The 110001-nt window shown below is 63.2% G+C and carries 119 protein-coding genes, 1 tRNA gene and 2 pseudogenes (1 of these 122 only partly in view); 53 read left to right on the plus strand and 69 right to left on the minus strand.

Translation table 11 applies throughout. The features are described from left to right. The 4 genes from A9D60_RS05685 to rpsL all read right to left on the minus strand — a co-directional run. On the minus strand, window positions 1-249 hold a 249-nt coding region (locus A9D60_RS05685), incomplete at its 3' end, for a GTP-binding protein (RefSeq protein ID WP_254656631.1). 63 nt (window positions 250-312) lie between these two features. Then, window positions 313-2430 (minus strand): elongation factor G, encoded by a 2118-nt coding sequence (gene fusA / locus A9D60_RS05690; RefSeq protein ID WP_065266704.1) that lies wholly within the window; start codon window positions 2428-2430, stop codon window positions 313-315. Window positions 2431-2448: 18 nt separating this feature from the next. Beyond that, entirely contained in the window at window positions 2449-2919 is a 471-nt protein-coding gene (gene rpsG, locus A9D60_RS05695; protein WP_019298618.1) for a 30S ribosomal protein S7, read from the minus strand. Between the two features lie 15 nt (window positions 2920-2934). Next, the gene (gene rpsL, locus A9D60_RS05700; protein ID WP_065266705.1) at window positions 2935-3306 is read right to left on the minus strand and encodes a 30S ribosomal protein S12; all 372 of its coding nucleotides are present in this window, start codon (window positions 3304-3306) and stop codon (window positions 2935-2937) included. Window positions 3307-3679: 373 nt separating this feature from the next. Between rpsL and A9D60_RS05705 the strand changes: the two genes are divergently transcribed. Continuing rightward, window positions 3680-4507, plus strand: coding sequence for a putative rhamnosyl transferase (locus A9D60_RS05705; protein WP_065266706.1), 828 nt, complete (start codon window positions 3680-3682; stop codon window positions 4505-4507). Here the strand turns inward: A9D60_RS05705 and A9D60_RS05710 are convergent. The 6 genes from A9D60_RS05710 to A9D60_RS25995 form a co-directional block, all read right to left on the minus strand. Continuing rightward, window positions 4476-5360: a DMT family transporter gene (locus A9D60_RS05710; RefSeq protein WP_065266707.1), complete on the minus strand. Its 885-nt coding sequence runs from the start codon at window positions 5358-5360 to the stop codon at window positions 4476-4478. The two genes, A9D60_RS05705 and A9D60_RS05710, sit on opposite strands and share 32 nt — an antisense overlap. Before the next feature lie 133 nt (window positions 5361-5493). Next, window positions 5494-9735, minus strand: a complete 4242-nt coding sequence (gene rpoC, locus A9D60_RS05715) for a DNA-directed RNA polymerase subunit beta' (protein ID WP_065266708.1) — start codon at window positions 9733-9735, stop codon at window positions 5494-5496. Between the two features lie 53 nt (window positions 9736-9788). Further along, complete coding sequence (gene rpoB, locus A9D60_RS05720) at window positions 9789-13925, minus strand: DNA-directed RNA polymerase subunit beta (protein ID WP_065266709.1); 4137 nt, start codon at window positions 13923-13925, stop codon at window positions 9789-9791. 248 nt (window positions 13926-14173) lie between these two features. Continuing rightward, window positions 14174-14548, minus strand: a complete 375-nt coding sequence (gene rplL, locus A9D60_RS05725; RefSeq protein ID WP_058286637.1) for a 50S ribosomal protein L7/L12 — start codon at window positions 14546-14548, stop codon at window positions 14174-14176. Window positions 14549-14629: 81 nt separating this feature from the next. Then, the gene (gene rplJ / locus A9D60_RS05730) at window positions 14630-15148 is read right to left on the minus strand and encodes a 50S ribosomal protein L10 (RefSeq protein WP_065266710.1); all 519 of its coding nucleotides are present in this window, start codon (window positions 15146-15148) and stop codon (window positions 14630-14632) included. Between the two features lie 345 nt (window positions 15149-15493). Further along, window positions 15494-15802: a hypothetical protein gene (locus tag A9D60_RS25995; protein ID WP_175392898.1), complete on the minus strand. Its 309-nt coding sequence runs from the start codon at window positions 15800-15802 to the stop codon at window positions 15494-15496. Between the two features lie 9 nt (window positions 15803-15811). On the opposite strand from A9D60_RS25995, the gene A9D60_RS26000 reads away from it, so the two are divergent. Continuing rightward, window positions 15812-16033: a hypothetical protein gene (locus tag A9D60_RS26000; RefSeq protein WP_217492039.1), complete on the plus strand. Its 222-nt coding sequence runs from the start codon at window positions 15812-15814 to the stop codon at window positions 16031-16033. Between the two features lie 18 nt (window positions 16034-16051). Here the strand turns inward: A9D60_RS26000 and rplA are convergent, their stop codons facing one another. Next, window positions 16052-16750 carry a 50S ribosomal protein L1 gene (gene rplA / locus A9D60_RS05745; RefSeq protein ID WP_065266713.1) on the minus strand — a complete coding sequence of 233 codons (699 nt, stop codon included), beginning with the start codon at window positions 16748-16750 and terminating at the stop codon, window positions 16052-16054. A gap of 1 nt (window position 16751) precedes the next feature. Next, window positions 16752-17177: a 50S ribosomal protein L11 gene (rplK, locus tag A9D60_RS05750; RefSeq protein WP_039134872.1), complete on the minus strand. Its 426-nt coding sequence runs from the start codon at window positions 17175-17177 to the stop codon at window positions 16752-16754. 253 nt (window positions 17178-17430) lie between these two features. On the opposite strand from rplK, the gene A9D60_RS05755 reads away from it, so the two are divergent. Further along, window positions 17431-18762, plus strand: a complete 1332-nt coding sequence (locus tag A9D60_RS05755; protein WP_141117842.1) for a hypothetical protein — start codon at window positions 17431-17433, stop codon at window positions 18760-18762. Between the two features lie 154 nt (window positions 18763-18916). Here A9D60_RS05755 and nusG read toward each other — a convergent pair whose 3' ends face one another. Both nusG and secE read right to left on the minus strand, forming a co-directional pair. Then, a complete protein-coding gene (gene nusG / locus A9D60_RS05760) occupies window positions 18917-19450 on the minus strand; it encodes a transcription termination/antitermination protein NusG (RefSeq protein ID WP_039150217.1) in 534 nt (177 codons plus the stop codon). Between the two features lie 217 nt (window positions 19451-19667). Then, window positions 19668-19865, minus strand: coding sequence for a preprotein translocase subunit SecE (gene secE / locus A9D60_RS05765; RefSeq protein WP_019298606.1), 198 nt, complete (start codon window positions 19863-19865; stop codon window positions 19668-19670). Window positions 19866-20090: 225 nt separating this feature from the next. Here secE and A9D60_RS05770 point away from each other — a divergent pair, with 225 nt between their 5' ends. Then, entirely contained in the window at window positions 20091-22208 is a 2118-nt protein-coding gene (locus tag A9D60_RS05770) for an O-linked N-acetylglucosamine transferase, SPINDLY family protein (protein WP_065266715.1), read from the plus strand. 59 nt (window positions 22209-22267) lie between these two features. Here A9D60_RS05770 and A9D60_RS05775 read toward each other — a convergent pair. Then, window positions 22268-22343, minus strand: a tRNA-Trp gene (locus A9D60_RS05775). A 178-nt stretch (window positions 22344-22521) separates the two neighbouring features. On the opposite strand from A9D60_RS05775, the gene A9D60_RS05780 reads away from it, so the two are divergent. Continuing rightward, window positions 22522-23232: a lysophospholipid acyltransferase family protein gene (locus A9D60_RS05780; RefSeq protein WP_065266716.1), complete on the plus strand. Its 711-nt coding sequence runs from the start codon at window positions 22522-22524 to the stop codon at window positions 23230-23232. Between the two features lie 36 nt (window positions 23233-23268). Here the strand turns inward: A9D60_RS05780 and A9D60_RS05785 are convergent, their stop codons facing one another. From A9D60_RS05785 to A9D60_RS05805, 6 genes and pseudogenes are all read right to left on the minus strand, one after another. Beyond that, on the minus strand, window positions 23269-23958 hold the full coding sequence (locus A9D60_RS05785) for an NYN domain-containing protein (protein WP_254656632.1): 690 nt from the start codon (window positions 23956-23958) through the stop codon (window positions 23269-23271). Between the two features lie 138 nt (window positions 23959-24096). After that, window positions 24097-24351: a hypothetical protein gene (locus A9D60_RS26510; RefSeq protein WP_083194108.1), complete on the minus strand. Its 255-nt coding sequence runs from the start codon at window positions 24349-24351 to the stop codon at window positions 24097-24099. Between the two features lie 23 nt (window positions 24352-24374). Continuing rightward, window positions 24375-25522, minus strand: a pseudogene (gene tuf / locus A9D60_RS05790) (elongation factor Tu); the annotation flags it as partial. A 1-nt stretch (window position 25523) separates the two neighbouring features. Then, a pseudogene (locus A9D60_RS05795) lies at window positions 25524-25772 on the minus strand (GTP-binding protein); the annotation flags it as partial. A gap of 125 nt (window positions 25773-25897) precedes the next feature. Further along, window positions 25898-26497: a hypothetical protein gene (locus tag A9D60_RS05800; protein ID WP_065266719.1), complete on the minus strand. Its 600-nt coding sequence runs from the start codon at window positions 26495-26497 to the stop codon at window positions 25898-25900. Between the two features lie 128 nt (window positions 26498-26625). Then, window positions 26626-28974: a DNA topoisomerase IV subunit A gene (locus tag A9D60_RS05805; protein WP_065266720.1), complete on the minus strand. Its 2349-nt coding sequence runs from the start codon at window positions 28972-28974 to the stop codon at window positions 26626-26628. Window positions 28975-29208: 234 nt separating this feature from the next. On the opposite strand from A9D60_RS05805, the gene A9D60_RS05810 reads away from it, so the two are divergent. The 6 genes from A9D60_RS05810 to A9D60_RS05835 all read left to right on the plus strand — a co-directional run bounded on the left by A9D60_RS05810 (window position 29209) and on the right by A9D60_RS05835 (window position 33609). Then, a complete protein-coding gene (locus tag A9D60_RS05810; protein WP_065266721.1) occupies window positions 29209-29907 on the plus strand; it encodes an SH3 domain-containing protein in 699 nt (232 codons plus the stop codon). A gap of 36 nt (window positions 29908-29943) precedes the next feature. Beyond that, entirely contained in the window at window positions 29944-30777 is an 834-nt protein-coding gene (locus tag A9D60_RS05815) for an SDR family NAD(P)-dependent oxidoreductase (RefSeq protein ID WP_065266722.1), read from the plus strand. Between the two features lie 65 nt (window positions 30778-30842). Further along, entirely contained in the window at window positions 30843-31046 is a 204-nt protein-coding gene (locus A9D60_RS05820) for a twin transmembrane helix small protein (protein WP_019296573.1), read from the plus strand. A 6-nt stretch (window positions 31047-31052) separates the two neighbouring features. Beyond that, window positions 31053-31625 (plus strand): cob(I)yrinic acid a,c-diamide adenosyltransferase, encoded by a 573-nt coding sequence (locus tag A9D60_RS05825; protein ID WP_039186663.1) that lies wholly within the window; start codon window positions 31053-31055, stop codon window positions 31623-31625. Between the two features lie 296 nt (window positions 31626-31921). After that, on the plus strand, window positions 31922-32680 hold the full coding sequence (locus A9D60_RS05830; RefSeq protein ID WP_039186665.1) for an electron transfer flavoprotein subunit beta/FixA family protein: 759 nt from the start codon (window positions 31922-31924) through the stop codon (window positions 32678-32680). Further along, window positions 32680-33609, plus strand: a complete 930-nt coding sequence (locus tag A9D60_RS05835; protein ID WP_065266723.1) for an electron transfer flavoprotein subunit alpha/FixB family protein — start codon at window positions 32680-32682, stop codon at window positions 33607-33609. The genes A9D60_RS05830 and A9D60_RS05835 overlap by 1 nt, the downstream gene beginning before the upstream one ends. Before the next feature lie 96 nt (window positions 33610-33705). Here the strand turns inward: A9D60_RS05835 and A9D60_RS05840 are convergent, their stop codons facing one another. Further along, entirely contained in the window at window positions 33706-34527 is an 822-nt protein-coding gene (locus A9D60_RS05840) for a DUF6473 family protein (RefSeq protein WP_065266724.1), read from the minus strand. Between the two features lie 154 nt (window positions 34528-34681). Between A9D60_RS05840 and A9D60_RS05845 the strand changes: the two genes are divergently transcribed. Next, a complete protein-coding gene (locus A9D60_RS05845; protein ID WP_065266725.1) occupies window positions 34682-35557 on the plus strand; it encodes a 3-hydroxybutyryl-CoA dehydrogenase in 876 nt (291 codons plus the stop codon). 70 nt (window positions 35558-35627) lie between these two features. Here A9D60_RS05845 and A9D60_RS05850 read toward each other — a convergent pair whose 3' ends face one another. From A9D60_RS05850 to A9D60_RS05880, 7 genes are read right to left on the minus strand one after another with little or no spacing between them, the layout of a single operon-like run. Then, the gene (locus tag A9D60_RS05850; protein ID WP_065266726.1) at window positions 35628-36524 is read right to left on the minus strand and encodes a lysophospholipid acyltransferase family protein; all 897 of its coding nucleotides are present in this window, start codon (window positions 36522-36524) and stop codon (window positions 35628-35630) included. A gap of 34 nt (window positions 36525-36558) precedes the next feature. Next, window positions 36559-36828: an HPr family phosphocarrier protein gene (locus tag A9D60_RS05855; protein ID WP_019296580.1), complete on the minus strand. Its 270-nt coding sequence runs from the start codon at window positions 36826-36828 to the stop codon at window positions 36559-36561. Beyond that, window positions 36829-37236 carry a PTS sugar transporter subunit IIA gene (locus A9D60_RS05860; RefSeq protein ID WP_065266727.1) on the minus strand — a complete coding sequence of 136 codons (408 nt, stop codon included), beginning with the start codon at window positions 37234-37236 and terminating at the stop codon, window positions 36829-36831. It abuts the gene before it with no gap. Between the two features lie 9 nt (window positions 37237-37245). Next, window positions 37246-38124, minus strand: a complete 879-nt coding sequence (gene rapZ / locus A9D60_RS05865) for an RNase adapter RapZ (RefSeq protein ID WP_065266728.1) — start codon at window positions 38122-38124, stop codon at window positions 37246-37248. Continuing rightward, window positions 38117-38554 (minus strand): HPr kinase/phosphorylase, encoded by a 438-nt coding sequence (locus tag A9D60_RS05870; RefSeq protein WP_065266729.1) that lies wholly within the window; start codon window positions 38552-38554, stop codon window positions 38117-38119. The genes rapZ and A9D60_RS05870 overlap by 8 nt, the downstream gene beginning before the upstream one ends. 14 nt (window positions 38555-38568) lie before the next feature. Beyond that, on the minus strand, window positions 38569-40275 hold the full coding sequence (locus A9D60_RS05875) for a sensor histidine kinase (RefSeq protein WP_065266730.1): 1707 nt from the start codon (window positions 40273-40275) through the stop codon (window positions 38569-38571). Window positions 40276-40325: 50 nt separating this feature from the next. Further along, on the minus strand, window positions 40326-41030 hold the full coding sequence (locus A9D60_RS05880) for a response regulator transcription factor (RefSeq protein WP_039186681.1): 705 nt from the start codon (window positions 41028-41030) through the stop codon (window positions 40326-40328). A gap of 341 nt (window positions 41031-41371) precedes the next feature. Between A9D60_RS05880 and A9D60_RS05885 the strand changes: the two genes are divergently transcribed. The 3 genes from A9D60_RS05885 (at window position 41372) to A9D60_RS27200 (ending at window position 43829) form a co-directional block, all read left to right on the plus strand. After that, on the plus strand, window positions 41372-42970 hold the full coding sequence (locus tag A9D60_RS05885) for a phosphoenolpyruvate carboxykinase (protein ID WP_065266731.1): 1599 nt from the start codon (window positions 41372-41374) through the stop codon (window positions 42968-42970). 175 nt (window positions 42971-43145) lie between these two features. Continuing rightward, window positions 43146-43439 (plus strand): PAS domain-containing protein, encoded by a 294-nt coding sequence (locus A9D60_RS05890; protein WP_065266732.1) that lies wholly within the window; start codon window positions 43146-43148, stop codon window positions 43437-43439. Window positions 43440-43481: 42 nt separating this feature from the next. Next, window positions 43482-43829 carry a methyl-accepting chemotaxis protein gene (locus tag A9D60_RS27200; protein ID WP_065266733.1) on the plus strand — a complete coding sequence of 116 codons (348 nt, stop codon included), beginning with the start codon at window positions 43482-43484 and terminating at the stop codon, window positions 43827-43829. Here the strand turns inward: A9D60_RS27200 and dgt are convergent. From dgt to A9D60_RS05910, 3 genes are all read right to left on the minus strand, one after another. Continuing rightward, window positions 43820-45181: a dGTP triphosphohydrolase gene (dgt, locus tag A9D60_RS05900; protein WP_175392899.1), complete on the minus strand. Its 1362-nt coding sequence runs from the start codon at window positions 45179-45181 to the stop codon at window positions 43820-43822. The two genes, A9D60_RS27200 and dgt, sit on opposite strands and share 10 nt — an antisense overlap. 63 nt (window positions 45182-45244) lie before the next feature. Continuing rightward, window positions 45245-46141, minus strand: coding sequence for a cation diffusion facilitator family transporter (locus A9D60_RS05905; RefSeq protein ID WP_065266734.1), 897 nt, complete (start codon window positions 46139-46141; stop codon window positions 45245-45247). 20 nt (window positions 46142-46161) lie between these two features. Further along, window positions 46162-46929 (minus strand): sulfite exporter TauE/SafE family protein, encoded by a 768-nt coding sequence (locus A9D60_RS05910; RefSeq protein ID WP_065266735.1) that lies wholly within the window; start codon window positions 46927-46929, stop codon window positions 46162-46164. A 145-nt stretch (window positions 46930-47074) separates the two neighbouring features. Between A9D60_RS05910 and A9D60_RS05915 the strand changes: the two genes are divergently transcribed. The 3 genes from A9D60_RS05915 (at window position 47075) to A9D60_RS05925 (ending at window position 50166) form a co-directional block, all read left to right on the plus strand. Beyond that, complete coding sequence (locus A9D60_RS05915) at window positions 47075-48760, plus strand: acyl-CoA dehydrogenase family protein (protein WP_065266736.1); 1686 nt, start codon at window positions 47075-47077, stop codon at window positions 48758-48760. 174 nt (window positions 48761-48934) lie between these two features. Next, complete coding sequence (locus A9D60_RS05920) at window positions 48935-49618, plus strand: SGNH/GDSL hydrolase family protein (RefSeq protein ID WP_065266737.1); 684 nt, start codon at window positions 48935-48937, stop codon at window positions 49616-49618. Window positions 49619-49773: 155 nt separating this feature from the next. After that, window positions 49774-50166 carry an META domain-containing protein gene (locus tag A9D60_RS05925; RefSeq protein ID WP_065266738.1) on the plus strand — a complete coding sequence of 131 codons (393 nt, stop codon included), beginning with the start codon at window positions 49774-49776 and terminating at the stop codon, window positions 50164-50166. Here A9D60_RS05925 and recO read toward each other — a convergent pair. The 3 genes from recO to era all read right to left on the minus strand — a co-directional run bounded on the left by recO (window position 50150) and on the right by era (window position 52269). Further along, window positions 50150-50875, minus strand: a complete 726-nt coding sequence (gene recO / locus A9D60_RS05930; RefSeq protein WP_065266739.1) for a DNA repair protein RecO — start codon at window positions 50873-50875, stop codon at window positions 50150-50152. The two genes, A9D60_RS05925 and recO, sit on opposite strands and share 17 nt — an antisense overlap. A 69-nt stretch (window positions 50876-50944) precedes the next feature. Beyond that, a complete protein-coding gene (locus tag A9D60_RS05935; protein WP_065266740.1) occupies window positions 50945-51274 on the minus strand; it encodes a DUF1491 family protein in 330 nt (109 codons plus the stop codon). Window positions 51275-51363: 89 nt separating this feature from the next. Further along, a complete protein-coding gene (gene era, locus A9D60_RS05940; protein WP_065266741.1) occupies window positions 51364-52269 on the minus strand; it encodes a GTPase Era in 906 nt (301 codons plus the stop codon). A gap of 190 nt (window positions 52270-52459) precedes the next feature. Between era and A9D60_RS05945 the strand changes: the two genes are divergently transcribed. After that, window positions 52460-53842, plus strand: coding sequence for a multicopper oxidase family protein (locus A9D60_RS05945; protein ID WP_065266742.1), 1383 nt, complete (start codon window positions 52460-52462; stop codon window positions 53840-53842). Window positions 53843-53845: 3 nt separating this feature from the next. Here the strand turns inward: A9D60_RS05945 and rnc are convergent, their stop codons facing one another. From rnc to folK, 9 genes are all read right to left on the minus strand, one after another. Further along, a complete protein-coding gene (gene rnc / locus A9D60_RS05950; protein ID WP_065266743.1) occupies window positions 53846-54523 on the minus strand; it encodes a ribonuclease III in 678 nt (225 codons plus the stop codon). Then, a complete protein-coding gene (lepB, locus tag A9D60_RS05955; RefSeq protein ID WP_039186709.1) occupies window positions 54520-55356 on the minus strand; it encodes a signal peptidase I in 837 nt (278 codons plus the stop codon). Before lepB ends, rnc begins: the two co-directional genes overlap by 4 nt. 58 nt (window positions 55357-55414) lie before the next feature. Then, a complete protein-coding gene (gene acpS / locus A9D60_RS05960) occupies window positions 55415-55846 on the minus strand; it encodes a holo-ACP synthase (RefSeq protein ID WP_065266744.1) in 432 nt (143 codons plus the stop codon). Next, window positions 55843-56262 carry an ABZJ_00895 family protein gene (locus A9D60_RS05965; protein WP_141117844.1) on the minus strand — a complete coding sequence of 140 codons (420 nt, stop codon included), beginning with the start codon at window positions 56260-56262 and terminating at the stop codon, window positions 55843-55845. The genes acpS and A9D60_RS05965 overlap by 4 nt, the downstream gene beginning before the upstream one ends. A gap of 5 nt (window positions 56263-56267) precedes the next feature. Then, window positions 56268-57014, minus strand: a complete 747-nt coding sequence (locus tag A9D60_RS05970; RefSeq protein WP_065266746.1) for a pyridoxine 5'-phosphate synthase — start codon at window positions 57012-57014, stop codon at window positions 56268-56270. Window positions 57015-57120: 106 nt separating this feature from the next. Beyond that, complete coding sequence (locus tag A9D60_RS05975) at window positions 57121-57762, minus strand: DUF2062 domain-containing protein (RefSeq protein WP_065266747.1); 642 nt, start codon at window positions 57760-57762, stop codon at window positions 57121-57123. 43 nt (window positions 57763-57805) lie between these two features. Continuing rightward, window positions 57806-59941, minus strand: coding sequence for a RelA/SpoT family protein (locus tag A9D60_RS05980; RefSeq protein ID WP_065266748.1), 2136 nt, complete (start codon window positions 59939-59941; stop codon window positions 57806-57808). Between the two features lie 37 nt (window positions 59942-59978). Next, window positions 59979-60332, minus strand: coding sequence for a DNA-directed RNA polymerase subunit omega (gene rpoZ, locus A9D60_RS05985; protein ID WP_039186722.1), 354 nt, complete (start codon window positions 60330-60332; stop codon window positions 59979-59981). A 93-nt stretch (window positions 60333-60425) separates the two neighbouring features. Beyond that, complete coding sequence (gene folK / locus A9D60_RS05990) at window positions 60426-60995, minus strand: 2-amino-4-hydroxy-6-hydroxymethyldihydropteridine diphosphokinase (RefSeq protein ID WP_065266749.1); 570 nt, start codon at window positions 60993-60995, stop codon at window positions 60426-60428. A gap of 137 nt (window positions 60996-61132) precedes the next feature. Between folK and A9D60_RS05995 the strand changes: the two genes are divergently transcribed. Continuing rightward, window positions 61133-61702 (plus strand): LabA-like NYN domain-containing protein, encoded by a 570-nt coding sequence (locus A9D60_RS05995; RefSeq protein WP_019296609.1) that lies wholly within the window; start codon window positions 61133-61135, stop codon window positions 61700-61702. A 65-nt stretch (window positions 61703-61767) separates the two neighbouring features. Here the strand turns inward: A9D60_RS05995 and A9D60_RS06000 are convergent, their stop codons facing one another. Then, entirely contained in the window at window positions 61768-62229 is a 462-nt protein-coding gene (locus A9D60_RS06000; RefSeq protein WP_065266750.1) for a c-type cytochrome, read from the minus strand. Between the two features lie 143 nt (window positions 62230-62372). Between A9D60_RS06000 and ispH the strand changes: the two genes are divergently transcribed. From ispH to A9D60_RS06025, 5 genes are all read left to right on the plus strand, one after another. Then, window positions 62373-63323 carry a 4-hydroxy-3-methylbut-2-enyl diphosphate reductase gene (ispH, locus tag A9D60_RS06005; RefSeq protein ID WP_065266751.1) on the plus strand — a complete coding sequence of 317 codons (951 nt, stop codon included), beginning with the start codon at window positions 62373-62375 and terminating at the stop codon, window positions 63321-63323. 102 nt (window positions 63324-63425) lie between these two features. Then, window positions 63426-64040 (plus strand): LysE family translocator, encoded by a 615-nt coding sequence (locus A9D60_RS06010; RefSeq protein WP_065266752.1) that lies wholly within the window; start codon window positions 63426-63428, stop codon window positions 64038-64040. A gap of 21 nt (window positions 64041-64061) precedes the next feature. Then, the gene (locus A9D60_RS06015; RefSeq protein ID WP_065266753.1) at window positions 64062-64661 is read left to right on the plus strand and encodes a class I SAM-dependent DNA methyltransferase; all 600 of its coding nucleotides are present in this window, start codon (window positions 64062-64064) and stop codon (window positions 64659-64661) included. Beyond that, window positions 64654-65118: a ribonuclease HI gene (gene rnhA, locus A9D60_RS06020; protein WP_065266754.1), complete on the plus strand. Its 465-nt coding sequence runs from the start codon at window positions 64654-64656 to the stop codon at window positions 65116-65118. The genes A9D60_RS06015 and rnhA overlap by 8 nt, the downstream gene beginning before the upstream one ends. 16 nt (window positions 65119-65134) lie before the next feature. After that, window positions 65135-65758 carry a trimeric intracellular cation channel family protein gene (locus A9D60_RS06025; RefSeq protein WP_065266755.1) on the plus strand — a complete coding sequence of 208 codons (624 nt, stop codon included), beginning with the start codon at window positions 65135-65137 and terminating at the stop codon, window positions 65756-65758. A gap of 9 nt (window positions 65759-65767) precedes the next feature. Here A9D60_RS06025 and A9D60_RS06030 read toward each other — a convergent pair whose 3' ends face one another. From A9D60_RS06030 to def (A9D60_RS06045), 4 genes are all read right to left on the minus strand, one after another. Continuing rightward, a complete protein-coding gene (locus A9D60_RS06030; protein WP_065266756.1) occupies window positions 65768-66004 on the minus strand; it encodes a GlsB/YeaQ/YmgE family stress response membrane protein in 237 nt (78 codons plus the stop codon). Window positions 66005-66016: 12 nt separating this feature from the next. Beyond that, window positions 66017-66922, minus strand: a complete 906-nt coding sequence (fmt, locus tag A9D60_RS06035; protein ID WP_065266757.1) for a methionyl-tRNA formyltransferase — start codon at window positions 66920-66922, stop codon at window positions 66017-66019. Between the two features lie 112 nt (window positions 66923-67034). Beyond that, window positions 67035-67532 carry a peptide deformylase gene (gene def / locus A9D60_RS06040; RefSeq protein ID WP_065266758.1) on the minus strand — a complete coding sequence of 166 codons (498 nt, stop codon included), beginning with the start codon at window positions 67530-67532 and terminating at the stop codon, window positions 67035-67037. A gap of 13 nt (window positions 67533-67545) precedes the next feature. Further along, entirely contained in the window at window positions 67546-68064 is a 519-nt protein-coding gene (gene def, locus A9D60_RS06045) for a peptide deformylase (protein WP_065266824.1), read from the minus strand. Window positions 68065-68163: 99 nt separating this feature from the next. Here def (A9D60_RS06045) and A9D60_RS06050 point away from each other — a divergent pair, with 99 nt between their 5' ends. Together A9D60_RS06050 and A9D60_RS06055 are read left to right on the plus strand one after the other, a co-directional pair. After that, entirely contained in the window at window positions 68164-69336 is a 1173-nt protein-coding gene (locus A9D60_RS06050) for a MalY/PatB family protein (protein ID WP_065266759.1), read from the plus strand. Between the two features lie 2 nt (window positions 69337-69338). Further along, complete coding sequence (locus A9D60_RS06055; protein WP_065266760.1) at window positions 69339-69869, plus strand: L,D-transpeptidase family protein; 531 nt, start codon at window positions 69339-69341, stop codon at window positions 69867-69869. Window positions 69870-69878: 9 nt separating this feature from the next. On the opposite strand, the gene A9D60_RS06060 is transcribed toward A9D60_RS06055, so the two are convergent. Beyond that, window positions 69879-70247 (minus strand): hypothetical protein, encoded by a 369-nt coding sequence (locus A9D60_RS06060; protein WP_065266761.1) that lies wholly within the window; start codon window positions 70245-70247, stop codon window positions 69879-69881. Window positions 70248-70461: 214 nt separating this feature from the next. Between A9D60_RS06060 and A9D60_RS06065 the strand changes: the two genes are divergently transcribed. From A9D60_RS06065 to A9D60_RS06080, 4 genes are all read left to right on the plus strand, one after another. Next, window positions 70462-71436 (plus strand): glutathione S-transferase family protein, encoded by a 975-nt coding sequence (locus A9D60_RS06065; RefSeq protein ID WP_065266762.1) that lies wholly within the window; start codon window positions 70462-70464, stop codon window positions 71434-71436. A gap of 128 nt (window positions 71437-71564) precedes the next feature. After that, window positions 71565-72527, plus strand: coding sequence for a threonine-phosphate decarboxylase CobD (gene cobD, locus A9D60_RS06070; RefSeq protein ID WP_083194110.1), 963 nt, complete (start codon window positions 71565-71567; stop codon window positions 72525-72527). Continuing rightward, window positions 72524-73435, plus strand: a complete 912-nt coding sequence (gene cbiB, locus A9D60_RS06075; RefSeq protein WP_065266764.1) for an adenosylcobinamide-phosphate synthase CbiB — start codon at window positions 72524-72526, stop codon at window positions 73433-73435. The genes cobD and cbiB overlap by 4 nt, the downstream gene beginning before the upstream one ends. A gap of 46 nt (window positions 73436-73481) precedes the next feature. Continuing rightward, a complete protein-coding gene (locus A9D60_RS06080; protein WP_065266765.1) occupies window positions 73482-74651 on the plus strand; it encodes a lytic murein transglycosylase in 1170 nt (389 codons plus the stop codon). 1 nt (window position 74652) lies between these two features. On the opposite strand, the gene A9D60_RS06085 is transcribed toward A9D60_RS06080, so the two are convergent. The 4 genes from A9D60_RS06085 to A9D60_RS06100 form a co-directional block, all read right to left on the minus strand. After that, complete coding sequence (locus A9D60_RS06085; RefSeq protein WP_254656633.1) at window positions 74653-74997, minus strand: hypothetical protein; 345 nt, start codon at window positions 74995-74997, stop codon at window positions 74653-74655. 71 nt (window positions 74998-75068) lie between these two features. Then, the gene (locus A9D60_RS06090; RefSeq protein ID WP_254656634.1) at window positions 75069-75533 is read right to left on the minus strand and encodes a YbjN domain-containing protein; all 465 of its coding nucleotides are present in this window, start codon (window positions 75531-75533) and stop codon (window positions 75069-75071) included. Window positions 75534-75604: 71 nt separating this feature from the next. After that, window positions 75605-79060 carry a chromosome segregation SMC family protein gene (locus A9D60_RS06095; RefSeq protein ID WP_065266768.1) on the minus strand — a complete coding sequence of 1152 codons (3456 nt, stop codon included), beginning with the start codon at window positions 79058-79060 and terminating at the stop codon, window positions 75605-75607. Between the two features lie 165 nt (window positions 79061-79225). Next, the gene (locus tag A9D60_RS06100) at window positions 79226-80434 is read right to left on the minus strand and encodes an aminotransferase-like domain-containing protein (RefSeq protein ID WP_065266769.1); all 1209 of its coding nucleotides are present in this window, start codon (window positions 80432-80434) and stop codon (window positions 79226-79228) included. A gap of 157 nt (window positions 80435-80591) precedes the next feature. Here A9D60_RS06100 and A9D60_RS06105 point away from each other — a divergent pair, with 157 nt between their 5' ends. Then, on the plus strand, window positions 80592-81362 hold the full coding sequence (locus tag A9D60_RS06105) for a FadR/GntR family transcriptional regulator (RefSeq protein WP_065266770.1): 771 nt from the start codon (window positions 80592-80594) through the stop codon (window positions 81360-81362). A gap of 4 nt (window positions 81363-81366) precedes the next feature. Next, window positions 81367-82302, plus strand: coding sequence for a lysozyme inhibitor LprI family protein (locus A9D60_RS06110; protein WP_175392901.1), 936 nt, complete (start codon window positions 81367-81369; stop codon window positions 82300-82302). Window positions 82303-82394: 92 nt separating this feature from the next. Here A9D60_RS06110 and A9D60_RS06115 read toward each other — a convergent pair whose 3' ends face one another. The 6 genes from A9D60_RS06115 to A9D60_RS06140 all read right to left on the minus strand — a co-directional run bounded on the left by A9D60_RS06115 (window position 82395) and on the right by A9D60_RS06140 (window position 86170). After that, complete coding sequence (locus tag A9D60_RS06115; protein ID WP_065266772.1) at window positions 82395-82952, minus strand: F0F1 ATP synthase subunit B; 558 nt, start codon at window positions 82950-82952, stop codon at window positions 82395-82397. A gap of 4 nt (window positions 82953-82956) precedes the next feature. After that, window positions 82957-83484: a F0F1 ATP synthase subunit B' gene (locus A9D60_RS06120; protein ID WP_065266773.1), complete on the minus strand. Its 528-nt coding sequence runs from the start codon at window positions 83482-83484 to the stop codon at window positions 82957-82959. Window positions 83485-83567: 83 nt separating this feature from the next. Further along, window positions 83568-83804, minus strand: coding sequence for a F0F1 ATP synthase subunit C (locus A9D60_RS06125; RefSeq protein WP_008553903.1), 237 nt, complete (start codon window positions 83802-83804; stop codon window positions 83568-83570). An 88-nt stretch (window positions 83805-83892) separates the two neighbouring features. Next, complete coding sequence (locus A9D60_RS06130) at window positions 83893-84693, minus strand: F0F1 ATP synthase subunit A (protein ID WP_039132155.1); 801 nt, start codon at window positions 84691-84693, stop codon at window positions 83893-83895. A gap of 40 nt (window positions 84694-84733) precedes the next feature. Further along, entirely contained in the window at window positions 84734-85078 is a 345-nt protein-coding gene (locus A9D60_RS06135) for an AtpZ/AtpI family protein (RefSeq protein ID WP_175392902.1), read from the minus strand. Window positions 85079-85273: 195 nt separating this feature from the next. Then, the gene (locus A9D60_RS06140) at window positions 85274-86170 is read right to left on the minus strand and encodes a DMT family transporter (protein WP_065266774.1); all 897 of its coding nucleotides are present in this window, start codon (window positions 86168-86170) and stop codon (window positions 85274-85276) included. 90 nt (window positions 86171-86260) lie between these two features. Between A9D60_RS06140 and A9D60_RS06145 the strand changes: the two genes are divergently transcribed. Continuing rightward, entirely contained in the window at window positions 86261-86605 is a 345-nt protein-coding gene (locus A9D60_RS06145; RefSeq protein WP_065266775.1) for an ArsR/SmtB family transcription factor, read from the plus strand. A gap of 12 nt (window positions 86606-86617) precedes the next feature. On the opposite strand, the gene A9D60_RS06150 is transcribed toward A9D60_RS06145, so the two are convergent. The 3 genes from A9D60_RS06150 to A9D60_RS06160 form a co-directional block, all read right to left on the minus strand. Beyond that, entirely contained in the window at window positions 86618-87028 is a 411-nt protein-coding gene (locus A9D60_RS06150) for a universal stress protein (RefSeq protein ID WP_065266776.1), read from the minus strand. A 96-nt stretch (window positions 87029-87124) separates the two neighbouring features. Next, window positions 87125-88021 (minus strand): DMT family transporter, encoded by an 897-nt coding sequence (locus A9D60_RS06155; protein WP_065266826.1) that lies wholly within the window; start codon window positions 88019-88021, stop codon window positions 87125-87127. Continuing rightward, window positions 88018-88896, minus strand: coding sequence for a LysR family transcriptional regulator (locus A9D60_RS06160; RefSeq protein WP_065266825.1), 879 nt, complete (start codon window positions 88894-88896; stop codon window positions 88018-88020). Before A9D60_RS06160 ends, A9D60_RS06155 begins: the two co-directional genes overlap by 4 nt. 124 nt (window positions 88897-89020) lie before the next feature. Here A9D60_RS06160 and A9D60_RS06165 point away from each other — a divergent pair, with 124 nt between their 5' ends. Then, window positions 89021-89602 carry an FMN-dependent NADH-azoreductase gene (locus A9D60_RS06165; RefSeq protein WP_065266777.1) on the plus strand — a complete coding sequence of 194 codons (582 nt, stop codon included), beginning with the start codon at window positions 89021-89023 and terminating at the stop codon, window positions 89600-89602. 123 nt (window positions 89603-89725) lie between these two features. Beyond that, complete coding sequence (locus tag A9D60_RS06170; protein WP_065266778.1) at window positions 89726-90478, plus strand: aspartate/glutamate racemase family protein; 753 nt, start codon at window positions 89726-89728, stop codon at window positions 90476-90478. Here A9D60_RS06170 and A9D60_RS06175 read toward each other — a convergent pair. Further along, window positions 90475-91002 (minus strand): prolyl-tRNA synthetase associated domain-containing protein, encoded by a 528-nt coding sequence (locus A9D60_RS06175; protein ID WP_065266779.1) that lies wholly within the window; start codon window positions 91000-91002, stop codon window positions 90475-90477. The two genes, A9D60_RS06170 and A9D60_RS06175, sit on opposite strands and share 4 nt — an antisense overlap. A 141-nt stretch (window positions 91003-91143) precedes the next feature. Then, window positions 91144-93051, minus strand: a complete 1908-nt coding sequence (locus tag A9D60_RS06180; RefSeq protein ID WP_065266780.1) for an elongation factor G — start codon at window positions 93049-93051, stop codon at window positions 91144-91146. Window positions 93052-93327: 276 nt separating this feature from the next. On the opposite strand from A9D60_RS06180, the gene A9D60_RS06185 reads away from it, so the two are divergent. The 9 genes from A9D60_RS06185 (at window position 93328) to rimM (ending at window position 99672) form a co-directional block, all read left to right on the plus strand. Continuing rightward, complete coding sequence (locus A9D60_RS06185; RefSeq protein WP_065266781.1) at window positions 93328-93855, plus strand: hypothetical protein; 528 nt, start codon at window positions 93328-93330, stop codon at window positions 93853-93855. Window positions 93856-94065: 210 nt separating this feature from the next. Further along, window positions 94066-95589, plus strand: a complete 1524-nt coding sequence (ffh, locus tag A9D60_RS06190; RefSeq protein ID WP_065266782.1) for a signal recognition particle protein — start codon at window positions 94066-94068, stop codon at window positions 95587-95589. A gap of 3 nt (window positions 95590-95592) precedes the next feature. Continuing rightward, window positions 95593-96144, plus strand: coding sequence for a GNAT family N-acetyltransferase (locus A9D60_RS06195; RefSeq protein ID WP_065266783.1), 552 nt, complete (start codon window positions 95593-95595; stop codon window positions 96142-96144). 95 nt (window positions 96145-96239) lie between these two features. Further along, on the plus strand, window positions 96240-96857 hold the full coding sequence (locus A9D60_RS06200) for a GNAT family N-acetyltransferase (protein ID WP_083194112.1): 618 nt from the start codon (window positions 96240-96242) through the stop codon (window positions 96855-96857). A gap of 61 nt (window positions 96858-96918) precedes the next feature. Next, a complete protein-coding gene (locus tag A9D60_RS06205; protein ID WP_065266784.1) occupies window positions 96919-97521 on the plus strand; it encodes a GNAT family N-acetyltransferase in 603 nt (200 codons plus the stop codon). Between the two features lie 114 nt (window positions 97522-97635). Then, window positions 97636-97944: a chorismate mutase gene (locus A9D60_RS06210; protein ID WP_065266828.1), complete on the plus strand. Its 309-nt coding sequence runs from the start codon at window positions 97636-97638 to the stop codon at window positions 97942-97944. A 59-nt stretch (window positions 97945-98003) separates the two neighbouring features. Further along, complete coding sequence (gene rpsP / locus A9D60_RS06215) at window positions 98004-98372, plus strand: 30S ribosomal protein S16 (RefSeq protein ID WP_019296654.1); 369 nt, start codon at window positions 98004-98006, stop codon at window positions 98370-98372. A 4-nt stretch (window positions 98373-98376) separates the two neighbouring features. Further along, window positions 98377-99015: a 5,6-dimethylbenzimidazole synthase gene (gene bluB, locus A9D60_RS06220; protein ID WP_065266785.1), complete on the plus strand. Its 639-nt coding sequence runs from the start codon at window positions 98377-98379 to the stop codon at window positions 99013-99015. A gap of 153 nt (window positions 99016-99168) precedes the next feature. Then, window positions 99169-99672 carry a ribosome maturation factor RimM gene (gene rimM / locus A9D60_RS06225; RefSeq protein WP_065266786.1) on the plus strand — a complete coding sequence of 168 codons (504 nt, stop codon included), beginning with the start codon at window positions 99169-99171 and terminating at the stop codon, window positions 99670-99672. Between the two features lie 9 nt (window positions 99673-99681). Here rimM and A9D60_RS06230 read toward each other — a convergent pair whose 3' ends face one another. Further along, the gene (locus A9D60_RS06230; RefSeq protein ID WP_065266787.1) at window positions 99682-100725 is read right to left on the minus strand and encodes an aminoglycoside phosphotransferase family protein; all 1044 of its coding nucleotides are present in this window, start codon (window positions 100723-100725) and stop codon (window positions 99682-99684) included. A gap of 56 nt (window positions 100726-100781) precedes the next feature. On the opposite strand from A9D60_RS06230, the gene trmD reads away from it, so the two are divergent. Beyond that, a complete protein-coding gene (trmD, locus tag A9D60_RS06235) occupies window positions 100782-101588 on the plus strand; it encodes a tRNA (guanosine(37)-N1)-methyltransferase TrmD (protein WP_065266788.1) in 807 nt (268 codons plus the stop codon). A 106-nt stretch (window positions 101589-101694) separates the two neighbouring features. Beyond that, window positions 101695-102030: a YegP family protein gene (locus A9D60_RS06240; protein WP_065266829.1), complete on the plus strand. Its 336-nt coding sequence runs from the start codon at window positions 101695-101697 to the stop codon at window positions 102028-102030. Here A9D60_RS06240 and A9D60_RS06245 read toward each other — a convergent pair. After that, window positions 102018-102206, minus strand: coding sequence for a hypothetical protein (locus tag A9D60_RS06245; RefSeq protein ID WP_065266789.1), 189 nt, complete (start codon window positions 102204-102206; stop codon window positions 102018-102020). The genes A9D60_RS06240 and A9D60_RS06245 overlap by 13 nt on opposite strands. A gap of 394 nt (window positions 102207-102600) precedes the next feature. Here A9D60_RS06245 and rplS point away from each other — a divergent pair, with 394 nt between their 5' ends. The 4 genes from rplS (at window position 102601) to A9D60_RS06265 (ending at window position 106310) form a co-directional block, all read left to right on the plus strand. Continuing rightward, entirely contained in the window at window positions 102601-102975 is a 375-nt protein-coding gene (gene rplS / locus A9D60_RS06250) for a 50S ribosomal protein L19 (protein WP_019296661.1), read from the plus strand. 11 nt (window positions 102976-102986) lie between these two features. After that, window positions 102987-103208 carry a 50S ribosomal protein L31 gene (gene rpmE / locus A9D60_RS06255; RefSeq protein ID WP_039132115.1) on the plus strand — a complete coding sequence of 74 codons (222 nt, stop codon included), beginning with the start codon at window positions 102987-102989 and terminating at the stop codon, window positions 103206-103208. Window positions 103209-103322: 114 nt separating this feature from the next. Beyond that, window positions 103323-105389, plus strand: a complete 2067-nt coding sequence (locus tag A9D60_RS06260; RefSeq protein WP_065266790.1) for a DEAD/DEAH box helicase — start codon at window positions 103323-103325, stop codon at window positions 105387-105389. Window positions 105390-105500: 111 nt separating this feature from the next. Further along, window positions 105501-106310 carry a division plane positioning ATPase MipZ gene (locus tag A9D60_RS06265; RefSeq protein ID WP_065266791.1) on the plus strand — a complete coding sequence of 270 codons (810 nt, stop codon included), beginning with the start codon at window positions 105501-105503 and terminating at the stop codon, window positions 106308-106310. An 18-nt stretch (window positions 106311-106328) separates the two neighbouring features. Here the strand turns inward: A9D60_RS06265 and A9D60_RS06270 are convergent, their stop codons facing one another. Next, window positions 106329-107561, minus strand: coding sequence for an adenylate/guanylate cyclase domain-containing protein (locus A9D60_RS06270; protein ID WP_065266792.1), 1233 nt, complete (start codon window positions 107559-107561; stop codon window positions 106329-106331). Window positions 107562-107612: 51 nt separating this feature from the next. Further along, the gene (locus A9D60_RS06275; protein WP_065266793.1) at window positions 107613-108053 is read right to left on the minus strand and encodes a MarR family winged helix-turn-helix transcriptional regulator; all 441 of its coding nucleotides are present in this window, start codon (window positions 108051-108053) and stop codon (window positions 107613-107615) included. A gap of 71 nt (window positions 108054-108124) precedes the next feature. On the opposite strand from A9D60_RS06275, the gene hmgA reads away from it, so the two are divergent. Together hmgA and fahA are read left to right on the plus strand one after the other, a co-directional pair. Then, window positions 108125-109480 (plus strand): homogentisate 1,2-dioxygenase, encoded by a 1356-nt coding sequence (gene hmgA, locus A9D60_RS06280; RefSeq protein ID WP_065266794.1) that lies wholly within the window; start codon window positions 108125-108127, stop codon window positions 109478-109480. A 105-nt stretch (window positions 109481-109585) separates the two neighbouring features. Next, window positions 109586-110001: the start of a fumarylacetoacetase gene (fahA, locus tag A9D60_RS06285; protein ID WP_065266795.1), read on the plus strand. 841 nt of this gene lie beyond the right edge of the window; only the first 416 of its 1257 coding nucleotides appear in the window; the start codon lies at window positions 109586-109588; its stop codon lies off the right edge, out of view.

The following is a 110001-nucleotide window of genomic DNA, read 5'->3' on the forward strand; positions in this document are numbered from 1 at the left end:
GTAGTCGGCGTGGCCGGGGCAGTCGACGTGCGCATAGTGGCGCGCTTCGGTTTCATACTCGACGTGCGCGGTCGAGATGGTGATGCCGCGGGCTTTTTCTTCCGGTGCGCCGTCGATCTGGTCGTAGGCTTTGAAGTCACCGAAGTATTTGGTGATAGCCGCGGTCAGAGTGGTCTTGCCGTGGTCAACGTGGCCAACGGTGCCGATGTTGACGTGCGGTTTATTACGTTCAAACTTTTCCTTAGCCATGATGGCCTCCTTTTGCTTCGAGGGGGGTCCGCAACACTTGCGAACCCCCGTATTTTCTGACGCTTACGCGTATTTCGCCTGGATCTCTTCCGAGATGTTCTGCGGAACCGGATCGTAGTGATCGAACTGCATGGTGAACTGGGCGCGGCCCGAGCTCATCGAACGCAGGGTATTGATGTAGCCGAACATGTTGGCCAGCGGCACGAAGGCGTCGATGGCGATGGCGTTGCCGCGGTTCTCCTGGCCGGACACCTGGCCACGGCGGGAGGTCAGGTCGCCGATGATGCCGCCGGTGTATTCTTCCGGGGTGATCACTTCGACCTTCATCACCGGCTCGAGCAGTTTCGCGCCAGCTTTGCGCATGCCTTCGCGCATGCCCATGCGGGCGGCGATTTCAAAGGCCAGAACGCTGGAGTCCACGTCGTGGAACTTACCGTCGATCAGGGCAACCTTGAAGTCGATCACCGGGAAGCCTGCCAGCGGACCGGAGTCCATGACCGACTGGATGCCTTTTTCGACACCCGGGATGTATTCCTTCGGAACCGCACCGCCGACGATACGGGATTCGAAGGAGTAGCCTTCGCCCGGCTCTGTCGGGGAGATGATCAGTTTCACCTCGGCGAACTGGCCCGAACCACCCGACTGTTTCTTGTGGGTGTAGGAATGCTCGACCTCTTTGGAGATGGTCTCGCGGTAGGCCACCTGCGGCGCACCGATGTTCGCCTCGACCTTGAACTCGCGCTTGAGGCGGTCCACCAGGATGTCCAGGTGAAGTTCGCCCATGCCCTTCATGATGGTCTGACCGGACTCGAGGTCGGTCTCGACGCGGAAGGACGGGTCTTCGGCGGCCAGACGGGCCAGACCCTGGGACATCTTCTCCTGGTCGGCCTTGGTTTTCGGCTCAACCGCGATCTCGATCACCGGATCGGGGAAGGTCATGGTTTCCAGAACAACCGGGTCGTTGACGGCGCAGAGGGTGTCACCGGTGGTGGTGTCCTTCAGGCCTGCCAGCGCGATGATGTCGCCCGCGAACGCTTCCGTGATTTCCTCACGGTTGTTCGAGTGCATCATCATCATCCGGCCAACGCGCTCTTTCTTGCCCTTGGTCGAGTTCAGCAGGGTGTCGCCCTTGTTCATCACGCCGGAGTAGATCCGGGTGAAGGTCAGGGAGCCGACGAACGGGTCGTTCATGATTTTGAACGCGAGGCCGGCAAAGGCCATGTCGTCGTCCGCGCGGCGGGCGATGTTACGCTCTTCGTTCTCGTCGCCCGGCTTGAAGCCCATGTAGTCGACAACGTCCAGCGGGCTGGGCAGGTAGTCGATCACGGCGTTCAGCAGCGGCTGCACACCTTTGTTCTTGAACGCGGAACCGCCCAGAACCGGCACGAAGTGCAGCGCCAGGGTGCCCTTGCGCAGCAGTTTGCGCAGGGTCGGCACGTCGGGCTCTTCGCCTTCCAGGTAGGCTTCCATGGCGTCGTCGTCTTCTTCGACGGCGGCCTCGATCATCTTGCCGCGCCACTCTTCGGCCATGTCCTTGAGCTCGTCGCGGATCTCGGCGTGCACCCAGGACGCGCCCAGGTCTTCACCCTGCCACAGCCACTCTTTCATGGTGACCAGGTCGATCAGGCCTTCCAGCTCGTTCTCTGCGCCGATCGGAATGCCAACCGGAACCGCGCGGGCGCCGGTGCGGTCTTCGATCATGCGGACGCAGTTGAAGAAGTCGGCGCCGATCTTGTCCATCTTGTTGACGAACACCATGCGCGGAACCTTGTAGCGGTCAGCCTGACGCCACACGGTTTCGGTCTGGGGCTCAACACCGGCGTTTGCGTCGAGAACGCAGACGGCACCGTCGAGAACCGCCAGCGAACGCTCAACTTCGATGGTGAAGTCAACGTGGCCGGGGGTGTCGATGATGTTCAGGCGGTGCTTCGGGGTGTCAGCGGTCTTGCCGTCCTCGGTGCGTTCCCAGAAGGTGGTGGTCGCAGCCGAAGTGATGGTGATGCCGCGTTCCTGCTCCTGCTCCATCCAGTCCATGGTGGCTGCACCGTCGTGCACCTCACCGATGTTGTGGGATTTGCCGGTGTAATACAGGATGCGCTCGGAACAGGTGGTCTTACCTGCGTCGATGTGCGCCATGATACCGAAGTTACGGTACAGGTCGAGGGGATATTCGCGTGCCATAGGTCTATGTCCTCTAGCTTACCAGCGATAGTGGCTGAAGGCTTTGTTCGCCTCGGCCATCTTGTGGGTGTCTTCGCGCTTCTTGACCGCGGTGCCACGGGACTGGACGGCGTCCAGCAGCTCGCCTGCGAGGCGCTCTTCCATGGTGTTTTCGTTGCGGTTGCGGGCGGCAGCGATCAGCCAGCGGATGGCCAGCGCTTCGCGGCGCTCGGGGCGGACTTCAACCGGAACCTGGTAGGTTGCACCACCAACACGGCGGGAGCGGACCTCGACGGACGGTTTGATGTTGTCCAGCGCTTCGTGGAAGACTTCAACCGGAGCGCGCTTGATCTTGCCTTCAACGCGGTCGAACGCGTTGTAGACGATACGCTCTGCAACCGACTTCTTGCCGTCGATCATCAGGTTGTTCATGAATTTGGTCAGAACGCGGTCGCCGAACTTGGCGTCGGGCAGAACTTCGCGTTTTTCAGCGGCGTGACGACGTGACATATCAGCCTCTCCTTCTTACTTAGGACGCTTCGCGCCGTACTTCGAGCGGCGCTGCTTACGGWCTTTGACGCCCTGGGTATCCAGAACACCGCGCAGGATGTGGTAACGGACACCCGGAAGGTCTTTTACACGGCCGCCGCGGATCAGAACCACGGAGTGTTCCTGAAGGTTGTGGCTTTCACCGGGGATGTAGGAGATCACTTCGAAACCGTTGGTCAGGCGGACCTTCGCAACTTTCCGCATAGCGGAGTTCGGTTTCTTCGGAGTGGTGGTGTACACGCGGGTGCAGACGCCGCGCTTCTGCGGGCACTGCTCGAGGTGCTGGGACTTCGAAACTTTACGCTTCGGCTGACGCGGCTTGCGGATCAGCTGCTGGATCGTTGGCATTCAGGTATTCCCCGTTTAGCAACTTGTCATGCACGCCGGCGCGTGCGGGTGATTTCGCTGCACCTGTGCGTCCACAAGCGCAAAAACCGCAATCGCTCCCATTCCGAGGTGAGACGACGCGGTGTGTTTACAGAGGATCCGGGTGGTAAAAGTGCCCGGACCTTGAGCCACTGCAATTTTGAATTCGGCTGACGAAGAATACACTCCGGGTGCCGGATAGGCGCGCGTATATGGGGAGTCGCGGGGGTTGTCAACAGCAGCCGGGCGCAGCAGCCCTGATCGATGCCGTGCACGCGTCGTGCGATGGTTGCCAGCCCGCGTGCCACCCGCCATAGTTGCCGTTGCAGGCATTTGCAACAGATGGAATTTCGATATGCAGGTCATCGGGCTGTGCCGGTTTTCCTACCCGGCGCTTGGCGGGTTTCAGGTCGAGCATGACACCGTCGCGGAGCGGATCGCCTATCTCTATGCCGAGGAGCGGATGGAGGAGCGGTTCCGGCTGTTCGAAACTGTTGCCCTGCCCTCGATGCGGGCGCAGACCGACCCCGATTTCGACCTGGTTATCGTGACCGGCGACAGCCTGCCCCGGCATCACCGCGGCCGCCTGCAGGATCTGACCGCGGATATGCCGCAAGTGCGGATCGTGGCAGAGCCTCCGCGCCGCCACCGGCAGGTGATGAAGGAGATCCTGAACGCCGCCCGCCGCAACCCGGATCAGCCCTGCCTGCAGTTCCGCGCCGACGACGACGATGCGGTTGCGGCGGAGTTTGTCGAGCGGCTGCGGGAGACCGCGGCAGACTGCGCCGGGCTGCTGGAGAAGACACCCACTGCGGCCATCGACTTCAACCGGGGCTACATCGCCGAATTCGGCGCCGGGGGGATCGCGGCCTCAGAACCGGTATTAAGGCCTTATTTTACGGCGGCGCTGGGAATGTATGCGGCTGGCGGCGTGCGCAAGACGATCATGAACTTCGGCCACCACCGCATCCACCATCATATGCCGTCGATCACCATCACCGATGTGCCGATGTGGGTGCGCAGCCACAACATCTACAACGATTCCCGCCAGCGCAATGCAGGCGAGGAAAACGTTGCGCCGCTGACCCCGAAACAGGAGCGGGAGTTTGCAACGATGTTCGGCATCAAAGCCGCCCATGTGCGCGCGGCGTTCACACCCCAGCTGAGCGGCTCCTGCGGCTGATCTGCTGTTCCCGGTAAAAGGTGAAGATCCCGGCCCCGGCAACCACCGCCGCGCCCGCCAGCGTCAGCAGGTCCGGCCATTCGCCGAACACCAGCCAGCCGAGAAGCAGCGCCCACAACAGGCCGCTGTAGCGCAAAGGCGCGATCACCGCGATTTCCCCCACCCGCATGGTCATCACAGAACACAGGTAACCCGCAAAGATGAACAGCGCCGCGCCGGTCAGGATCAGCAGCTGCATGCCCGTCACCGGCTGCCACGGCACCGCAGCGGACAGGGCAATGCCGAACCCCAGCACCGACAGCGACGACGCCAGTGTCACGGTCATCGACGGCACCTCCGCCGGCATCCGCCGGGTGACCAGGTCGCGGGCGGTGATGCAGGCCACCGAGGCCAGCGCATAAAGCGCCCCCTCGCTGAAGCCCTCCGGGCCCGGCCGCACGATCAGGAGCATGCCGCAGAAACCCGCGGCGATCGCCGCCATCCGCCGCCAGCCCAGCGGCTCTTGCAGGAACAGCGCCGCGCTCAGCGTCACTGCCAGCGGCAGCACCTGCAGCACCGCGGTGACATTGGCAATCGGCATCACCATCAGCGCGGTCAGGAACAGATAGGTGGCCGACACTTCGCCCGCGCAGCGCAGGATGATCATGCCCCAGGCACGCGGCGGCAGCCGGAAGCGCAGCCCGCCCATGCGTCGGGCCAGCAGATAGATCAGGAAACTGGCAGCGATACCGCGGATGGTCAGGATCTGCGCCAGCGGCAGCGCGCCGCCGATCAGCTTTACCAGCGCATCATTGAACGTATAAGCCGCCATTGCCCCGATCATCCATAGCGCGCCTGTCTGGTTCGGTGTCATCGCCGTCCTGCCAAGATCATATCCATGCCTGCATCCTCCCTGCCCTGCAACTGATAGACCCGGACGCAGAAACGGAAAAGCCCCCGCATGTCGCCATGCGGGGGCTTCCCTGTTCTGTCTCAGACCGCCGGTCTTAGTCGCGGCTTTCCGGGGTATCGACCAGGTTGTCGAGACCTGCGTCCATCGCGTCGTCGTCCATCACCGGAGCAGCCAGGGCTGCAGCGGCTTCGGCTTCCTCGCGGCGGGCTTCCAGAACCACGTTGTCACGGCCCTGGGCGATCTGGCGCACCCGCTGGGTGGCGCCGCCGGTGCCGGCCGGGATCAGGCGGCCCACGATGACGTTCTCCTTGAGGCCGACCAGCTTATCCTTCTTGCCCTGCACCGAGGCCTCGGTGAGAACCCGGGTGGTCTCCTGGAAGGAGGCCGCCGAGATGAAGGAGCGGGTCTGCAGCGACGCCTTGGTGATGCCGAGCAGGATCGGTTCGCCCTGAGCAGGACGCTTGCCGCGGGCAAGGGCCTTCTCGTTGGCGGCGTCGAACTCCTGCTTGTCCACGTGTTCGCCTTTCAGCAGCGTGGTGTCGCCGGAGTCCGAGATCTCCCACTTCTGCAACATCTGGCGGACGATCACCTCGATGTGCTTGTCGTTGATCTTCACACCCTGCAGGCGGTAGACGTCCTGGACCTCGTCGATCATGTAGTTCGCCAGTGCCTCGACACCCATGATGGACAGGATGTCATGCGGCGCCGGGTTGCCGTCCATGATGTAGTCGCCCTTCTGGACATAATCACCTTCCTGAACCGGAATGTGCTTGCCCTTGGGCACCATGTATTCGACGGCGTCCATCGACTCGTCCGACGGCTCGATCGCGATACGGCGCTTGTTCTTGTAGTCGCGGCCGAAGCGCACGTAACCATCGATTTCGGCGATAATCGCGTGATCCTTCGGACGGCGGGCTTCGAACAGTTCCGCAACGCGCGGCAGACCACCGGTAATGTCCTTGGTCTTGGCGCCTTCACGCGGGATACGCGCGACAACGTCGCCTGCCAGGATCTGCTGGCCGTCTTCGACCGACAGGATGGCATCCACGGACATCGGGTAGGTCAGCGGGTTGCCTGCGTCGTTGCGCACCGGCTCGCCATTTGCGTCCACCAGGATGATTTCCGGCTTCAGGTCAGAGCCCTTCGGAGCCGCACGCCAGTCGATCACGATCTTCTGGGTCATGCCGGTGGCTTCATCGGTCTCGTCGCGGACAGCCAGGCCCGAGATCAGGTCGACATATTTGGCGGTACCCGGCTTCTCGGCGATGATCGGCAGGGTGTAGGGGTCCCATTCGAACAGCTTGTCGCCGCGGTTGACCATCTGGCCTTCCTTGACGAACAGCTTGGAGCCGTAGCCCAGCTTGTGGCTGGCGCGCTCTTCACCGTGCTCGTCCTGGATGATCAGCTTCATGTTGCGGCCGACAACCAGGGTCTCGCCGTTGGCGTTCTCCAGGGTGTTCGGCATCTCGAAGACGATCTTGCCGGACTGCGAGGCTTCCAGGAACGACTGCTGGCCGCCCTGGGCAACGCCGCCGATGTGGAAGGTCCGCATGGTCAGCTGGGTGCCGGGTTCACCGATCGACTGCGCCGCGATGATGCCGACAGCCTCGCCGGTGTTCACGCGGGTGCCGCGGGCCAGGTCACGGCCGTAGCACATGGCGCAGACGCCCTCTTCCGACTCACAGGTCAGCGGCGAGCGGATGCGGGTCGACTGAACGCCGGCCTCTTCCACTGCGTCGGACATGCGTTCGTCGATCAACTGGCCGGCGGCCACGATGATCTCTTCGGTGCCGGGCTTCTTGATGTCATCCGCAGCCACACGGCCCAGGATGCGCTCACCCAGCGACGCCACGACTTCACCGTCGTTCACAGCCGCTTCTGCGGTGATCGCACGCTCGGTGCCGCAATCGATCTCGCGAACGATGCAGTCCTGCGCCACGTCCACCAGACGGCGGGTCAGGTAACCCGAGTTCGCCGTCTTAAGCGCGGTATCCGACAGACCCTTACGGGCACCGTGGGTGGAGTTGAAGTACTCCAGAACGGTCAGGCCTTCTTTGAAGTTCGAGATGATCGGGGTCTCGATGATGTCGCCGTTCGGCTTGGCCATCAGGCCGCGCATGCCGCCCAGCTGCTTCATCTGAGTAACCGAGCCACGCGCACCGGAGTGGGCCATCATGTAGACCGAGTTCGGCTCCATCACAGCGCCGTTCTCGTCCCGCTTGTCAGCGGAGATGGTGCCCATCATCGCTTCGGTGACCTTGTCGTTACACTTCGACCAGGCATCGACAACCTTGTTGTACTTTTCGCCCTGAGTGATCAGGCCGTCCATGTACTGCTGTTCGAAGTCTTTCACCTGCTCGCGGGTGTCGTCGACGATGGTCCACTTGGTATCCGGGATCACCATGTCGTCCTTGCCGAACGAAATGCCGGCCTTGAACGCTTCGCGGAAGCCCATGGTCATGATCTGGTCGCAGAAGATCACAGACTCCTTCTGGCCGCAGTAGCGGTAGACGGTGTCGATGACCTGCTGAACCTCTTTCTTCCGCAGCAGGCGGTTGACCAGTTCAAACGGCGCCTTGGCGTTTTTCGGCAGCAGCGCGCCCAGACGGACACGGCCCGGGGTGGTCTCGAAACGCTGGAGAACCTCGTTGCCTTCCTCGTCGATCTGGGTGATCCGCGCGGTGATCTTGGTGTGCAGATGCACTTCGCCGGCGTCCAGCGCGTGCTGAACCTCATCGATGGTGCCAAAGATCTTGCCTTCGCCGGGCATGCCTTCGCGTTCCAGGGACACATAGTAGAGACCCAGGATCATATCCTGCGAAGGAACGATGATCGGCGCGCCGTTGGCGGGCGACAGAACGTTGTTGGTCGACATCATCAGGACGCGCGCTTCCAGCTGGGCCTCAAGGCTCAGCGGGACGTGCACAGCCATCTGGTCGCCGTCGAAGTCCGCGTTGAACGCCGAGCAGACCAGCGGGTGCAGCTGGATTGCCTTGCCTTCGATCAGCGTGGGTTCGAACGCCTGGATACCCAGACGGTGCAGCGTCGGCGCGCGGTTCAGCATCACCGGGTGCTCGCGGATCACCTCATCGAGGATATCCCACACTTCGGGGCGCTCTTTCTCGACCAGCTTCTTCGCCTGCTTCACGGTCGAGGACAGGCCCTTGGCCTCCAGACGCGAGTAGATGAAGGGCTTGAACAGCTCCAGCGCCATCTTCTTGGGCAGGCCGCACTGGTGCAGCTTCAGCTCGGGACCGGTCACAATAACCGAACGGCCGGAGAAGTCGACGCGCTTACCCAGAAGGTTCTGGCGGAAGCGGCCCTGCTTGCCTTTCAGCATGTCGGACAGCGACTTCAGCGGACGCTTGTTGGCACCGGTGATGACGCGGCCGCGGCGGCCGTTGTCGAACAGCGCGTCCACGGATTCCTGCAGCATCCGCTTTTCGTTGCGGACGATGATGTCCGGCGCGCGCAGTTCGATCAGCCGCTTCAGGCGGTTGTTCCGGTTGATCACGCGGCGGTACAGGTCGTTCAGGTCGGAGGTCGCAAAGCGGCCGCCGTCCAGCGGAACCAGCGGGCGCAGTTCCGGCGGAATGACCGGGATCACGGTCATGATCATCCATTCCGGACGGTTGCCCGATTCCAGGAAGGATTCCACGACTTTCAGACGCTTGATGATCTTCTTGGGCTTCAGTTCGCCGGTCGCTTCGGCCAGTTCGGCGCGCAGCGTTTCGGCTTCCGATTCCAGGTCGATCTGGGCCAGCATGTCACGGATCGCTTCAGCGCCGATGTTAGCGGTGAAGGCGTCCATGCCATAGGCGTCCTGGGCGTCCATGTACTCTTCTTCGGTCATCATCTGACCATAGGTCAGGTCGGTCAGACCCGGCTCGATGACAACGTAGTTTTCAAAGTACAGAACCCGTTCCAGATCGCGCAGGGTCATGTCCAGCATCAGGCCGATGCGGCTCGGCAGCGACTTCAGGAACCAGATGTGCGCAACCGGCGCGGCCAGTTCGATGTGGCCCATGCGCTCGCGGCGCACTTTCTGCAGGGTGACCTCGACGCCGCATTTCTCGCAGACGACGCCGCGGTACTTCATCCGCTTATATTTGCCGCACAGGCATTCGTAGTCTTTGATCGGGCCGAAAATCCGGGCGCAGAACAGGCCGTCGCGCTCCGGCTTGAAGGTCCGGTAGTTGATGGTCTCGGGCTTTTTGATTTCGCCGTAGGACCAAGACAGGATCCGTTCCGGGCTGGCCAGCGAGACTTTGATTTCATCAAAGACCTTCGGCGGGGTCAGCGGGTTGAACGGGTTGTTGGTGATTTCCTGGTTCATTTTGATACCTCAAATCTTGCGGAAGGGGGGAGCGGGAGAAGGGCGCGGGGCCCTTACTCCTCAACCTCCGCATCCAGGAGTTCCATATTCAGGCCGAGGCCGCGGACTTCTTTGACCAGAACGTTGAACGATTCCGGCACGCCCGCCTCGAAGTTATCCTCGCCCTTGACGATCGACTCATAGACCTTGGTCCGGCCGGCGACGTCATCCGATTTGACGGTGAGCATCTCTTGCAGGGTGTAGGCGGCGCCATAGGCTTCCAGAGCCCAGACTTCCATCTCACCGAAGCGCTGACCGCCGAACTGCGCCTTACCGCCCAGCGGCTGCTGGGTAACCAGCGAGTACGGGCCGGTGGAACGCGCGTGGATCTTGTCGTCCACCAGGTGGTGCAGCTTCAGCAGGTACTTGATGCCGACGGTCACAGGACGCGCGAACTGCTCGCCGGTGCGGCCGTCGAACAGGATCGACTGGCCGGACTGGTCAAAGCCCGCACGCACCAGGGCGTTGTTCACATCGTCTTCCTTGGCGCCGTCGAAGACCGGGGTCGCAATCGGCACACCGCGGGTCACGTTGCCTGCGGCTTCAACCAGCGTCGCCTCATCCATATTGGCGATGCCTTCGTCATAGACATCGTCGCCATAGGCGTGGTGCATCGCTTCACGGACCGGGGTCAGGTCGCCCGAGCGGCGGTATTCCTGCAGCGCGTCATCCACCTTGATGCCGAGGCCGCGTGCGGCCCAGCCCATGTGGGTCTCCAGGATCTGTCCGACGTTCATACGCGACGGCACGCCCAGCGGGTTGAGGCAGAAGTCGACCGGGGTACCATCGGCGAGGAACGGCATGTCCTCCATCGGCACCACTTTCGAGATCACACCTTTGTTGCCGTGACGGCCGGCCATCTTGTCGCCCGGCTGCAGCTTGCGCTTCACAGCGATGAAGACCTTGACCATCTTCATCACACCCGGCGGCAGGTCGTCGCCGCGGCGGACCTTCTCGACCTTGTCCTCGAAACGGGCGTCCAGGGCGCGCTTCTGTGCTTCGTACTGCTCGTTCAGGGCTTCGACGACCTGGGCGTCCTGCTCATCCTCAAGAGCAAGCATCCACCACTGGCCGCGGGACAGGCTGTCCAGCAGGTCCTGGTCGATCGGGGCACCGGCGCGCACGCCTTTCGGGCCTTTGACCGCGGTCTTGCCCAGCAGCATGCCGTGCAGGCGGGCATAGATGTTGCGGTCCAGGATCGCCAGCTCGTCGTCCCGGTCACGGGCCAGACGCTCGACTTCCTCACGCTCGATCTGCAGCGCACGCTCGTCTTTCTCCACGCCGTGGCGGTTGAAGACGCGCACCTCGACCACAGTACCGTAATCGCCCGGCTTCACGCGCAGCGAGGTGTCGCGCACGTCAGATGCTTTCTCGCCGAAGATGGCGCGCAGCAGCTTTTCTTCCGGGGTCATCGGGCTTTCGCCCTTCGGAGTGATCTTGCCGACCAGAATGTCGCCCGGCTCCACATCGGCGCCGATGTAGACGATGCCCGCCTCGTCGAGGTTGCGCAGGGCTTCCTCGCCGACGTTGGGGATGTCGCGGGTGATCTCTTCCGGCCCAAGCTTGGTGTCGCGGGCGGCGACTTCGAATTCCTCGATGTGAACCGAGGTAAATACGTCGTCACGCGCGATGCGCTCGGAGATCAGGATCGAGTCTTCGTAGTTGTAGCCGTTCCACGGCATGAACGCGACGACCACGTTTTTGCCCAGTGCCAGTTCGCCCATATCGGTCGACGGGCCGTCGGCGATGACTTCGCCCTTGGCAACGGTGTCGCCCACCTTGACCAGAGGTTTCTGGTTGATGGTGGTGTTCTGGTTGGAACGCTGGAACTTGCGCAGACGGTAGATGTCAACGCCCGCATCGCCCAGCTCCAGATCGGAGGTGACGCGGATCACGATACGCTGCGCATCGACCTGGTCGATGATGCCCGCACGCTTGGCCTGGATGGCCGCGCCGGAGTCGATCGCAACCTTTTCCTCGATGCCGGTGCCGACCAGCGGTGCCTCTGCACGCAGCAGCGGAACCGCCTGACGCTGCATGTTCGAGCCCATCAGAGCGCGGTTGGCGTCGTCGTTTTCCAGGAACGGAATCAGCGAGGCAGCTACCGAGACCAGCTGCTTGGGCGACACGTCGATCAGGTCCACGCTTTCGCGCGGCGCCAGGGTGTAATCGCCGGACTGGCGGGTCGACACCAGGTCGTTGATGAACTTGCCGTTCTCGTCCAGGGTCGCGTTCGCCTGCGCCACGGTGTGGCGCATCTCTTCGGTCGCCGACATGTAGTGCACTTCGTCGGTCACCTGGCCTTCGTTCACCACCCGGTAGGGGGTTTCGATGAAGCCGTACTTGTTGACGCGCGCAAAGGTCGCCAGCGAGTTGATCAGACCGATGTTCGGGCCTTCCGGGGTCTCAATCGGGCACATCCGGCCATAGTGGGTCGGGTGCACGTCGCGGACCTCAAAGCCGGCGCGTTCGCGGGTCAGGCCGCCCGGGCCAAGCGCCGACAGGCGGCGTTTGTGGGTGACTTCCGACAGCGGGTTGGTCTGGTCCATGAACTGCGACAGCTGCGAGGAGCCGAAGAATTCACGCACAGCGGCAGCAGCCGGTTTCGCGTTGATCAGGTCCTGCGGCATCACGGTATCGATCTCGACGGAGGACATACGCTCCTTGATCGCACGCTCCATGCGCAGAAGGCCGACGCGGTACTGGTTTTCCATCAGCTCACCGACGGAGCGCACGCGGCGGTTGCCCAGGTGGTCGATGTCGTCGACATCGCCGCGGCCGTCACGCAGGTCGACCAGCGCCTTGATGCAGGCGACGATGTCTTCCTTGCGCAGGGTGCGCTGGGTGTCCTCGGCGTCCAGCGCCAGACGCATGTTCATCTTCACGCGGCCAACGGCGCTGAGGTCGTAACGCTCGCTGTCGAAGAACAGGGTGTCGAACAGCGCGGAGGCTGCCTCGACGGTGGGCGGCTCGCCCGGGCGCATCACGCGGTAGATGTCCATCAGCGCGCTGTTGCGGTCCAGGTTCTTGTCCTGCGCCATGGTGTTGCGCATGTAGGGGCCGACGTTGACGTTGTCGATGTCCAGCACCGGAATGTCGGTGATGCCCGCGTCCAGCAGTTCCTTCAGGGAACCGCCGATCAGCTCGCCGTCCTTGTCGTACTCCAGGGTCAGCTCATCACCGGCCTCGACATAGATCGCGCCGTTGTCTTCGTTGATGATGTCCTTGGACACATATTTGCCGACGATGTGCTCAAACGGAACCAGCAGCTCGGTGATGGTGCCTTCTTCGATCATCTTCTTGACGGCGCGCGGGGTGACCTTTTTGCCGGCTTCACAGATGATCTCGCCGGTGGCAGCGTCCACCAGGTCATAGGTCGGGCGGGTGCCGCGCACGCGTTCCGGGAAGAACGGGGTGACCCAGCCGCGGGATTTCTCCAGCTTGAACTGCACGGTGTTGTAATAGGCATCCATGATGCCTTCCTGGTCCAGGCCCAGGGCGTACAGCAGGGTGGTCACCGGCAGCTTGCGGCGGCGGTCGATACGGGCAAAGACGATGTCCTTGGCGTCGAACTCGAAGTCCAGCCAGGAGCCGCGGTACGGGATGATGCGGCAGGCAAACAGCAGCTTGCCCGAGGAATGGGTCTTGCCTTTGTCGTGGTCGAAGAACACGCCCGGCGAGCGGTGCATCTGGGACACGATCACACGCTCGGTGCCGTTCACGATGAAGGTGCCGTTCGGGGTCATCAGGGGCATGTCGCCCATGAAGACGTCCTGTTCCTTGATGTCCTTCACGGACTTTGCGCCGGTGTCCTCATCGACATCGAACACGATCAGGCGCAGGGTGACCTTCAGCGGCGCGCTGTAGGTCATGTCGCGCTGCATGCACTCTTCGACGTCGTACTTCGGCTTTTCGAACGAGTACTTCACGAACTCCAGAACGGAGGTTTCGTTGAAATCCTTGATCGGGAATACCGACTGGAACACACCCTTGATGCCTTCGCCGTCCAGCGGCTCAGCTGCATCGCCGGAGCGCAGGAAAAGGTCATAAGAAGATTTCTGCACCTCGATGAGGTTCGGCATCTCCAGCACTTCGCGGATTTTGCCGTAATATTTGCGTAGACGTTTCTGGCCAAGGAACGATTGAGCCATGTCAGATGTCACCTTTCGAGTTCTCACCGGTCAAGGAAACCGCCGGGCCCCGGCTCCTTGCCCATACGAGACAGCGCGTTCGGATCAATTCATGGCCACCGTCCCGAAGGCAGCCTCCCGATCCCTTGAACTCCGCCTGAGAAAACGCCTCTCTCATGAGGCCCTTTCTAAGACAGGTTCGGCTGGGCCCGGAAAAATCCGGACCCAGCCAAATTTCCGATGCATCGGAGATGCACCAGAGGCAGTGCTTAGGCCAGCTCGACTTCGGCGCCAGCTGCTTCCAGCTTGCCTTTGATGTCTTCTGCTTCGTCCTTGGACACGCCTTCTTTGATCTTGCCGCCAGCTTCGACCAGCTCTTTGGCTTCTTTCAGGCCCAGGCCGGTGATGCCGCGGACTTCTTTGATCACGTTGATCTTGGAAGCGCCGGCGTTCTTCAGAACGACGTCGAATTCGGTCTTTTCTTCTTCAGCTGCACCGCCGGCGTCGCCGCCAGCTGCCATGACAACTGCGCCGCCAGCTGCGGGCTCGATGCCGTATTCGTCTTTCAGGATGGTTTTCAGTTCTTGTGCTTCCAGCAGGGTCAGACCCACGATGCTTTCTGCGAGTGCTTTCAGATCAGCCATTTTATCAGCTCTTTCCGTTTACAGTATTTGTGTTCCAACGTGCGGGCTTTTGCCCCACGCCGACCGTTCAGTGCCAACCGCTTACGCAGCTTCCGCCTTCTCTTCGATGGTCGAAAGGATGCTTGCGATGTTGCTTGCAGGTGCGCCAATCGCGCCGGCGATGTTCGAAGCAGGTGCGCCAATGCAGCTTGCGATCTGAGCGATGAGCTCGTCGCGGGACGGCATTTTGGACACAGTTTCGACGCCTGCGCGGTCCAGAGCGTTCTCACCCATTGCACCGCCAAGGATCTCAAACTTTTTGTTTTCCTTGGCGAAATCCTCGGCCACTTTTGCAGCGGACACGGGATCTTCGGAGTAGGTCAGAACGGTCATCCCTGTCAGCAGGTCGGCCATGCTTGCACACGGCTTACCCTCGAGGGCGATTTTGGCGAGCCTGTTCTTGGCAACACGCACGGAGCTGTTCGCGTCACGGGCACGTGCGCGCAGATCCTGCATCTCAGCAACTGTCAGACCGGCGTAGTGAGCTACCACCACGACGCCAGAGCTTTCGAAGATCTGGCCGAGTTCCTCGACCACTTTCTCTTTCTGGGCTCTATCCACAGTTCTCTCCAAGTTAGGGATGCTTGCACACCCCGGCTCATATTTGCCGGTCCAGGAAGAACCGGCGTTCAGGTCCGTTTTACGGGATGAGCCAAATCCGCCCGAGGGATTGAAAACCCCCGATCTTCTTGGTCTGTACCCGTCTCAGGAGGGAAATTAAGGCCGATCGGAGGCCACCCACCATCTTGGACGAAATGAAATAAAGCGCACGACGAATCGCACGCTTTATCTCAAGGCCGTAGTTAGCCCCATTGACGGGGATTTCCAAGGGGCAAATCCGCCTCAGCCGGCAATTTCCCGCGCGTCCAGGCGGCAGCCGGCACCTGCGGCCCCGGATGCCTGCGGTCACAGCCACAAGGGCGAGAGCGCACAGGCAGCCAGCCCCGCCAGCGCCGCAGCCAGGATCACGCGGCAGATCAGGCGGAACCCTCCGCCGCTGTTCAGCAGCTCTTCAGTCTCGATCCGCCCCGTCACCCTGCAGATATATCCCGGAACCACATCACCCGCACGGTGCGGGCACGAGTTCCGCCAGGCATGCGATGCATAGCTTTGCGAAGCGCCCTCAGCGCCATGCACCTGCAGCACCGGCTGATACTGCCGGTAGCGCTTCACATCCCCGTCACTGTCTGCCCTCTCAGCCCATTGGACACGCACTTGCGCAACATGCACAAACGCCCGTTCAGCGGTCTTCAGGAATTGCCGCCTGCCGAGCGCGGCAATGCCCAGAATGGTTCCGGCGCACAGGGCCGTAACCGACAAGAATATTGCAAGCCCAATCATCAGATCTCCACCCGCCCCTCCCAGCTGGAAGTGGTCAAAACAACATCAAAGAAAGAAGCAAAACAAAAGAAAGCCCGGCAGGATCAGATCCGCCGGGCCTCCTGACTTCAACTGTACGCCCGATTACTCGGTGACAGCGTTGTCCACGTCAACCGTGATGCCCGGACCCATGGTCGAGGACAGGTTGATCTTTTTCATGTAGGCACCTTTGGCGCCGGTCGGCTTGGCTTTGGCCACGGCCGACACGAAGGCACGGACGTTCTCGACCAGCTTGGCTTCGTCGAAGGACGCTTTGCCGACGCCGGCATGCACAACGCCGCCTTTTTCCGCTTTGAACTGGACTTCGCCGCCCTTGGCTGCTTCCACGGCCGCTTTCACGTCCATGGTCACGGTGCCGACTTTCGGGTTCGGCATCAGGTTGCGCGGGCCCAGGATTTTGCCCAGACGGCCGACGACCGGCATCATGTCCGGGGTGGCGATGCAGCGGTCAAAGTCGATCTTGCCGCCCTGGATCGCTTCCATCAGGTCTTCGGCGCCAACGATGTCTGCACCGGCTGCGGTGGCTTCGTCAGCCTTGGGGCCGCGGGCGAACACAGCAACGCGCATGGCTTTGCCGGTGCCGTTCGGCAGGCCGACCACGCCGCGGACCATCTGGTCTGCGTGGCGGGTGTCAACGCCCAGGTTCAGAGCGATCTCGACGGTTTCGTCGAATTTCGAGGTTGCGTTGGCTTTCACCAGGGCAACAGCTTCTTCCACGGACAGGTTTTCTTTGCCTGCGAAAGCTTCGCGCGCGGCGCGGGTGCGTTTACCGAGCTTTGCCATCTTACTTCACCTCGATGCCCATGGAGCGGGCGGAGCCCAGGATGATCTGCATTGCCGCGTCGATGTCGTTGGCGTTCAGATCTTTCATCTTGGCTTCGGCGATTTCTTTCACCTGGGCCACGGACACGGTGCCGACGGTTTCGCGCGACGGGTTGTTCGCGCCGGATTTCACCTTGGCCGCCTTCTTCAGGTAGTAAGACGCGGGCGGCGTCTTGATGTCCATGGTGAAGGACTTGTCCTGATAGTAGGTGATCACGGTCGGGCACGGCGCGCCGGGCTCCATGTCTGCGGTCTTGGCGTTGAACGCCTTGCAGAATTCCATGATGTTGATGCCGCGCTGACCCAGGGCCGGGCCGACGGGCGGAGAGGGGTTTGCCTGACCTGCAGGAACCTGCAGCTTCATCGAACCAACAAGCTTCTTAGCCATTTGGTTTTCCTTTCAACGAGGACAGGACGCGTCCTGCCCGGAGAATGTTGCGTGGTCGGATTTCAGGATCGCGATCCGTCCATCTCCCACGAGAGAATCTCGCCCGAAGACGATAGAGGCGGCGTTTACAGGGGAATGCGGGGGTTGGCAAGCGGACAGGGACAGAAAGCTGCAAGCTTGGATTCTGCACCCTCATATGTGAGATTTACGGCGCATTCAAACCTAACAGACTTCATATTTACGGAGCTTTGAAGTGATTGATATGAATATCGTGGTGCCGAACAGCTCCCAAAAGTCCTTTAAAATTCTAAAATCTCATCTCGGCAGTCTAGCCGACATAAATGACCGCTTCATCAAATGTGACAAAACCAAAGCCGTTCTAGAAGAGCTCAGCCTGGCGGAAGACATCCATGAAGAATACCTTCTGCAGGACCTCATGACCTTCGCCTATTCAGCAAAAGATCTGAGATCGGGCCATGAAGCTGACGATGTTGTCTGGAACCGCCAAAGGGCTGACTGTTTTCGCCGGATAGGGTTTGACCAAGCAGCAAATGTTTTTCAGGACTATGTGGATCTGGCGGTTCGCGTTTCTGAAAGCGAAACTGACTACCCGGATTTATCGACGGAGAATCTAGCTGGACTTCAACCTGAACTGGATGCGCTTCACGTCCGTATGACTGCCGCCGCCGCTGAGATCCCGCTTGATCTAATGGTACCTTCTGCGATCAAATCTTATGGCATTCAGCTCCTGCCTCACAAGGAGGCCATCAGTTATTGGATCAGCCTTTTGACCCAATCCGATGCCTACCAAGAGGCACTTTCTGCTGCCCAATCCGGCAAAGCCTTCGGCAATGGTTTTGCCCCTGAGCAAGTTAGAGAACTTGAAAAACAGGGGGTGCTTTGGTGCTTTTACCTTTTCGAGTTTCAAACCGAAGATGGTCAAAACTCACCGCGGCAGCTATGGCAAACCAACAAGGGAACTCTGACCACTCCCTATCCCCCCCGAAGCCCTGATGGCATTGTAGAGGTAGAAGCTTGGCCTTCTTGCGCATTGTTTGCATCCCTTCCTGGCAAGAAAAACATGGATGCTTCAAGGGCAGCAAACCAAGAGAACATTGCAAAATTTGTTGACGCTGGCAAACGCACTTCCTTCGCCTACCAATCGGGGCCGCTGCAAGGGGCGCAAGAAATTCCTGTCATCGGCCCCCTTTTGCAAATCATAACACTGGCGCTCAAGCCACGCGCGAACTTCAGGTTCTTCAGAGGGCTTGCTCAGCAGGGGGTGAAGAGCAGCTTGATCCTACGCCATTTCGGCCGGGCAGTTCTCTGGGCTGCCTTTCTCTGCGTTTTGAGTGCATCAGACGTATCGCGATCCATCTTTAGGGACATGGCTGCAGGCATCGGGTCCTGGAGCGACATCGCATTTCTTGTTGGCTTATTGATAGGGGCTGCTCTTTTGTGCCAGGCAGTTCCAACCGCCCTTGGATTGATCATCGGATCATTTGACCGCCGCAGCGGGCGCATCAGATGGAATTCCAATCTGCCCAACACCGGACATGAGAACTTCATAACCCGGTCTGGCTGACTTAGGTGACAAACTACGGCGTTTCTCTGTCTCGTCGAGAACTCCACCAGACTGGAACAAGCATCAGGGAACTCCCCGAAATACAAAAACGCCGCGGTGCAAATGCAACGCGGCGCTTCGAATTCCGTAGGCGGACAATCTGCCCACACCCCAATCACCCCTGCTTGGTCACCTGGGTGAAGTCCAGCTCCACCGGGGTCTCGCGGCCGAAAATCGACACGGTGACCTTGAGCTTCTGGTTGTCCTCGTCGACCTCTTCGACCATGCCGTCGAAATCCTCGAACGGGCCGTCGTTCACTTTGACCTTCTCGCCCACCTCATAGTGGATCAGGGTGCGCGGCGCCTCGACGCCTTCCTCGACGCGGCCCAGGATGCCCTGCACCTCTGCGTCGCGCATCGGCATCGGGCGGCCTTGCGGGCCCAGGAAGCCGGTGACGCGGTTGATCGAGGAAATCAGGTGATAGCCGCGGTCGGACATTTCCATGTGCACCAGCACGTAGCCGGGCATGAAGCGGCGCTCGGTCGAGACCTTCTTGCCGCGGCGGATCTCGATCACCTCTTCGGTGGGGACCAGAACCTCGTCGATCTCGTCCTCAAGGCCCTGTTCTGCGACCGAGGTGCGGATCTGCTCTGCGATTTTCTTTTCGAAGTTCGAAAGAACGCTGACCGAATACCACCGTTTCGCCATGAACCGTTGTCCTTGTTCTGCCGGGCGGGCCACTTGCCGCGCCGCTGCCTGTTCATTCCGCTGCAGCCCCGGGGCTGCGCTCTCCAACAAAAAGCGGCGTGCAAACCGAATCGCTGCACGCCCGCCTCAATAATTCCTGCTCAGGTACCGCCCATCGCTGCCAAGATCAAGTGCAGCGCAGCAATTGCGGCCCCAAAGCCCAAGTACCGCTGCGGACTTAGCCGAACATCCCCAGAAGCCCTTGCAGGCCAAAGCGGATCAGCAGGTCCACCAGCGCAAAGAACAGCGCCGTCAGCGCCGCCATGATGAACACCATGACCGTGGTCAGCAGCACTTCGCGGCGGGTCGGCCAAACGACCTTGGAGACTTCGGCGCGGACCTGCTGGATGAACTGAACGGGGTTGATAGTTGCCATACTGGGGGTGTCTCTCTGCTAGCAGTCAGGGCGATGTAACCGGAGCGGCCCGTGAATTCAAGCCCTGCGGCCCTCCTGCCCGGCCCGTTGCGGCTGTTGCGCAGGCAGCGAACGCCGAGTCAATCCAATTTTAATCCACTACTGGCAAAATTGACTCCAGAGGTTCCCTGCGGCCCATCGCGCCGCCCGGGGGCCGGACCGTGTGAATTATTGAGATCGGAAGCCATGACACCTGCCAATTCCCTGTCCGAGGCCGAACAGTTCGAACGCGACGCCAAGTTTGAAGATGCCGCCATGGCCTATGCCGGCATCCTGTCCCGCAATCCCCGCAACAAACGCGCGCAATCGGCGCTGGAGGGGTTGCGCAAACGGCTGGACTCGCAGACCGACCCGTCGCCGGTGCATCAGGCCGGGCTGGAGGAGGCGCTGGCCGGGGGCCGCCATTTCGAAGCCGCCGAAAGCTGCGGCGCGCTGCTCAAGACCTTCCGCGAATCGCATTTCCTGTGGGACTTCCTGGGCCGCTGCCATCTGGCCGCCGGCCATCTGGACAATGCCGCCACATGCCTGAACAAGGCGCTTGGGATCAATCCCCGTGCCGCCGGCACTTATGCCGCCATGGGCCGGGTGAAGGCTGCCCGCGGCGAGCTGGACAATGCCATGGCGCTGTTTGACAAGGCGCTGATGCTGACAGCCGGCTGCCTGCAGGCGCTGCACGGCAAGGCAGAGGTGCTGATCAAGCAGGGACGCAGTCAGAAGGCCGCAACCATGCTGCGCAAGGCGGTGAAGCTTGCACCGCATGACGCCGCCCTGCATGTCACGCTGGCGGGCCTGCTGAACCAGCAAGGCGCCGCTGAAGATGCCAAGGAACACTACACCCAGGCCGTCCGCCTGAACCCCGCCCTGACGGAGGCGCGGTATCAGCTGGGCCTGCTGTTGAAGGCCGAGGGCGCCTTTGCCGCCGCCCTGCCCTGTTTCGACAAGGTGCTGAAGGCCAATCCCTCAGACGACCGCGCCCGCACCCAGCGGCTGCATGTGCTGGCAGAGCTGTGCGACTGGAAATGGCTGCCGGAATACAGCGACCACCGCCGCCAGCTGGGCCTGCGCGGCAGCGGCTGCGACCCCAGCGCCCTGATGCTGATGGAGGACAATCCCGACCTGCTGCGCGCCCGCGCCCAGTCTTATGCCAGCGACTTGTTCGGCACGACAGAGCTGAACAGCACCCCGCCTGCCGGCCAGCGGCCTGAGCGGCTGCGGATCGGTTATTTCTTCGCCGCCCGCGACGCAGAGACGGTGCTGAACCAGCACGGCGGCATGCTTGCCGCCCACGACCCGGCCCGGTTCGACATCCGCATCTATGCCATCGGCGCCAGCCTGCCGGAGAACGCGGCGCAGGAATTCAGCGGTCTCAAGGTTCTGGACGCCAGCGCCCCGGATCAGATGGCAGCGGCGGTGAAGGCAGACCAGCTCGACGCCGCGGTGGATCTCTCCGGCTACTCCGGCGGCGGTGCGCTGCCGCTGTTTGCCGCCCGCCTGGCACCGCTGCACATCCTGTTCCCCGGCTACCCCGGCACCATGGGCACCGCCGCCTATGACTACCTGATCAGCGATGAGGCCGCCTGCCCGCCCGGCAGCGAACGCTACCACAACGAGCACCTGCTGCGTCTTGCAGATGGCCATCAGGCCGTGGCACTTGCAGCACCCACCCCCGCCCCGGACCGCGCTGCCTGCGGCCTGCCCGCGCAAGGGTTCGTGTTCTGCAGCTTTGCCAGCGGCAGCCATATCACACCGCAGGAATTCGATATCTGGATGCGCTTGCTGCAAGGCGCCCCGGACAGTGTGCTGTGGCTGGCGGACAACGGCGAGCACGCCGTGTCGAACCTGCGCCGCGCCGCCGCTGCGCGCGGCGTCGATCCGGACCGCCTGGTCTTTGCCCCCGCCGCCGCCCGCGATGATCACCTGGCCCGTCTGCCGCTGGCGGATCTGGCCCTGGACAGCTTCACCGTCAATGCCGCCGCCGCGGCACGCGACGCCCTATCCGCCGGCGTGCCGGTCCTCACCCTGCCCGGCCAGCAATCCGCCGCCCGCACCTCCGCCAGCCTGCTGCAAGCGGCCGGTCTGCCGGAGATGATTGCCGAAAGCCCCCAGGACTATGAGGCCAAGGCCGCGGAATTGGCGGCAGACATCACAGCCGCCGCCAGCCTGCGCGGCAAGCTCCGCGCCCAGCAGAAAACCGCGGCGCTGTTCAGCCCTGAACGGCTGGCCCGGCAGGTGGAAGCGGCCTATGACGCGGCCTGTGCGCGGCAGCAGCAGGGGCTGGCGCCGGCCCATCTGGATCTGGAGTGACCAGGCACGCCAAACGGCCTGCCCGAAAGGGCAGTGCTGGACCGGCAATGTGCGGGAAATGGCAGGGGCAGCAGGGTTCGAACCCGCGACCTACGGTTTTGGAGACCGTCGCTCTACCAACTGAGCTATACCCCTGTGGTGCGGCATGTCCTACGGCAGGCGCGCTGCGGAGGCAAGAGGGAAAAGCGCATTTTCTTGCGCCGCCCGGACGCTTTGCCGCCACCGGGCTTTGCCCCGGCGCAGCCATGCAGTATGACGGGGCAAATGCCGGGGCCAAGCCCCTGTGCCCCCAGCAGGAATGAGCCCTAGCCCCGTGAGCCTCAGAAAGAAAATCGCCGACAGCCCAAAGGTCAACCGCGCCGTCGAGGGGCTGTTCGCAGCCTACGTGCGATTCGCCTTCCGCACCTCCCGCTGGACCCGGAGCGGGTTCGAGGAGATGGACGCCTGCGTGCGCCGCGGCGAGCCGGTGATTTTCGTGCTCTGGCACCAGCGGCTGATCATGGCGCCCTATCTGTTCGACACCTCGCTGGGCCGCATCTGCGCGCTGACCTCTGCCGCCCGCGCCGGGCGGTTGGCGGGGCAGATCCTGGTGCGTCTGGGCTTTGAGACCATCCCGATGTCGAGCCACAAGCGCCACGTCGCCCTGTCGCGCGAGGTGCTGCGCCGCACCAAGGACGGCTGCTCCATCGGCATCGCCGCCGACGGCCCGCGCGGGCCTGCGCGGGTCTCGTCCACCGTGCCGGTGGTCTGGGCCCGGATGACCGGCTGCCGGGTGTTCACCGTCGCGTTTGCCGAGAAGAAGGTGATGAAGCTGCCGACCTGGGACCAGCAGATGCTGCCGCTGCCGTTTTCGCGCGGCGTGCTGATGTGCCGGGAGTGGACGGACGAGGTGCCGAAGAAGCCGAGCGATGAGCAGGTTGAGGAGTTGCGGCTGAGCCTGGAGGCGTCACTGGATGCCATAACGGACGCGGCGGATGCGGCAGCCGGGCGCGGCAGTGAGGATACGAAGACGCGGGCGGGTTAAACTGGCGTCCAGGCAGTTCAACCCGCCCCTTCCTTTTCAGGTCTTTCGCACACGGTCCAGATTCAGCTGCAGCCTGCCCCCCCGGTACCCGCCCCGCACAACCCGGTCCGGCCCGGTTTCGGCTGGAAAGTCTTCCGCCCAGTCCCGGAACCTGTCCCGCGAAACAACGATTCCGCTGCTGTCCCGCGCCAGCCCGAGAATAAAGGGATCTGCCGGCCGGCCTTTTGGCACGACATGCGCATGGCGGCGGGAAAGACCAAGGCGCCTGGCAAAGCCCGGGCCGTCGACATAGCGGTCCTCGACCAGATAGCCGGCGTTGGCATCAAAGATCACACAAGGCGTGTAACCGGACGCTTTCAGCATATGGATCGCATCCCGGACCGGGTCCAGCGATAGCGCGTTGTCCTTCCAGTACAAAAGGTTGGAGCCGTCAATAATGGCGAGCGGTTTACGGGCGGTTCTGACCGGCCGCTTACGTTTGGCGGCAGGCCGGTCCGGCTTTTCCGGCTTGCGCAGAAACAGCAGGACACAAAGCAAACCGGTGAGAAAGAGGAGAAAGAGAAATTCAGGCATAGGGAGATCAATTTCGGAACTGATCTGCTTTTGCAAGATGAGAGGCCGGATTAAAAGCCCCTCCGGTTCACATCTCTGCCCTGCGACAGTCTTGCCGGTTGCTCCAGTTATCTGCCGCCCGGACTGCCCAGCATTCGGGCCGTGCCCGGCCACAGGCCGGTCCCTGCCCTGTTCAGGCGTTGGCGCATAGAAAAAGGGCCTCCCGAGGGAGGCCCTTTCGCAGAACATTACCGTGTGGACTCTCAGCGGTTTTCTAACGAAAACCGCCTGCCGCCCACCGTTTCAAAATCATTATTCAATGATTTTGGAAACAACGCCGGCGCCGACGGTGCGGCCGCCTTCGCGGATGGCGAAGCGCAGGCCGTCTTCCATCGCGATCGGCGCGATCAGCTCAACCGCGAACTTCAGGTTGTCGCCCGGCATCACCATCTCGGTGCCTTCCGGCAGGGTCACGGTGCCGGTCACGTCGGTGGTGCGGAAGTAGAACTGCGGACGGTAGTTCGCGAAGAACGGGGTGTGGCGGCCGCCTTCTTCCTTGGTCAGGATGTAGGCTTCGGCTTCGAACTTGNGCGCCGACGGTGCGGCCGCCTTCGCGGATGGCGAAGCGCAGGCCGTCTTCCATCGCGATCGGCGCGATCAGCTCAACCGCGAACTTCAGGTTGTCGCCCGGCATCACCATCTCGGTGCCTTCCGGCAGGGTCACGGTGCCGGTCACGTCGGTGGTGCGGAAGTAGAACTGCGGACGGTAGTTCGCGAAGAACGGGGTGTGGCGGCCGCCTTCTTCCTTGGTCAGGATGTAGGCTTCGGCTTCGAACTTGGTGTGCGGGGTCACGGAACCCGGCTTGCACAGCACCTGGCCGCGCTCGACGGATTCACGGTCCACACCGCGCAGCAGGGCGCCGATGTTGTCGCCGGCTTCACCGCGGTCCAGCAGCTTGCGGAACATTTCCACGCCGGTGCAGGTGGTTTTCGAAGTGTCTTTGATGCCGACGATTTCGATCTCGTCGCCAACGTTGATCACACCGCGCTCGACACGGCCGGTCACAACGGTGCCGCGGCCGGAGATCGAGAACACGTCTTCGATCGGCATCAGGAACGGCTGGTCAACCGCGCGCTCGGGGGTCGGGATGTACTCGTCCACGGCCGCCATCAGCTCTTTGATCTTCTCTTCGCCGATTTCCGGGTCGCGGCCTTCCATCGCCGCCAGGGCGGAACCTGCGATGATCGGGATATCGTCGCCCGGGAACTCGTAGGAGGACAGCAGCTCGCGGATTTCCATTTCGACGAGCTCCAGCAGCTCTTCGTCGTCGACCTGGTCAACCTTGTTCATGAASACGACCAGSGCRGGMACGCCAACCTGRCGCGCCAGCAGGATGTGCTCGCGGGTCTGSGGCATCGGGCCGTCRGCMGCGTTCACAACCAGGATCGCGCCGTCCATCTGGGCCGCGCCGGTGATCATGTTCTTGACGTAGTCGGCGTGGCCGGGGCAGTCGACGTGCGCATAGTGGCGCGCTTCGGTTTCATACTCGACGTGCGCGGTCGAGATGGTGATGCCGCGGGCTTTTTCTTCCGGTGCGCCGTCGATCTGGTCGTAGGCTTTGAAGTCACCGAAGTATTTGGTGATAGCCGCGGTCAGAGTGGTCTTGCCGTGGTCAACGTGGCCAACGGTGCCGATGTTGACGTGCGGTTTATTACGTTCAAACTTTTCCTTAGCCATNGTAGTCGGCGTGGCCGGGGCAGTCGACGTGCGCATAGTGGCGCGCTTCGGTTTCATACTCGACGTGCGCGGTCGAGATGGTGATGCCGCGGGCTTTTTCTTCCGGTGCGCCGTCGATCTGGTCGTAGGCTTTGAAGTCACCGAAGTATTTGGTGATAGCCGCGGTCAGAGTGGTCTTGCCGTGGTCAACGTGGCCAACGGTGCCGATGTTGACGTGCGGTTTATTACGTTCAAACTTTTCCTTAGCCATTGCTTAGGCGCCCTTTTGAAATGAGGGGTCGCTTGCCGACCCGGTTTCCTCTGCGCCGGCGGATTATTTGGTTTGCCGGCAAAAATCAACCCGTTCCTGCTTGACAGGGGCGGTTTTCGCAAGGCTCAGCCAGCCGGTTGCGTCTCTGCCGCAGCCGCGCCTGCGCCGGCGCTGGATTCCGCCGCCGCGCGCGGAGCAAACCAGCCTTCCGCTTCATGCTGCTCGGCCATCCATTCCTCGACCTTGTCGGCGATATTGATGGCGAGGCCCTGGATCTGCTCCTGCTTGGTGCGGGCATGGCCGGAGCCCAGCACCGCGCTTTCGCCGGTGGTGCTTTCGAAGATTTCCATCTGGTGCTTCTTGGCGAGGAATTTCTCTTGCGCCACGTCATAGACAAAGACGTTCACCACCACCGCGCTCTTGGGGGAAAACAGCACCGGCACGCCGGGGGGGGCCAGCATGAAACCTTCGAGCGTCACTGCGACGTCGTACTCCTGGGCGCCCTGGTAGCGGCGCAGGCGGGTGTTCAGCGCGTTTTCGATCGGCGCAGTCCATTCGCTGTGGTCGGCGTTGCGCGACAGCGGCCATTGCAGCGCCTTCTCGGTATAGACGTGGGTCACGCGGGCCTGGAAGGCGCCCAGATCCTCCGGCGCCTCGTTCAGCTGGGTTTCGCCGCAGGCGGTGAGCAGGGCCAGCGCAGCCAGCGCGGCAGAAATGCGGATCATGGAAATCCCCCAAGAAAAGTCGGTCCCGCCCAGATAGCCGGGGGCGGCGGGCGGGGTAAAGACCCGGAAACAGCAACCCCCGCGCGGGTGGCGCGGGGGGCACAGGCAGGCGGCAGGTTTCTGCTGCCTTACTTGAACTTGTAGTTGCGCGGGAAACCGTGCGGCGGGCGCTTGCCGACTCCGGCGCGCTTGCCGAGCCACTGGGTGAGGTCGGCCTCGTGGCGGGTCTTGCCGCCGCCCATTTCCCAGCGCAGGCCGTCATCCCAATTGAAGGTGGTGATGTCGGAAAGGCCGCCGTCCAGTTCCAGCGAACCCTGCTTGCCGCGGGCCATGTTGTATTTCTGCAGCCGCACGCCTTTGCCGCGGGTGAGCTCGGGCATTTCCTCGACCGCGAACACCAGGAACTTGCCGTTCTCGGAGACGATGGCGACGTGGTCGCCCTCCACCGGGATGCAGATCTTGGCGCGGTCGTCGTCCTTGACGTTCAGCACCTGCTTGCCGCTGCGGGTCTGGGCGACGATTTCCTTTTCGGCGCAGATGAAGCCGTTGCCCGCATCGGAGGCGACCAGAAGGCGGCCTTCAGGGTTGTGGATCATCAGATCGACGATCTCTGCCTCGTTCGGCAGATCGACCATCAGGCGCAGCGGTTCGCCCATGCCGCGGCCGCCGGGGAGGTTGGCCGCCGACAGCGTGTAGAAACGGCCGTTGGAGCCGAACACCAGAAGGCGGTCGGTGGTTTCCGCGTGGAAGATGAAGCGCGGGCCGTCGCCGTCCTTGAACTTCAGCTCGCGGTTCAGGTCGATGTGGCCGGTCATCGCGCGGATCCAGCCCATCTGGGAGCAGACCACGGTGATCGGCTCGCGGTCGATCATCGCTTCCAGCGGCACGTCTTCCACTTCGCCAGCCTCGGCAAACAGGGTGCGGCGGGCACCGCCCGCATAGTCCTTGCCGAACTGCTTCTTGGTTTCCTTCAGCTGCTCGGAGATGCGGGACCATTGCAGGTCTTCGGAGGCCAGCAGTTTGACCAGCCCGGCGCGCTCTTCGCGCAGGGCGTCGCGTTCGCGGACCAGTTCGATTTCTTCCAGCTTGCGCAAAGACCGCAGGCGCATGTTGAGGATGGCCTCGGCCTGCACCTCTGTCAGTTCGCCTGTACCGGGCGCCGGAGTGACATACTCGGCCTCGGTGAAGGCGCGGGGGTGGTCCTTGCTCCAGTCCTCGCGGATCAGGGCGGCCTTCGGGTCCTCGTCATAGCGGATGATGTCGATCACCCGGTCGAGGTTCAGAAAGGCGATGATGAAGCCTTCGAGCACCTCCAGCCGGTGGTCGATCTTTTCCATCCGGTGGCGCGAGCGGCGCTGCAGCACGTCACGGCGGTGGTCGAGGAAGGCGCGCAGCACCTCCTTCATCGAGCAGACCTTGGGGGTCACACCGTCGATCAGCACGTTCATGTTCAGGCTGAAGCGGATTTCCAGGTCCGAGTTGCGGAACATCATGTTCATCAGAACCTCGGGGTCCACGTTCTTGGACTTGGGTTCCAGGATGATGCGGATGTCGTCCGCCGATTCGTCTCGCACATCGGCGAGGATCGGCACCTTTTTGGTCTGGATCAGCTCGGCGATCTTCTCGATCAGCTTGGACTTCTGGACCTGATAGGGAATCTCGGTGACGACGATCTGCCACTGGCCGCGGCCCAGGTCCTCGACCTCGTGCTTGCAGCGCAGGCGGAAGGAGCCGCGGCCGGTGCTGTAGGCCTTGGCGATGTTTTCCTTGGGTTCGACGATGATGCCGCCGGTCGGGAAATCGGGGCCGGGCACATAATTAAGCAGGGTGTCGTCGCGCGCATCCGGCGTGCGGATCAGATGCAGGCAGGCATCGATCAGCTCGGCAATGTTGTGCGGCGGGATGTTGGTCGCCATGCCGACCGCGATGCCGGCGGCGCCGTTGGCCAGGATATTCGGGAAGGTCGCGGGCAGCACGGCCGGCTCAGTGAGGCGGCCGTCGTAGTTGTCGCGGAAATCGACCGAATCCTCGTTGAGGCCTTCCAGCATCGCCTCGGCCACGAAGGTCATCCGCGCCTCGGTGTAGCGGGAGGCCGCCGGGTTGTCGCCGTCGATGTTGCCGAAGTTGCCCTGGCCGTCGACCAGCGGGTAGCGGACGTTGAAGTCCTGCGCCAGGCGCGCCATCGCGTCATAGATCGCGGCGTCGCCGTGGGGGTGGAAGTCGCCCATGGTGTCGCCGGAAATCTTGGCGGACTTCAGGAACCCGCCGGTGGAGCTGAGGCGCAGGCGGTTCATCGCATAGAGAATGCGCCGGTGCACCGGTTTCAGCCCGTCACGCGCGTCGGGCAGCGCCCGGTGCATGATGGTGCTGAGCGCATAGGTCAGATAGCGCTCGCCAATGGCGCGGCGCAGCGGTTCCAGGATTTCACCCTGTTCAGGGGCAGACGGCATGTCGGGATCTTCTACCAGGTCGGTCATGAAATTGTGATACTGCCGCCGCCGGAATTGGTAAAGCGGGCGTGCGCGAAATTCGCACAGTGCAGCAGCGCGCCAACGGTTCGGGGGGAGAAGATAGCGGACTCTCCCCTGTTTCCCCGCCGTTAACTTGCCCTAGATAAAAGGGAACCAGGCAGCTGCGCCGTGCGTTTCCATTTCAAACCAATGCTATTTCGTGCAGCCGCCGTGTGTGGTGGTACTAGGGGGGACTGGGTTATGTCGCGTTTTGTTTTAGTTTCTTTCGCTTTTCTGGGCTGGGGGTTCTACGAACTCAGCGGAGGTGCGGATTTCGAGCCGCGCAAGGAACGCTCTGACGCGCTGGAGATCGCCAAGGCAGCCTTTGCCGCGCCGGATGAGACCCGCCGAACCAGCCGCAGCAGCCGCGCCAGTGAGGATGCCAAGTCCCTGATCCGCAACGTGACTTTCCGCCCGGCCGCCAGCACGCAGGAGGCGGAACGGCCTGTGCGCCCTGCCGCCGATCCGCAACTGCGGTCGCGGGTGGCGCTGCGGCAGATCACCCAGGCCCGGCTGGCCATCGGCGACAGCACCAGTGTTTTTCCGGCGGTGGCAGACGAGGGTGCGCCTTTGCAGCTGGCATCGCTTGAAGGCGGTCTTGCCACACTTCAGCCGGCCTCTGCCGGGACTGATGTGCAAAACGATTCGCCGGAACCGGCGGGCGCAGCCCTGACAGAGCCGCAGCCTGCGCCGGAACAGGACATCCGCCAGATCAGGGCCTCCCGCGTGAACATGCGGCAGGGACCGGGCACCAATTATCCGGTGATCACCCGCCTGCTGGGCGGTGACGAAGTGATCGTGTTCGAGGACAGCGGCACCGGCTGGCTGCACCTGCGCGCGCCCGGCAAGGGCAAGGTCGGCTGGATTGCCGCTTCCCTGGTGAGCAAGGAACGCCCATAACTGGTCCCGGAGAACTCCGGGCAGAAGGGCAATCTCTTGAAGAAAACGATTCTGATCACAGGCTGCTCCTCCGGGATCGGCCTGGATGCGGCCCGCGGCATGCGGGAGCGCGGCTGGCGGGTGTTTGCCTCCTGCCGGCAGCAGCGCGACTGCGACCGGATGCGGGCGGAAGGTTTCGAGAGCCCGCGGATTGACTACACCGACCCCGAAAGCATCACCGCTGGCCTGGCAGAGGTCCTGGAGGCCACTGGCGGCACCCTGGATGCGCTGTTCAACAACGGCGCGCACGGGCTGCCCGGTGCAGTGGAGGATTTGCCGACCGAGGGCCTGCGCTCCATCTTCGAGGCCAACTTCTTTGGCTGGCATGAGCTGACCCGGCAGGTGATTCCGGTGATGCGCAGGCAGGGCCACGGGCGGATTGTGCAGAACTCCTCAATCCTGGGATTTGTGACCTTCCCCTGGCGCGGCGCCTATGTGGCCACGAAATATGCGCTGGAGGGGCTGACGGATACGCTGCGGGTGGAGCTGAAAGGCACCGGCATCCACATGGTGCTGATCGAGCCGGGGCCGGTCACGTCGAAGATCCGCGAGAAGTCGATCCCGCATTTCGAGCGCTTCATCGACTGGAAAGCCTCGCCGCTGCGCGACCTGTATGAATCGCGGCTGCTGAAGCGGCTGTATGAAGGCAGCAACGGTCCGGACCGGTTTGAGCTGCCAGCCTCTGCCGTCACTGCCAAGCTGGCGCATGCCTGCGAATCGCGGCGGCCGCATCCGCGCTATTACGTGACCACCCCCACCCATATCGCGGGGTTCCTGCGGCGCATCCTGCCGACCCGGGCAATTGACCGCATCCTTGTGAAGCTCGGATAGGGTCGCCATCTGCACCTGCACAGGGTAGATGGAACCCAACGAATTGATGCGCTTTGGGGGACAGGATGAGCGATCCGCTGTATTATCTGGGACTGGCAGCTGTTGCCGCCGTGGTTGTGGCGCTGGTCATTGGCATCGGCGGCTTTGGCAAGGGCGGGGAGTTCAACCGCCGCAATGCAAACAAGATGATGCGGCTGCGCATCCTGTTTCAATTCATTGCAGTGGTGATCCTGCTGGCCTACGTCTATCTGCGCAGCCAGGGAGGATAATCGGCGATGGTCGTTCTGAACAAGATTTACACCCGCACCGGCGACAAGGGCGAAACCGCGCTGGGGAACGGCGAGCGGGTGGCCAAGCATTCCGCGCGGGTCAATGCCTATGGCACCTCGGATGAACTGAACTCTTTTGTCGGCGTTGCGCGGCTGGAAGCCGACGGCGAGATGGATGCGGCACTGGCGCGCATCCAGAATGACCTGTTCGACCTGGGTGCCGACCTGTGCCGGCCCGAGATGGAGAAGGACGCCGAGGCCGAATACCCGCCGCTGCGGGTTGCCGTGGCCCAGGTCGAGCGTCTGGAGGCCGAGATCGACGTCATGAACAAGGATCTGGAGGCGCTGCGCAGTTTCATCCTGCCGGGCGGATCCAAGCTGGCGGCGCATCTGCATGTCTGCCGCACCGTGGCGCGGCGGGCCGAACGGCTGGCCACCGACCTCAGCACCGCCGAGGACGTGAACCCGGCGGCAGTTAAATACCTGAACCGCCTTTCCGACTGGTTCTTTGTCGCTGCCCGCACCGCCAACAACGGCGGCAAGGACGACGTTCTGTGGGTGCCCGGCGCCAACCGCTGAGGCCGCCTGCCCCGGTTTATCCCGCTCTGATTCGCCCTTTGGCGCCGGATTTTTGCGAATCCGGCGCCAAACGCGTCATCTGCGGCAACAGCCCCCTGCCGTTGCGGCAGGCGGATTTCCCACCGGAAACATTCTTGCAAAAATGATGTTCCAAATGAGCAAACGCGACGTCGGCGTGCGCTAACGTGACGATTTTGCCCTGTTGCAGGCGCACACCAGCCGGTATCAACGCTGCGAGAGCATAGAGGGGGAGTCGCCCTGGGGCGGCTTGCCGTTTGTTAAGGAGAGAACGCAAAATGAAGGTACTCGTGCCTGTCAAACGCGTGATTGACTACAACGTGAAGGTCCGCGTCAAAGCGGACGGCAGCGGTGTCGATCTCGCCAACGTGAAAATGTCGATGAACCCCTTCGACGAAATCGCTGTCGAAGAAGCCATCCGCCTGAAAGAAGCCGGCAAGGCTGATGAGGTGGTTGCGGTTTCGATCGGCGTCAAGCAGGCTCAGGAAACCCTGCGCACCGCCCTGGCGATGGGTGCGGACCGCGCCATCCTGGTGGTTGCTGCCGACGACGTGCACACCGACATCGAGCCGCTGGCCGTTGCGAAAATCCTGGCCAAAGTGGTCGAGGAAGAGCAGCCGGGCGTGGTGCTCTGCGGCAAGCAGGCGATCGACAACGACATGAACGCAACCGGCCAGATGCTGTCGGCGCTGCTGGGCTGGTCCCAGGGCACCTTTGCCTCTGAACTGGACATCGAAGGCGGCAACGCCAAGGTGACCCGTGAGGTTGACGGCGGCCTGCAGACCATTTCCGTGAAGATGCCCGCCATCATCACCGTGGACCTGCGCCTGAACGAGCCGCGCTATGCGTCGCTGCCGAACATCATGAAGGCGAAGAAGAAGCCGCTGGACGAGAAAACCGCCGCCGACTACGGCGTAGACGTCACGCCGCGCCTGGAAATCGTCAAGACCGAAGAGCCGCCGGCACGCGCCGCAGGCATCATCGTCGGTTCGGTTGACGAGCTGGTTGAGAAACTCAAAGAAGCGGGGGCTGTGTAATGGCTGTTCTTCTCCTTGCTGAAGTGACCGACGGCGCGCTGGCGCTGGACGCGACCGCAAAAGCCGTTGCCGCTGCCTCCAAGCTGGGCGACGTGACCGTTCTGGCCGCTGGCGCCTCTGCTGCTGCGGCTGGCGAAGAAGCTGCCAAGATCGCAGGCGTTGCCAAGGTTCTGGTTGCCGAGGACGCATCCCTGGGCCACCGCCTGGCGGAGCCGACCGCGGCGCTGATCGCAGGCCTGGCGTCCGACTATGAGCACATCGTTGCTCCGGCCACCACCGACGCCAAGAACGTTCTGCCGCGCGTTGCTGCGCTGCTGGACGTGATGGTGATCTCGGACGTGTCCGGCGTTGTCGACGGCAACACCTTCGAGCGCCCGATCTATGCCGGCAACGCGATCCAGACCGTGAAGTCCAACGACGCCAAGAAAGTCGTCTCCTTCCGCACCGCGTCCTTCGACGCAGCTGGCGAAGGCGGCTCGGCATCGGTTGAGACCATCTCGGCTGCTGCAAACCCGGGCCTGTCCGAGTGGGTCGAAGACAAGGTTGCCGCAAGCGACCGTCCGGAACTCACTTCGGCCGGCATCGTTGTCTCCGGCGGCCGCGGCGTTGGCTCTGAGGAAGACTTCAAACTGATCGAAGGCCTGGCCGACAAACTGGGCGCCGCTGTTGGCGCGTCCCGCGCGGCTGTCGACTCGGGCTATGCCCCGAACGACTGGCAGGTGGGTCAGACCGGCAAGGTTGTAGCACCGGACCTGTATGTCGCTGTCGGCATCTCCGGCGCCATTCAGCACCTGGCCGGCATGAAGGACTCCAAGGTCATCGTGGCGATCAACAAGGACGAAGAAGCACCGATCTTCCAGGTTGCCGACTTTGGCCTGGTTGCCGACCTGTTCGAAGCCGTCCCGGCCCTGACCGAGAAACTGGGCTGAGCCCAGCCGGACAGCTGACCAATAGAAAGGCCCGCCATCTGGCGGGCCTTTTTCCGTTCTGAGGGTGGTGACTGACTGGGCTGGGACCTTAGCCTCTCAGGCGCGCAGCAGCGGTTCCAGGTCGCAGGCCAGGGCTTCTGCGATTTTCATATGCTCCTTGGGGCCGATCATGTGCCGCGCGGCCGGCAGTTCCATCGGGCCGAATATCATGCCGGAGATGTCCTGCGCTGCGGCGGCGGAGGCGGCCTTGATTTCCAGGATGCCCTGCACCTTGGGGCGCAGCACCTCAGCCATGGCGCGGTCGACCAGCACTGGTTCCTCCGGGAAGCCTGCTTCGGCGTCGAGCGCATAGCGCAGCCACAACAGCAGGACGCGGCCGTCCAGTTCCTCCACCAGCCGGGTCATCCGGTCGACCCAGCTGCGCTGCAGCTGTTCGCGCACCTGCTCAAACCGCTGGGCGGAGATATCGCGCAGGGAGCACAGCAGGTGCTTGTTGAAATGGAATTCGGTGAAGTCGATCTCGGGATACAGAGTCTTGAGCGCGGGCTGGGCTGCCAGGAACCGGTCGTTGCGGCGCGGATGCACGCGATAATAGGGATTGGAAATGTTCTGCGCGCCCAGCATCTGCACCACGGTCAACCGGGCGTTGCGGGCCACCCCGATCAGAGTGTCATCCTGCGCAAAACTGTCCAGGCCCGCATTCACGCTGCCCAGGTTGACGCAATCCATGCCCAGCCGGGCCTGCAGCGACGCCACAAACGGAAATTCAACGAATCGCCCATAGACTTCGGTTCCGCCCAGGAAGGCGACATAAGGATCCTCCAGAGACCTTTGCGGCCCCCGCACCAGCAGTCTGGATTGACCATATCTGACTGGTTCCCCCGCAAGCCCCCCTGGGCTTTTGAGTTCATAGCTCATAAGTACCACCAATTTTTCACCCGAGACTCACCTTGGCGGGCAACCATTGCAATTTCCCTAAAGTGAGAATTTGCCTCAAATCCGGGTAAGCTGCCCTTGTGCCTGCCCGCACCCCGCCAGTATGGTTGCCGCAGCTATTTCAGGAGCCTGAGGCATGGAAATTCAGAAGGTTGGAGTGATCGGCGCGGGTCAGATGGGCAACGGGATTGCCCATGTCATGGCGCTGGCCGGATACGAGGTCGTGCTGAATGACGTCAGCCAGCAGGCGCTGGACGGCGCGCTGAGCCTGATTCACAAGAACATGGAGCGCCAGGCCAGCAAGGGCAAGATTTCCGAAGCCGACGTGAAGGCGGCGCTTGCGCGCATCGTGCCCTCGCTGAAACTGGAAGACGTGGGCGCAACCGACCTGGTGATCGAGGCGGCGACCGAGCGGGAAACCGTGAAACAGGCCATTTTCGAAGACCTGCAGCCGCATCTGCAGCCGCATACGATCCTGACCTCCAATACCTCCTCGATCTCGATCACCCGGCTGGCCAGCCGCACCGACCGCCCCGAGCGGTTCATGGGGTTTCATTTCATGAACCCGGTGCCGGTGATGCAGCTGGTGGAGCTGATCCGCGGCATCGCCACCGACGAGCCGACCTTCAAGGCGTGCCAGGACGTGGTGGCGCGGCTGGGCAAGACCTCTGCCAGCGCAGAGGATTTCCCGGCCTTTATCGTCAACCGCATCCTGATGCCGATGATCAACGAGGCGGTCTATACGCTCTATGAGGGCGTGGGATCTGTGAAGTCGATCGACGAGTCGATGAAGCTGGGCGCCAACCATCCGATGGGGCCGCTGGAGCTGGCGGATTTCATCGGGCTGGACACCTGCCTGGCGATCATGAACGTGCTGCACGACGGACTGGCGGACACCAAGTACCGCCCCTGCCCGCTGCTGACCAAATACGTCGAGGCCGGCTGGCTGGGCCGCAAGACCCAGCGCGGCTTCTATGACTACCGCGGCGAAGTGCCGGTGCCGACCCGGTAAGCAGGAAGCACGGAACAAGAAAGCGCCCCGCGGGGCGCTTTTTCGTTTCCAGCAGCGTGGTCAGGCGGCCTTAGCCCTGTTTGCCAAGGCTCAGCGTATGCTCGCGCAGCCAGGCCATAAAACCGCGCGGATCGGTGTGCAGCTGTTCCATCTGCTCATCGGTGAGCGGCTTGCCGACCACCGGCGCCTGCGGCTTGTTGCAAGAGCGGACGATTTCATGCAGCAGCAGGCCCTGGCGCAGGATCGGGGAGATCTGGCAGGCGATCTGGTACCAGCGCGAGTTCGAGCCGGGGTAAAAGATCGGTACTACCCGGGCACCGGAGCGGCGGATCAGCTGGGCGGTAAAGACGTTCCATTCGCGCTCAACCGCGGGGCCGAACCAGCTGTCGGACGACATCACCACGCCAGAAGGGAACAGGGCCACGGCGCCGCCCTCCTTGAGGAAGGCCATGGTCTTGGCCCGCATGTCGACCATCTTGCGCTGCGCTTCGGGATCGTGCGGGAAGGGCACCGGGATCATGAAGGAGGTTGCGGCTTCATCCAATCCAGTCAGCACCGAGCGGGTCAGGATGCGGTAATCGAGGCGGCGGCGGCCGATCAGGTCGGCAAAGATCATGCCGTCCACCATCCCGTGCGGGTGGTTGGCGACGATCACCACCGGGCCGTCTGCCGGAATGTTGTCGATCTGCGCCTGCGGGGTCTGCAGGTCGATGCCCATGGTGTTGAGCGCGCCGCGCCAGAACTTCTGACCGCGGTATTCGGCGTTGTTCTTCTCGAACTTGTTGACCATGCGCAGGATCGTCAGCTTGCCGGTCAGCCATTCGATGGTCTTGATCGCCAGCGAGGTCCAGCGGTCGTCAAAGGAGTTGGCATAGGTCAGCGTGCGGCGGTCATAAACCTCGCCCGTTGTCTGCTCAGCGGTGTCCGGCGCGATGCCGGTCTTCCTGTCTTGTGCGGTGTCCGCCAATTTGCTTCTTCCCGTTCCGCCGCCAGCGCGGGGCCTAGTAGCCCTCGCCGAACTTGTCGGCCACCAGAGCCTCCAGCGCATGCGCAAGCGCGTCAGCATCGGGCCCCGAAGTCTCGACGTCAATAGTCGTTCCTTTCGAGGCTGCCAACATCAAAAGGCCCATAATACTGTCGCCGGAAGCCGACATTCCGTCCTTCAGCACCTCTGCCGTGGCGTCGAACGCTTCGACCACCTCCACCAGTTTGGCGGAGGCGCGGGCGTGCAGCCCTTTTTCATTGATGATTTTCAGCGTCTTCAGAGCCATTTAATGTGCCTGCTCCCCGTCAGGGTTTACGTTCTGGGCGTTTATGTATTTACGCCCGGCCTCCATCGCCTGCCGTACCGCTTCGGCAACCGGAAGGTGGCGGGATTTTGCCAGTTTGATCAGCATCGGAAGGTTGGCGCCGTAAAGAATCCGGCGGTCCGCGGGCGCGCAGGCCTTGAGGCTGAGGTTGGAGGGCGAGCCGCCGAAGAGGTCGGTCACCACCACAACGCCGCCGCCGCTGTCCACCTTGTTGGCCGCCGCGCAGATCTCGTCCTGCTTGGCGGCGCGGTCATCCTCCGGGCCGATGGCGATGGCCATCAGGCTGGGCTGCGGACCCACAACGTGTTCCACCGCGGCAAGGTATTCCCTTGCCAGTCCGCCATGCGCTACGATCACAATCCCGATCAACCCGGCCTCTCACTTCTTTAGCTGGCCTTGCAGCTCGCGGTGTCTAATTGACACTTGCAGGCCGTCCTCTGCAAGGGCCTTGGCCAGGGTTTCGGCCATTGTGACCGACCGGTGCTGGCCGCCGGTGCAGCCGAAGGCGATGGAGAAATGCGATTTGCCCTCGTCCCGGTAGGCCGGCAGCAGCAGCCGGGTGAGGTCCAGCACCCGGTCAAAGAACGGCTGGAACCGGGTGTCGGCGCGGACATAATCCTGCACCGCCAGGTCCTGGCCGTTCAGCGCCCGCAGGCCGGGATCCCAGTAGGGATTGGCCAGGAAGCGGCAGTCGAACACCATGTCGATGCCATGCGGCATGCCGCGCTTGTAGGAGAAGCTTTGCACCGACAGCGCCAAGGTGCGGCCGCCCGGGGCAAACCAGCGCTCGATTTCGGCCTTCAGCTGGTGGACGTTCATGTCCGAGGTCTCAAGCAGGATGTCAGCCCGGTCGCGGATCGGCGCCATCAGGTCCAATTCGCGGCGCACCCCCTCGCCCGGGGACTCCGCCGGTGCCAGCGGATGGCGGCGGCGGGTTTCAGAGTAGCGGCGCAGGAGCACGTCCGGCTGCGCATCGAGATAGAGCACGGTCAGCTCCAGCTCGCGGCGGCCCGACAGCATGTCGATCACGTCCAGCAGCGCGCGCGGCGAGAAGTCCCGGTTGCGGCTGTCCAGCCCAAGGGCCATAGGGCGCGGTGCGGCGGCGGCGTCGAACAGGCCCGGCAGCAGCCGCAGCGGCAGGTTGTCGATCGCCTCAAACCCGAGATCCTCCAGCACGTTGATCGCCGTGGTGCGTCCGGCGCCGGAGGGGCCGGTGACCAGTACCGCCGGGACCGCCTGTTGGTTCTGTTCAGGCATCCGGGTCCAGCGCCCCGCATCTGAGGTATTGCATCAGCGCCGGGGCGAAATGGGCGCCATCCACCCGTTTCACGCGCGCCACCTCCTGCCCCAGAAGCCGGGTGGTATGGCGCACCGGCAGGCGTTCGGTTTCGGACTCGTCGAGATCCACCAGCGCCGTCACCGGCACCGGGCTGCGGATCTGCGCCTGCAGGAGCCCCATGTAGCGGGCCTCGATCAGCCCGCGGATCGGCTCCGGCGCGCTGGCGACAAGTTCCCCGTCCAGAAGCTGCACCAGCACCCGGTCGTCGGCGACCAGCTGGGCGCCAAAGGCCATCAGCTGCAGCGCCAGCGCGGATTTGCCCTGGCCGGAGGTGCCGGTGATCAAAAGCCCCCGCCCCTCCAGCGCGACGCAGGAGGCATGCAGGATGAGGCTTTGTGTTTCAGACATGGGCTAAACCGGCTTCAGACAGGCAAGCCTACCACAAATCGCGCGCCAAGCGGCTCAGAAGTGACATCAGCCTCGGTCGGGCGGATGTTTTCAGCCCAGATTACGCCACCGTGCGCCTCAACGATCTGTTTGGAGATCGCCAGGCCAAGGCCGGAGTTATTGCCGAAATGCTCAACCGGGCGCTGCGAGTAGAAGCGTTTGAAGATCTTGGAAAGCGCCTGGTCGGGGATGCCGGGGCCGGTGTCCTCGACCACAATCAGCACCCGGTTGGCGCGGCGGCGCGCCCAGACGCGGATGGCGTCGCCTTCCTCGCAGAAGGAGATCGCGTTGGTGATCAGGTTGACAAAGACCTGCGCCAGACGCGCCTCCAGACCCTGCAGCAGCACCGGCTGGGCGGGCAGATCGGTGATGTAGTCGATGCCCTTGGCGCGGGCGTCCTCGCCCAGGTACTGATTGAGGTTGCCGAGCATGGTCAGGAGGTCGAACTCTTCCTCTTCCTCCTTGACCAGTTCGGCATCCAGACGCGAAGCGTTGGAGATGTCGCTGACCAGCCGGTCAAGGCGGCGCACGTCGTGTTCGATCACCTCCAGCAGCTTTTGCCGCTGGTCGTCGCGTTTGACCATGCGCAGGGTGCCAACCGCGGATTGCAGGCTGGCGAGCGGGTTCTTGATCTCATGCGCCACATCCGCGGCGAACTGCTCGTTGCTGTCGATGCGGGAATAGAGCGCCTTGACCATGCCGCGCAGGGCCCGGCTGAGGCGGCCGATCTCATCAGGGCGGGCGGACAGGTCCGGGATACGGATCCGGCCCGGATTGGATTTGCGGCTGCCGCGGTCGCGGCCCAGTTCAGCAGCCTCTGCCAGGTCGGCCAGCGGGTTCGCGATGGTCGAGGCCAGCACCAGGCTGAGGCCGACAGAGACCAGGAGCGCCACGATGAACATTTGCAGCACCCGTTCCTGCTCGCTGCGCACCAGCGCGTCCACCTCGCCGGTGGGCGAGGCCAGCGCGATCACCCCCACGGCGGTGCCGTTGTGCATGATCGGCGTGGCGGCGGAGATCACCCGGCTGCCGCTGGTGTCCACCACGGTTTCAACGCCAGTGCCGCCGTTCATCGCCCGGTCCACCAGCCCGCCGAGACGGTCCTCCAGCGCCGGGCCCGAAACCGCCGCCTGCTGCTCAGCCCCGCCGGCCAGCCCCCAGAGCCTGGACAGCGCATCGCTGATCAGGGTGCGGCGCTCGCCGCTGTCATTCAGAACGTTCAGCGCGTCGCTGCGGTCCACGCCCTTGATGCTGGAAATCAGATTGCCGGTGGTGTCGAAGACAAAGGCCTCGACCCCGCCGCGCAGGCTGAGGCGGGACAGCGTGTCTTCGGCCTGGATGCCGTCACCAGCGGCAAAGCTGACGGCGCCGGCGGCAGGCATCTCTGCCTCGAAAACGTCGGCGGCCAGCATCGCCTCGGACACCAGGGCGCCCGCACGCTGCTGTACCAGGCTGTGGCGCGTGGAGTTCAGGTACAGGATACCCGCAACCATGATGGTCAGCGCGATCAGGTTGAAGGTGATGATCCTGCGGGTCAGCGGCGAACCCTTGAGCGGCAGGAACCCCCGGCGGGCGCGCTTGACCTGCATCTCCCGCGTGACCGACTGGTCCGGGGTGACCCAGTCCTCGCCCAAGACCACATCGCCATCCTGCTGGCGTTGCATAACACTGGTATCGCGCATCCGCGCCACTCCCCTGGCCGGGGGCACTAGGCCCCGCTTAAATAGGCCGCTTATTCTTCGTTGTACCGGTAACCGATACCATAGAGGGTTTCGATCGCCGCGAAATCCGAATCCGCGCTGCGCATCTTCTTGCGCAGGCGCTTGATGTGGCTGTCGATGGTCCGGTCATCCACATAGACCTGATCATCATAGGCGACATCCATCAGCTGGTCGCGGCTTTTGACGAAGCCGGGCCGTTGGGCCAGTGCCTGCAGCAACAGGAATTCGGTCACCGTCAGCGACACATCCTTGCCCTTCCAGCTGACCGCATGGCGCAGCGGGTCCATCCGCAGGTTGCCGCGCTCCATCACCTTGGCCTCCGGCGAAGCGGTGCCCTCGGCGTCGCTGCTGATCGCCTCCTGGCGGCGCAGCAGCGCCCGGATGCGTTCCACCAGCAGACGCTGCGAAAACGGTTTCTTGACGTAATCGTCGGCGCCCATGCGCAGGCCAAGCACCTCGTCGATCTCATCATCCTTGGAGGTGAGAAAGATCACAGGCATCTGCGATTTCTGGCGCAGCCGCTGCAACAGGTCCATGCCATCCATGCGCGGCATCTTGATGTCCAGCACCGCCATGTCCGGCAGTTTTTTGTTGAAGGCGTCCAGTGCGGCCTGCCCGTCATTATATGTTTCGACCTCAAAGCCCTCAGCCTCAAGCGTCATGGAAACGGATGTCAGGATGTTCCTGTCATCGTCAACCAAAGCAATCTTCGACATCGGAATTGCCCCTAATCTGCTCTGTTATGTTTTGTTTTTACCATGTTCATCGCCGTTCTGGTGCGCCGAATCAATCCCATTTGAAGAATCGGGACGATCTTTGGACACAATTGGGGCAAAAATACCTTAGCGTTCGCTGAACAAGAGGGCACTTGCCGCGGTGCAGAACAATGGTTGCGCTAAACATCGCCTTGATGGCGCTAACTGGTTGAAACCGGCCTGTTCACCGCCCAAAACGCCATGTTAAGACCGCGCCACCGGCAGCGATGCCGTTTCTATTGCCCCACTGGCGCAGCCGCGCAGCCTGCGTGCCGCCCGCGCCGCCACAGGAGAAAAAACGCATGACATCTGGACGGGTTAACCCGCAATTCCGCCTCGAGGATCAGGGCATCGAGGGTCTGGGCAATGTCTATTACAACTTCATGGAGCCGGCGCTGATCGAAGCCGCGCTGAAGCGCGGCGAAGGCACGCTGGGCAATGGCGGCGCCTTCCTGGTCACCACCGGCAAATTCACCGGACGTTCGCCCAAGGATAAACATGTCGTGAAAACCGACAGCGTCCGCGACACCATCTGGTGGGACAACAACGCCGCGATGAGCGCGGAAGGCTTTGACGCGCTCTATGCCGACATGCTGGAGCACATGAAGGGCAAGGACTACTACGTTCAGGACCTGGTGGGCGGTGCCGACCCGGCGCACGCGATCAACGTCCGCATGGTGACTGAACTGGCCTGGCACAACCTGTTCATCCGCACCATGCTGCGCCGTCCCGACCGTGAAGACCTGGATGATTTCACCGCCGACTTCACCGTCATCAACTGCCCCAGCTTCCAGGCCGACCCCAAGAAGCACGACTGCCGCTCCGAGACCATCATCGCGATGAACTTCGACAAGAAGATGATCCTGATCGGCGGCACCGAATACGCAGGCGAAAACAAGAAATCGGTGTTCACCCTGCTGAACTACCTGCTGCCGGAAAAAGGCATCATGCCGATGCACTGCTCCGCCAACCACGCCAAGGGCAACCCGGTCGACACCGCTGTGTTCTTTGGCCTTTCGGGCACCGGCAAGACCACCCTGTCCGCCGACCCGGACCGCGTCCTGATCGGTGATGACGAACACGGTTGGGCTGACAACGGCACCTTCAACTTCGAAGGCGGGTGCTATGCCAAGACCATCAACCTGAATGCCGAGGCAGAACCGGAAATCTACGCCACCACCTCCAAGTTTGGCACCGTGATCGAGAACATGGTGTTCGACCCGGAGACCAAGGAGCTGGATTTCAACGACGACAGCCTGACCGCCAACATGCGTTGCGCCTACCCGCTGCATTACATCTCCAATGCATCGGCCAGCGCCCGCGGCGGCCACCCGAAGAACATCATCATGCTGACCTGCGATGCCTTCGGCGTGCTGCCTCCGATCGCACGGCTGACCCCGGCGCAGGCGATGTACCACTTCCTGTCCGGCTTCACCTCCAAGGTTGCTGGCACCGAGCGCGGTGTGACCGAGCCGGAGCCGACCTTCTCCACCTGCTTTGGCGCGCCGTTCATGCCGCGCCGCCCGGAGGTTTACGGCAACCTGCTGCGCGAGAAGATCGCCCAGCACGGCGCCACCTGCTGGCTGGTCAACACCGGCTGGACCGGCGGCGCCTATGGCACCGGCTCGCGGATGCCGATCAAGGCCACCCGCGCGCTGCTGACCGCGGCACTGGATGGCTCGCTGGCGGATGCGGAATTCCGCAAGGACGCGAACTTCGGCTTTGACGTGCCGGTCAACGTGCCGGGCGTGCCGGAACTGCTGCTGGATCCGCGCCGCACCTGGGACGACAAGTCGGCCTATGACGCGCAGGCGGCGAAGCTGGTGCAGATGTTCTCCGACAACTTCGAGCAGTACCTGCCGTTCATCGACGAGGACGTGAAGGCCGCAGCCATCGGCTGACACTTCGCAAATTCCTCTGAGTAAAGAAAACCCCGGCTTTCCGCCGGGGTTTTTCATTTGGGGAAATAAAATTTCACAGAAACTTTTTCTTAACCCTTTCCCCCGCAAATCTTCCGCAATCACAGCTTTGCGGCTGTTTAATCCAGATTTGCGCCACACCCAGGGAGGGGCCAGAATGGGCAACGAGGCTTTGACAGTCTTCAACAGCATTTTCAGTTCCGGCAGCGCCTTCGTCTACCGCTGTGCCAATGACGAGAATTTCACGATGCAGTTCATGGCCGGGCAGGTCGAGAAGCTGTGCGGATGCCCGAAATCGGACATACTTGGAAACTCGAAAGTGTCATATGTCGGCTTGACCCATGCCGATGACATTGACCGTGTCTTTGCCGACGTGGACGCAGCCATCGAAGCCGGAGAGAACTGGGACGTTGCCTACCGGCTGCAGCGGCCTGACGGCTCAGCCGCATAGGTCCGCGAGCGTGGCAACGCAGTCTACGACGACAGTGGCGAGATGGTATTTCTGGAAGGACTGGTGGTGGACGCCTCGGCCGAAGTCAGCCTGCGCAAGGAACTGGAAGTCACCCTGCAGAAGACCGAAGCAGACAACGCCGAAATCCTGAAACTGGCGGAGAACATCCTGCGGTCAGTGCAGAAGCTTTCGATCCTGGCGATAAACGCAGGGATCGAGGCAGCGCGGGCAGGCAAAGCCGGCCAGGGGTTTGCCTTTCTGGCACGTGAAATCAAAGCACTGGCGGACGAGAACAACGCCTGGGCAAACCGGATCACGGATCAGATGGCGGGCCGCGACAGCGCGGCCCGGGAAAAGATCATACGCCCGGAGGAAGGGGATCAGGCCTGAAGGCTCCCGGAAACCATGTCCCGGACCTTGACTGCGTAGCGGTCGGTCATGCCGGAGACGAAATCGGCCAATGAATGCATTGCCGTATAGGCATCCTCCACCCCGCGCAAATCCAGGTCCACGGCGCGGATCAGCTGGGCCCAGTGAGAATGCTCCTTGGCCAGAACCGCCTGATCCCAGCCGCAAGCGGCCAGATCGGTGTAAAGCCCGTGGAAGTGGCCGAGGATGCGGTGCAGCACCTGGCGGCCCGCGACCTCCAGCTCTGTCTTGCGGCGGGCGGCAAAGATGCGTTCCACCGACAGGCGCTGCAATTCGGCAAAGGCGGCCGCCTTGGAAGAAGCGCCGATCAGGTCGCCGTCGAACTCGCCGCTCATGATGGCGTCGTAATTGTCGAGGAATGCCTGCACCGCAGCGCTGGTGGCGGCCCCGATGGACAGGGCACGCAACAGGGCGACACGCTCGCCCAGCGGCATGGCGGCGTCTTCCTCGCGGTTGGGTTTGCCGGTGATGTCCTCCAGCACTGCGGCAACGTCGGCGCGGTCCAGATCGCCCACCGCGCCTGCGTCCTCGATATCCATGATGCGGTAGCAGATGTCGTCCGCGGCCTCGACCAGGAAGGCGAGCGGATGACGGCGGTACCAGCCTGCGTCCTCGCGGATCATGCCGGTGGCGGTGCAGATTTCATCGAGCAGCGCGGTGTCAGCGGCAAAGACGCCGAATTTCTTGAGGCCCGCGTAGGGCGCCGGGCCGTCGCCGCAAACGGCATCGCGCACCTGCCGGGTGCAGGGGTATTTCAGGAAGGCGCCCAGCGTCGCGTAGCTGAGCCGCATGCCGCCCTCGCGCCGGGCCATTTCCAGCCGCCCGGCGATGCGCAAGCCTTGGGCGTTGCCCTCGAAATGCGCGAATTCCGCCTGCCTGTCCGGGGGCACCTGTGCGGCCAAGCCTGCGCCTGCCTTGAACTGCGCAGCGAACCAGCCGCCGATGCTGTCCTCTCCGGAATGGCCGAAAGGTGGATTGCCAATGTCATGCAGCAGGCACGCGGATTGCACATGGCCGGCAATGCGCAAGACCTGATCCGGGGTGATGCGCCCGTCTTTCAGCAAAGCCTGGCCGACACTGGAGCCCAGCGAACGGCCGACGCTGCAGGTCTCCATGCTGTGGATCATCCGGTGATGCACATGATCATGGCTGTAGAGCGGGTGCACCTGGGTTTTCTGCGCCAGCCGCCGGAACGGCTCGGAGAACAGGATGCGGTCATAATCCTGCAGATAAGCCTCGCGCCCCGGGGCTTCGGGGAACTCCGGTCGGCACAGCCGTCCCGGGTTCAGCAGCCTGTTCCACTCCATCGCCATGTGCCTGCTCCTTTGCCTGTTTGAGAGCGGTTAAACGGGAGGCCGCAGGGAAATGCAAACGCTTCAGCGCGGCGCGATCCCGGCGGGCTCCAGCTTGTGCTCGGGCTCCACGTGAATCACAGGCTGCACGTCCGGGATCGCGGTGCGCAGGGCGGCCTCAACCCGGTCGCAGATGTCATGGGCGGCGCGCACGGTCATGGCGCCGTCAACCACCATGTGGAACTCGACAAACAGCGCGCGGCCGGCGCGGCGGGTTTTGAGACCGTGGACCTGCATAGCTCCGGCGGCCGAGGTGTGAATGATCTCCTCAATCCGGGCGCGCTCTTCCACCGGGGCAGCGGTGTCCATCAGGCCGTTCACGGACGCGGCGATCACCAGCCAGCCTTCGCGCAGGATGTTGACGCCGACCAGCAAAGCCAGAAGCGGGTCGAGCACCGCCCAGCTGGTGGCAAGTGCCAGAACCAGCCCGGCCAGAACACCCGCAGAGGTCCAGACGTCGCTCATCAGGTGGCGCCCGCCAGCCGACAGCGCCGGGGACTTGAGCCGTGTGCCCGCGCGCAGCAGCACCCGCGCCCAGGCAAGGTTCACCAGCATCGCCAGCGCGTTCACCACCATACCGGCAATCCCCCAGGCGGGATCGCTAGCACGGGTCAGCGCGCTTATGGCTTCGTGCAGGATCACCAAGGCGGCGATGACGATCAGGATGCCCTCGATCACCGCCGAGAAATATTCGGCCTTGTGGTGGCCGTAGGGGTGACCCGCATCCGGCGGCCGCTGTGCATAACGCACCGCGAACCATGCCATTATTGCGCCGCCGATGTTCACAAGCGATTCCAGCGCGTCCGAAAGGAGCGCAACGGAGCCGGTCATCCGCCAGGCAGCCACCTTCAGCGCCATAACCGCCAGAGCGACCAGGATAGAGCCGGTTGCCAGTTGTTCCGCGTTGAGCCGTTGATGCATGACGCCCCCCTGCCCCCGCGCTACATCAGCAAGCCGCGGCGCAGCAGGTTCAGGCCTGCGATCAGCAGCACCACCAGCGTCGCACGGCGGAACAGCACCTGGTCGATCCGGTCATGCAACTGGCCGCCAATCCACATGCCCGCCACTGCCGGCACTATCAGCGCCAGCGAAAAGGGCGCAGTCTCGACCCGGATCACGCCGGACCCGATGTGGGCTACCAGAAGCGCCACCGCACCAAGACCGTAGATCACCCCTTGCACCCGGATCTGCTCTGTCTTCTCAGTGTTCAGGGCCGTCAGATAGGCTACGGTTGGCGGGCCCCAGACACCGGAAACACCACCAATCAGACCAGCAATGCCCCCCACCATCGCCTCGCTGCGGCGGGAAGGATTGGCTATGGTGAATGTCTTGCCCATCAGCTGGATGCAGGCAAAGACTGTGACCGGCAGGCCAATGACCAAGAGCAGCGCCTGCTGCGGCAGCAGCCGCACGGACTGGGCGCTGAGCAGCAGGCAGATAAGGCCGATCAGCAGGAACACGCGGAATTTCCGGATCGAGGCCAGAGCCGCCGCAGGCCCCTGCCGCAGCGCCTGCATGCCGTTTGTCACCAGTGTGGGCAGGATCAGCCCGGCCAGCGCCAGGTCCGGCGCCAGGAACATGCTGAGGCCGGAGATGAAGATCATTGGCATGGCAAAGCCCACCAGGCCTTTGACCGTGCCCGCCAGCAGCGCGATGCCAAAGGCCGCTGCCAGTTCAGCCGGGGAAAGAAGCGAAAACAATGCGGTCATCCCTCCGCTCTATCACATCCGCAGCGTGCTGCACGGGCAAAATCAACACGCAAGATTTGATCCAAATGACGCACCCATGAGTATTTTTGTTGCGCTGCACCTGCGAAATGATTTACCACCGGGCGACCGAAGAAGGATCTGATTCATGGCCCACGACGGACAGGACTTGCATATGAAACCGACTCTCATTCCCGACCTGCTGGCGCTGACCGGCGCAGCGCTGGAACCGCTGGACCAGCTGCTTAAGGCCGCACGCGCCTCCGTCAAGGACATGGTGAGCAGCGACGGCCGTGTCTCCGGCAAGCTGATCGAGGAAAACCAGGTGGCGGCGCACGGGCTGTCCTGGCTTGCCACTTATGTTTACTCGCTGCGGCAGATGCAGAAGTGGGCGGAGAAGCTGCAGGCTGAGGGCAAGTTCGGCGAGATGGAGCAGCTGCTGCACCAGATCGGCTTTGGCGAATACCTGTGGCAGGTCTACGGCGGCATCCAGATGAACCAGGGCGAAATCATCCGCCTGCAGGATCTGGGCCTGAGCCAGGACGCCCAGCGTGCGCTGATGGTGCCTGCGGTGATGACGCTGTGCGAGCAGGGCAACAGCCAGGCCGCGCGCTCCCGTCTGGTGGAGCTGATGGAGGAACAGGCCGGTTCCACCATGTTCGGCGCCTCCGGCCTAGAGGAAGAGCTGGAAATGATCCGCGACCAGTTCCGCCGCTACGCGGTGGAGAAGGTCGAGCCGAATGCCCATGAGTGGCACCTGAAGGACGAGCTGATCCCGATGGAGGTGATCGAGGAACTGGCCGAGATGGGCGTCTTCGGGCTGACCATCCCCGAGGAATACGGCGGGTTCGGCTTGTCCAAGGCCTCGATGGTGGTGGTGTCCGAAGAACTGTCGCGCGGCTATATCGGGGTTGGCTCGCTGGGCACCCGCTCGGAAATCGCGGCTGAGCTGATCCTCTGCGGCGGCACCGATGAACAGAAGGCCAACTGGCTGCCGAAACTGGCCAGCGCCGAAATCCTGCCGACTGCCGTGTTCACCGAGCCAAATACCGGCTCCGACCTTGGCTCCCTGCGCACCCGCGCGGTGAAGGACGAGAACGGCGATTACAAGATCACCGGCAACAAGACCTGGATCACCCACGCTGCCCGCACCCATGTGATGACGCTGCTGGCGCGCACTGATCCGAACACCACCGACCACCGCGGGTTGTCGATGTTCCTGGCGGAGAAGACACCGGGCACCGACGAGGCCCCCTTCCCCACCCCCGGCATGACCGGCGGCGAGATCGAGGTGCTGGGCTACCGCGGCATGAAGGAATACGAGCTGGGCTTCGACAATTTCCACGTGAAGCAGGAAAATCTGCTGGGCGGCGAGGAGAACAAAGGCTTCAAGCAGCTGATGGAGACCTTTGAATCGGCCCGCATTCAGACCGCGGCCCGCGCCATCGGCGTGGCGCAGTCGGCGCTGGACATCGCCATGCAATACGCCCAGGAGCGCAAACAGTTCGGCAAGTCGCTGATCAACTTCCCGCGCGTGTCCGGCAAGCTGGCGATGATGGCGGTGGAGATCATGATCGCCCGCCAGCTGACCTATTTCTCAGCCTGGGAAAAGGACCACGGCCACCGCTGCGACCTGGAGGCCGGCATGGCCAAGCTCTTGGGCGCACGGGTTGCTTGGGCGGCGGCCGACAATGGGCTGCAGATTCACGGCGGCAACGGCTTTGCGATGGAATACAAGATCTCCCGCGTGCTGTGCGACGCCCGCATCCTCAACATCTTTGAAGGCGCTGCCGAAATCCAGGCGCAGGTGATCGCCCGCCGTCTGCTGGGCTGACTGCCGCCAGAGACCACCGCAGGGGAGCAATCCCCTTCTTGCCCGGCGTTCGCGCCGGGCTTTTTTCTGGCCGGAACCGCGTTTCCTGCGCCCTGCCTGCAACCGTTGCGCAGAATAAGTCTGTTTCCGAAACAGGTTATTAGATCCTTAACGAATCGTGGTTAAAAATGGCGCATGTCTCTCCTTCGCTGCCTCCTTCTGCCCTTTCTGTTTCTGCTGTCCGCCTGCGGCGATACGGTGCAGCTGGACCATCCGTCGCGCATTCTGGCGATGGGGGATTCCCTTCTCGCCTGGCACAGCCTGGCGGGCAAATCCATTTCGGACACGGTGTCGCGGGAGTTGCAGGAACCGGTGGTGGACCGTTCGGTCTCTGCCGCGCGGATCCTTTACAAGCTGCCTATTTCCGGCGCCGCGGGCATGAACATCGGCAAACAGTATACACCTGGCGAGTGGGACTGGGTGATTGTAAACGGCGGCGGCAACGACCTGTGGCTCGGCTGCGGCTGCTTTGCCTGCGACCGCAAGATGGACAAGCTGATCTCGGCTGACGGGCTTGATGGGGCGATCCCCTCAATGCTGACAAAGCTGCGCGCAACCGGCGCCAAGGTGATCTACGTCGGCTATCTGCGCAGCCCCGGGGTGGGGTCATTGATCGAGCATTGCCGGGACGAAGGCAACGAACTGGAAGCCCGCATCACCCGTCTCGCGGCGCAAGACGAAGGTATCTTCTTTTTGTCGAACAAGGACATGGTTCCCTACGGCGACCGCTCCTACCACGCAGCTGACATGATCCACCCGTCAATCAAAGCCAGCGGCGAGATCGGCCGCAAGATTGCAGAGATCATCCGGGAGAATTGAGGGATGCACAGCGCCGTGCGCAGCACGGCGCCGGGCCCAACGGGCGCAAGGCATCTGCGATGCCGCAGCGGCGGACGGGAGCGCATGCGGCTGCCCCTTGCGCTTAACACGGCTGCCTTTCAAAGTGGCTGGCGAAACTGCTGCCGGAGGACTTCATGCTGCGTGCTGTTCTAATCAGTTCCCTGCTGCTGCCAAGCGCATGCGCAGGCGACGAAACCCTGTCGGCCTATGGCGCCGCAGGCACCGAATGGCTGCTGCAAAGCATTGACGGCGACACCTTTGCCGCCGATGCCACCCTGACCTTTCCGGAACCGGGCAAGATTGCCGGGCGGGCGCCTTGCAATAGCTTTAGCGGCAGCCAGACCGCGCCTTATCCCTGGTTTGAAACCGGACCGCTGGCGGTGACCCGCATGGCCTGCCCGGAGCTGGAGGCGGAGGATGCCTTCCTGAACGCCTTGCAGGGAATGACGCTGTCAGAGGTAACCGGCGATGTGCTGATCCTCAGCAATGAGGCGGGGCGCGAAATGCTGTTTAAAGCCGGCGGCTGAGCAGATCCAGCAACCGGGCCCGCGCCTCTGGCGGCGGGTGATTGCCCAGCGACGGGGCCAGATGCGCCTCCAGGAAATGCCCGGTCGTGCGCAGGGCCTGAACGATTTCAGCGTCCCCTGCATCGCCCAGGCCCAGCATCACCGGCGGCAGCGGCAGCAACCGGTCCGCCCACTCCCCTGCGCCTTCACGTGAAACAGCCCGGCCGGTTTTCGGTGAGACATAGGCCAGTCCGAAACGGCTGCCGGTCACCGCACAAATCGAGAGATCCAGCCCAAAGCCCATCTCCTCCAGAAGCGCCAGTTCCCAGCGCAAATACGCGAGCGGCCAGAGGTCTTCGTTGCCCAGCAGATCCAGCAGCTGTTCGCTGCGGGTATAGAGACCGGCGTGCGGTTCGCGCTCCGGCAGGCAGAAGGACAACAGCGCGGTGACTGTGTTCAACCCTGCCAGCGCCAGCCGGCCGGAGAGCGCCGCAGCGGCGCGGCTGCGCAGGGGTTCGGCGTGATAGCTGCCCAAATGGTCCTCGAGCCGCGCCCGCCAAGTCACATCCAGCTGCGCGCCGGGCTGCAGGATCGGGGCCATCCGGCGGCCGGCGCCGCCGCGCACCACACCCGCGTGGCGCCCGTGTTCTTCGGTGAAAACGTCGATGATGGCCGAGCTTTCACCGTGACGGCGCACCGAAAGCAATATGCCGTGATCACGCCACTCCAAAGCCGGGCCTCCCTGTCCTGCGGTCCGCCCTACCAGAGCGCATTGCCGGATGGGCTGCAAGCGGCGGGGTCATTCCAGGCCGGGTTCGTCCAGCAGGTGGCGGCCCTGCCGGTCCTCGACCTCAATCACCCAGAGATCGGGGTCGAATTGGCGCTGGCGGCGGATAGAGGCATCGACGTCCGCCTCCGCCCCTTCGGCCAGTGCATCCCATTTGCGGTCGCCGCTCATCAGGTCATAGGTGCGGTGAAAGGCGCGGGCCTGACCGTCCAGCGTGTTGAGCTTGACCAGAACCGCGCCGGCGGTGTCGTCGCCGTGGGAGGTTATGAAAGCCGGGATGTCCTGGAACCGCAGGCGGGCCAGGTAGGCGTCGACCCAGAAGCGGGCGGTGAGGCGGGTCATGCCGTGCCTCTGCCAGCGTCAGCACGCAAGGGGGCTGCGGGAGCCTCCGGCGGGAGTATTTCCGCAAAGGTGAAAATCACGGGCCGTCCTCAGTTACCGTCTTTGAAATCGAGGCCCATTTCGGAATAACGCTCTGCTTCTTCCAGCCAGTTCGGGCGCACCTTCACCTGCAGGAACAGATGCACCTTGCGGCCCAGGAATTCCTCCAGCTCGGCGCGGGCGGCCTGGGAGACGGACTTGATGGTCTCGCCGCGCTTGCCCAGCACGATGCCCTTGTGGCCGTCGCGGACCACATAGATCATCTGGTCGACGCGGGCAGAGCCGTCCTTGCGCTCTTCCCATTTCTCGGTCTCGACGGTCAGCTGGTAGGGCAGCTCCTGGTGCAGGCGCAGGGTCAGCTTCTCGCGGGTCATTTCCGCCGCGATCATCCGCATCGGCAGGTCGGCGATCTGGTCCTCTGGGTAGAGCCAGGGGCTTTCCGGCAGCTTGCCCGCCAGCCACTGGCGCAGGTCATCGACGCCATGGCCGCGCTCTGCCGAGATCATGAAGGTTTCGGCGAATGTGTAGCGGCTGTTCAGCTCCTGGGTGAGACCCAGCAGTTTTTCGGCGGGTACCTTATCGATCTTGTTGATCGCCAGCGCCACGGTGCGGCCCTCGCCGATTTCCGCAAGGCCTTCGAGGATGGTTTCAACGCCTTCGGTGATGCCCCGGTGGGCCTCGACCATCAGCACGACGACATCGGCGTCCGCAGCTCCGCCCCAGGCGGCGGCGACCATGGCGCGATCCAGGCGGCGGCGCGGCTTGAACAGGCCGGGCGTGTCGACGAACACCAGCTGCGCGTCACCCTCCATCGCCACGCCGCGGATGCGGGCGCGGGTGGTTTGCACCTTGTGGGTCACAATCGAGACCTTGGCCCCGACCATGCGGTTCAGAAGGGTGGATTTGCCCGCGTTGGGCTCTCCGATCAGGGCAACGAATCCGGCGCGTGTGGTCATCTAAACTGGTCCTGTTTGCAGATCAGTGCCTCTACAGGAATTTACCCACAGGGGCCAGAGGCGTTTTCATTGGGTTGCAGCCAGCTTGCCCTATGTCAAAGACCTGTGGCAAATCCCGTGAAAGAACCACCGCGCCGAGCCATTCTGACAGCCAGGCCTTTCTTTGAGAGCACTACAGGAGGCCTGCCTGATGAACCGCCGTGATTTTCTGCTGGGAACTGCTGCATCCGCTGGAGCGCTTGGCGCAGTCAGCTGGGGTTTGGCGGGTACTGGCGGGGCGCAGCGGCTGACCATCCAGCCTGCCAGTTTTGCTTTCCGTGAAACACCGACCGAGGGGCTGGTGAGCCTGTCGCCGGATGCGCCGCCGCCTGTGCTGTTTGGCGCCCAGGGCAAGCCCATGCATCTGCGGGTGGAGAATGGCACCGAAGACTACACCGCGATGCACTGGCACGGGCTGCGGATTGCCAATGCGATGGACGGGGTGCCCTACCTGACCCAGATGCCGATCGCAGGCGGCGAGAGCTTTGATTATAAATTTACGCCGCCAGACGCGGGCACCTATTGGTACCACCCGCATTGCATGACCATGGCGCAGATGGCGCATGGACTGACCGGGGTGATGGTGATCCGGGAGGCGGAGGATCCCGGTTTTGACGGTGATCAGGTGATCAACCTGCGGGATTTCCGGCTGGATGATGCGGGCGCGTTCCTGCCCTATTACACTGCGCGCGGTGCGGCCCGCGGCGGGACGCACGGCAATGTGCTGACTGCAAACTGGCTGCAGTCGCCAGTCTATGATCATCCGGCGGGCGGGCTGGTACGGCTGCGGGTGGTAAACTCCGACACCACCCGGATTTACAAGCTGCACCTTAACACGGATCAGGCGCGGATCATTGCCTGGGACGGGCATCCGGTGGAGGTTGAACTGCCCCTGCCCTCAGCAAAGGAGCCGTTGCTGGTTGGCCCCGGCCAGCGGGTGGATTTCGCGGTGCGGATGCCTTCGGGCGAGGGGCAGACGGCGGATCTGCTGGCAGAGCTGCCGGGCCAGCCCACGCGCACCATGGCGCGCCTGCGGTCTGCCGGGACAAATCTGAGCCGTGATCTGCGGGAGCTGAAACCGCTGCCTGCCAATCCGGTTGCCCGGCCTGATCTGGCAAACGCGGAGGTGCATGACTTTGTTTTTGGCTGGACGCCGGAGGGCGGGCCGCCAAATGATGGCTATTGCGGCTCCATGGGCTACAGTTTCTGGTCGATCAACCGCACACCCTGGGCCGGGGATGCGGCCAAAGGCACCGGTCCGCTGGCCGTGCTGGAGCGTGGCAAGAGCTATGTTCTGCGGCTCAGGAATGAATCGCCGAACCTGCATCCGATCCATCTGCATGGGCTGGCGTTTGTGCCTATCCGCTCCAACCTGCGCAAACTGCCGCCGCTGGTGACGGACACGCTGCTGCTGTTGAAGGACGAAGTGGCCGAGATTGCCCTGGTCGCCGACAATCCCGGCGACTGGGCGTTCCATTGCCATGTGATCGAGCACCAGAAAACCGGGCTGGCCGGATACATCCGGGTGGTCTGAGACCTAGCTGAGCTGTTCCAGCAGCGCCTTGGCCGCAGCCTGTTCGGCCTGCCGTTTGGAGCCTGCAGTGGCCTGCGCCTCAGTCCCGTCCTGCAGCCGCACTGCGATGGTGAAGACCGGCGCGTGGTCGGGGCCGCTGCGGGAGACCTCCACATAGGTTGGAACTTTCTGGCCGCGGGCCTGCGCCCATTCCTGCAGCGAGGTCTTGGCGTCGCGCGCGTCGGTTTCGACCTGGTGGATGCGGCTGCCCCAGAGGCGCAGGATCACCTCCGCCGCCGCATCAAAGCCCGCGTCCTTGTAAACCGCGGCAATCACCGCCTCCATGGCGTCGCCCAGAAGCGCCTGCTTGCGGCGGCCGCCCGACATCATCTCGGAGCGGCCCAGCTTCAGCACCGCGCCGAGGTCGATCTCCTTGGCAACATCTGCGCAGGCTTCCTTGCGCACCAGCGCGTTGAAGCGCGGCGCCAACTGGCCCTCGGTGGCGGTCTTGTCATGCTCCAGAAGCGCTGTAGCCATCACCAGCCCCAGCACCCGGTCGCCCAGGAACTCAAGCCGCTGGTTGTCCTTGCGGGTGGAGGAGGAGACGGAGGCATGAGTCACGGCGCGCTGCAGCAGGTCAGGGCGGGCAAACTTGTGCCCGATCCGCTCCTCGAACGCGCGCAGTTCCTTGGACAGTTTCACTGGATCCCCTTGAAGAAACGGTCGCTGCGCCAGGTCCAGAAGTAGAGCATCGAGCGCCCGGCGGAGGAGAACATGATCCGGTCGGCGCGGCCGATCAGGTTTTCAAACGGCACGAAACCAACCCCGCCTGCGGATTGCGGCAGCCGGCTGTCCGAGGAGTTGTCGCGGTTGTCGCCCATGAAGAAGTAATGGCCTTCGGGCACTTGATAGACGCTGGTGTGGTCGACGCCCTGGTTGGTGATGTTGAGCACGGTGTGCTCATTGCCGCCGGGCAGGGTTTCGATCTGGCGAGACTTTTTGCAGATGGCGCCCTGGCCCACTGGCGCGTTCTCGCAGCGCGGCATCGAGCCTTGCGGGCCCTGACGCTCCATCACTTCCTCGAAATCGCCGGCATCCTGCAGCTTCACCGCTTCGCCGTTGATGAACAGCACACCGTTCTTCATCTGGATCTTGTCGCCCGGCAGGCCGATCAGACGTTTGATGAAGTCATTGCCGTTGACCGGATGGCGGAACACCACCACGTCGCCGCGCTCCGGCTCGCCGCCGATCAGGCGGGTGTTGTCGCCGTCGAGAAAGCCGCAGATGTTCTTGGCGTCGATGTTCACCCCGATCGCGGGCATGCGGATGCTGGGGCAGGACGCGTAGGAATAGCCGTAGGCCATCTTGTTCACGAACAGGAAATCCCCGATCAGCAGGGTTTCCTTCATCGATCCCGACGGAATCCAGAAGGGCTGGAAAAACAGGGTGCGGAAGACACCGGCGATCAGCAGTGCGTAGACAATGGTCTTGATCGTCTCGATGATCGAACTGCCGGTCTTTGCTTTGGCCGTCATCAGGCTCTCCGGATTGGAAACAGGGTCCGGGGCTACATGCGGGCCTGAGGGGGGCAAGTCAAGTTCCGGCGGGCGATTCCGCCGGGTTCGCGGGGATCGGGCGTGCTTCGATCAGCACAAAGGCCTGCGCCCAGGGGTGATCATCGGTCAATGTCACGTGAATCACTGCCTCATGACCGGGCGGGGTCATCTGCTGCAGACGTTCGGCGGCCCAGCCGGTCACATGCATCACCGGCTGGCCGGTGCGCAGGTTGCTGACCGCCATGTCCTTCCAGGCGATGCCCATGCGCAGGCCGGTCCCGAGCGCCTTGGAACAGGCCTCCTTGGCGGCCCAGCGCTTGGCGTAGGTGCCGGCCACGTCGCGGCGGCGCTCCGCCTTGCGTTGCTCGATCTCGGTGAAAACACGGTTTCGGAAACGGTCGCCGAAGCGGTCCAAGGTGCGCTGGATGCGCTCGATATTGGCGAGGTCGGTTCCGATGCCCAGGATCATTCTTCCAGCCGCTTCAAACCCAGTTTGATGCCATGGCCCAGGAACAACCGGTTGACCATCAGGATTACGGCCAGCAGCAGCAGGAAGATCCCCGCGAGGAAGGCAAACGGAATTGTCTGCCGTGCCTCTGTCACCATCGGGCTGTTCCAGTAAATCGGCAGCTGGATAATGGTCAGCAGTGCCACAACCGCGGTCATCGCCGCCGCGCAGACCCAGGCATCCCTGCCCGGCAGCGGCGCGCGGGTGGCTTGGGCGATGCGCATGCCCTCTACGACCGACGCCACCATCGGCGGCAGCACTGTTGCCAGTCCGGCCGGCATGCCGATACCGAATTGCGCCAGCAAAAGACCTGCCAGAAGCATCGCAACGGAGGCCCCCATCCACCAAAGACCGTAACGGATCAGATTGACTTGCATCGCTGCTACCCCCGTGCCGCGTCCATCAGGCGGCGCATTTCCTGCACCGCCGGAGTCAGACCGCGGAAGATTGCCTCGCCGATCAGGAAGTGGCCGATGTTCAGCTCCTTCACCTCCGGGAAGGCGGCAACCGGCTGCACGGTGTCATAGGTCAGGCCGTGACCGGCATGCACCTCCAGCCCCAGCGAATGGGCATAGGCGGACATCTCGCGCAGCGCCTCCAGCTCGCGGTCGCGGTCCTCGAACCGGCCCTCAGCGTGATAGTCGCAATAGGCCCCGGTGTGCAGTTCGATCACTTCAGCGCCGATGCGGTGGGCGGCCTCGATTTGTTTCCTGTCAGCAGCGATGAAAATCGACACGCGGCAGCCGGCATCCCGCAACGGGGCGATGAAATGGGCCAAACGGTTTTCCTCGCGCGCCACTTCCAGCCCGCCCTCGGTGGTGCGTTCCTCGCGCTTTTCAGGGACGATGCAGACCGCGTGCGGCTTGTGGCGCAGGGCAATCTTCTGCATTTCCTCCGTCGCCGCCATCTCAAAATTCAGCGGCACCGTCAGTGCCTCCATCAACGCGTCAATGTCCGTGTCCGTAATATGGCGGCGGTCCTCGCGCAGGTGTGCTGTGATCCCGTCAGCGCCCGCCTCTTCGGCAAGTTTGGCGGCGCGGACCGGGTCCGGATAGGCACCGCCGCGGGCGTTGCGCACGGTGGCCACATGGTCGATGTTCACGCCCAGGCGCAGCTGATTGTCTGTCATGAGAGGTCTCTCATCCGTCTGAAGTCAAAGCCTTGGCCCCGAGACTAGACAGACACCAGGCAAGAGCAAGCCTGCAAGCGATAATGGTACAATCCGGAAACTGGCCTTAAGGACCAGTATCAACCTCGGCGCGTTTCTTGATCGCCTCGAACTTGGCCTTGATCTTGGCCCTGCGGCGCTGCTGGTAGACCCGGATCACCGGCAGGCTGAGCAAGTAGCAGACCGTGGCAGAGATAACGCCGGGAATGACGCCGCCGATCATGTAGGGATAAAACACCTCGTCATAGAACAGGTGCAGACCCTGCCAGTCGGCAGGACGGTCCATGAACAGCGCGATCAGATTGTCCTTCAGATCTCCGCCGGCGGCCAAGAATTTGCCGACCAGGGATTTGTCGACCTCCTGATCGAATTCGGTCCCCAACAGCCAGTGCCCGGTCTGCAGCGAGGCGACCCCGATCGGCACATAGGTCAGCGGGTTGCCGAAGAAAGTGGCGCTGAGCGAGGCCAGGATATTGCCGTTCATCAGCCGGGCTATGAATGCTGCAACAAAGAAATGCAGCCCGTAGAAGGGTGTGAAGGTCGTGAAAACGCCCGCCCAGATGCCGCGGGCGATACGTTCCGGCGAATCGGGAAGGCGCCGGACCCGGTGCTTTACATACAGGAACGCCCTGCCCCAGCCGCCGCGCGGCCAGAGGAAATCCGCCAGCGCCCGGAGGGGCGGACGTCTGTCCCGGCGCCTGAATACCAAAGCTGTGCGTCCTTCCCAGTTCCCGGCTCAGAGTTTCAGCGGCTTACCCCGGAAAATGGCGCTCTTCCGGCTTTTCCCGGAACCGCGCCACCGCGGCAACATCGCTTTCCGCCTCAAGCGTCAGCATCAGCGAGTGCAGCTGTTCCACATCCCGCAGCTCCACATTGATCATGAGCCGGTAAAAGTCTGGTTTCCTGTCTACAAATTCCAGGTCCGAGATATTGGCCTTTTTCTCGCCGATCAATGTGCAAATGCGTCCCAGCACGCCGGCGTCGTTGCCGATGGTCAGCTCCAGCGTGGTGCCATAGGCGGCCGGGTGGGTGCCGCTGTGCCACTGCACGTCCATCCAGCGCTCCGGCTGGTCCTCGAACTCGCCCAGCCTGTCGCAATCGGCGGCATGCACCACCACCCCGCGGCCGCGGTAGGTGATGCCGATGATCCGCTCGCCCGGCAGCGGCTGGCAGCAGGCCGCGCGTTCGAAGCTCTGGCCTGGCTCCAGACCGATCACAGCGCGTCGCGGGGAAATCTCGTCGCCGTCGCCGGTGGTAGTCAGCTCCGGATAGACCGACTGCACCACGTCATGGGCCGTGATCTCTGCCGCGCCCAGCCGCGCCAGCAGTTCATCCACGCCGCTGGCGCGTAATGCGCGGGCCGCTGTTTCCAGTGCCTTATCGGTTGCCTTCTTGCCAACGTGCTCAAACGCCGAGCGCGCCAGCTCATGGCCCAGCTTGACGAAGCGCGCACGGTCCGCTTCGCGCAAGGACCGGCGGATCGCGGTGCGGGCCTTACCGGTGGTGGCAATCTCCAGCCAGCTGACCTGCGGGGTCTGGCCCTCGGCGGTGATCACGTCTACCGACTGGCCGTTGCGCAGACGCGTCCACAAGGGCACCCGGATACCGTCCACCTTGGCACCGACGCAGGAGCCGCCGATACGGGTGTGGATGGCGTAGGCAAAGTCGATCGGCGTGGCGCCCTTGGGCAGCTTGATCACATCGCCCTTGGGGGTGAAGCAGAACACCTGGTCCGAATACATCTCGAGCTTCACAGCTTCGAGGAATTCGTCGTGGTCGTCCTCTGCGTCGAATTGTTCGGTCAGCGAGGCGATCCATTTTGCCGGGTCAACAGCAAAGGGGTTTTCGGTGCGCACGCCGTCCCGGTAGGACCAATGCGCCGCAACCCCGGTTTCGGCCACATCGTGCATCTGGCGGGTGCGGATCTGCACCTCCACCCGCTTGCCGTCGCGGCCGGAAACAGTGGTGTGGATGGAACGGTAGCCGTTGGACTTCGGCTGGCTGATATAATCCTTGAACCGGCCCGGCACCGCCCGCCAGCGCTGGTGAATGGCACCCAGCGCGCGGTAGGCGTCTTCTTCGGACATGGTAATCACCCGGAAGCCGTAGATGTCGGACAGCCGCGAAAAGCCCTGGTCCTTGGCCTGCATCTTGCGCCAGATCGAATAGGGTTTCTTGGCACGGCCGAAGACCTCCGCCTCGATCCCGGCCTTTTCCAGCTCCAGCCGCATGTCGCCGGTGATCCGGTGGATCACGTCGCCGGTTTCCCGCTGCAGGGTCACAAAGCGGCGGATGATCGACTGGCGGCCTTCCGGGTTCAGCACGCGGAAGGCCAGATCCTCCAGTTCCTCGCGCATCCATTGCATACCCATGCGGCCCGCCAGCGGCGCATAGATATCCATCGTTTCGCGGGCTTTCTGGGCCTGCTTCTCCGGGCGCATCGCCTTGATGGTGCGCATGTTGTGCAGCCGGTCGGCGAGCTTGACAAGGATCACCCGCAGGTCCTTGGACATCGCCATGAACAGCTTGCGGAAGTTCTCCGCCTGTTTGGTCTCACGGCTGGAGAGCTGCAGGTTGGTCAGTTTGGTGACGCCATCGACCAGCATCGCCACCTCTTCGCCGAAACGGCGGGAGACTTCTTCGTAGTTGGCTTTGGTGTCTTCGATGGTGTCGTGCAGCAGCGCGGTTATAATGGTCGCATCATCCAGGCGCTGTTCGGTCAGGATGGCGGCCACCGCCACCGGATGCGTGAAATAGGGCTCGCCCGAGTGGCGGAACTGCCCTTCATGCATCTGCTCGCCAAACGCAAAGGCGTCCGCGATCCTGTCCGCATTTGTCTTTGGATTGTAGTTGCGGACCAGAGCAATCAGGTCTTCAGGGGAAATCATGTCCGGTCCGCAGCCTCAAAATAGTCAGACGCGCGCCTCAGCCCTGGCCCTGGGCCTCCATCAGCGCACGCAGCAGTTTCTCTTCCGACATGTCGTCGTCAGCCGGCTTGTCGTTGTCCGCGCCCATCAGCAGAGCCATGGAATCTTCTTCCGGCTCGTCAACCTCGATCTGGGTCTGATTGCTCTCGATCAGGCGCTCGCGCAGCTCATCGGCGCTCTGGGTCTCGTCAGCGATTTCACGCAGGGACACAACCGGGTTCTTGTCGTTGTCGCGCTCGACAGTGATCGGGGCACCGGCCGAGATTTCGCGGGCACGGTGCGCAGCCAGCATCACCAGCTCAAAGCGGTTGGGCACTTTATCTACGCAATCTTCAACCGTCACGCGGGCCATCAGCGACTCTCCATATCATTCCTGGTCCAGAAGGCAGACATCTACGCCCATATCTTTCTCTTGACAAGGGCGGAAAACACCGCATTGCGCGGCTCAGAGCGGCGTCACCTCCGCCACGTCCTGCGGCGGCAGCTCCGTCAGCATCTCAACCACGGTTTTATGCAGCACCGGATGGCGCCAGCGGGGCGCGATGTCGGCCAGCGGCACCAGCACAAAGGCGCGGTCCTGAATGCGCGGATGCGGCAGGATCAGCTGCCCTGGCGCCTCTTGCATCTGGCTCTCCAAGGGCAGTCCCTGCCAGCGGGCATATCCCGCCGCGTCAGGCAGCACCGCGCCGTCGAAGTCCACCAGGTCAAGATCCAGCGTCCGCATGCCCCAGCGCTGCTCCCGCACCCGTGCAAACTGCTCCTCCACCTGATGGAGCCGCTCCAGAAGCCCGCCGGCGGACAGCGTGGTGTCCACCGCCACCGCAGCATTCACGTATTCCGGCCCGGCACCTGCCGGGAAGCAGGGTGTCTGAAAGAACCGGGAGACGCTGCGCAGGGAAACCTCCTGCGACTGCAGCGCGCGGACAGCCTTTGCCAGGGTGATCTGAGGCGCATCAGCGTCAGCGGGCAGGTTGCCGCCCAACGCAATCAGCGCCGTTTTACGGATTTCGGCCATCTTTGACCCTATTCAAACGGACAGATTACTTGCGGCAAATGACAAATAACTTACATTAAGTCTACCCGTTTCGCCGTTTTCAAAATCACACTCACGGAACCCCCGGCCGAGACGGTTATACCGGAAGGAAAATTTTGATGTTTTACAAGGACGAACGGCTCGCGCTGTTCATAGACGGGTCAAACCTGTACGCCGCCGCCAAGGCACTCGGGTTTGACATCGACTACAAGCTTCTGCGGCAGGAATTCATGCGCCGCGGCAAGCTTCTGCGGGCCTTTTATTACACTGCCCTGCTGGAGAATGACGAGTATTCACCGATCCGGCCGCTTGTCGACTGGCTGCACTACAACGGCTTTACCATGGTCACCAAACCGGCCAAGGAATACACCGACAGCATGGGACGGCGCAAAGTCAAAGGCAATATGGACATCGAATTGACGGTCGATGCCATGGAGCTGGCGCCGCGGGTCGACCACATCGTGCTGTTCTCGGGCGATGGGGACTTCCGCCCGCTGATTGCCAGCCTGCAGCGCCAGGGCGTGCGCGTTTCGGTGGTGTCGACCATCCGCAGCCAGCCGCCGATGATCTCTGACGACCTGCGCCGCCAGGCCGACAATTTCATTGAGCTGGAAGAACTGCGCGACGTGATCGGCCGCCCGCCGCGCGAGCAAAGCGAACCGCGTTCCGCAACAGCCGCACACGGCTGAGCCCGGACCGCCGGAATACAGACCGGAACAGGCATCAGATGGGGTGGCGCCTGTTCCGGAGCAGCTCAGTTGTGCGCGTGTCCCTGGCTGTTGATCTGGTTGTGGCGCGCGACAACCTCCGCAGGCCAGCGGCTTTTGACATAGGCGAGAACCTGGCGCATTTCCGCGTCGCTCAGCACGCTGCCAAAACCCTCCATACGGCTTTTGTAGCCACCGCCGGCAATTGCCTCCACACCTTCCCTGACGACCTCCAGCAACTGCTCATCCGGGTGATGCCACGCGTGGCCGCTCCCATCCAAAGGCGGCGCGGGCAGATACCCCTCGCTGTCGCGCATCTGCCAGTCCGGCTCTCCTTGCAGGTCGCCGCCGTGGCAGCTGGCGCAGTTGTCTGCGTACAGCACCCCGCCCGCTTCAACCTGCTCAGGCTTGTCATATGGCAGGATGCCCGCGGCCTGGGCCGCGGCGGGCACGACCCCGCCCCCCGTCGCCGCCGCCAGCAAAGCCGCAACCTTCGTGAATGCCCGCATCAGTTCTGCCTCCTGTCCTGGTGTGCCGTGAAGCTATCTGCCGCCTTCCGGCGCTGGAAGCACCAGTCACATCTGTGTGAAGTTTCCGCGGCACTGGACGTTGCGACCCGAAGCGCTTACCTCTGGCGCCCAAGGAGACGCCAATGACCAAGCCAGCCCTGACCCTCTACCTTGCCGCGCCGCGCGGCTTCTGCGCCGGCGTGGATCGCGCCATCAAGATTGTCGAGATGGCAATCGGCAAATGGGGCGCACCGGTCTACGTCCGCCATGAGATCGTGCATAATAAATTCGTGGTCGACAGCTTGCGCGAGAAAGGCGCGGTGTTTGTCGAGGAGCTGGACGAATGCCCCGATGACCGGCCGGTGATCTTCTCCGCCCACGGCGTGCCGAAATCGGTGCCCGCTGCCGCTGAGGCGCGCGAGATGATCTATGTGGACGCCACCTGCCCGCTGGTATCCAAAGTGCATATCGAGGCCCAGCGCCACGCCGAGGCCGGGCTGCAGATGATCATGATCGGCCACAAGGGCCACCCGGAGACCATCGGCACCATGGGCCAGCTGCCCGAGGGCGAAGTGCTGCTGGTTGAGACCGCCGCAGATGTGGCGACGGTTGACGTGCGTGATCCGGACCGGCTGGCCTATGTCACCCAGACCACCTTGTCGGTGGATGACACCAGGGGCATCGTTGCGGCGCTGGAAGAACGCTTCCCCAACATCATCGGCCCGCACAAGGAAGACATCTGCTATGCCACCACCAACCGTCAGGAGGCGGTGAAATCAGTGGCACCCAAAGCAGACGCCCTCCTTGTGGTTGGCGCGCCGAACTCCTCGAACTCCCGCCGCCTTGTCGAAGTCGGGGCCAAGAACGGCTGCGATTACGCCCAACTGGTGCAGCGTGCCGAGAACATCGACTGGCGCGCGCTCGAAGGCATCCGCTCGGTTGCCATCACCGCCGGCGCTTCGGCCCCCGAACTGCTGGTCAACGAGGTGATCGACGCTTTCCGGGAGCGCTACGAGGTGACCGTGGAAGTCGTGGAGACCGCAGTGGAAACAGTGGAATTCAAGGTGCCTCGTGTCTTGCGGCAGCCTGCGTGAGCGCACAGACCAGAGTGCATACTAAGTGACAGAAATTACACCCGCTTCGGGCGAACCGTGGTACGCCTAAGGTCCCGGGCATTATTTCTGGAGCCATAATTGATGATCACGCTGCACTTTCTGATTACCGCCTTTGTCGTCGTCCTCGCCCCCGGCACGGGTGTCATCTACACGCTGGCGCTTGGTCTCGGCCAAGGCTGGCGCGCTTCCATCTGGGCCGCAATCGGCTGCACCTTTGGCATCCTTCCGCATCTGGCCGCGGCCACGCTGGGGCTGGCGGCCGTGCTGCACAGCTCTGTCCTGCTGTTCCAGATCGTCAAAGCCGCAGGCGTGGCCTATCTCCTGTACCTCGCCTGGCAGGCGCTGCGCAGCGGCGGCGCACTGGCCGTGTCCTCGAAACGCACCAGCCAGCCCGGCTGGAAAATCGCCTGGCGCGGGGCGCTGATCAACATCCTGAACCCCAAGCTGTCGGTGTTCTTCCTGGCCTTGCTGCCCCCGTTCCTGAGCGGCAATCCCGCCAGCGCCACGCTGGAGATGTCGGTTCTCGGGCTGGTGTTCATGGTGATGACCTTTGCCATCTTCGTTCTCTACGGGTTGTTTGCCGCCCAGGCCCGCACCTACCTCTTGAACAGCGAGCGGGTGCTGAAGTGGCTGAACCGCGGCTTTGCAACCGTGTTTGCGGGCCTTGCCGCCCGGCTGGCCATGGAACGCGCCTGACCCTGCCCGGGAGATGCCCAGATGAGTGATGACAGAACCATCAGCGTCTACGACGACCGCACCGCGGAATACGCCGAACTGTTCACCGGCAGAACGGATCCGGGGGAGGAGGCTGATTTCCAGGCCTTCTCCGCACGCCTGCCCGAAGGCGGCACGGTGCTGGACCTCGGCTGCGGCCCCGGCCATTGGGCCGCACGGTTCCGCAATGCAGGCTTTCGTGTGGCCGCGCTTGATGCTTCGCCGGAAATGGCTGAGGAGGCCCGCAAGGCCTATGGGATTGAAGTCATTACCGCGGGTTTTTACGCCTTGGACGCCGAGGCGGTATTTGACGGCATCTGGGCCTATTTCAGCCTGCTGCATGTGCCGCGGGAGGAACTTTCCGTTCACCTGACCGCCGTCCGCCGGGCGCTGACCGAAGGCGGCACGCTATGCCTGGCAATGAAACTGGGCGAGAGCGAAGGCCGCGACGAGCTGGGCAGGTTCTATGCGTACTACAGCGAGGACGAGCTGCGCGAAAAACTCGAAGCCGTCGGCTTCACCCTGCTCGGCGCCCGCCGCGGGACAGGCAAAGGACTGGCTGGCACTGCCCAGGAGTTCGTAGTACTGACGGCGCATGCCTGAATTATTTGCTTATACCGACGGCGCCTGCTCTGGAAATCCCGGCCCCGGCGGCTGGGGCGTTCTGCTGCGCGCCATGGATGATGACACCATCGTCAAAGAAAAAGAACTGAGCGGCGGTGAGGGGGAGACCACCAACAACCGGATGGAACTTCTGGCCGCGATCAACGCGCTGGAGAGCCTGGCACGGCCGTCCACCATCACCGTGGTGACCGACTCGACCTATGTGAAGAACGGCGTCACCGGCTGGATTTTCGGCTGGAAGAAGAACGGCTGGAAGACATCGAACAAGAAGCCGGTGAAAAACGTCGAGCTGTGGCAGCGCCTGGACGAAGCGCAGGCCCGCCACAAGGTGACCTGGGAATGGGTCAAGGGCCACGCAGGCCACCCGGAGAACGAGCGCGCGGATGAACTCGCACGTGCAGGCATGGCGCCCTTCAAAAAGAAGAAAAGCGCCTGATGCGCAGGGTTGCCGTATGACATTTCTGGCGCTGCTGGACTATGCCTCGGTGCTGGTCTTTGCCCTCTCCGGCGCGCTGGTCGCCAGCCGGGCGCAGCTGGATATCGTCGGCTTTGCCTTTGTCGCCTGCCTGACCGCGCTTGGCGGCGGCACCCTGCGCGACCTGCTTTTGGACCGCAACCCGGTGTTCTGGATCGGCAACCCCAATTACATCCTGCTGGCCGCGCTTGCCGCAGTTGCAGTGTTCTTTTCCGCGCACCTGTTGGAAAGCCGCCTGCGCTGGATTGTTTGGCTGGACAGTTTTGCCCTGGCGGTTGCGGTGTCTGCCGGCACCGGTGCTGCGATATCTCTGAACAGCCCGCCGGTGATCGTCGTGCTGATGGGCATGGCCACCGGCACCATGGGCGGCCTGATGCGCGATGTGGTCTGCAACGAGGTGCCGCTGGTTCTGAAACAGGGCGAGCTTTACATCACCTGCGCCATGGCAGGCGCCATCACCGCCGTTGCGGCCATCTGGCTGGGGTTTGAGCTGAAGTTCGCGCTGCTGGCCTGCGCCGGGGTCTGCTGGGTGCTGCGGGCAGGCTCCATCCTGTTCGGCTGGCACCTGCCGGTTTACAAAAGCCGCCCGCCGCGCAGCTAGGCGGTGCTGCTAGCGCTGGACGTATTTCTGCCAGAGCCAGATCAGCACCAGGGCGCCCAGCACCGCGCCTACGAAACCGGCCATGAAGCCCATCACCGCCAGCAGCGCACGCAGCACCATTCCGCCCACCAGCGCCCCGGCCATGCCGATGCAAACCGTGGTGATGATATCCGTTTCGAGTTTCATCAGCCGGGTTGCCAGGAAACCAGCCGCAGCACCGATAATGATCAGGGCAATGATGGGCATCAGACCCTCCGGTTACAGGCGGCTGCCCTTGGGAACCGGGAAGCCGCGCAGGAATACATCGGGATCCTGCGCGCTTTTGCCTGCCCGTTGCAAGCGCAACAGCTGCACCGCGCCCTCACCGCACGCCACGGTCAGGCTGCCGTCCAGCACCTCCCCGGGCGCGCCCTGCCCCTCCGCCAGCCGTGACGCCAGCAGCTTGACCCGCTGGCCTTCGATCTCGCACCAGGCGCCAGGGAAGGGCGACAGCCCGCGGATCTTGCGGTCCACCTCCGCCGCCGGACACGTCCAGTCGATCTGCGCCTCTGCCTTGTCGATCTTTTCGGCATAAATGACACCATCTTCCGGCTGCACTTCCGGTGTCAGCTCCGGCAGGCAGCTCAAGGCTTCGGTGATCAGCGCTGCACCCATTTCTGACAGCCGGTCATGCAGCTGGGCTGTGGTTTCTTCCGTGCCGATGGCAGTAGCCTCGCGCAACAGCACCGGGCCCGTGTCCAGCCCCGTCTCCATCTGCATGATACAGACGCCAGTTTCCGCGTCGCCCGCCATGATCGCGCGGTGAATCGGCGCCGCACCGCGCCAGCGCGGCAACAGGCTCGCGTGGATGTTGAGGCAGCCATGCGCGGGTGCGTCCAGCACCGCCTGCGGCAGGATCAGGCCATAGGCCACGACCACCGCTACATCTGCGTTCAACGCGGCAAAGGCCTCCTGCTCCTCCGGGCCCTTCAGCGAGACCGGGTGGCGCACTTCCAGCCCCAGGGCCGCGGCGCGGGCGTGGACGGGTGTCGGCCTGTCCTTCTTGCCGCGGCCAGCAGGCCGGGGAGGCTGGCAGTAGACGGCAGCAATCTCGTGCCCGGCCTCCACCAGCGCGTCCAGCACCGGCACCGAGAAGTCAGGCGTTCCCATGAAGGTAATGCGCATCAATGCCTCCGTAGGGTGGGCAATCTGCCCACCATTCCCTGCCCCGGTTGCCGTGCAGCCTGCTGCCAGGGCGCGAACCGGACCGCAAGCGATCCGGGAATAATATTCAGCCTCAGCCGTTCAGCTTCTTCGCCTTGCGGATCAGCATGTCGCGTTTCACCTTGCTGAGGCGGTCGAAATACATCCTGCCGTTCAGGTGGTCGATCTGGTGCTGGACTGAGGTCGCCTCGATGCCGACGAAATCCTTGCGGTCCACCGTGCCCTGCTCGTTGATGAAGCGGACCGTGACGGCACGCGGGCGTTTGATCTTGGCGGAAACGCCAGGCAGGTTCGGGCTGGCCTCGTCATGCTCGCGCAGCTCGACCGAGGCATGCAGGATCTCCGGGTTTGCCAGCTTCACCGCACGGCCGCGTTCGGTGGAGCCGTCCACCACCGCCAGCCGCAGCATCACGCCGATCTGGTTGGCGGCCAGGCCCACGCCGGGCATCGCCTCCATGGTGTCGACCATGTCGTTCCAGATTTCGCGGATCTCGTCGGTGATCTCTGTCACCTCATCAGCCTTGGTGCGCAGGCGCTTGTCGGGCCAGGGCAGGCAGGTGCGGACGGTCATGTCTGGTAATCCCTCAGGCGCGGGCGCGTTCGCGCTTCAGCTTCTGCATCTTGCGGGTGATCATCTGGCGCTTCAGCGGCTTCAGGTAATCGATGAACAGCTTGCCGTTCAGGTGGTCGATCTCATGCTGCACACAGGTCGCCCACAGCCCGTCAAAGGTCTCGGCTCTCGCATTGCCGTCGCGGTCCATCCATTCGACCTCCACCACCTTGGGGCGGGTCACCTCGGCATATTGATCCGGGATCGACAAGCAGCCTTCCTCATAAACATTGGTCTCGTCCGAAGAAGAAATGATCTGAGGGTTGAACATCACCAGGGGGCGCGGCTCGCCGTCCTCTTCCTTGACGCAATCCAGCACGATCAGCCGCTGCAGGATACCGATCTGCGGCGCTGCCAGGCCGATGCCGGGCGCGGCGTACATGGTTTCCAGCATGTCATCCGCCAGCACGCGCAAGTCATCGCTCAGGTCCGGCACGGGCGCGCAAACCTTTTTCAGGCGGGGATCGGGATGGATCAGGATCGGTCGTTTCATGTGCTTCATGTATGCGATCAGCCGCCCCATCGCAACGCCCCCCTTGCGCGTGCCGCCGCAACAGTTAGCTTCGCAGGCAATGATACGGGAGTTCACCACATGAATTTTGACAAACCCACCGACCGCCGCGGCACCCACAGCTCAAAATGGGACAAGATGGAGCAGCTGTTCGGCGTCTCCCCCGAGGACGGTCTGGCAATGTGGACGGCGGACTCCGACTATGAAACCGCACCCTGCGTGATCGAGGCCGTCAAAAAGGCCGCGGAGCATGGCGTGTTCGGCTATTCCTGGCAGCATCCCGAGTATCTGCAAGCGGTGCAATGGTGGATGAAGAACCGCCACAGCTGGGAGATTGAGACCGATTGGATCCTGACATCCCAAGGTCTCGGCAACGCCATTGCGCTCTGCCTCGATGTCTGGAGCCAGCCCGGCGACGGTGTGGTGATCTTCTCGCCCGTCTACCATGAGTTTGCCCACAAGGTGAACAAATCAGGCCGCAAGGTGACCGAATGCCCGCTGGCACGGGACGGCGACACCTACAATCTGGACCTGGACGATGCGCAATCACGTCTGAACGGCACAGAGAAACTGCTGCTGTGGTGCTCCCCCCAGAACCCTTCGGGCCGGGTCTGGACGCCGGAGGAGCTGCGGGCAGTGGCGGAATTTGCCAAGCGCAACGGACTGGTCCTGGTCTCGGACGAAATCCACCACGATCTGGTCTACCCGGGCAGCACCTTTGTGCCGATGGACGTGGCCGCGCCCGAGGCGCGCGCTTGGACCGTGACCCTGACCGCGCCCTCCAAGACCTTCAACATCGCAGGCCAGCGCACCGGCAACATGATCATCCCCGATCCGGACCTGCGCGCGGCAATGCGGCACAAGCAGAACACGCTGGATTATGACCCCAGTGCCCTCGGCGTCGCGATGATCACCGCCGCCTATTCACCCGAAGGCGCCGAGTGGGTCGATGCCCAGATCGCGCATCTGGAGGGCAACCGGAAACTGTTCGACGAGACTGTGAACGCGCTGCCCGGTCTGAAGTCGCTGCCGCTGGCATCCACTTACCTGGCCTGGGTCGATTTCTCCGGCACCGGCATGAGCCGCGAGGAATTCATCAAGCGGCTGCGTGAAGACGCCAGGATCGCCACCTCGCCCGGTGACGGTTTCGGCACCGGCGGCGAATTCATGGAGCGTTTCAACCTGGCGACCCAGCGGTCGCGGGTGGAGGAAGCCTGCCGCCGTCTGACCGCAGCCTTCTCGGACCTGCAATAAGCATGAAGCGCCTGCTGCGCCTCCTTGCGCTGGTTGTTCTGACCGGCGCCTCCTGGATGGCCTGGCAAGCCTTTGCCCCGCGTCCTGCGCCGCCGCCGCAATCCGCGGCGGTGGACCGGATAGACCGCATCCTGATCGAGAAATCCGCCCGCCGCCTGACTGCCAGCCGGAATGGCGAGACAGTGCTGGAGTTCCCTATCGCGCTTGGCTTTACCCCCGACGGCGACAAACAGCAGGAGGGCGACGGCAAAACGCCGGAGGGTGTCTTCCGCATCGACCGGCGCAATCCGGACAGCGCCTATCACCTATCCCTCGGGATCGACTATCCGCAGCCCGAGGACCGCATCCGCGCGCGAGCCGCAGGTGTCAGCCCGGGCGGCGATATCTTCATCCACGGGCAGCCGAATGCGGTGGGCAATCTTGTCACCCTGCCCGGCGACTGGACCGCCGGATGCATCGCTGTCAGCAACGAACAGATGGAAACGCTCTGGCGCCTGGCAGAGATCGGAACCGAGGTTGAAATCCGCCCCTGACCCCGCGGCTCAGATCTTGCCCTGCGACTGGTCGAAGGGGATGAGCCCCGCAGGCCCGTCCGGCGACTTGTAGAAATCCACCGGCGCCTTGTCGGCGGCAGGGGTGGAGCGCTTGAACTCATAGCGCATCTCGCCGCCCTCTTCCTCGCCAGCCACGATCAGGCATTGCGAGACATGGCGGGCGCCATCATAGATATCGACCAGCCCGCGCAGCATCGGCGCAGTCTCCGCCTCAACCGAGAACCCTGTCTTCCACAGCCGCAGCACCGGATAGAGCTCATTGTCCGCCATCACCCGCAAACGGCTCTTGCGCCGCATCCCCTGCAGGCGGGCGGTGTCCAGCGCTTCCTGCACGGCTTTGGGTACGTAGGTGTTCATGGCAGCGGCCTTCCAGATGCTTGGGTTTACACGGGTCCTTCTTTCAACGGTGCGTCACAAATATATAAAATCAAGTGAACATTTTCGAAAATTTGACGGCCGCGCAATTTTGTTGCTCCTGTGCAGGGGTGCAGAAGGCCTGCGCGCTGGCTTGCATAGGCGCACGCCCCTTGCCCGCATATGTTTGCCAAGCAAAGCAGCAGGAGCAGACGCGATGGGCCTTTTGATCGACGGGAAATGGCACGACCAGTGGTATGATACCAAATCCACCGGCGGCGCCTTCAAGCGCAGCGAATCGCAGTTCCGCAACTGGGTCACTGCCGACGGCAGCGCAGGCCCGTCGGGCAAGGGCGGCTTCGCGGCCGAAAGCGGGCGCTATCACCTTTATGTCTCGCTGGCCTGCCCCTGGGCCCACCGCACCTTGATCTTCCGCCAGCTGAAGGGGCTGGCAGAGCATATTTCTGTCTCCGTCGTGCATCCCGACATGCTGGGGGAAGGCTGGACCTTTGAAACTGACGAACATGGCGCCACCGGCGATGATCTGTTCGGCAGTTCGCACATGCATAAGGTCTATACACGTGCCGATGCGGAATATACCGGCCGGGTGACGGTGCCGGTGCTGTGGGACAAGGCGCAGAGCACCATCGTCTCCAACGAAAGCGCCGAGATCATCCGCATGTTCAATTCGGCCTTTGACGGGATCACCGGCAACAGCGATGACTATTGGCCGGAAGAGCTGCGCGAGCCGATTGAGGCCGTGAACGCCCGCGTCTACAGCACCATCAACAATGGCGTTTACAAATGCGGGTTCGCAACCTCGCAGCAGGCCTATGATGAGGCTGTCGCACCGCTTTTCGAGAGCCTGGGCTGGCTGGAAGACCTGCTGTCGCAGCACCGTTACCTGCTTGGCCAGCGCATCACCGAGGCCGACTGGCGGCTGTTCACAACGCTGCTGCGTTTCGATCCGGTCTACCACACACACTTCAAGTGCAACCGCAAACGGCTGATGGATTACCCGAACCTCTGGGCCTACACCCGCGAGCTGTACCAGTGGCCGGGGGTGGCCGGGACCGTTGGCATGCAGCACATCGTGCGCCACTATTATTACAGCCATGACACCATCAATCCGCACCGGATCATCCCCGCCAACCCTGAGATCAACTGGCAGGAACCGCACGGGCGCGGCTGACTCACGCGTTTGCGTTTGCCCCGCTGTAAATAGGGAGTTCACGCCCCGCGCAGCATAGGTTAATACGCGCAGTGTCTCAGATGGCAGCCGGCAGTGGCCGGTGTGAACTCTCACCGGTGGCGACCGCGATGCATGACCTCTCTCACGACCCCGCAACACAGCCCCGCGACCATGGCGGCAACCTGAGCGCAGCCATCGCCGAATTCGGCGGCAGCCGCGACGGCTGGATCGACCTGTCCACCGGCATCAACCCGCACCCCTACCCGCTGCCCCAGTTCAGTGCCGGCGATTGGGGGGCGCTGCCGGATGCGGATGCGCTGGCCGGTCTGGAGCAGGCCGCCCGCAGCTTCTGGAACATCCCAGAGGAAACCGCTGTTTTGGCGGCCCCCGGCGCATCTGCGCTGATTGCTGCGCTGCCCGCACTTGCCGAGCCGCGCTGGGTGCAGATCACCAAGCCCACCTACAACGAACACGCCGCCGCCTTTGAGGCCCGCGGCTGGATTGTCCGGGTGCATGGGCCTGCCGAGGCCAAGGTGGCGGTGCATCCCAACAACCCGGATGGCCGCATGTGGCGCGAGGACGAGCTTACCGCACCGCTGACGATCATCGACGAAAGCTTCTGCGATGTGTGCCCGGGCGAAAGCCTGATCCGCATGGCCGCCCGCCCCGGCGTGATCGTGCTGAAGAGCTTTGGCAAATTCTGGGGCCTGGCCGGTATGCGGCTGGGCTTTGCCATCGGCGACCCCAAGCTGATCGCGCAGCTGGCCACTTGGCAGGGTCCCTGGGCGGTCTCCGGCCCGGCGCTGCGCACCGGTGCGCAGGCCTTGCAGGACCACACCTGGGCCGAGGCGACCCGCACCCGGCTGCGGCAGGACGCAGCCCGGCTGGACGAACTGGTGCTCGCCAATGGGGCCAGCCTGGCCGGCGGCACCGATCTGTTCCGGCTTTACAACGTGGATGATGCTGCTGCCTGGCAGCAAAAGCTGGCCCGCGCCCATATCTGGAGCCGCATCTTCCCCTATTCCAAGACTTTCCTGCGCCTTGGGCTGCCGCCAGCGGACGGCTGGGACCGGTTGGAGGCCGCGCTGTGAGCACCGCAGGCATGCTTGCCCTTGCCCTGCTGCTGGACGCCGTCTTTGGCGAGCCGAAATGGCTGTGGTCGCGCGTACCTCACCCAGCGGTGCTGATGGGCAGGATGGTCGGTTTCCTCGACCGCCAGCTCAACACCGGCCCCAGCCGCCGCGCCAAAGGCGTGCTGGCGGCAGCGGCCCTGGTTCTGACAGGCTTTTTAGCGGGCAAGCTGCTGGCCCTGCCCGGGACACTGATCGAAATTCTGGTGGCGGCCGCCCTGATCGCCCAGCGGTCCCTGACCGAACATGTTGCCGCGGTTGCCAAGGGCCTGCTCAGCAGCCTGGAGGAGGGCCGCCAGGCCGTGGCAATGATCGTCAGCCGCGACACCGGCGCGATGACCGCACCGCAGGCCGCGCGCTCCGCCATCGAAAGCGGTGCGGAGAACCTGTCGGACGGCGTCATTGCGCCTGCCTTCTGGTTTCTGATCGCCGGGCTGCCGGGGCTGATCATCTACAAGATGATCAACACCGCCGACAGCATGATTGGCTACCGCAACGAGCGTTACGCAGACTTCGGCTGGGCCTCTGCCCGGCTGGATGATCTGCTGAACCTGATCCCGGCCCGGCTGACCGGATTGCTGATCGCCGCCGCCGGCGGCCAGTTGCGCCACTGGCGCGCCATTGCCGGGGATGCGCGCAAGCACCGCTCGCCCAACGCGGGCTGGCCCGAGGCTGCAATGGCCCGGGCGCTCGACACCTCGCTGGCAGGCCCACGCTCCTATGATGGCGAAATGCGCGATTTCGCCTGGGTGCACGCCAAGGGCACCAAGAGCGCCAGCGCCGAAACCATCACCCGTTCCGTTGCGCTCCTTTGGCAAACCTGGGCGCTTGCGCTGGCCCTGGCGGTTGCCATTGCCGTGGTTTTCTAGCACATAAGACCCTGTGGGAGCGGTAAGACCAAGGAGCGCCAGAACCATGCGCCTATTGCCCTTTGTCCTCGCAGCGGCCCTGCTGCCTGCTGCAGCGTCGGCCCAGTGCGGCGGCGGTTTTCAGAATTTCGTGAAACTGATGAAGGAAGAGGCTGTTCAGGCCGGCTATGACACCGCGACGGTCAATGCCTTCTTTGCCGGCACCCGCCAGGACACCCGCGTGCTCAAGGCCGACCGCGGCCAGGGTGTGTTCCAGAAACCCTTTATCGATTTTTCCCGCCGCCTGATCTCGCAGAACCGGCTGAAAACCGGCCGCCAGATGGCACAGAAACACGACGCCACCTTCCAGCGGATCGAAAGCACCTATGGTATCGACCGCGGCGTTCTGCTGGCCTTCTGGGCGTTTGAGACCGACTACGGCGGCTATCAGGGCGATTTCAACACCCGCGACGCGCTGATCACCTTGGCCCATGATTGCCGCCGCCCGGAACTGTTCCGCCCGCAGGTGTTTGCCGCGCTGGAGCTGTTCAAACAGGGCAACTTCGACCCGAAACGCACAACCGGAGCCTGGGCCGGTGAGATCGGCATGGTGCAGATGCTGCCCGGCGACATCCTGCAGCATGGCGTCGATGCTGATGGTGACGGCAAGGTCAGCCTGAAGTCCTCGGCTCCTGATGCGCTGATGTCCGGCGCGCGGATGCTGTCGCAACTGGGATGGCAACCGGGCCAGCCCTGGCTGCAGGAAGTCACAATCCCTGAAGACCTGGACCTGTCCCTCAGCGGCACCGCCCAGAAGAAATCCGTGGCGCAGTGGCGCAAGCTAGGCGTTTCCGCCCGTGACGGAAAACTGCCGGACCCTGCGATGCGCGCCTCGCTGCTGCTGCCGCAAGGTCACAAGGGGCCCGCCTTCCTCGCCTATCCAAACTTCGATGTCTATTTCGAGTGGAACCAGAGCTTCACCTATGTGCTGACCGCCGCCTATTTTGCCAACCGGCTGCAGGGCGCTGACGTCTACGCAGCAGGCAAGCCCGATGGCGGACTGACAGGCACCCAGATGAAGCAGCTGCAGCAGAAACTGCAGGCCCGCGGCCACAACGTGGGTGACATCGACGGAATCCTTGGCGCCCGCACCCGGGTCGCGGTCCAGAAAGAACAGCAGCGTCTCGGCCTGCCCGCCGACGCCTGGCCCACGCCGACGCTGCTGAAAAAGCTCTAATCTAACGCACGGGGAACCGTTCGCCCTGCCGGGTAATCAGGATGACCCGGCCGCTGTTGCGCACATAGAGATCGCAGCGGCTGAAGCCATTGGTGAAGTCCACGCAGATACTGCCATCACCGGCAATCCGGTAAGTGCCCCAAGCGGTGCCGCCGCCATTTTCAGCGGAATAAGTATAGGCATAGGCCCCGCCGCTGCTGTATTGCGACTCGCCGCCGTCGAAAAACCGGAACGACTGGCCCGGCAGAGCCTCCAGCTCCGCCTGCGCGAAAGGCGTGTCGCCGGGACGCAGCTGCCAGCTGTCAGCCACCGCGCTGCCTGCCGTCAGGCAAAGGAAAAGGGGCATGATCCAATTCATGCCCCCACCCTAACGATTGATCTTGCAGCCGGTTGTCACGATGCGGTGACAACCGGGCCTCAGTTCCAGTCGATGAACTCTTCGAAGTCCTGCATCGCGCGGTTCCAGATTCCGATCGTGCGGGCGAAATCATCCGCACTCATACCATTATCGCCCAGGAACACATCCATCTCAAGGCGAGCATCTCCGTCATCGTCGATGTACCCTCGTGAGAACCGGTTTTCCGCGTTCCACTGATTGATCTTTGCCAGCCTGACACTTCCTTTGGTCGAGTATCCTGAGTAAAACTCCACAACTTCACAATCTGAATTGTTAGTGCAGCCATAATAAAGGATGGTGAAATTGTTGCCGTAGTAGTCAACTTTCAGGAGAGGATCACCCACGCTGTCAATGGTCACTTCGACCTCGGCACCTTCGTCCTTGAAGAAATTGGCGACGCTCTCGCCGGTCTTTGCCACCACATTGTCAGCCATCGCGGCTGCCGGGGACATCAGAACCGCAGCAGCGGTAATTGCTTTCAGCATATTCATTTGTCACTCCAAAAATCTTCGTCTTTGCAAACAGGCGCCGACGCAAATCCCCTCTGCGCGAGCACTCAGGCCACCATCGCCTCTGCCTTCTTGAGGTCAACCGAAACGAGCTGGCTGACACCTTTTTCCTGCATGGTGACGCCGAAAAGCCGATCCATCCGTGCCATCGTCACCGCATGGTGGGTGATGATGAGGAAGCGGGTATCGGTCTGGCGGCACATCTCGTCCAGCAGATCGCAGAAGCGGGTCACGTTGGCGTCATCCAGCGGCGCGTCGACCTCGTCCAGCACACAGATCGGCGCCGGGTTCGACAGGAACACCGCAAAAATCAGTGCCATCGCGGTCAGCGTCTGCTCACCGCCGGAGAGCAGCGACAGGGTCGACAGCTTCTTGCCCGGCGGCTGGCACATGATCTCAAGCCCCGCATCCAGCGGGTCGTCGCTTTCGACCATCACCAGGTTGGCCTCGCCACCGCCGAACAGATGGGTGAACAGCATGGCAAAGCTGTTGTTCACCTGTTCGAACGCGGTCAGCAGCCGCTCGCGGCCCTCGCGGTTGAGGCTGGAAATCCCGTCGCGCAGGGTTTTCACCGCGCCTTCCAGGTCCAGTTTCTCGGCGACCAGCGTGTCGTGTTCGTCCTGGACGCCGCGGGCGTCTTCCTCGGCGCGCAGGTTGACCGCCCCCAAAGCATCGCGCTGGCGCTTATAGCGGTCCACATCGTGCTCCAGATCATCCGAGGCCGGCATTTCATCCGGCGACACGCCCAGTTTCTCCAGCAGCGCCTGCGGGGTGATCTGCTGCGCCTCGATGATCCGGCCCGCGGCCTGCGTGACGGCTTCCTTGGCCGCATCGCTGCGCGCCTCGGAACGCGCCCGCGCTTCGCGTGCTTCCGACGCCAGCCGCTCGCATTCGCGCTCCTTATGGACCGCCTCGCGCAATTCAGCCTCAGCTGCAATCAGTGCCTCGGTGGCTGCGGATTTACGCGCCTCCGCCTCGGAAATCGCCTCGTTCAGCTCTTCGCGTCTCTCGGCGATTTCCGCCGGAACCGCATTGGCTTCCTCCAGCTCCTCCTGCGAGGCTTCGCGGCGCTCCGCCAGCTCCTCGATCCGCGCCTCGGCGCTTTCCAGGCGGTGGCGCCAGCCGGACAGCTCCTTGGTCACCTCCTGCCCGCGCTTGGTGCGGGCCTCGCCCTCGCGGCGCAGCTCGTCATGGCTGGAACGATGGGTCAGCATGGTGATCCGCGCCGCCTCAACCGACTGCTTGATATCCTCAACCGCGGTGCGGGCCTGGTCCAGATCGCCAAGTTCCCCCAGCGCCTTTTCGGCTTCTTTCAGCTGCAGGCTGGCGTTCAGCGCGTCTTCTTCATGGCGCGACACCGCAATGCCAAGGGTTTCCAGCTTGCCCTCTGCCAGGTTGCGGTCGGCCTCGGCCCGGCTGAGCGCACGGGCCGCATCGGCCACCCGCTGATCCGCCACCCGGCGGGCCTGGCGGGCGTTCTGGTCGGCCAGCGTCACCTCTTCCAGCTTGCGCAGAAGCGTCTCATGCGCAGCCCTGGCACCATCAGCCTTGGCGCTGACCCGCTCCATCTCCTGCTTCAGCGCTTCCAGCTTGTTCAGCTGTTCCAGCCGCAAGGCTGCTGCACTGGGCGCGTCCTCGGCCCAGGCGCGGTAGCCGTCCCAGCGCCACAGGTCGCCTTCCAGCGTCACCAGCCGCTGTCCGGGCTGCAGCTGCGCCTGCAGACCCGCTGCTGCATCGCCATCCACCAGGCCGATCTGCGCCACCCGGCGCGACAGGGCATCGGGACCGGAAACAAACAGCGCCAAGGGCTGCACGCCCTCCGGCAGCGCCGCATCGCGGTCATAGCCCGGCAGGGACAGCCAGCCGGTCGGCCCGTCGGCATCCGCCAGCGGCGCGCGCAGATCATCAGCCAGCGCAGCACCCAGCGCCTTCTCATAGCCCGGCGAAACGGTCAGTTCGTCCAGAACCTGACCGCCCTCGGCGGTGTCGCGCTCCACCAGCTTGGCCAGTGCGGTCACTTCAGCGCGCAGCGCCCCCAGCTCGCCCTCAGCCTCAGAGCGCTGCGAGCGTGCCTCAGCCTCGCGGGCTTGGGTCTCAGTGCGCGCCTCATCCGCCGCTTCCAGTGCTTCCTCTGCCATCTCCGAGGCTTCCCGCGCCTCTTCTTCAGCCGAGACAGCCGCCTCAAACTTCTCTGCCGCCAGCTCCAGCGCCTCCTGCGCCTCGCCTTGGGCAGCGCGGGCTTTCTCCGCCTCGCCCTCGGAACGGCCCAAAGCGCGCTGGCAGTCCTCGACCGCGCGCCGCGCCGACTGGTGGCGGGCTGCCAGACGGGCCACGTCCTCGGTCACCTGCGCCAGATGGTCCTCGCGCGCCTGCAGAATCGAGCCCGCATCGCGCGCCAGCTCCGCGGCCTCCGCCAGTTTTCCATCATAGCCGTCGCCGGCCTTGGACAGCTCGCGCTGCTCCCATTCCAGCCGTTCGATGGTTTCGCCCGCGTCCTTGTTCAAGCCGGTCTCACGCTCAATATCGTTGCCCAGCTGCACGATCCGGCTGCTGAGCCGTTCGATAGTCTGGCGCGCCTGCGCCTCCTGATCACCCAGCGAGTCGCGCTGCACCACCAGCCGCTGCAGGATGGCTGCCGCAATGGCCTCTTCCTCGCGCAGGGGGGGCAGTTTTCCCTCAAACGTGCCGCGCTGGGTGGCAGCGGCACGCACCAGCGCCTCCGCCTTGGCGGCCTGCTCAACCCGCACCCGCAGCTCATCCTCTGAGGCCAGCCGCGCCTCATCCGCCTCGCGCCAACGGCGGTACAGCAGCATGCCCTCGGCCAGCCGCAGCTTCTCGCCGATCTCGCGGTAGCGCTGCGCCTGCCGTGCCTGCTTGGCCAGCTGCGCCAGCTGCGCCGCCAGCTGCTCGATCACGTCATCGACGCGCAGCAGATTGGCCTCGGTGTTCTTCAGCTTCAGCTCCGCCTCGTGACGGCGCTGATAGAGACCGGAGATCCCCGCAGCCTCTTCCAGAATGCGGCGGCGCGCCTTGGGCTTCGCGTTGATCAGCTCGGCAATCTGTCCCTGCCGCACCAGAGCCGGCGAGTGCGCACCGGTAGACGCATCGGCAAACAGCATCTGCACATCGCGCGCCCGCACGTCCTTGCCGTTGGACTTATAGGCGCTGCCCACATCGCGGGTGATCCGGCGCACAATCTCCAACCCGTCGGCATCGTTGAAGCCCGAAGGCGCCAGCCGCTCGGAGTTGTCGATGTTCAGGCTCACCTCGGCAAAGTTGCGCGCGGGCCGCGACGAGGTGCCGGCAAAGATCACATCCTCCATGCCGCCGCCGCGCATCGCCTTGGCGCGGGTTTCCCCCATCACCCAGCGCAATGCCTCAAGAAGATTGGATTTGCCGCAACCGTTTGGCCCCACAACCCCTGTCAGCCCATCGGCAATGACCAGTTCGGTAGGATCAACAAAGCTTTTGAAGCCGTTCAGCCTGAGCTTGGAAAACCGCAAAGCTGCCCCTTCGTGATTCCGTATCGAGAAAGTTCAGCGGTTCCTACCCGTTGAGTCAACGCTCCGCACCCCCAAATCGGGGTGAATTCTGCTCAAAACACACCATATCTTGTGGATAACCCGCAGGACCCGGCGGTGTTTTGCCAAGCCAGGGGAGTTTAGGCGTCAGGCTGACCGCAACAACCGCCCCAGCCGGGCAATGCCTTCCTCGATGGCTGTATGGTTGGAATTGGAGAAACTCAACCGGATCGTGTTCTGGCCGCTGCCGTCGGCAAAAAACGCCTGACCGGGGACAAAGGCTACCCGTTCCGTCTCCAGCGAACGCGCCAGCAAGTCTGCCCCGCTCATGCCAGCCGGCAGGGTCACCCAGATGAACATCCCGCCCTCGGGCCGGGTCCACTCCACGCCCTCCGGCATATGTTCCGCCATGGCCGCCAGCATCACGTCGCGGCGGCGCTGATAAACCGCGCGCAGCTGCTCAACATGTGCGTCGAAACAGGTCTCGGCCACGCCATGCACAGCCATCTGGTTGATCGACGAGGTATGCAGGTCCGCCGCCTGTTTCAGCAGCACCATCTGTGCAATCACCGGCTTGGCCGCCACTGCCCAGCCGATCCGCACCCCCGGCGCCAGCGTCTTGCTGAAGGTGCCGCAATAGATCGTCCGGCAATCCTCGATCGAGCCCTTCTGTTCAATCTCCAGCGCCAGCACCGGCAGCACCGGCGCCCCGTCATAGCGCAGCGACTGATAGGCCGCGTCCTCGATGACCGCACAGTCCAGCGTGCCCGCGATGTCCAACAGCCGCAACCGTCCGGCACGGTCCAGCGTTTCCCCGGTCGGGTTGGCGAAGTCCGGCGACAGATAGGCGAATTTCACTGCACTCCCCGCCGCTGCCGCGCCCTCGGCATAGCTTTCCGCAGTGCGGTTCCCGTTCAGCGACAGCCGGTCATAGCGCGGCTCATAAGCGTTGAAGGCCGCCAGCGCCCCCAGGTAGGTCGGCCAGCCGACCAGCGCTGTATCGCCCGGCGACAGGAACAGCTTGCCCAAGTAATCCAGTGCCTGCTGCGAACCAGAGGTGATCAGCACGTTCTCAGGCTCACAGGAAATGCCGATCTTCGCCATCTCCGCCACGATCCACTGGCGCAGCGGCAGGTAGCCCTCGCTGACGGAATACTGCAGCGCCTGCGCCTGCCGGTCCGGTGCCAGCGCGGTCTTGAAGGCTTCGGCGAACTCATCCGCCGGAAACAACGCCGGATCGGGGATACCGCCGGCAAAGGAGATGATATCCGGCTGGTCCAGCAGTTTCAGAAGCTCGCGGATTTCCGACGCCTTCATCCGGCTGTTGCGGGTGGCAAATATCTGGTCCAGCTGCATGGCTCTCCCCTCGCTCAACAACTAGGGCCACGGTAGGCGGCGCCAAATTAAAGTCAATAATACTGACCTATTGTTACAGCCTTCGTGATGCGCTCCGCTCTTGCGGCCATCCGCCCCGCGTGGTCATATAAATTGACCAATCCGCCAGAGCGACCAGATGCCCTTCCAGAAAGTCCAGCCAGAAAAACTCTCCGCCTCCGTCGTCAAGCAGATCGAGCAGCTGATCCTGCGCGGCATTCTTTCGCCCGGCGAACGGCTGCCAGCCGAACGGGAACTGGCCGAAAGGCTCGGCGTCTCCCGCCCATCCTTGCGCGACGCCATCGGCGAGCTGCAGCAACGCGGCCTGCTGGCCTCCAAGGCCGGTTCCGGCGTGTTTGTCGCCGATGTCCTAGGGTCCGCTTTCTCGCCTGCCCTGATCCAGCTGTTCGCCACCCATGACGAGGCGGTGTTCGACTACCTCAACTTCCGCCGAGACATGGAGGGGCTGGCCGCCGAGCGCGCTGCCCGCTTCGGGTCAGACTATGACCTGCAGGTGATCCAGGCGATCTTTGACAAGATGAAAGCAGCCGGCAATCCCGCCGTGTCCGAGGAAGCGGCCAAGCTCGATGCCCAGTTCCACTCCGCCATTATGGACGCCAGCCACAACGTCATCATGCTGCACATGATGCGTTCGATGTTCGATCTGCTACGCGAAGGTGTTTTCTACAACCGCCGCATCATGTTCCAGCAGCACACCACCTATGAGGCGCTCCTGGAACAGCACCGCGCCATCAACGCCGCCCTGCAGGCCCGCGACCCGCAAGCCGCCCGCACCGCGGTCGAGGCGCATCTGGACTATGTGAAACAGGCCCTCACCGACCACCAGCGCGCCGAACGCAACGCCGAAGTGGCAAAGCAACGGCTGGAGCATGAGACCGGGAAGGGGTGAAGGAATGCGTCAACCAAAGCCAGACCAAATTATTGAATGGAAGCAAAGACGCGGACCGCAATCAGGTCCAGCATTTGACATACTTGCAAACTTGCGAGAGCTCAAAGGAGTCTGGAAAGCATCTCCTTCCGAACATCTGGCAGAATTTATACCCATGCGGATTGCCACATACATCGAGGTCTACGTAAGAGACATTGTTCGAGAGCTAGTCGACGTTGGAGACCCTTACACTGAAGCTGGAGGAAAACTGGTAAAAAGCGCCAAGCTGGACCTTGTTTTTGCTGCTCACCTAGCGGGCAAAAAATTATCACTTGGCGACTTTGTCGCCCACTCCATTTCTATAAATGGCATTGATGCAGTTGTTTCCAGCTTGTCAGGGTTGATTGAGGGTTTTGTTCCTAAGCTGAAAAACTCCCATGAGCTTTGGGCCGAAGAAGCCAACACTTGGCCCCACCCTCCAATAATCGAAGACTACGACAGAACGATTGGCACTCTTTCAGAGATGTTTGAAATTCGACATGTACTAACACATGAGCTGCCCAAGGAATCTGTGGTCGAGCATTTAGACCTAGATTGGCTATGTGAAGCAGCTTGTAAGTTTGTCGACGCATGCGACTGGGTAGTGGTTTCCGAACTACACTCTTCCCTGCCGCGCACTCAAACTACGATGAACGTAAACGCAGCTGAACAACTCAATTCAACACTTGAAAGATTGACATCGACCGCAAATGAATTGGAAGGACTATCGGGCCTCAACCAACAAGATGTTGCCGACGTTCAGGAGAAGTGGAAAGAGTTTGCAGAGGCGGAGGCCTCGCTGGTTGCTTCTCGGGTAGAAGGCGGTTCCATGTACTCAATGGTATGGTCGTCAGCAAAGGAAAGATTAGCTGAAGATCGGATCTTACAATTGCAGCGTCTAAAAGCTAGCTGGATGGACTAGAGTGGGCAGCCCCCACCATTAGAAGGAAGCCAGAAACAAAAAACCCGGCCACTCGGACCGGGTTCTTTTAATTTGTCTGTATCAGCCAGCGCTTAGTGCAGCTTGGCATCCACATCCGCGATGGCGGCGTCGATCAGCTTGTTGGCCTCGGTCGCGGTCATCTGCTTGGAGATCACCTGATCCGCGGCAGCAACAGCGATGGAGATTGCCTGGTCGCGCACTTCCTTCACAGCCGAAGCTTCTGCCGAGGCAATCTGATCCTCAGCAGCCGCCAGACGGCGGGCGATGGAGGTTTCCAGGTCCGCTTTCGCCTGCTCGGCTGCACGGGCAGCTTCGTCACGGGCGGCAGCCACGATCTGGTCGGCCTGGGCCTGAACTTCCTGCTGCTTGCGCTCATAAGACGCCAGAACGGTCTGGGCCTCTTCACGCAGGGCGCGGGCTTCGTCCAGTTCCTTCTGGATGCCTTCGGCGCGGTTGTCGAGCTGGCCAGCCAGCAGCGACGGCACCTTGGCAAACAGCAGAATGCCGATGAACAGCAGGAATGCCAGCGCAACAACCAGGTTGGTGTTGGACAGGTCCATGCCGCCGCCGGCAGCAAATGCAGGCGAAGCCGCGCCAAGGGTCAGGGCAAGAGCGAGAATGTTGCGCATGTCCTTATCCTTTCGTCCGCTCGGCAACTGCCTTGGCAATTGCGTCTTTGTCTGCCGAACCACCCAGAGCAACGACCAGCGCTTCTGCGGTATCGGTGGCCACGGCCTTCACGCTTTCCAGCGCGCCTGCCTTGATTTCGGCGATAGCCTTTTCGGATTCGGCAGCCTTGGCAGCGATCTGCTCGTCTGCTTTGGCGATGGCCTCATCCAGCCCGGCCTGAATTTCTGCGCGGGTCTCGGCAGCAATGCGCTGCGTTTCCGCACGGGCATCCGCCAGAGCTTTGTTATATGCGTTTTCGGCCTCGACAGCCTTGGCTTTCAGGTCTTCAGCCGCGGCGAGGTCGTTGGTGATGGTCCCCTGACGCTCGGCCAGCACCGCAGCAATGCGGGGCAGCGCGACGCGCGACAGGATGAGGTAGATCACGACCAGGGCGACCACGAGCCAGAAGATCTGGTTCCCGAAGGTCGAGAAGTCCAGCTGCGGCATTGCGGAACCGCCGCCGTGTGCTGCCTCTTGCGTATTTGATGCCATGTCGTCCTCCCAGGAACTTGCCGTTACACCGGGCAGCGCAGGATCTGCACTGCCCGGCCGTAAGGAAATAGGTTCCTAAGGTCTTAGACGGCGAACATCAGCAGCAGAGCGACCAGGAACGAGAAGATGCCCAGTGCTTCTGCAAACGCGATGCCGATGAACAGGGTTGCGGTCTGGCCGGCAGCTGCCGACGGGTTACGCAGAGCGCCTGCCAGGAAGTTGCCAGCCACGTGGCCCACACCGATTGCGGCTGCGCCGGAACCGATTGCTGCCAGGCCTGCGCCGACGAACTGACCGAGTTGTGCGATATCGCCTTCCATGATTTCTCTCCTTACGATGGAATGTGGTGATTTCTAGGGTGGGCGGGGCCGCTCAGGGCGCCGCCCGGTAAGCTTTCAGATCCTGGCCTTAGTGGCTCGGGTGCAGTGCGTCCTTCAGGTACACGCAGGTCAGGATGGTGAACACGTAGGCCTGAATGAAGGCCACCAGAACTTCGAGTGCGTAAACCGCGGTGATGGCAAAGATCGGCAGGAAGCTGAACATGCCCAGTGCTGCGGCAAAGCCTGCAAACACTTTCAGAACCGCGTGGCCGGCCATCACGTTACCGGCAAGACGGATGGAGTGGCTGACGGGGCGCACGAAGTAGGAAATCAGTTCGATGATGGCCAGGATCGGGCGGAGCGCCAGCGGCGCGCTCGACACCCAGAACAGGCCCAGGAAGCCAACGCCGTTCTTGACGAAGCCAACCACGGTCACGGTCACGAACACCAGCGCCGCCAGAACCGCGGTGACCGCAATGTGCGAGGTGGTGGTGAAGGAGCCGGGGATCAGGCCCAGGAAGTTGGCCATCACGATGAACATGAACAGGGTCATGATGTAGGGGAAGAACTTGACGCCGTCCTTGCCGGCCACGTCCTCAACCATCTTGTAGATGAAGCCATAGGCCAGTTCCGCAACCGACTGTGCGCGGCCCGGCACGATGGCGCGGCGCGAGGAGCCCAGAACCAGCAGCGCGAACACGGCGGCAACGGCCAGTGCCATCCACAGGGTCACGTTGGTCGGGGTGTACCAGGAGATGTGATCGCCGAACAGCGCGCTCACCTGGAACTGATCCATCGGGTGGATCGCCAGCTTTGCTTCCGCCGGAGCGAAAATCAGACCCGACACAACTACCAGTGCCAGAGCTGCGAAAAAGAAAATTTTGCCCATCGGTCCGCTTCTCCTGTCGCCGGTCGCCGATCCCGTCGGATCAATCCCGGTCTTGCGCATTTTTGTCGGCCTCTTCGGCCAGTTTCTCTTTCTGGATCTCCTGCGCGGTGCGAAGCATCGTCTTCACCCCAGCCGCCAGGCCCAGCATTATGAACAGCACCATGAAGATGGGCAGGGTTCCAAACAGATGGTCCAGCCCGTATCCGATGCCAAAGCCGATCCCGAGACCGGCCACCAATTCGATCACCATCCGCCAGGCCTGGTTGGCCAGGGAATAATGCTCATCCGCACGCGGCTTGGGCTCCTGGGCCTTACGCGCCGCCGCCAATTTCTCCTCCAGCTGCGCCATGCGCTGCTTTTGGTCGTCATCGGTCACGGGCGCCATCCTCACGCGAATTTCTAGTGAGGGTGCTAAGGCCAAGGGGGCTAGGAGTCAATTACAAGGATTGAAGATTCAAAATATGACCATCCCATTGTTTAGGCGCGATATTTTGCCAGGCATCACACGCCGCGCCGCTCTGCCGCAGGTGCCGTTAGCGCCAAACTGCGCCGGAATCCATATTCAACCAAAAGGTTGATTTTAGCCGGCGGGCGGTTTCGGCAGCCGCCAGCGCACAATCCGCCCGTCAATCAGCAGCAGCCCTGCCAAGATCGCCGCCATGCCCCACAGGTGCTCTGCCAGCAGCGTCTCACCCAGAATGTAAGTGCCCAGAAACAGCGCCGACACCGGCGCAATCAGCGTCGGCATGGTGATGTTGGTCGGCCCCACCTTGGGCAGCACCCAGTAGAACGCGATGAAGGCCACCGAGGTCAGCACAAAGCCGATCACCAGCAGCGAGGCCCAGGTCTCCGCCTTTGTGATTACCGGCAGCCCCTCGCTCCACAGCGCCAGCGGCGCAATCGCCGCAGTCGACCCGGTCAGTGCGATCGCCACCAGCACCACCGGCTCCATATCCCGGAAGCTGCGCGCGATATTGACAGAGAAGGCATAGCACAGCGGCGCGCACAATGTGATCAGCACCGCCCAGGCTTCCGAGGACTGGCCGCCCTCCAGAATTGGCAGTGATAGCAGCACGATCCCGAGGAACCCGCAGATCACCCCCAGCGATTTCAGCACCGTCGCGCGCTCGCCGCCGGGCCAGAAATGCGACACCACCACCGCCAACGCAGGTGTGGTGGCATTGACGATCCCCGCCACGCCGCTGGCGATGTGCTGCTGGCCCAGCGCGTAAAAGGCAAAGGGCCCGGCATAGCTCAGCGCGCCGAAGCCGAACAGCGCCAGCCAGCGCCGCGCATCGGCCGGCACGGTCTTCCGCGCTGCCAGAACATAGATCCAGCAGCCCAGCGCGCCAAAACCCACACGGCCCATGGAAACCGACAGCGGCCCCAGCTCGCGCAGCAGGATGGCGTTGAACATGAACGACATGCCCCAGCCGATGCCAAGAATGAAAATCACCGCCCAATAGCGCAACGCCATGCCAACTGCCCCCTCGAAATGCCTTGCACCGATCCATCGCAGTTTTTGCAGGATTGTCGACCCGGTTCTTGACCTTTAGGAGTATCAGGCATGAGCGAAACCCTCGACACCGTCTTTGCGGCCCTGGCCGACCCCACCCGCCGGGCGATCCTGACTATGCTGCTGGAGGACGATATGGCGGTCACTGACGTGGCAGAGCCGTTCGAGATGTCGCTGGCGGCCATTTCCAAGCACCTGACCATCCTCACCCGCGCCGGCCTCATCGCGCAGGAAAAGCGCGGCCGGGTCAAATGGTGCAAGCTGCAGCCCGACGCGATGCGGACTGCCTCTGTCTGGATGCAGGGCTTCGGCCAGTTCGAGCCGGTGAACCTGGATGCCTTTGAGCGTTTCCTGGAGGCAGAGCACCTGTCAGAGGACAGCCAGACCGGCAGTTAGGACCACCACCCCCTAACGGACGACAAACACCGAAATTTCGGAATGCAGCACCAGATGGCTGGCGTGGGACGAGAACACATAGTCCAGAATTCCGGGCATATGCGTCGCGATCACGATCAGGTCCACCTCCAGCTCCTTAGCCGTCCGGGCCAGGATGGAGTCCATCTCCGACCCCACATCCACGGAATGCACAGGCAGCCCCTCGACTCTTGCGCCGCTGCTTTCGGCCATCTTGCTCGCCAGTGCTGCCAGCTCATCGCCGGACGGCCCCAGCGTGTGCGCGCCTTCAATCTGCTCGCCCGTCACATGGACCAGCGTCACGCGCGAGCCATGGTTGGCGGCAAAATCCGCGGCCACGTTCAAGGCCTTCTTGACCGCCGGGGGCATGTGCAGGTCAACGGGCACCATGATATGATTGAACATCTTTACCTCCTTTTCCTGACGCGTCCCTCAAGACCAGCATACAGGAAAACGAGGGGCGTGCGTTGACCTGCCGCAAGCGCGCCCGGCAGGCTGCGCTCAGGCACGCACCGGCTTGGCGTCACCCTCCAGCAGCATCACCAGCGCGGCAACCGACATCACCACCCCGATCAGCACCATCCCCGGCGGCGCGCCGCGGCCCAGCGCGATCTCCCAAAGGATCACCCAGCTAGGGGTCAGATAGGTGTATGCCATCACCTTGGCAGAGGGCAGCCGCAGGGTGGCGTACTGCAGCAGCACAAACGTGGCCGCACTGGCAAAGATGGCCAGATAGAACAGACCGATCCAAACGATCGGGGGCAGCTGCATCCAATCGGTCGCCAGAATGTCCTGCCAGCCAAATGCCGCCAGCAGCGCACCGCCCGCCAGCAGCATCCCGAAAGTGAAGACCACCGCAGGCTCCCCGCGGTTCAGCTTGCGCACCATCGGCGTGTATATGGCGTGCAGCACGCAGCCCCAGAAATAGATGATCTCGCCCTGGCCGATCTGAAATGCCGCCAGCGCTCCTAGGTCGCCGCGCACGATCACCCAGACCGCGCCCGCGGCCCCGATCGACAGCGCCAGCGCCATCCAGCGGGTGGTCACCTGCCGCAGCAGCAGCCAGCCAAAGCCCGCGCTCATCACCGGCACCAGCGTGAATACCGCCGCGGCGCTGACCGGCGCCGCGGTCTGCAGCCCGTAAAACATCAGCACGAAATAGCCGCCGAACAGTCCGCCCAGCACTGCGAAACGCCAGGGCGCCTGGAAATGCACCCGCCGCATCCCGGTTGTCGCCAAAGCCGCCACGCCGATCACCACCGCGGCAATGCCGAACCGCGCCGCATTCAGCGCCGCAGGCGCAATCTCATTTGCCACCATCACGCCCAGCGAGAACGAGCCCGCTACCAGCGCCGAAAAAAGCAGCATCGCCAGATGCCCGTGCAGAGCCTCGCTCACAGCTGCCACTCTTTCGCTTGCTCCTTGAGGAACTTCAAAAACGCCTGCACCTTTGTCGTGCGGTGCAAATCCACGTGGGTCACCAGCCACAGTGTGCCCGACCATTCTTCCTGCGGCGCCATCATCTCCACCAGGTTCGGGTTCTGCCGCGCCTCCCAGGCCGCCATAAAGCCGATGCCCGCGCCGCTGTGCACCGCGTTCTGCATAGTGAACCCGTTGGAGCAGCGGAACGAGATCGCCTCAGCCGGCGCATTGGCCCGCAGCCAGCGCGAAAACGGGGCGCGGCTGTTTTCATCGTCATTGCCGATGAAGCGGTGATTAGCCATGTCCTCGACGCCCTGCAGCACACCGTATTTTTCGGCATAGGCCTTGGAGGCATAAAGACCCACCTGCTGCTTGATGAAGGGCTGTACCACATTGTCCGGCTGATCCGGCGCATTGCCTGCCCGCACCGCCACATGCGCCTCGCCGTATTCCAGCCGGAACAGCCGGTCGCCGGTCAGATAGCGGATGATCAGCCCCGGGTGCATGTCCTGGAACTCCTTCAGCGCCGGCACCAGCATCGGCGCAAAAGACGCCAGCGAAGTCACCACCAGCTCGCCGGAGACATCATCACCCTGCCCCTTCAGCCGGCCGACCAGCTGGCTGAACTGGTCATCTGTCGCCTGCGCCACCCGCAGCAGGTCCTGCCCGGCCTCCGTCGGTGTGTAGCCGCGGGCATGGCGCTGGAACAGCTTCACCCCCAGCCGGGCCTCGATGGCGTCGATATGGCGGATCACCGTGGCATGGTGCACGCCCAGCACTTCGGCAGCACCGCTGACCGTGCCCATCCGGGCGACCTGATAGGCGGTGCGAACCTCATCCCAATTGTCCATGGCGGCCTCCTTGCCAATCCGCGCGACATGCGCACATGCGCACACTCGGTGTTACTTTTGCAGCGTTGCGTTCGCAAATGCAATAACCCAAATCTCTACCAGCAACAAGCACAGGAACACCAAAATGACCCGCACCGTTCTGCACCTCGACTCCTCCGCCCGCACCGAAGGCTCGGTGACCCGGGACCTCTCCGCACAGATCGTCAGCCGCCTTGGCGCGGACACTGTGATCCGCCGCGACCTCGCCGCGCCGCTGCCACTGCTGGACGGCGCCTGGATCGGGGCCAACTTCACTCCGGCCGACCAGCGCAGCGAGGAAGACAAACAGCTGCTCGCCCTCTCCGACGCTTTGGTGGAGGAGCTGAAACAGGCCGACACCATCGTGATCGGCGCGCCGATCTACAACTTCTCGGTGCCCTCCACCCTCAAGGCGTGGATTGACCTGGTGGCCCGCGTCGGCGTCACCTTCCGGTATGAGGAAACCGGCCCCATCGGCCTGCTGGAAGGCAAGCGCGCCATTGTCGCGGTGGCCTCCGGCGGCACCCAGGCCGGGTCCGACATCGACTTTGCCACCACCTACCTGCGCCATGTGCTGGGTTTCATCGGCATCACCAATGTCCAGATCGTCGCCGCCGACGCCATGTCCATCGACGCCGAGGGCGCCCTGGCCAAAGCGAAAAACCAAATCGAAGCGCTGGCGGCCTGATCCCCGCACTGCCCCGCGCTCCTGCCGCCAGCCATCCCCGGCTGGCGGCCTTTTTGCGTTTGGCACCACGGCAGGGCCTGTGCCACTCTGCCAGCACCGGTATTTCAAAGCACAGGCATTCCCATGAAGAAGATCGGCATTCTCGGTGGCGTCGGCTGGGCCTCCACCCTCGATTATTACCGCGCCATTTGTGAGGGCGCCGGAGGTTTCTTCGCAGACCGCGGCGCGGGCTCGCCGCTGCCGGTGCCGCCGATCACAATCGAATCCGTGGTGCAGGCGCAAACCCGGTCTTTACGCGGCCGCCCGGGGGATGAGGCCAGCTGGGCTGCTTTTGATGCCGTCTTCCGCGAGGCGATGCTGACGCTTGAACGCGCCGGCTGCGATTTCGCCCTGATCGCCTCCAACACCCCGCACGCCCGCCTGCACGCAATAAAGGAGGGCGTGGTGATGCCGGTCCTCAGCATCTTCGACGCCACCGCAGAGGCCACCGCCGCAACCGGCGCCGCCCGCGCACTGGTGCTGGGCACCACGGTCACCATGCAGGCCCGCAACTATGCCAATGTGCTCGCTGCACACGGAGTCACTGCGAACGATACCCTGCCGCAGAACGAGATCGCCGAGATGCAGATGATGATCGACGAGGATTTCTACGGCGGTGCTTCCGCCACAGCGCAGGACCGCCTGCTGCGGTTCTGCACCAAACACGCGCAGCCCGGCACCGCCATTCTGCTGGCCTGCACCGAGTTGCCGCTGGCCTTTCCCGATCACATCGACGACGTCAGCTTCGAGGCCGGCGGCTTCCTGTTCGTGAACCCCTCCGCCGCCCATGTGGCCGCCGCGCTGGATCTGGCGCTGGCAGAGGAAAAGGCGGGTTAGACCCAGCGCACCTCAACCCCGGCCTTCTCGAAGAACGCCATCACATCATCGCGCTTCATCGCCACCGTGCGGTCGTTGACCAGCGGGTGCATATAGATCACGTCGGCCTCCTGCGCCTGCGCATCCATATAGAAGGTGACGCCCTTCTCCGCGCCGTTGATCATCGCCAGCGGGCTTACCGCGCCGGGACGGATGCCGAGGTTTTCCAGCAGCCGGTCCGCCGAGCCGAATGACAGGTTGCCCGCGCCGATCTCCGCACCCAGCGCCTTCAGGTCGATCTCCCGGTCCTGCTGCAGCGTCACCAGATAATTCCGCTTCTTCTTGTCCCGCAGATACAGGTTCTTCAGCCGCAGCGCGTTTTCGCCAGGCACCATGAACTGCTCCTCGACGCCCTTGGCGTCCTCCACCGTGCGCAGCGGCGCATGGGTATGCAGCTGATAGGCGATGCCCCAATCATCCAGCTGCTTCAGCAGCGCATCCGAGGAGATGGGCAGGCTGTCCTGATAGGCCGATGACGCATCCATGATCTTACTCCGCAAGCCGTTCGGGTTTGCCGTGCAGATCACGCAAAACGGCCACGGAACGCAAGAGGTGTTCCGCCCCCTGCGCCCCGTTTTGCGCCATCGCTGTGGAAGGCGGGCGCGAACGTCCGCCGCCTGGCCAGATCACGCCTCGACGAAATCAGCCCGCCGCGCCTCCTCGTAGTGGTCGAAATCCGTGCTGAACCAGCCCGTGCCGCGGGTGGCGCTGGCCAGGGTGCTGCACAGCTCATCCTGCGCCGACATCGGCAGCAGTGTCTCGAACACGTCCCAGCCCGCGGCGCCCTCCTCTGCCTCAAAGCCCAGGATCTGCCCTTTCATGCCGCTCACCACCGGCMCCAGCCCGCCGGTGAACACCGACGGCACATGGATATGCACCCGCATGATCGGCTGCAGCAGGGTCAGCCCGGCCTCGCCCAGCGCCTCCTTCACCGCATTTTTTCCTGCGGTCCGGAAGGCATAGTCGGAACTGTCCACCGAATGGTGCTTGCCATCCTTCAGCGTCACGCAGACATCCACCACAGGGTGGCCGTTCGGCCCCTGTGCCAGCGCCTCGCGCGCGCCCGCTTCGACCGAGGGGATGTAGTTCTTGGGCACTGCGCCGCCCTTCACGGTTTCCTCGAACACAAAGCCGCTGCCGCGCGGCAGCGGCTTCACCTCGATCACCACATCAGCAAACTGCCCGGCACCGCCCGACTGCTTGCGGTGGCGGTGATGCACCTGCACCGCTTTCTTGATGGTCTCGCGCAGGGCCGGCGGCACCGGGCCTTCCTCCACCTCGACGCCGAACTCATCCTTCAGCGCCTGTTTGATGCGGCGCATATGCAGCGGCCCCTGCAGGTTCAACAGAACATGGCCGCTGGCCTCGTCCTGCCCCAGCACCAGCGCCGGGTCGATTTCCGCCAGCCGCTCCAGCGCGCCGGACAGCCGGGCATCGTCACGCTCGTTCACCGGGGTGATCACCCGCCGGAAGGTCGAAGGCCGCGGCTGCGCCCAGCCCGGCAGCGGCGCAGCGCCGTCCGGCCCGTAGGCAAAGCCAAGGTTCAGATGGTCCGACTTCACCGCCTGCCCCAAATCGCCAGGTGTCAGCCTGGTATTCGCCTGCGACCCGACCCCGGTCAGCGAACCGACCGCGGCACCGCCCACCGAAGCTCCGTTGCCGACATTGCCGTCCAGCGCCCGCACCATCACCGTCTTGCCCAGGTGCTTGACCAGATCCGCCATGCAGCCGACCGCTACCACTTTGCCGTCCTGCGACAGCCGCTCCAGCGCCGCGCCCACATCCGGCGCCTCATGGCGCAGCGACTTCATCAGCCGCAGGATGCCATTCTTATGCTCCGCCGATCCCATCAGCGCCGGGATCAGGTCGTTGTGCTGCAGCACCTTGGTGGCCACCTCATAGGCTTCCTCCGCCATCACCTGCTGGTCCTCGATCAGCTCCTCCAGCAGAGTGTCGTCGAAATCCGCCAGCGCCTCCAGCAGTTCGGTCCGTGCCTCCTGCTCACGCGCGTACATCGCCACCGGCAGTTCAATCAGCGCCGAAGGCTTGCCCTCCTGATACTGCCAGGCGCGTTCGGAAATCAGATCCACAGCACCCACAACTTGCCCGTCCTCGCGGATCGGCACCTGCCGCAGGATGATGTTGTGGCTGCAATAGGCCTGAAGCGCAGCGACGATTTCCGCCACCCGGTCCGTTGCCTGGTCCATGCGGTTGACAAAAATAAAGGCGGGAACCCCCGCCTCCTCCAGCTTGCGCAGATACGGCGCGCTCAGCACCGCAGCGCCGGCATCAGCCGGAACGCAGAGGACGGCAGCATCACTGGCAGCCAGCGCCGGTCCCGCCTGCGCCAGATTGTCGGCGCCGCCTGCAATGTCGATCGCGGCCCAGTCTTCCCCCATAAATGAAAAAGGCTGCAAAGCGGCGACGCCAGCAACCTCCTGCCTCTTGCCCACGGTGCCGTCCAGATTGGCCAGCGCCGTGGCCAGCGTTGATTTGCCGGACTGCGACGGTCCCAGAATAGTGAAAACGCGCATGTTCTCAGATCCTCCCTTAGCTGATGCGGCTGCCCGTCAAGGTGCGCGGACCTTGCGGTTCGCGTGAACTGCCTGTGCTGAAGATCTGCCTCGCGGCTCATTCGAGCCGGCCCGGCCGCTGAGTGATCGGCGTTGGGCCACCCTGTGATGTTGGCCAGCCACCCGCCCCTGAGTCAAGCGCGCAGAGGGCGTAGCGGCGGCGCCCCGCGCACGGTTTTGACGCAAGCGGCGCCGATTTCCCCTCTCCAAGGTCTTTCCCTTGGGTAAGCTGGCTTCATGAAAATCACCCGCAACACGCCTGAGCAGCTGATCCTGGCCGACAACCCCTGGTTCATCGGCATCTCCCTCATCCTGTTTGTCCTCGCCTTTGTCGGCGCAGGCCTGGGCGCCGCCAGCACCGGCGGTGAAAATCTCTGGTTCGGCATCTTCTTTGCCCTCATGGGCGGCGGCATGGGCTTTGCCGCCTTCTGCCTGTTCGTGCGCCGGGTGCAGGTGATCCTCGACCGGCCCGGAGGCAGCATCGTGATCCGGCGCCAGTCGGTGTTCGGCTACAGCCAGGTGGAGCACCGCCTGGCCGATCTCTCCCACGCCGAGGTGGAAAGCACCACCAGCCGCAGCGAGGGCCGCACCCGCACGCTCCACCGCCCGGTTCTGGTGCTCGACAGCGGCATGAGCGCCGGCCGTCATCCGGTGATTGAAGCCTACACCAATGGCAGCGGCCCGCAGCGGCTGAGCGATGCGGTAAACGCATGGCTCCCCGCCGAAAGCCCGGCAAAGGTTGACTCCGGCCCCCAATCCGCGTAACCCCCGCCCAAACATCCGGGAGATCTGAGTCTTCCGGTCCCTGCCCGTGCCAGGGATCGCCCCCCACCAGCGTGTTACGCCCGTGGGGGCAAACTCGTTTGGTTTGCCCCCACGACTGACACCAGGACCGGCGGGCATTTGCGCATGGTTCGCTTGTCCCCTACATACGGGGGCGCCACACGTTGAAACCGGCATTAGGAGGCCGCAGGCATGTTTGAAAATCTATCCGAACGCCTTTCCGGCGTCTTTGACCGGCTGACCAAACAGGGCGCCCTGAACGAGGAAGACGTCAAATCCGCCCTGCGCGAGGTCCGCGTGGCCCTGCTGGAAGCCGACGTCTCGCTGCCGGTTGCCCGCGACTTCGTCAAGAAGGTGCAGGAACAGGCCACTGGCCAGGCCGTCACCAAATCCGTGACCCCGGGTCAGCAGGTCGTCAAGATCGTGCACGACGCGCTGGTCGACGTGCTGCGCGGCGACGAGGATCCCGGCAAGCTCAAGGTCGACAACCCGCCCGCCCCCGTCCTGATGGTCGGCCTGCAGGGCTCCGGTAAGACCACCACCACCGGCAAGCTGGCGAAACGGCTGAAGGAAAAAGAGGGCAAGAAGGTCCTGATGGCCTCGCTCGACGTCTATCGCCCGGCGGCGATGGACCAGCTGGCGGTCCTCGGCACCCAGATCGGCGTCGACACCCTGCCCATCGTGCCCGGCCAGAAACCCGTCGACATCGCCAAGCGCGCCAAGCAGCAGGCAACCCTGGGCGGCTATGACGTCTACATGCTGGACACCGCCGGCCGCCTGCACATCGACGAGACCCTGATGCAGGAGGTCGAGGACGTCCGCAACGTGGTCTCCCCGCGCGAGACCCTGCTGGTGGTCGATGGCCTGACCGGCCAGGTCGCCGTCGAGGTGGCCGAGGAATTCGACGCCAAGATCGGCATCAGCGGCGTGGTCCTCACCCGGATGGACGGCGACGGCCGCGGCGGCGCCGCCCTGTCGATGCGCGCCGTCACCGGCAAGCCGATCCGCTTTGTCGGCCTGGGCGAGAAGATGGACGCGCTGGAAACCTTCGAGGCAGACCGCATCGCCGGCCGCATCCTCGGCATGGGCGACATCGTGGCGCTGGTCGAGAAGGCCCAGGAAACCATCGAGGCCGAACAGGCCGAGAAGATGATGAAGCGCATGATGAAGGGTCAGTTCAACATGAACGACCTGAAGATGCAGCTTGAACAGATGCTCCAGATGGGCGGCATGGAGGGCATGATGCAGATGATGCCCGGCATGGGCAAAATGGCCAAGCAGGTGCAGGATTCGGGCATGGACGACAAGGTGCTGAAGCGCCAGATCGCCATGATCCAGTCGATGACCAAGAAGGAACGCGCCAACCCCGCCCTGCTGCAGGCCTCCCGCAAGAAACGCATCGCGGCCGGTTCCGGCATGGAGGTCTCCGACCTCAACAAGCTTCTGAAGATGCACCGGCAGATGGCCGATGTGATGAAGAAGATGGGCAAGATGGGCAAAGGCAAGATGCTGAAACAGGCCATGAAGGGCATGTTCGGCAAGGGCGGCGGCATGCCCGATATGGGCGGCCTGGACCCTTCGGCGATGGACCCGAAAGCGCTGGAAGCCGCGGCCAAGGCAATGGGCGGCAAGGGCGGCCTGCCCGGCGGCCTCCCCGGCCTCGGCGGCGGCATGGGCCTGCCCGCTGGCCTCAGCGGTTTTGGCAAGAAGAAGTAAGCCATGCAGCTCCCCGCCATCCCTCAGCTAGAAACCGAACGCCTGGTCCTGCGCGGACCGGAGGCGTCGGACTTCGGGCCGGTGGCAGCGTTCTTCGCGGATGAAGCACGCTCCTGGGGATTTGGCGGGCCGTTGGACCGCAACGAGGCCTGGCGCTGGTTCACCATGTCGGTGGGCCACTGGGCGATGCGCGGCTTCGGCTTCTGGACCATCACCTGCAAGCAGACCGGCGAGCCGCTTGGCATCACCGGCGTCTGGCAGCCCGAAGGCTGGCCGGAGCCCGAGCTGGGCTGGGTCGCCTTTCCGGCCGGCGAAGGCCGCGGCATCATGGCAGAGGCCGCACTGGCCGCCCGCACCCACGCCTATGAGGTAATGGGCCTGCCCGCACTGTGCTCCAACATCTTTCCGGGCAACACCCGCTCGGTGGCGCTGGCCGAACGGCTGGGCGCGGTGTTCGAAGCTGAATTCGACAACCCCAAGCACGGGCGTGAGCTGGTCTACCGCCACCCTGCCCCCGAGGCGCCTTGCGACGGCGGGATGGAGGCTTACGCATGACCTCCCGTCAGTTCGCCGCTCCCCTGGGCACCGCCGTCTGCGCCGCACCCGGTTTAACGGAAAATTACGCAGTCTCATCGATACTCCTTCACCGGATGGGTGAAAAAGACGCCGGGCGGCCTGCCGCCCGGGCAATGGGGTACGATATGAAAGACGCGCAACGGCGGTATCCACGGCTGGTTTCCAAGCGGCTGATGCTGATTTCTCCGGCGGATCCGGAGTTTGACGCCCAGGCCGCTTTCCTGGCACCGGACTCCCCGCGTTTCATCAATGTTGCGGATGATGCCGATTCGCTGTGGTGGTCGATTGCCACCATCATCGGCCATTGGCACCTGCACGGCTACGGCCTGTTTGCCGTGGTGGAGCGCAGCACCGGCAGCACCGTCGGCCTGGTCGGCCCCTGGTTCCCCAAGGGATGGCCGGAACCGGAACTGTCCTGGCACCTGATGGAAACCGGCGAGGGCAAGGGCTATGCCAGCGAAGCCGTGCAATGCGTGCTGGACTGGCTGTTCAACGCGGCCGGCTGGGATACCATCGTCTCCTACGTGCCGGAAGAAAACACCGCATCCATCGCCCTGGCCCGCCGCGCCGGCGCCCAGCCGGAACGGCTGGTTTCTTTCCCGCTGCAGCCCGCACCTGGTCTGCGCTGCTGGCGTCACTCGCCGCCGGGCCGCAGCTCCAGCCCGCATCACGCGCGGGGGCTTTTGCACTGATGCGCGCCGTTGCTTTCATATCCCGGCGCCGCCGCGCCCTTCCGCAGGAAGGAGCGCGCTGATGCCGTTTGACATCCCGGTGATCGAAACCCGCCGCCTGGAGCTGCGCGGCCCCGAAGCGCAGGATTATCCTGACTTCAAGGCCACCTTCAGCTCCTACCGCTCGCGCTTCATGGGCGGGCCGCTCAATCCTTACGAGGCCTGGATGCTTTATGCCGCCGAGATCGGCCACTGGCAGGTGCGCGGCTTCGGCATGTGGATGATCCACGACAAGGCCAGCGGCGAGACCTACGGCATGGCCGGCGGCTGGCAGCCCGCAGGCTGGCCCGAGCGCGAGATCGCCTGGATCATCTGGCCTGATGCCGCAGGCAAGGGCTACGCGCTGGAGGCTACCCATGCCGCCCGGCGGTATTTCTATTCCGAACTGGGCTGGGAGACGGCGGTCAGCTATATCGACCCCAAGAATCTCGACTCGATCCGGCTCGCGGAACGGCTCGGCGCCGCCAAGGATCATGGTGCCGCCACCATCGACGGCAACGATGCCGTCTACCGCCACCCCGCGCCGGACGCCCTGAAGGACAGCCAGATTGCGCATGGGATCGACATGGAAATCAGCCATTACGCCGATCCGCTCTTCAAGCCGGAGGGCTGGGCCATTGACTGAACTGCGCGCGATTTCCCGGATGCTGCGCTGCGGCGGTGCACAGGTGGTGCACAGCCGGTGCACGCCTGGCACCCCCTTGATGACACCCTGGCCTGCTGCATTGCGGAGACCCCGATGACAACAGATACCCAAGACCCCGTTGCCCGCGCAGCCGCGCTGCTGAAGGGCCACCGCGAAAGCATCGACCGCCTGGATGCAATCCTCGTCTACACTCTGGGCGAGCGGTTCAAGCACACCCAGGCGGTGGGCCGGCTCAAGGCCGAACACGACCTTCCCCCGTCCGATCCGACCCGCGAAGCGGCCCAGATCGCACGGCTCGAAGACCTGGCGCAACAGGCCGATCTGGACCCTGAATTCGCCAAGGCATTCCTGAACTTCATCATCGGTGAAGTCATCCGCCACCACAAGAAACACCAAGAATAACAACGACAACAGGACAACCGGGGCATACCCCGGACAACGCCATCAAAGGAGATGTACCCATGGCAATGAAAATCCGTTTGGCCCGCGGCGGCTCCAAAAAACGCCCCTTCTACCGCATCGTGGCTGCTGACAGCCGCATGCCGCGCGACGGCCGCTTCATCGAGAAGCTGGGCACCTACAACCCGCTGCTGCCGAAAGATTCGGAAGACCGCGTGAAAATGGACCTGGAGCGCGTGCAGCACTGGCTGGACCAGGGCGCGCAGCCGACCGACCGTATCGCCCGCATGCTGGAAGCCGCAGGCGTCCGCGCCAAGGCCGAGCGCAGCAACCCGAAAAAAGGCACCCCGGGCAAGAAAGCCCAGGAGCGCGCAGAAGAGAAAGCTGCAAAGGCTGCAGAAGCCGCCGAAGCAGCTGCAGACGCGGAATAATTCCGTGGAGCTGCGGGGCGCTTTTCCCGAAGAGTTCCGCAGCCAGCTTGATCTGCTGATGCGGCTCCGGCGCGACGTGCGCCGGTTCCGCAGCGATCCGGTGGAAGAGGCAGTGCTGATGCGCTGCCTCTCTGCCATTCCGCTCGCCCCCTCCGTGGGCCTGAGCGAACCCTGGCGCATCCTGCGGGTGGAAAGCGAAACCGCCCGCGCCGCCGCCTTGAAGAATTTCGAAGCCGCCAATGCCGAAGCGCTGGCCGGATATTCCGGTGAGCGTGCGGAAATTTATGCCGGACTCAAACTCTCCGGCATGCGCGACGCCCCGGTGCAGCTGGCCATCTACTGCGATGACGAGACCGCACAGGGCCACGGCCTGGGCGCTGCGACCATGCCGGAGATGCGCCGCTATTCAGTGGTTACTGCCATCACCCTGTTCTGGCTGGCGCTTCGCGCCGAAGGCCTTGGGCTCGGCTGGGTTTCGGTACTGGACCCGGAGCAGTTGAACCGCGACCTGAATGCGCCCGAGGGCTGGCAGCTGATCGGTTACTTCTGCATCGGCTACCCGGAACGGCTGTCTGACACGCCGGAACTGGAAGAAACCGGCTGGGAAAGCCGGATGGCGGATCTGCCGCTCGAAACCCGCTGAGACCGCCCATGGGACGGTTGATAAGGCTTGTGTTTTTTGTTGCAGTGGCCTTTACCGCGGGCATCTTCTTTGAACGCAACCACCAAGTGGAACTCTGCGAACAATCCGGCGGCCAATGGCTGCGCGCGGGGTTCTGTGCAAAGGACTGACACCATGAGCGATCTGATCTGCGTAGGCGCCATTTCCGGATCCTTCGGGGTGCGAGGCGAGGTGCGGCTCAAGAGCTTCTGTGCCATCCCTGAGGAGATCGAGGACTACTCGCCGCTGAGCAACGAGGACGGGTCCAAGACCTACTCCCTGACCATCACCCGCCCGATCAAAAACGGCTTTGCCGCGCTGCTGGGCGGTGTGGAAACCAAGGAGGACGCAGACGCCATCAAGGGCCTGCGCCTGTTTGCCCGCCGCGATCAGCTGCCGCAATTGCCGGATGATGAGTTCTACCACGCTGACCTGATCGGGCTGGAGGTTTACGATACTGGCGGCACCCTGCTAGGCACCGTGAAGTCGGTGCAGAACCACGGCGCCGCCGACCTGCTGGAAATCCACGGCCCCGGCCTCAAGGCCACGGTGCTGCTGCCCTTCACCCTGGAAGCGGTGCCAACCGTGGATCTCACCCAACGGCGCATCATCGCCGACCCGCCCGAAGGGCTGTTCTGAGACGACAGGTCAGTCTGCCTCATCCGCCAGAAGGGCATCCAGAACCCGCGCCGACCAGTCGGCTACCATTTGGGTCTTCACGCGCTCCTCGGGCGGTTTGCCCCCTAGGCTGAGCCAAAGCCGGAACAATCGCCAGGCAAAGAAGAAACGGAAAACCGGATCGCCTGTCAGTCCGGCGCCATAACCTTCTTCAAAAGCCGCCCAATCAGCTTGGGCCACCAGCCCGAACCCCGGGACACTGTCTTCCGCAGCCAAATGCTCCGGGCAGTTTGACAGCCAGATACTGGCAATGTCGCGTTGCGGGGAAACGGCCTTGTGGTTCAGGAAATCAATAAACGAAACATCATGATCGGACAGGATGATATTGCGCAGATGCAAATCTCCATGCGCCACTGCACTGCGGAACTCGCATCCCCGCGCGCGCCGTGCAGCCCGGTGCAAATGTGCGCACAGCCCCAGAAACCTGTTGGGTTTGGGTAATTGAAGCCGCCCCTGACGCACGGCTTCCGCCTGATCCGAAACCGTCATTAAGAAAGGCTTCGGCCAGAACTGCTTCTGGCCCGCGCCTGATACCCTGTGCAATTCGGCTACCGCACGGCCAATCCGGTTCAGAATATCGGCTCTGTCACCAAAGCCATAATCCGTCAGGGCGAGAGAACGGTAGGCCGTTTCTCCGGGGACAAACTCCATCAGCACAAAGGGCTTTTGCGGGTCCTGCCACAAAAGGCCCGGCACTGATACACCCGGCACCGGCTCCAGTTTTCTGGCAGCTTGCCTGTGACACTCCAGCACTTTTGCCAGCCGTTCCGGATTCTCCGCTCCGAAGTCGGCCCGCAACACAAAACGCTGGCGGTCTGCAGTATTCACTTCCAGAACGCACCGGCTGTGCTCCAGACGGCGGTTGGACAACAGTCTGCGGAACTTTGCCCCTTCTTCAGGCAACCCTGCAGCTGCTGCCGCCTGAGGCCAAAGCGCCTGGGTGCGGGTCTGCACCTCCGCCAGGACCGCATCCGGATCGCGATCCGGCGTCGCAGGCGGCCTTTCTGAATTCATCCAAACACCTAAGCTTTGTATTGCGTGAAAATCTGACTGAACTAAACAGCATCATTATGACAGCACCAAGCAAATCCCATGGCCGCAAAGCCATCCGCCCGACCCTGAAGCCGCGTGAGCTGATGACCCCGACGCCGGATTTGGCCGGCGTCTGGAAGGCCAAGATCATCACCCTCTTCCCTGCGGCCTTTCCCGGTGTACTGGGCGAAAGCCTGACAGGCAAGGCGCTGCAGGAGGGGCTTTGGCAACTGGAAACAACGGACCTGCGCGAGTTTGGTGTTGGCAAGCACCGCAATGTGGACGACACGCCCGCCGGCGGCGGGGCCGGCATGGTGCTGCGCGCTGATGTGCTGGGTGAAGCGATCGAACACACGATGGCGGGCACCCGCGGCAACTGGCCACTGGTCTACCTGACCCCGCGCGGGCGGCCGATGAACCAGCAGATGATGCACAATTTTGCCCAATGCGACGGCATCACCCTTCTCTGCGGGCGGTTCGAAGGCGTCGACGAACGGGTGCTGGAACACTACGGCATTCAGGAGGTCTCGCTGGGGGACTTTGTGATGACCGGCGGCGAGCTGGCGGCGCAGGCACTGATAGACGCCACCGTGCGGCTGATTCCGGGGGTTCTGGGCAACCACGCGTCGACCGAGGAGGAGAGCTTCTCCTCCGGCCTACTGGAACATCCGCAATACACCCGCCCCGCCGAATGGAAGGACCGTGAAATCCCGGATGTGCTGATGTCCGGCCACCACGGCAAGATCGCCGAGTGGCGGCACGAGATGAGCGAAGAAATCACCAAGGCCCGCCGCCCCGACCTGTGGGAGGCCTATGTCCGCGCAAAGGACCGCGGCAAGGCCTAGCGCAAGTGATGCGTCAGCTTGGCTTTTCCCCCGGGCAGGCCGTTGCCGCAATGGAAAACCCATGCTTTACTCTTCCTGCATAAGTTAAATGACAGGAGACAGCAGGGTGGCTGGGAAATTTGAACTCTACACTGACAACGCAGGCGAATTCCGCTTCCGCCTGAAGGCAGGCAACGGCGAGAACATTCTGGCCAGCGAAGGCTACAAGCAGAAGGCCAGCGCCGAGAACGGTATTGCGTCGGTCAAGAAGAACGCTGGCGATGATGCGCGCTATGAGCGCAAGGAAACCGCGGCCGGAAAGCACATGTTCAACCTCAAGGCCACCAACGGCCAGGTGATCGGCACCTCGCAAAGCTATGCCAGCGCCTCTGGCCGGGATGGCGGCATCGAGTCGGTCAAGAAGAACGCGCCGGATGCAGCCATCGACGATCAGACCGCCTGATCCGCACCAGACCTTTCACCGCAGGGGCCGGTCTGTCTGAACAGGCTGGCCTTTCTGGTTTCCCGCACCCGCAAGCATAAATCCACCGGTGTGGCATCCGGCCTTTTTGAATTCTTCTGCAATTCCGCCTTATAGCTTTGTCCGCTGTAGAAAATGTCCGTTTTTTTGAATGGCATGCTGTTTCCCTCCTTGGCGAGCCACGCCCGTCGGCCGGGTTTTCCTCCCGCAGCGTGAACCAATGTGTTTAGACGGTAACCGCTGACCCGCAACCGACCAATACGAATTCACCGGTTGCGATCCGGAGTGCGGCCGCAGAATTCCCTTGAAACATTGGCGCGGCAGGCCTAAAAGCCGCTCGTCTGGTGCCGGGAATCGGCCCCGGGCCGCTGGCTGTTGGATCAGCCCCGGAAATCTTCTTCGGTTTCCCTCAGGATCCAGCCCGCCAGCAGCAAGGAACAGACGGCGTGATCTCTGGCGGGCTGCCTTTGGCGGGACCCGGTGAAGACCAGGAGCTCTCATGACGGCACAAACCTCTGCGGAGTGAACCGCAGGCAATTTAGGAGAGTTGCGATGGACCTGATCGCACAGCTGGAGGCGGAACAGATCGCCGCCCTGGGGAAAGAGATCCCCGACTTCAAAGCCGGTGACACCATCCGTGTCGGCTACAAGGTGACCGAAGGCTCGCGTTCGCGCGTGCAGATGTACGAAGGCGTTTGCATCAGCCGCAAGAACGGCTCGGGCATTGCCGGTTCGTTCACCGTCCGCAAGATTTCGTTCGGCGAAGGCGTGGAGCGTGTGTTCCCGCTGTTCTCGACCAACATCGACTCGATCGAAGTGGTGCGCCGCGGCCGTGTCCGCCGCGCCAAGCTGTACTACCTGCGCGCCCGCCGCGGTAAGTCGGCCCGTATCGCAGAAGATGCGAACTACAAGCCCAAGAAAGCCTGAGGAGCGGTATCATGAAAAAAGACACCCATCCCGATTACCACTTCATCGACGTCAAAATGACCGACGGCACCATCATCAAGATGCGCTCCACCTGGGGCTCCGAGGGTGATCAGCTGGCCCTGGACATCGACCCGACCGTGCACCCGGCCTGGACCGGCGGTACCTCGCGCCTGCTGGACGCCGGCGGCCGCGTGTCCAAGTTCAAGAAGAAATACGAAGGCCTGGGCTTCTAAGCCGCCTGCCGTATTTTGCAGAACTCCCGAAGGCTGCCCCGGACGGGCAGCCTTCTTTCTTTTTCTCCTGACGCTGGGGCCGGATGCGCGCCCTGCGGGAAAGACAGCCCCCTCGTGAAACAAGCCCTGGCCAACGCACTGCAAGAGCGCGGATATGAAACCCTGACCCAAGTGCAGGAGGCTGTGACCCAGCCCGACGTGGAAGGGCGCGACCTGCTGGTGTCTGCACAGACCGGATCGGGCAAGACCGTCGGCTTTGGCCTGGCTCTGGCCCAGGATCTGCTGGGTGACGACGAGGCGTTCGGCGAGGCCGCGGCGCCGCTGGCGCTGGTGATTGCCCCCACCCGCGAACTGGCTCTGCAGGTGAAACACGAACTGGGCTGGCTCTACCGCGAGGCAGGCGCACGGATTGCCTCCTGCGTGGGAGGCATGGACATGCGCGATGAGCGCCGGGCGCTGGAACGCGGCGCCCATATCGTGGCGGCCACTCCGGGCCGTCTGCGCGACCACATCGCACGCGGCTCCATCGACCTCAGCCAGGTGCGCGGCGTGGTGCTGGACGAGGCCGACGAGATGCTGGACCTCGGTTTCCGCGAGGATCTGGAATTCATCTTGGGCGAAGCACCCGAAGACCGCCGCACCCTCTTGTTCTCCGCCACCGTGCCGCCGGCAATCGCCAGCCTGGCCGAGACCTTCCAGCGCGATGCGATGCGGATCAAGACCGCGGGCGAGACCAAGCAGCATGCGGATATCGAATACCGCCTGATGAGCGTGGCACAAGCGGACGCGGAAAACGCCATTATCAACGTGCTGCGCTACTATGAGGCGCCCAGCTCCATTGTCTTTGCCAACACCCGCGCTGCCGTGAACCGTCTGGCGGCGCGCCTGACCAACCGCGGGTTGCCGGTGGTGACCCTGTCCGGCGAGCTGTCCCAGACCGAGCGCAGCCATGCGCTGCAGGCGATGCGCGACGGGCGTGCCCGCGTTTGCGTGGCCACCGATGTGGCCGCACGCGGCATCGACCTGCCGGGTCTGGAGCTGGTGGTCCATGCGGAGCTGCCCTCGAACCACGAAACCCTGCTGCACCGCTCCGGCCGGACGGGCCGCGCGGGCCGCAAGGGCGTCAGCGCCCTGATCGCGCCGCCCAAGGCACGCTCCAAGGCGTTGCGTTTGCTGAAATGGGCCAAGCTGACCGCCGAGCATTGCGAAGCGCCGTCTGCCGATGACGTGCTGGCACGCGACGAAGAGCGGATGCTGGCCGATCCGGTCTGGCAGGAGCCGGTTGCGGAAAACGAGCAGGCTGGCGTTCAGACCCTGCTGGACACATTCACACCCGAGCAGATCGCCGCAACCTATCTGCGCCTGTTCCGCAGCCGCCACTCGGCACCTGAAGACCTGCGCCCCGCAGACACGCCGGAGCCGCGCAAGGAGCGTAAGGAGCGCAAAGCCTTTGGCCCCTCCGTCTGGTTCTCCCTGTCGGGCGGCCGCGAAGCCGGTGCCGACCCGCGCAAGGTACTGCCAATGCTGTGCAAGGCCGGTAACATCGACCGCGACGCCATTGGGGCGATCCGGGTGCAGGACAACGAGACCTTTGCCGAGATCAGCGAAGGCGCGGTTGAGGGCTTCCTGAAGGCGCTGGACGGCAAGACCGAGCTGGAGCCGGGCGCCGTACTGACGCAGTTGGCCGAAGCCCCGGAACTGGCCCCTGCCCCGCGCCGCGGACCCGGCGGGCCGAAAGGCGGCTTCAAGGGCGACCGCAAGCCCAAGCCGCACCGCGGCAAGGACGACGGCCCGAAGCCCTACCGCAACAAGGAAGAAAGCTCCAAGCCTTATCGCGCCAAATCCGAGCGCTCCGAGGACAGCCGTCCACCGCGCAAGGAGTGGAAAGACAAACCGGCCCGGGAAGAACGCCGCGAACCGCGCAGCGACGCCCGCCCCAGCAAGCCCAAGCCTGCGGTAACCGCCAAGCCCAAAGGCGCATCGGATCCGTCCAAACGCATGACCCGGCCCGGCGCGCCCGCGGCCAAGCCGTTCAAAGCCAAAGGCCCCAAACCGCCGGTCGGCAAGCCCAACAGCAAGAAGAACAAGGCCCGCGCTGCGGCAGCCCTGTCCGCAAAGGGCGGCAAGGGCGGCGATGCCCGTCCCAAGCGCAAGCCGGCGGGTCCTGCAAAACACAGGTGATACACTAAGTTTACCAGACTGTCCGCGCGGCTTTTCTTGGCGGAATCCAGAGCCTATACAGGGTCACAAAGCAAGAGACGTGCAACAAAGCACGAGCGAAGGGACCTGTATATGGCGCATATCATTGTCGTCGGTAACGAGAAGGGCGGCGCGGGAAAATCGACTGTTTCCATGCACGTCGCAACCACCCTGGCCCGCCTCGGCCATACGGTAGCAGCGCTGGATCTGGATCTGCGGCAGCGCTCAATGGGGCGCTACCTGGAGAACCGCAAGGAGTTTTGCGCCAAATCCGGCCTGGATTTGCCGATGGTGGAAATCCACGAACTGCCGGAAATAGATGCGGCCAGTCTTCAGCCGGGCGAAAACATCTATGACCACCGCCTTTCGGCGGCGGTCTCGGCGCTTGAGCCGGGCCATGACTTCATTCTGATCGACTGCCCCGGCTCGCACACCCGCCTCAGCCAGGTAGCGCATTCGCTGGCCGATACGCTGATCACGCCGCTCAATGACAGCTTTGTCGATTTCGACCTGCTGGCGCATGTGGACCAGAAGGGTGAAACCATCACCGGACCGTCGGTTTACTCTGAAATGGTCTGGAATGCCCGCCAGCTGCGGGCGCAGGCCGGGCTGAAGCCGATCGACTGGATCGTGATCCGCAACCGGGTCGGCACCCAGCGCATGGTCAACAAGGAAAAGATGGAGCGCGCCATCAAGATGCTGTCCAAGCGGATCGGCTTCCGCATCGCACCGGGCTTTTCAGAGCGGGTGATCTTCCGCGAGCTGTTCCCGCGCGGCCTGACGCTGCTGGATCTCAAGGACATCGGCGTCAAGCAGCTCAACATTTCCAACATCGCCGCCCGGCAGGAGCTGCGCGACATGATGAAGGAAGTGAACCTGCCCGGGGTCGAGATCAGCCTCTGACCCCGGCAGAGCGGCCGCCTAGCTGTCGCAGCCGCAATTGCCCCGGTAGATCGTGTAGAGCTCCATCGGCTCTGCCACGCCGCGCAGCATGTAGCGGCCCAGGGACACCAGGTCATGATTGGTGCCCCGGGCCGCGGTTTTCACATCCTCGGACATGATGATGTTCTGGCCGACAGAACGGTGCATACCGGCAATCCGGGCGGTCTGGTTCACCGCCTGGCCGATCACAGTGAAATCCAGCCGGTTCTCCGCCCCGATATTGCCATAGAGGATGTCGCCTGCGTGCAGCGCCAGGGTGAAGCCGGCGGTCGGCAGGCCCTGCTCCTCCCGTTCAGTGTTGTAGGCGCGCACCTTGCCGCACAGTTCATTGGCAGCGGCCAGCGCTGCGTGGGCGTCTTCCTCGACACTGCCCAGATTGAACATGGTCAGCATGCCGTCGCCCATGAACTTGAGAATGTTGCCGCCATGCGCCTGGATGGTTTCCACCGCCAGCCCGAAATAGCCGTTCAGCATCTCGATGAGTTCCGTTCCCGGCAGCCGTTCTGCCAGCTGGGTGAATCCTTTGAGATCAAAGAGGCAGATCACCGCGTCGATCTGCTGCGAGGAGCCGCGCTGGATTTCCCCGGACAAGACCCGGCGCCCGGCATCGCGCCCCAAGTACACTTGCAGCAGGTCACTGGCCATCTGCCGGTTAGAGGAAGACTTCAGCGCCAGTCCCAGATGCGGCAAGGTTGTGCGGATCAGGTCAAGCTCACGGCTGGAAAACCCGCCGGGGCGGTCAGAGGCCCAGGATACCAGCATCCCCTCGCTGGGATGGCGCGGATCGTTGGGCTCATCATCCGGCGGGGCAAAACGCACGCCCTTGGCGAAGTAGTCGGTCGCCCCGCGTTCACGGAGTTCCGGCAGCAAGGGAAACTGTTCCGGCGCACTGTCTTCCAGCCGCTCGCGGAACTCTTCCAGATTATGCTCCAGAATGTGGAAGAACGGGCTGCGCAGCCATTCCTCGCGCGGGGATTCCTGATATTCGTAGTGCTGGTGGCTGATGCCGTCAGCCCGGGTCCAATTAAACCCGATGCCGCCGAACTTAGGGTGAAACGCCCGCTGCGCMAAATGGAACCGCCACAGCGGCACCCCCGCATCGACCAGTCGCTGACAGTAGCCTTGCAATAGCTCCTTTTGCGGCGCCCCGTGCAGGCCCTGCTCCATCAGCCAGGCAATCAGCGGCCCCGAATTGACATCAATCTGTATCATCGCTTCACCTTCAATCCCGCTGCTTTATCTGGGGTCTGGGCAGTACAATGTCTATGGTTCAATCCCTGCTAAATTGCGCAGCATATACCGCAAAATTGCAACCTCGCCGGTTGTGAAGCGGGCGCAGATGCTTGTGTCGAACTCCAGCGCATGTTCACGAAGGTCTTTGTAAGCGGCCTCCCCAGCTGGGGTCAGCGTCAGATGCTCTGAGCGGCGGTCGTTTTCATCGCGGGTTCGGGTCACGAACCGCTTTTCCGACAGCTTGGCGACCGCGCGGCTGATCTTTGTCTTGTGGATCTTGGCGCGGCTGCCGATCTCCTTGGCGGTCATCTGGCCATAGTTGCCCAGGTGAAACAGAACCCGCCATTCGGTGCGCAGCATCCCGTATCGGTTCTTGTAGTGTTTCTGGAACCCCAGCGAGCTTTCCTCGGCGGCGCGGTTCAGCAGGTAGGGCAGGAAATCCTGCAAAGCGAAATCATCTTTTTCGTTCATTTTCGTCCCCTCTCCCTTGTTAGTTACAAAAACAACTAATATCCCGCAAGCAGCAAGAGGAGAAACGCGCGATGAATCGGCCAGCCGATCCCCATGAAATGATCCAGGCCCCCTCTCTTCAGGGGCCGCACGAGGGCTATATGCCCGGCTTTGCAAACGACTTTGAAACCGAGGCGCTGCCCGGTGCGCTGCCGCAGGGCATGAACAGCCCGCAGAAGTGCAACTATGGCCTTTACGGCGAACAGCTGAGCGGCACCGCCTTCACCGCCGATGTGCCGGAGCGGACCTGGTGCTACCGCCTCCGCCCCTCAGTCAAGCATTCGCACCGCTATGAAAAAATCGACCTGCCGCATTGGAAGTCTGCCCCTTGCGTTGATCCGGACGTGATTTCGCTGGGCCAGTACCGCTGGGATCCCGTGCCGCATAGCGATGAGGGCCTGACCTGGCTCACCGGAATGCGCACCATGACCACCGCGGGCGACGTGAACACTCAGGTCGGCATGGCAAGCCACATCTATCTGGTCACCGAGTCGATGACGGACAGTTATTTCTTCTCTGCCGACTCCGAACTGCTGGTGGTGCCGCAGGAGGGCCGCCTGCGCTTTGCGACCGAGCTGGGCATCATCGACCTAGCACCGCAGGAGATTGCCATCATCCCGCGCGGGCTGGTGTACCGGGTGGAAGTTCTGGAAGGCCCCTGCCGCGGCTTTGTCTGCGAGAACTACGGCCAGAAGTTCGAACTGCCGGGCCGCGGCCCGATCGGTGCCAACTGCATGGCGAACCCGCGCGACTTCAAGGCGCCGGTGGCGGCGTTCGAGGACCGCGAGGTGCCGTCGACCGTGACCATCAAATGGTGCGGCCAGTTTCACGAGACCAAGATCGAACACTCGCCGCTGGATGTGGTCGCCTGGCACGGCAACTATGCACCCTATAAGTACGACCTGACCACTTATTGCCCCGTCGGCGCGATCCTGTTCGACCATCCGGACCCGTCGATCTTTACCGTGCTGACCGCGCCATCGGGCGTGCCAGGCACTGCGAACATCGACTTTGTTCTGTTCCGCGAGCGCTGGATGGTGGCCGAAAACACCTTCCGCCCGCCGTGGTACCACAAGAACATCATGTCGGAGCTGATGGGCAATATCTACGGCCAGTATGACGCCAAACCGCAAGGCTTCGTGCCGGGCGGCATGTCCTTGCACAACATGATGCTGCCGCACGGGCCGGACAAGAACGCCTTTGAGGGCGCGTCCAACTCCAACCTCGGCCCGGAGAAGCTGGACAACACCATGTCCTTCATGTTCGAGACCCGCTTCCCGCAGCACCTGACTGCCTTTGCAGCCAAGGATGCGCCGCTGCAGGATGACTATATCGACTGCTGGAGCGACATCGAGAAGAAGTTCGACGGCACCCCCGGCCTGAAATGAAACGGTGAGGGGGCGCTGCCCCCTCTGGGCCGATCCGGCCCATTCACCCCCGGAGTATTTCCGGAAAGATGAAAAGGATCTTCGGATCCGGAAACTGGAGACACTATGCCTCTGCTGAAATCCTGGGTGGCCTCGGCCAATGATGCGAACCACCCGTTCCCGCTGAACAACCTGCCTTATGGTGTATTTTCCGTTGAGGGCGATGACCCGCGCTGCGGTGTTGCCATCGGCGACATGATCCTGGACATGCAGGCCGCCGAGGAGGCCGGTCTGGTCCAGCTGGGCGATGCGCCGCTGTTCGACGTGCCCTACTGGAATGATCTGATGGAGGAAGGCCCCGCCGTCTGGGCCGCGCTGCGCAACCGTTTGACCGCGCTGCTGTCCGAAGGTGCCGCCGAGCAGGAGAAAGTGGAGCCCCTGCTGGTTGCCGCCGCCGATGCCGAGCTGCACATGCCCTTTGCGGTTAGCGAATACACCGACTTCTACGCAGGCAAAAACCACGCCTTTAATGTCGGCACCAT

Source organism: Leisingera sp. JC1 (genome assembly GCF_001679925.1).
Lineage (GTDB): Bacteria > Pseudomonadota > Alphaproteobacteria > Rhodobacterales > Rhodobacteraceae > Leisingera.

Excerpts from the sequence above, each read along its gene's own strand:
- fusA (WP_065266704.1), bottom strand. The coding sequence starts at position 2,430 with ATGGCACGCGAATATCCCCTCGACCTGTACCGTAACTTCGGTATCATG.
- rpsG (WP_019298618.1), bottom strand. The coding sequence starts at position 2,919 with ATGTCACGTCGTCACGCCGCTGAAAAACGCGAAGTTCTGCCCGACGCC.
- A9D60_RS05705 (WP_065266706.1), top strand. The coding sequence starts at position 3,680 with ATGCAGGTCATCGGGCTGTGCCGGTTTTCCTACCCGGCGCTTGGCGGG.
- A9D60_RS05710 (WP_065266707.1), bottom strand. The coding sequence starts at position 5,360 with ATGACACCGAACCAGACAGGCGCGCTATGGATGATCGGGGCAATGGCG.
- rpoC (WP_065266708.1), bottom strand. The coding sequence starts at position 9,735 with ATGAACCAGGAAATCACCAACAACCCGTTCAACCCGCTGACCCCGCCG.
- rpoB (WP_065266709.1), bottom strand. The coding sequence starts at position 13,925 with ATGGCTCAATCGTTCCTTGGCCAGAAACGTCTACGCAAATATTACGGC.
- rplL (WP_058286637.1), bottom strand. The coding sequence starts at position 14,548 with ATGGCTGATCTGAAAGCACTCGCAGAAAGCATCGTGGGTCTGACCCTG.
- A9D60_RS26000 (WP_217492039.1), top strand. The coding sequence starts at position 15,812 with ATGCACAAACGCCCGTTCAGCGGTCTTCAGGAATTGCCGCCTGCCGAG.
- rplA (WP_065266713.1), bottom strand. The coding sequence starts at position 16,750 with ATGGCAAAGCTCGGTAAACGCACCCGCGCCGCGCGCGAAGCTTTCGCA.
- rplK (WP_039134872.1), bottom strand. The coding sequence starts at position 17,177 with ATGGCTAAGAAGCTTGTTGGTTCGATGAAGCTGCAGGTTCCTGCAGGT.
- nusG (WP_039150217.1), bottom strand. The coding sequence starts at position 19,450 with ATGGCGAAACGGTGGTATTCGGTCAGCGTTCTTTCGAACTTCGAAAAG.
- secE (WP_019298606.1), bottom strand. The coding sequence starts at position 19,865 with ATGGCAACTATCAACCCCGTTCAGTTCATCCAGCAGGTCCGCGCCGAA.
- A9D60_RS05770 (WP_065266715.1), top strand. The coding sequence starts at position 20,091 with ATGACACCTGCCAATTCCCTGTCCGAGGCCGAACAGTTCGAACGCGAC.
- A9D60_RS05800 (WP_065266719.1), bottom strand. The coding sequence starts at position 26,497 with ATGATCCGCATTTCTGCCGCGCTGGCTGCGCTGGCCCTGCTCACCGCC.
- A9D60_RS05805 (WP_065266720.1), bottom strand. The coding sequence starts at position 28,974 with ATGACCGACCTGGTAGAAGATCCCGACATGCCGTCTGCCCCTGAACAG.
- A9D60_RS05810 (WP_065266721.1), top strand. The coding sequence starts at position 29,209 with ATGTCGCGTTTTGTTTTAGTTTCTTTCGCTTTTCTGGGCTGGGGGTTC.
- A9D60_RS05820 (WP_019296573.1), top strand. The coding sequence starts at position 30,843 with ATGAGCGATCCGCTGTATTATCTGGGACTGGCAGCTGTTGCCGCCGTG.
- A9D60_RS05825 (WP_039186663.1), top strand. The coding sequence starts at position 31,053 with ATGGTCGTTCTGAACAAGATTTACACCCGCACCGGCGACAAGGGCGAA.
- A9D60_RS05830 (WP_039186665.1), top strand. The coding sequence starts at position 31,922 with ATGAAGGTACTCGTGCCTGTCAAACGCGTGATTGACTACAACGTGAAG.
- A9D60_RS05835 (WP_065266723.1), top strand. The coding sequence starts at position 32,680 with ATGGCTGTTCTTCTCCTTGCTGAAGTGACCGACGGCGCGCTGGCGCTG.
- A9D60_RS05840 (WP_065266724.1), bottom strand. The coding sequence starts at position 34,527 with ATGAGCTATGAACTCAAAAGCCCAGGGGGGCTTGCGGGGGAACCAGTC.
- A9D60_RS05845 (WP_065266725.1), top strand. The coding sequence starts at position 34,682 with ATGGAAATTCAGAAGGTTGGAGTGATCGGCGCGGGTCAGATGGGCAAC.
- A9D60_RS05855 (WP_019296580.1), bottom strand. The coding sequence starts at position 36,828 with ATGGCTCTGAAGACGCTGAAAATCATCAATGAAAAAGGGCTGCACGCC.
- rapZ (WP_065266728.1), bottom strand. The coding sequence starts at position 38,124 with ATGCCTGAACAGAACCAACAGGCGGTCCCGGCGGTACTGGTCACCGGC.
- A9D60_RS05870 (WP_065266729.1), bottom strand. The coding sequence starts at position 38,554 with ATGTCTGAAACACAAAGCCTCATCCTGCATGCCTCCTGCGTCGCGCTG.
- A9D60_RS05875 (WP_065266730.1), bottom strand. The coding sequence starts at position 40,275 with ATGCGCGATACCAGTGTTATGCAACGCCAGCAGGATGGCGATGTGGTC.
- A9D60_RS05880 (WP_039186681.1), bottom strand. The coding sequence starts at position 41,030 with ATGTCGAAGATTGCTTTGGTTGACGATGACAGGAACATCCTGACATCC.
- A9D60_RS05885 (WP_065266731.1), top strand. The coding sequence starts at position 41,372 with ATGACATCTGGACGGGTTAACCCGCAATTCCGCCTCGAGGATCAGGGC.
- A9D60_RS05890 (WP_065266732.1), top strand. The coding sequence starts at position 43,146 with ATGGGCAACGAGGCTTTGACAGTCTTCAACAGCATTTTCAGTTCCGGC.
- A9D60_RS27200 (WP_065266733.1), top strand. The coding sequence starts at position 43,482 with ATGGTATTTCTGGAAGGACTGGTGGTGGACGCCTCGGCCGAAGTCAGC.
- dgt (WP_175392899.1), bottom strand. The coding sequence starts at position 45,181 with ATGGCGATGGAGTGGAACAGGCTGCTGAACCCGGGACGGCTGTGCCGA.
- A9D60_RS05905 (WP_065266734.1), bottom strand. The coding sequence starts at position 46,141 with ATGCATCAACGGCTCAACGCGGAACAACTGGCAACCGGCTCTATCCTG.
- A9D60_RS05910 (WP_065266735.1), bottom strand. The coding sequence starts at position 46,929 with ATGACCGCATTGTTTTCGCTTCTTTCCCCGGCTGAACTGGCAGCGGCC.
- A9D60_RS05915 (WP_065266736.1), top strand. The coding sequence starts at position 47,075 with ATGGCCCACGACGGACAGGACTTGCATATGAAACCGACTCTCATTCCC.
- A9D60_RS05920 (WP_065266737.1), top strand. The coding sequence starts at position 48,935 with ATGTCTCTCCTTCGCTGCCTCCTTCTGCCCTTTCTGTTTCTGCTGTCC.
- A9D60_RS05925 (WP_065266738.1), top strand. The coding sequence starts at position 49,774 with ATGCTGCGTGCTGTTCTAATCAGTTCCCTGCTGCTGCCAAGCGCATGC.
- A9D60_RS05935 (WP_065266740.1), bottom strand. The coding sequence starts at position 51,274 with ATGACCCGCCTCACCGCCCGCTTCTGGGTCGACGCCTACCTGGCCCGC.
- era (WP_065266741.1), bottom strand. The coding sequence starts at position 52,269 with ATGACCACACGCGCCGGATTCGTTGCCCTGATCGGAGAGCCCAACGCG.
- A9D60_RS05945 (WP_065266742.1), top strand. The coding sequence starts at position 52,460 with ATGAACCGCCGTGATTTTCTGCTGGGAACTGCTGCATCCGCTGGAGCG.
- lepB (WP_039186709.1), bottom strand. The coding sequence starts at position 55,356 with ATGACGGCCAAAGCAAAGACCGGCAGTTCGATCATCGAGACGATCAAG.
- acpS (WP_065266744.1), bottom strand. The coding sequence starts at position 55,846 with ATGATCCTGGGCATCGGAACCGACCTCGCCAATATCGAGCGCATCCAG.
- A9D60_RS05965 (WP_141117844.1), bottom strand. The coding sequence starts at position 56,262 with ATGCAAGTCAATCTGATCCGTTACGGTCTTTGGTGGATGGGGGCCTCC.
- A9D60_RS05970 (WP_065266746.1), bottom strand. The coding sequence starts at position 57,014 with ATGACAGACAATCAGCTGCGCCTGGGCGTGAACATCGACCATGTGGCC.
- A9D60_RS05980 (WP_065266748.1), bottom strand. The coding sequence starts at position 59,941 with ATGATTTCCCCTGAAGACCTGATTGCTCTGGTCCGCAACTACAATCCA.
- rpoZ (WP_039186722.1), bottom strand. The coding sequence starts at position 60,332 with ATGGCCCGCGTGACGGTTGAAGATTGCGTAGATAAAGTGCCCAACCGC.
- folK (WP_065266749.1), bottom strand. The coding sequence starts at position 60,995 with ATGGCCGAAATCCGTAAAACGGCGCTGATTGCGTTGGGCGGCAACCTG.
- A9D60_RS05995 (WP_019296609.1), top strand. The coding sequence starts at position 61,133 with ATGTTTTACAAGGACGAACGGCTCGCGCTGTTCATAGACGGGTCAAAC.
- A9D60_RS06000 (WP_065266750.1), bottom strand. The coding sequence starts at position 62,229 with ATGCGGGCATTCACGAAGGTTGCGGCTTTGCTGGCGGCGGCGACGGGG.
- ispH (WP_065266751.1), top strand. The coding sequence starts at position 62,373 with ATGACCAAGCCAGCCCTGACCCTCTACCTTGCCGCGCCGCGCGGCTTC.
- A9D60_RS06010 (WP_065266752.1), top strand. The coding sequence starts at position 63,426 with ATGATCACGCTGCACTTTCTGATTACCGCCTTTGTCGTCGTCCTCGCC.
- A9D60_RS06015 (WP_065266753.1), top strand. The coding sequence starts at position 64,062 with ATGAGTGATGACAGAACCATCAGCGTCTACGACGACCGCACCGCGGAA.
- rnhA (WP_065266754.1), top strand. The coding sequence starts at position 64,654 with ATGCCTGAATTATTTGCTTATACCGACGGCGCCTGCTCTGGAAATCCC.
- A9D60_RS06025 (WP_065266755.1), top strand. The coding sequence starts at position 65,135 with ATGACATTTCTGGCGCTGCTGGACTATGCCTCGGTGCTGGTCTTTGCC.
- A9D60_RS06030 (WP_065266756.1), bottom strand. The coding sequence starts at position 66,004 with ATGCCCATCATTGCCCTGATCATTATCGGTGCTGCGGCTGGTTTCCTG.
- fmt (WP_065266757.1), bottom strand. The coding sequence starts at position 66,922 with ATGCGCATTACCTTCATGGGAACGCCTGACTTCTCGGTGCCGGTGCTG.
- def (WP_065266758.1), bottom strand. The coding sequence starts at position 67,532 with ATGACCGTCCGCACCTGCCTGCCCTGGCCCGACAAGCGCCTGCGCACC.
- def (WP_065266824.1), bottom strand. The coding sequence starts at position 68,064 with ATGAAACGACCGATCCTGATCCATCCCGATCCCCGCCTGAAAAAGGTT.
- A9D60_RS06050 (WP_065266759.1), top strand. The coding sequence starts at position 68,164 with ATGAATTTTGACAAACCCACCGACCGCCGCGGCACCCACAGCTCAAAA.
- A9D60_RS06055 (WP_065266760.1), top strand. The coding sequence starts at position 69,339 with ATGAAGCGCCTGCTGCGCCTCCTTGCGCTGGTTGTTCTGACCGGCGCC.
- A9D60_RS06060 (WP_065266761.1), bottom strand. The coding sequence starts at position 70,247 with ATGAACACCTACGTACCCAAAGCCGTGCAGGAAGCGCTGGACACCGCC.
- A9D60_RS06065 (WP_065266762.1), top strand. The coding sequence starts at position 70,462 with ATGGGCCTTTTGATCGACGGGAAATGGCACGACCAGTGGTATGATACC.
- cobD (WP_083194110.1), top strand. The coding sequence starts at position 71,565 with ATGCATGACCTCTCTCACGACCCCGCAACACAGCCCCGCGACCATGGC.
- A9D60_RS06080 (WP_065266765.1), top strand. The coding sequence starts at position 73,482 with ATGCGCCTATTGCCCTTTGTCCTCGCAGCGGCCCTGCTGCCTGCTGCA.
- A9D60_RS06085 (WP_254656633.1), bottom strand. The coding sequence starts at position 74,997 with ATGCCCCTTTTCCTTTGCCTGACGGCAGGCAGCGCGGTGGCTGACAGC.
- A9D60_RS06090 (WP_254656634.1), bottom strand. The coding sequence starts at position 75,533 with ATGCTGAAAGCAATTACCGCTGCTGCGGTTCTGATGTCCCCGGCAGCC.
- A9D60_RS06100 (WP_065266769.1), bottom strand. The coding sequence starts at position 80,434 with ATGCAGCTGGACCAGATATTTGCCACCCGCAACAGCCGGATGAAGGCG.
- A9D60_RS06105 (WP_065266770.1), top strand. The coding sequence starts at position 80,592 with ATGCCCTTCCAGAAAGTCCAGCCAGAAAAACTCTCCGCCTCCGTCGTC.
- A9D60_RS06110 (WP_175392901.1), top strand. The coding sequence starts at position 81,367 with ATGCGTCAACCAAAGCCAGACCAAATTATTGAATGGAAGCAAAGACGC.
- A9D60_RS06115 (WP_065266772.1), bottom strand. The coding sequence starts at position 82,952 with ATGCGCAACATTCTCGCTCTTGCCCTGACCCTTGGCGCGGCTTCGCCT.
- A9D60_RS06120 (WP_065266773.1), bottom strand. The coding sequence starts at position 83,484 with ATGGCATCAAATACGCAAGAGGCAGCACACGGCGGCGGTTCCGCAATG.
- A9D60_RS06125 (WP_008553903.1), bottom strand. The coding sequence starts at position 83,804 with ATGGAAGGCGATATCGCACAACTCGGTCAGTTCGTCGGCGCAGGCCTG.
- A9D60_RS06130 (WP_039132155.1), bottom strand. The coding sequence starts at position 84,693 with ATGGGCAAAATTTTCTTTTTCGCAGCTCTGGCACTGGTAGTTGTGTCG.
- A9D60_RS06135 (WP_175392902.1), bottom strand. The coding sequence starts at position 85,078 with ATGGCGCCCGTGACCGATGACGACCAAAAGCAGCGCATGGCGCAGCTG.
- A9D60_RS06140 (WP_065266774.1), bottom strand. The coding sequence starts at position 86,170 with ATGGCGTTGCGCTATTGGGCGGTGATTTTCATTCTTGGCATCGGCTGG.
- A9D60_RS06145 (WP_065266775.1), top strand. The coding sequence starts at position 86,261 with ATGAGCGAAACCCTCGACACCGTCTTTGCGGCCCTGGCCGACCCCACC.
- A9D60_RS06150 (WP_065266776.1), bottom strand. The coding sequence starts at position 87,028 with ATGTTCAATCATATCATGGTGCCCGTTGACCTGCACATGCCCCCGGCG.
- A9D60_RS06160 (WP_065266825.1), bottom strand. The coding sequence starts at position 88,896 with ATGGACAATTGGGATGAGGTTCGCACCGCCTATCAGGTCGCCCGGATG.
- A9D60_RS06165 (WP_065266777.1), top strand. The coding sequence starts at position 89,021 with ATGACCCGCACCGTTCTGCACCTCGACTCCTCCGCCCGCACCGAAGGC.
- A9D60_RS06170 (WP_065266778.1), top strand. The coding sequence starts at position 89,726 with ATGAAGAAGATCGGCATTCTCGGTGGCGTCGGCTGGGCCTCCACCCTC.
- A9D60_RS06175 (WP_065266779.1), bottom strand. The coding sequence starts at position 91,002 with ATGGATGCGTCATCGGCCTATCAGGACAGCCTGCCCATCTCCTCGGAT.
- A9D60_RS06185 (WP_065266781.1), top strand. The coding sequence starts at position 93,328 with ATGAAAATCACCCGCAACACGCCTGAGCAGCTGATCCTGGCCGACAAC.
- ffh (WP_065266782.1), top strand. The coding sequence starts at position 94,066 with ATGTTTGAAAATCTATCCGAACGCCTTTCCGGCGTCTTTGACCGGCTG.
- A9D60_RS06195 (WP_065266783.1), top strand. The coding sequence starts at position 95,593 with ATGCAGCTCCCCGCCATCCCTCAGCTAGAAACCGAACGCCTGGTCCTG.
- A9D60_RS06200 (WP_083194112.1), top strand. The coding sequence starts at position 96,240 with ATGGGTGAAAAAGACGCCGGGCGGCCTGCCGCCCGGGCAATGGGGTAC.
- A9D60_RS06205 (WP_065266784.1), top strand. The coding sequence starts at position 96,919 with ATGCCGTTTGACATCCCGGTGATCGAAACCCGCCGCCTGGAGCTGCGC.
- A9D60_RS06210 (WP_065266828.1), top strand. The coding sequence starts at position 97,636 with ATGACAACAGATACCCAAGACCCCGTTGCCCGCGCAGCCGCGCTGCTG.
- rpsP (WP_019296654.1), top strand. The coding sequence starts at position 98,004 with ATGGCAATGAAAATCCGTTTGGCCCGCGGCGGCTCCAAAAAACGCCCC.
- rimM (WP_065266786.1), top strand. The coding sequence starts at position 99,169 with ATGAGCGATCTGATCTGCGTAGGCGCCATTTCCGGATCCTTCGGGGTG.
- A9D60_RS06230 (WP_065266787.1), bottom strand. The coding sequence starts at position 100,725 with ATGAATTCAGAAAGGCCGCCTGCGACGCCGGATCGCGATCCGGATGCG.
- trmD (WP_065266788.1), top strand. The coding sequence starts at position 100,782 with ATGACAGCACCAAGCAAATCCCATGGCCGCAAAGCCATCCGCCCGACC.
- A9D60_RS06245 (WP_065266789.1), bottom strand. The coding sequence starts at position 102,206 with ATGCCATTCAAAAAAACGGACATTTTCTACAGCGGACAAAGCTATAAG.
- rplS (WP_019296661.1), top strand. The coding sequence starts at position 102,601 with ATGGACCTGATCGCACAGCTGGAGGCGGAACAGATCGCCGCCCTGGGG.
- rpmE (WP_039132115.1), top strand. The coding sequence starts at position 102,987 with ATGAAAAAAGACACCCATCCCGATTACCACTTCATCGACGTCAAAATG.
- A9D60_RS06265 (WP_065266791.1), top strand. The coding sequence starts at position 105,501 with ATGGCGCATATCATTGTCGTCGGTAACGAGAAGGGCGGCGCGGGAAAA.
- A9D60_RS06275 (WP_065266793.1), bottom strand. The coding sequence starts at position 108,053 with ATGAACGAAAAAGATGATTTCGCTTTGCAGGATTTCCTGCCCTACCTG.
- hmgA (WP_065266794.1), top strand. The coding sequence starts at position 108,125 with ATGAATCGGCCAGCCGATCCCCATGAAATGATCCAGGCCCCCTCTCTT.